General features: G+C 37.0%; 94 protein-coding genes, 5 tRNA genes, 4 pseudogenes and 1 riboswitch. Of the genes and pseudogenes, 18 read left to right on the top strand and 85 right to left on the bottom strand.

The genetic code is table 11. From position 1 onward, the window contains the following. Positions 1-199: 199 nt before the first annotated feature. From CP352_RS04020 to CP352_RS03930, 20 genes and pseudogenes are all read right to left on the bottom strand, one after another. Positions 200-3,853: an LPXTG cell wall anchor domain-containing protein gene (locus CP352_RS04020; protein WP_098034877.1), complete on the bottom strand. Its 3,654-nt coding sequence runs from the start codon at positions 3,851-3,853 to the stop codon at positions 200-202. A gap of 173 nt (positions 3,854-4,026) precedes the next feature. Next, positions 4,027-4,482, bottom strand: a complete 456-nt coding sequence (locus tag CP352_RS04015; protein WP_087712777.1) for a GNAT family N-acetyltransferase — start codon at positions 4,480-4,482, stop codon at positions 4,027-4,029. Positions 4,483-4,628: 146 nt separating this feature from the next. Beyond that, positions 4,629-6,563 (bottom strand): threonine--tRNA ligase, encoded by a 1,935-nt coding sequence (gene thrS / locus CP352_RS04010; protein ID WP_098034876.1) that lies wholly within the window; start codon positions 6,561-6,563, stop codon positions 4,629-4,631. Between the two features lie 285 nt (positions 6,564-6,848). Next, positions 6,849-7,757, bottom strand: a complete 909-nt coding sequence (gene dnaI / locus CP352_RS04005) for a primosomal protein DnaI (protein ID WP_005721153.1) — start codon at positions 7,755-7,757, stop codon at positions 6,849-6,851. Between the two features lie 19 nt (positions 7,758-7,776). Further along, positions 7,777-9,111, bottom strand: a complete 1,335-nt coding sequence (locus CP352_RS04000; RefSeq protein ID WP_098034875.1) for a replication initiation and membrane attachment family protein — start codon at positions 9,109-9,111, stop codon at positions 7,777-7,779. Between the two features lie 2 nt (positions 9,112-9,113). Continuing rightward, on the bottom strand, positions 9,114-9,581 hold the full coding sequence (nrdR, locus tag CP352_RS03995; protein WP_023488426.1) for a transcriptional regulator NrdR: 468 nt from the start codon (positions 9,579-9,581) through the stop codon (positions 9,114-9,116). 2 nt (positions 9,582-9,583) lie between these two features. Beyond that, positions 9,584-10,186, bottom strand: coding sequence for a dephospho-CoA kinase (gene coaE, locus CP352_RS03990; protein WP_089143316.1), 603 nt, complete (start codon positions 10,184-10,186; stop codon positions 9,584-9,586). Beyond that, positions 10,183-11,013, bottom strand: a complete 831-nt coding sequence (gene mutM, locus CP352_RS03985; RefSeq protein WP_089145509.1) for a bifunctional DNA-formamidopyrimidine glycosylase/DNA-(apurinic or apyrimidinic site) lyase — start codon at positions 11,011-11,013, stop codon at positions 10,183-10,185. Before mutM ends, coaE begins: the two co-directional genes overlap by 4 nt. An 8-nt stretch (positions 11,014-11,021) precedes the next feature. Beyond that, positions 11,022-13,685, bottom strand: coding sequence for a DNA polymerase I (polA, locus tag CP352_RS03980; RefSeq protein ID WP_089145510.1), 2,664 nt, complete (start codon positions 13,683-13,685; stop codon positions 11,022-11,024). Positions 13,686-13,984: 299 nt separating this feature from the next. Further along, a complete protein-coding gene (locus CP352_RS03975) occupies positions 13,985-14,389 on the bottom strand; it encodes a hypothetical protein (protein WP_089150071.1) in 405 nt (134 codons plus the stop codon). Between the two features lie 609 nt (positions 14,390-14,998). Further along, a complete protein-coding gene (locus CP352_RS03970) occupies positions 14,999-16,477 on the bottom strand; it encodes a restriction endonuclease subunit S (RefSeq protein WP_098034874.1) in 1,479 nt (492 codons plus the stop codon). Beyond that, complete coding sequence (locus CP352_RS03965; protein WP_098034873.1) at positions 16,477-17,955, bottom strand: class I SAM-dependent DNA methyltransferase; 1,479 nt, start codon at positions 17,953-17,955, stop codon at positions 16,477-16,479. Before CP352_RS03965 ends, CP352_RS03970 begins: the two co-directional genes overlap by 1 nt. Positions 17,956-17,969: 14 nt before the next feature. After that, positions 17,970-20,273, bottom strand: coding sequence for an EcoAI/FtnUII family type I restriction enzme subunit R (hsdR, locus tag CP352_RS03960; protein ID WP_098034872.1), 2,304 nt, complete (start codon positions 20,271-20,273; stop codon positions 17,970-17,972). Positions 20,274-20,404: 131 nt separating this feature from the next. Then, positions 20,405-21,169: a DUF4393 domain-containing protein gene (locus CP352_RS03955; protein ID WP_089147450.1), complete on the bottom strand. Its 765-nt coding sequence runs from the start codon at positions 21,167-21,169 to the stop codon at positions 20,405-20,407. A gap of 122 nt (positions 21,170-21,291) precedes the next feature. Next, entirely contained in the window at positions 21,292-22,293 is a 1,002-nt protein-coding gene (locus tag CP352_RS03950) for a hypothetical protein (protein ID WP_098034871.1), read from the bottom strand. A 126-nt stretch (positions 22,294-22,419) separates the two neighbouring features. Next, entirely contained in the window at positions 22,420-22,749 is a 330-nt protein-coding gene (locus tag CP352_RS03945) for a hypothetical protein (protein ID WP_089147537.1), read from the bottom strand. A gap of 313 nt (positions 22,750-23,062) precedes the next feature. Beyond that, a pseudogene (gene purD / locus CP352_RS03940) lies at positions 23,063-24,133 on the bottom strand (phosphoribosylamine--glycine ligase); the annotation flags it as partial. Positions 24,134-24,162: 29 nt separating this feature from the next. Next, on the bottom strand, positions 24,163-24,654 hold the full coding sequence (locus CP352_RS11285) for a flavodoxin (RefSeq protein WP_233186907.1): 492 nt from the start codon (positions 24,652-24,654) through the stop codon (positions 24,163-24,165). Between the two features lie 139 nt (positions 24,655-24,793). Beyond that, positions 24,794-25,675 carry an SPFH domain-containing protein gene (locus CP352_RS03935; RefSeq protein ID WP_089145524.1) on the bottom strand — a complete coding sequence of 294 codons (882 nt, stop codon included), beginning with the start codon at positions 25,673-25,675 and terminating at the stop codon, positions 24,794-24,796. Between the two features lie 17 nt (positions 25,676-25,692). Continuing rightward, the gene (locus CP352_RS03930) at positions 25,693-26,007 is read right to left on the bottom strand and encodes a type II toxin-antitoxin system RelB/DinJ family antitoxin (RefSeq protein ID WP_025005298.1); all 315 of its coding nucleotides are present in this window, start codon (positions 26,005-26,007) and stop codon (positions 25,693-25,695) included. Positions 26,008-26,167: 160 nt separating this feature from the next. On the opposite strand from CP352_RS03930, the gene CP352_RS11120 reads away from it, so the two are divergent. Further along, positions 26,168-26,326, top strand: coding sequence for a hypothetical protein (locus CP352_RS11120; RefSeq protein ID WP_164480614.1), 159 nt, complete (start codon positions 26,168-26,170; stop codon positions 26,324-26,326). A 78-nt stretch (positions 26,327-26,404) separates the two neighbouring features. Here the strand turns inward: CP352_RS11120 and CP352_RS03925 are convergent, their stop codons facing one another. Then, positions 26,405-27,382, bottom strand: a complete 978-nt coding sequence (locus tag CP352_RS03925) for a class III bacteriocin (RefSeq protein WP_089145415.1) — start codon at positions 27,380-27,382, stop codon at positions 26,405-26,407. Between the two features lie 133 nt (positions 27,383-27,515). On the opposite strand from CP352_RS03925, the gene CP352_RS03920 reads away from it, so the two are divergent. The 3 genes from CP352_RS03920 to CP352_RS03910 all read left to right on the top strand — a co-directional run bounded on the left by CP352_RS03920 (position 27,516) and on the right by CP352_RS03910 (position 31,547). Next, on the top strand, positions 27,516-29,030 hold the full coding sequence (locus tag CP352_RS03920) for a M1 family metallopeptidase (RefSeq protein WP_089145416.1): 1,515 nt from the start codon (positions 27,516-27,518) through the stop codon (positions 29,028-29,030). A gap of 97 nt (positions 29,031-29,127) precedes the next feature. Beyond that, positions 29,128-30,105 (top strand): SLAP domain-containing protein, encoded by a 978-nt coding sequence (locus CP352_RS03915; RefSeq protein ID WP_098034870.1) that lies wholly within the window; start codon positions 29,128-29,130, stop codon positions 30,103-30,105. 107 nt (positions 30,106-30,212) lie between these two features. After that, positions 30,213-31,547 carry an MATE family efflux transporter gene (locus tag CP352_RS03910; RefSeq protein ID WP_065989676.1) on the top strand — a complete coding sequence of 445 codons (1,335 nt, stop codon included), beginning with the start codon at positions 30,213-30,215 and terminating at the stop codon, positions 31,545-31,547. Between the two features lie 56 nt (positions 31,548-31,603). On the opposite strand, the gene murC is transcribed toward CP352_RS03910, so the two are convergent. The 8 genes from murC to CP352_RS03875 form a co-directional block, all read right to left on the bottom strand. Further along, complete coding sequence (murC, locus tag CP352_RS03905; RefSeq protein ID WP_098034869.1) at positions 31,604-32,917, bottom strand: UDP-N-acetylmuramate--L-alanine ligase; 1,314 nt, start codon at positions 32,915-32,917, stop codon at positions 31,604-31,606. 287 nt (positions 32,918-33,204) lie between these two features. Further along, positions 33,205-33,852: a YtpR family tRNA-binding protein gene (gene ytpR / locus CP352_RS03900; protein WP_005723469.1), complete on the bottom strand. Its 648-nt coding sequence runs from the start codon at positions 33,850-33,852 to the stop codon at positions 33,205-33,207. A 19-nt stretch (positions 33,853-33,871) separates the two neighbouring features. Next, positions 33,872-34,192, bottom strand: a complete 321-nt coding sequence (locus tag CP352_RS03895) for a thioredoxin family protein (protein ID WP_005718117.1) — start codon at positions 34,190-34,192, stop codon at positions 33,872-33,874. Positions 34,193-34,281: 89 nt separating this feature from the next. Beyond that, a complete protein-coding gene (locus CP352_RS11280) occupies positions 34,282-34,461 on the bottom strand; it encodes a DUF805 domain-containing protein (RefSeq protein WP_233186504.1) in 180 nt (59 codons plus the stop codon). An 81-nt stretch (positions 34,462-34,542) separates the two neighbouring features. Beyond that, complete coding sequence (locus CP352_RS11275) at positions 34,543-34,770, bottom strand: hypothetical protein (RefSeq protein ID WP_013086701.1); 228 nt, start codon at positions 34,768-34,770, stop codon at positions 34,543-34,545. A 142-nt stretch (positions 34,771-34,912) separates the two neighbouring features. Next, on the bottom strand, positions 34,913-35,569 hold the full coding sequence (gene trmB / locus CP352_RS03885) for a tRNA (guanosine(46)-N7)-methyltransferase TrmB (protein ID WP_005718114.1): 657 nt from the start codon (positions 35,567-35,569) through the stop codon (positions 34,913-34,915). Between the two features lie 9 nt (positions 35,570-35,578). Next, positions 35,579-36,790, bottom strand: a complete 1,212-nt coding sequence (locus CP352_RS03880) for an ABC transporter permease (protein WP_089143116.1) — start codon at positions 36,788-36,790, stop codon at positions 35,579-35,581. Beyond that, positions 36,783-37,526 (bottom strand): ABC transporter ATP-binding protein, encoded by a 744-nt coding sequence (locus CP352_RS03875; protein WP_013086703.1) that lies wholly within the window; start codon positions 37,524-37,526, stop codon positions 36,783-36,785. Before CP352_RS03875 ends, CP352_RS03880 begins: the two co-directional genes overlap by 8 nt. 90 nt (positions 37,527-37,616) lie before the next feature. Here CP352_RS03875 and CP352_RS03870 point away from each other — a divergent pair, with 90 nt between their 5' ends. The 3 genes from CP352_RS03870 to CP352_RS03860 all read left to right on the top strand — a co-directional run bounded on the left by CP352_RS03870 (position 37,617) and on the right by CP352_RS03860 (position 39,429). Further along, positions 37,617-38,048 (top strand): HIT family protein, encoded by a 432-nt coding sequence (locus tag CP352_RS03870; RefSeq protein WP_005718109.1) that lies wholly within the window; start codon positions 37,617-37,619, stop codon positions 38,046-38,048. 9 nt (positions 38,049-38,057) lie between these two features. Next, a complete protein-coding gene (locus CP352_RS03865) occupies positions 38,058-38,414 on the top strand; it encodes a hypothetical protein (protein ID WP_005718108.1) in 357 nt (118 codons plus the stop codon). Between the two features lie 118 nt (positions 38,415-38,532). Further along, the gene (locus CP352_RS03860; RefSeq protein WP_089143115.1) at positions 38,533-39,429 is read left to right on the top strand and encodes a peptidylprolyl isomerase PrsA; all 897 of its coding nucleotides are present in this window, start codon (positions 38,533-38,535) and stop codon (positions 39,427-39,429) included. A gap of 108 nt (positions 39,430-39,537) precedes the next feature. On the opposite strand, the gene CP352_RS03855 is transcribed toward CP352_RS03860, so the two are convergent. The 9 genes from CP352_RS03855 to CP352_RS03815 form a co-directional block, all read right to left on the bottom strand. Beyond that, complete coding sequence (locus tag CP352_RS03855; protein WP_005718106.1) at positions 39,538-39,999, bottom strand: aldolase; 462 nt, start codon at positions 39,997-39,999, stop codon at positions 39,538-39,540. A gap of 108 nt (positions 40,000-40,107) precedes the next feature. Continuing rightward, entirely contained in the window at positions 40,108-41,589 is a 1,482-nt protein-coding gene (locus CP352_RS03850; protein ID WP_089143114.1) for an SLAP domain-containing protein, read from the bottom strand. Positions 41,590-41,949: 360 nt separating this feature from the next. Then, positions 41,950-42,729, bottom strand: a complete 780-nt coding sequence (locus tag CP352_RS03845) for a DUF1828 domain-containing protein (RefSeq protein WP_089143113.1) — start codon at positions 42,727-42,729, stop codon at positions 41,950-41,952. A 24-nt stretch (positions 42,730-42,753) separates the two neighbouring features. Then, positions 42,754-43,239: a hypothetical protein gene (locus tag CP352_RS03840; protein WP_060462899.1), complete on the bottom strand. Its 486-nt coding sequence runs from the start codon at positions 43,237-43,239 to the stop codon at positions 42,754-42,756. Positions 43,240-43,355: 116 nt separating this feature from the next. Then, positions 43,356-44,333 carry a 3'-5' exoribonuclease YhaM family protein gene (locus CP352_RS03835; RefSeq protein ID WP_013086708.1) on the bottom strand — a complete coding sequence of 326 codons (978 nt, stop codon included), beginning with the start codon at positions 44,331-44,333 and terminating at the stop codon, positions 43,356-43,358. Continuing rightward, positions 44,326-46,821, bottom strand: a complete 2,496-nt coding sequence (locus CP352_RS03830) for an AAA family ATPase (RefSeq protein WP_089143112.1) — start codon at positions 46,819-46,821, stop codon at positions 44,326-44,328. The genes CP352_RS03835 and CP352_RS03830 overlap by 8 nt, the downstream gene beginning before the upstream one ends. Continuing rightward, a complete protein-coding gene (locus tag CP352_RS03825) occupies positions 46,802-48,019 on the bottom strand; it encodes a DNA repair exonuclease (RefSeq protein WP_005725613.1) in 1,218 nt (405 codons plus the stop codon). Before CP352_RS03825 ends, CP352_RS03830 begins: the two co-directional genes overlap by 20 nt. A gap of 8 nt (positions 48,020-48,027) precedes the next feature. Then, positions 48,028-48,378: a YlbF family regulator gene (locus tag CP352_RS03820; RefSeq protein ID WP_005718098.1), complete on the bottom strand. Its 351-nt coding sequence runs from the start codon at positions 48,376-48,378 to the stop codon at positions 48,028-48,030. A gap of 16 nt (positions 48,379-48,394) precedes the next feature. Then, entirely contained in the window at positions 48,395-50,452 is a 2,058-nt protein-coding gene (locus CP352_RS03815; RefSeq protein ID WP_057726724.1) for a PBP1A family penicillin-binding protein, read from the bottom strand. Between the two features lie 87 nt (positions 50,453-50,539). Here CP352_RS03815 and CP352_RS03810 point away from each other — a divergent pair, with 87 nt between their 5' ends. Then, on the top strand, positions 50,540-51,397 hold the full coding sequence (locus tag CP352_RS03810; protein ID WP_005718094.1) for an RluA family pseudouridine synthase: 858 nt from the start codon (positions 50,540-50,542) through the stop codon (positions 51,395-51,397). 54 nt (positions 51,398-51,451) lie between these two features. On the opposite strand, the gene ppsA is transcribed toward CP352_RS03810, so the two are convergent. Together ppsA and CP352_RS03800 are read right to left on the bottom strand one after the other, a co-directional pair. Further along, positions 51,452-53,824, bottom strand: coding sequence for a phosphoenolpyruvate synthase (gene ppsA, locus CP352_RS03805; RefSeq protein ID WP_089143111.1), 2,373 nt, complete (start codon positions 53,822-53,824; stop codon positions 51,452-51,454). A 16-nt stretch (positions 53,825-53,840) separates the two neighbouring features. After that, positions 53,841-54,446, bottom strand: a complete 606-nt coding sequence (locus CP352_RS03800) for a histidine phosphatase family protein (protein WP_061204939.1) — start codon at positions 54,444-54,446, stop codon at positions 53,841-53,843. Positions 54,447-54,877: 431 nt separating this feature from the next. Between CP352_RS03800 and CP352_RS03795 the strand changes: the two genes are divergently transcribed. Beyond that, positions 54,878-55,630, top strand: coding sequence for an MIP/aquaporin family protein (locus tag CP352_RS03795; RefSeq protein WP_089143110.1), 753 nt, complete (start codon positions 54,878-54,880; stop codon positions 55,628-55,630). A 90-nt stretch (positions 55,631-55,720) separates the two neighbouring features. Here CP352_RS03795 and CP352_RS03790 read toward each other — a convergent pair. Further along, positions 55,721-57,023: pseudogene (locus CP352_RS03790) on the bottom strand (PTS sugar transporter subunit IIC). Between the two features lie 260 nt (positions 57,024-57,283). Between CP352_RS03790 and CP352_RS03785 the strand changes: the two are divergent. After that, positions 57,284-58,711, top strand: a complete 1,428-nt coding sequence (locus CP352_RS03785; protein ID WP_098034868.1) for a 6-phospho-beta-glucosidase — start codon at positions 57,284-57,286, stop codon at positions 58,709-58,711. 65 nt (positions 58,712-58,776) lie between these two features. On the opposite strand, the gene CP352_RS03780 is transcribed toward CP352_RS03785, so the two are convergent. The 8 genes from CP352_RS03780 to CP352_RS03745 all read right to left on the bottom strand — a co-directional run bounded on the left by CP352_RS03780 (position 58,777) and on the right by CP352_RS03745 (position 66,007). Beyond that, complete coding sequence (locus CP352_RS03780) at positions 58,777-59,106, bottom strand: hypothetical protein (RefSeq protein ID WP_013086716.1); 330 nt, start codon at positions 59,104-59,106, stop codon at positions 58,777-58,779. A gap of 89 nt (positions 59,107-59,195) precedes the next feature. Beyond that, entirely contained in the window at positions 59,196-60,014 is an 819-nt protein-coding gene (locus tag CP352_RS03775) for a triphosphoribosyl-dephospho-CoA synthase (RefSeq protein ID WP_089143108.1), read from the bottom strand. A 10-nt stretch (positions 60,015-60,024) separates the two neighbouring features. Beyond that, on the bottom strand, positions 60,025-60,822 hold the full coding sequence (locus tag CP352_RS03770) for an alpha/beta fold hydrolase (RefSeq protein WP_089143107.1): 798 nt from the start codon (positions 60,820-60,822) through the stop codon (positions 60,025-60,027). Between the two features lies 1 nt (position 60,823). Continuing rightward, positions 60,824-61,486 (bottom strand): malonate decarboxylase holo-ACP synthase, encoded by a 663-nt coding sequence (locus CP352_RS03765; RefSeq protein WP_089143106.1) that lies wholly within the window; start codon positions 61,484-61,486, stop codon positions 60,824-60,826. Beyond that, a complete protein-coding gene (gene mdcD / locus CP352_RS03760) occupies positions 61,474-63,141 on the bottom strand; it encodes a biotin-independent malonate decarboxylase subunit beta (protein ID WP_089143105.1) in 1,668 nt (555 codons plus the stop codon). The genes CP352_RS03765 and mdcD overlap by 13 nt, the downstream gene beginning before the upstream one ends. Then, entirely contained in the window at positions 63,131-63,430 is a 300-nt protein-coding gene (locus CP352_RS03755) for a malonate decarboxylase subunit delta (RefSeq protein WP_025005536.1), read from the bottom strand. The genes mdcD and CP352_RS03755 overlap by 11 nt, the downstream gene beginning before the upstream one ends. A 16-nt stretch (positions 63,431-63,446) precedes the next feature. Next, on the bottom strand, positions 63,447-65,090 hold the full coding sequence (gene mdcA / locus CP352_RS03750; protein ID WP_089143104.1) for a malonate decarboxylase subunit alpha: 1,644 nt from the start codon (positions 65,088-65,090) through the stop codon (positions 63,447-63,449). Next, positions 65,087-66,007 (bottom strand): acyltransferase domain-containing protein, encoded by a 921-nt coding sequence (locus tag CP352_RS03745; RefSeq protein WP_306426703.1) that lies wholly within the window; start codon positions 66,005-66,007, stop codon positions 65,087-65,089. The genes mdcA and CP352_RS03745 overlap by 4 nt, the downstream gene beginning before the upstream one ends. Before the next feature lie 103 nt (positions 66,008-66,110). Between CP352_RS03745 and CP352_RS03740 the strand changes: the two genes are divergently transcribed. Both CP352_RS03740 and CP352_RS03735 read left to right on the top strand, forming a co-directional pair. Further along, complete coding sequence (locus CP352_RS03740) at positions 66,111-66,986, top strand: LysR family transcriptional regulator (protein ID WP_089143102.1); 876 nt, start codon at positions 66,111-66,113, stop codon at positions 66,984-66,986. A gap of 96 nt (positions 66,987-67,082) precedes the next feature. Next, positions 67,083-68,192, top strand: coding sequence for an acyltransferase (locus CP352_RS03735; RefSeq protein WP_089143101.1), 1,110 nt, complete (start codon positions 67,083-67,085; stop codon positions 68,190-68,192). 36 nt (positions 68,193-68,228) lie between these two features. Here the strand turns inward: CP352_RS03735 and CP352_RS03730 are convergent, their stop codons facing one another. The 6 genes and pseudogenes from CP352_RS03730 to CP352_RS03705 all read right to left on the bottom strand — a co-directional run bounded on the left by CP352_RS03730 (position 68,229) and on the right by CP352_RS03705 (position 73,180). After that, the gene (locus CP352_RS03730; RefSeq protein ID WP_089143100.1) at positions 68,229-69,338 is read right to left on the bottom strand and encodes an ATP-binding protein; all 1,110 of its coding nucleotides are present in this window, start codon (positions 69,336-69,338) and stop codon (positions 68,229-68,231) included. Positions 69,339-69,534: 196 nt separating this feature from the next. Next, positions 69,535-70,917 (bottom strand): MFS transporter, encoded by a 1,383-nt coding sequence (locus tag CP352_RS03725; protein WP_089143099.1) that lies wholly within the window; start codon positions 70,915-70,917, stop codon positions 69,535-69,537. After that, positions 70,910-71,497 (bottom strand): GyrI-like domain-containing protein, encoded by a 588-nt coding sequence (locus tag CP352_RS03720; protein ID WP_233186906.1) that lies wholly within the window; start codon positions 71,495-71,497, stop codon positions 70,910-70,912. Before CP352_RS03720 ends, CP352_RS03725 begins: the two co-directional genes overlap by 8 nt. A 69-nt stretch (positions 71,498-71,566) precedes the next feature. After that, positions 71,567-71,770 (bottom strand): annotated as a pseudogene (locus CP352_RS11270) (hypothetical protein). A 19-nt stretch (positions 71,771-71,789) separates the two neighbouring features. Continuing rightward, positions 71,790-72,905, bottom strand: coding sequence for an ATP-binding protein (locus CP352_RS03710; protein ID WP_035434217.1), 1,116 nt, complete (start codon positions 72,903-72,905; stop codon positions 71,790-71,792). 104 nt (positions 72,906-73,009) lie between these two features. After that, positions 73,010-73,180 carry a helix-turn-helix transcriptional regulator gene (locus CP352_RS03705; RefSeq protein ID WP_087176099.1) on the bottom strand — a complete coding sequence of 57 codons (171 nt, stop codon included), beginning with the start codon at positions 73,178-73,180 and terminating at the stop codon, positions 73,010-73,012. A gap of 185 nt (positions 73,181-73,365) precedes the next feature. On the opposite strand from CP352_RS03705, the gene CP352_RS03700 reads away from it, so the two are divergent. Beyond that, positions 73,366-74,646, top strand: a complete 1,281-nt coding sequence (locus CP352_RS03700; protein ID WP_089143098.1) for an ISL3 family transposase — start codon at positions 73,366-73,368, stop codon at positions 74,644-74,646. A 66-nt stretch (positions 74,647-74,712) separates the two neighbouring features. Here the strand turns inward: CP352_RS03700 and CP352_RS03695 are convergent. The 8 genes and pseudogenes from CP352_RS03695 to CP352_RS03660 form a co-directional block, all read right to left on the bottom strand. Further along, positions 74,713-75,087 (bottom strand): annotated as a pseudogene (locus tag CP352_RS03695) (hypothetical protein); the annotation flags it as partial. A 149-nt stretch (positions 75,088-75,236) separates the two neighbouring features. Beyond that, positions 75,237-75,506, bottom strand: coding sequence for a hypothetical protein (locus tag CP352_RS03690; protein WP_089143097.1), 270 nt, complete (start codon positions 75,504-75,506; stop codon positions 75,237-75,239). Next, complete coding sequence (locus CP352_RS03685; protein WP_087176095.1) at positions 75,499-76,026, bottom strand: NUDIX domain-containing protein; 528 nt, start codon at positions 76,024-76,026, stop codon at positions 75,499-75,501. Before CP352_RS03685 ends, CP352_RS03690 begins: the two co-directional genes overlap by 8 nt. A gap of 68 nt (positions 76,027-76,094) precedes the next feature. Further along, entirely contained in the window at positions 76,095-77,006 is a 912-nt protein-coding gene (locus tag CP352_RS03680; protein ID WP_005720809.1) for a ketose-bisphosphate aldolase, read from the bottom strand. A gap of 110 nt (positions 77,007-77,116) precedes the next feature. Beyond that, complete coding sequence (gene argS / locus CP352_RS03675) at positions 77,117-78,802, bottom strand: arginine--tRNA ligase (protein ID WP_089147993.1); 1,686 nt, start codon at positions 78,800-78,802, stop codon at positions 77,117-77,119. Positions 78,803-79,165: 363 nt separating this feature from the next. Further along, positions 79,166-79,852, bottom strand: coding sequence for a L,D-transpeptidase (locus CP352_RS03670; RefSeq protein WP_005725909.1), 687 nt, complete (start codon positions 79,850-79,852; stop codon positions 79,166-79,168). Between the two features lie 125 nt (positions 79,853-79,977). Continuing rightward, positions 79,978-80,826, bottom strand: coding sequence for an NAD(P)H-hydrate dehydratase (locus CP352_RS03665; RefSeq protein WP_005725666.1), 849 nt, complete (start codon positions 80,824-80,826; stop codon positions 79,978-79,980). 2 nt (positions 80,827-80,828) lie between these two features. Next, positions 80,829-82,130, bottom strand: a complete 1,302-nt coding sequence (locus CP352_RS03660) for a serine hydrolase (RefSeq protein WP_098034867.1) — start codon at positions 82,128-82,130, stop codon at positions 80,829-80,831. An 88-nt stretch (positions 82,131-82,218) separates the two neighbouring features. Between CP352_RS03660 and CP352_RS03655 the strand changes: the two genes are divergently transcribed. Further along, positions 82,219-82,302, top strand: a tRNA-Leu gene (locus tag CP352_RS03655). Between the two features lie 137 nt (positions 82,303-82,439). Further along, positions 82,440-82,763, top strand: coding sequence for a PspC domain-containing protein (locus CP352_RS03650; protein WP_165518650.1), 324 nt, complete (start codon positions 82,440-82,442; stop codon positions 82,761-82,763). 383 nt (positions 82,764-83,146) lie between these two features. Here CP352_RS03650 and CP352_RS03645 read toward each other — a convergent pair whose 3' ends face one another. Both CP352_RS03645 and leuS read right to left on the bottom strand, forming a co-directional pair. Continuing rightward, positions 83,147-84,793, bottom strand: coding sequence for a polysaccharide biosynthesis protein (locus CP352_RS03645; protein ID WP_098034866.1), 1,647 nt, complete (start codon positions 84,791-84,793; stop codon positions 83,147-83,149). A gap of 93 nt (positions 84,794-84,886) precedes the next feature. Further along, on the bottom strand, positions 84,887-87,301 hold the full coding sequence (gene leuS / locus CP352_RS03640; RefSeq protein WP_098034865.1) for a leucine--tRNA ligase: 2,415 nt from the start codon (positions 87,299-87,301) through the stop codon (positions 84,887-84,889). A 289-nt stretch (positions 87,302-87,590) separates the two neighbouring features. Here leuS and CP352_RS03635 point away from each other — a divergent pair, with 289 nt between their 5' ends. Further along, positions 87,591-88,256, top strand: coding sequence for a phosphatase PAP2 family protein (locus CP352_RS03635; protein WP_065989720.1), 666 nt, complete (start codon positions 87,591-87,593; stop codon positions 88,254-88,256). Positions 88,257-88,298: 42 nt separating this feature from the next. Here CP352_RS03635 and CP352_RS03630 read toward each other — a convergent pair whose 3' ends face one another. Continuing rightward, positions 88,299-89,222 (bottom strand): LysR family transcriptional regulator, encoded by a 924-nt coding sequence (locus tag CP352_RS03630; protein WP_013086777.1) that lies wholly within the window; start codon positions 89,220-89,222, stop codon positions 88,299-88,301. A 59-nt stretch (positions 89,223-89,281) separates the two neighbouring features. Then, positions 89,282-89,956 (bottom strand): Rpn family recombination-promoting nuclease/putative transposase, encoded by a 675-nt coding sequence (locus CP352_RS03625; protein WP_089143092.1) that lies wholly within the window; start codon positions 89,954-89,956, stop codon positions 89,282-89,284. A gap of 34 nt (positions 89,957-89,990) precedes the next feature. On the opposite strand from CP352_RS03625, the gene CP352_RS03620 reads away from it, so the two are divergent. Next, complete coding sequence (locus CP352_RS03620; protein ID WP_216786119.1) at positions 89,991-90,086, top strand: IS3 family transposase; 96 nt, start codon at positions 89,991-89,993, stop codon at positions 90,084-90,086. A 69-nt stretch (positions 90,087-90,155) separates the two neighbouring features. Here CP352_RS03620 and CP352_RS03615 read toward each other — a convergent pair whose 3' ends face one another. Both CP352_RS03615 and CP352_RS03610 read right to left on the bottom strand, forming a co-directional pair. Continuing rightward, positions 90,156-91,376: an NAD(P)/FAD-dependent oxidoreductase gene (locus CP352_RS03615; protein WP_013086779.1), complete on the bottom strand. Its 1,221-nt coding sequence runs from the start codon at positions 91,374-91,376 to the stop codon at positions 90,156-90,158. Positions 91,377-91,390: 14 nt separating this feature from the next. Continuing rightward, entirely contained in the window at positions 91,391-92,290 is a 900-nt protein-coding gene (locus CP352_RS03610; RefSeq protein ID WP_013086780.1) for a prenyltransferase, read from the bottom strand. A gap of 59 nt (positions 92,291-92,349) precedes the next feature. Between CP352_RS03610 and CP352_RS03605 the strand changes: the two genes are divergently transcribed. After that, entirely contained in the window at positions 92,350-93,339 is a 990-nt protein-coding gene (locus CP352_RS03605; protein WP_089143091.1) for a polyprenyl synthetase family protein, read from the top strand. Here the strand turns inward: CP352_RS03605 and ubiE are convergent. From ubiE to CP352_RS03525, 16 genes are all read right to left on the bottom strand, one after another. Continuing rightward, complete coding sequence (gene ubiE / locus CP352_RS03600) at positions 93,336-94,037, bottom strand: bifunctional demethylmenaquinone methyltransferase/2-methoxy-6-polyprenyl-1,4-benzoquinol methylase UbiE (RefSeq protein WP_089143090.1); 702 nt, start codon at positions 94,035-94,037, stop codon at positions 93,336-93,338. The genes CP352_RS03605 and ubiE overlap by 4 nt on opposite strands. Positions 94,038-94,046: 9 nt before the next feature. After that, positions 94,047-95,795: a thiol reductant ABC exporter subunit CydC gene (gene cydC, locus CP352_RS03595; RefSeq protein ID WP_089143089.1), complete on the bottom strand. Its 1,749-nt coding sequence runs from the start codon at positions 95,793-95,795 to the stop codon at positions 94,047-94,049. Continuing rightward, positions 95,785-97,503, bottom strand: coding sequence for a thiol reductant ABC exporter subunit CydD (gene cydD, locus CP352_RS03590; protein WP_089143088.1), 1,719 nt, complete (start codon positions 97,501-97,503; stop codon positions 95,785-95,787). Before cydD ends, cydC begins: the two co-directional genes overlap by 11 nt. After that, positions 97,503-98,519, bottom strand: coding sequence for a cytochrome d ubiquinol oxidase subunit II (gene cydB, locus CP352_RS03585; RefSeq protein WP_023488686.1), 1,017 nt, complete (start codon positions 98,517-98,519; stop codon positions 97,503-97,505). Before cydB ends, cydD begins: the two co-directional genes overlap by 1 nt. 1 nt (position 98,520) lies before the next feature. Next, positions 98,521-99,951 (bottom strand): cytochrome ubiquinol oxidase subunit I, encoded by a 1,431-nt coding sequence (locus tag CP352_RS03580; RefSeq protein ID WP_035443699.1) that lies wholly within the window; start codon positions 99,949-99,951, stop codon positions 98,521-98,523. 326 nt (positions 99,952-100,277) lie between these two features. Further along, on the bottom strand, positions 100,278-101,123 hold the full coding sequence (locus CP352_RS03575) for a MurR/RpiR family transcriptional regulator (RefSeq protein WP_065989732.1): 846 nt from the start codon (positions 101,121-101,123) through the stop codon (positions 100,278-100,280). Positions 101,124-101,138: 15 nt separating this feature from the next. Next, positions 101,139-102,176 (bottom strand): MupG family TIM beta-alpha barrel fold protein, encoded by a 1,038-nt coding sequence (locus tag CP352_RS03570; protein WP_089143087.1) that lies wholly within the window; start codon positions 102,174-102,176, stop codon positions 101,139-101,141. 59 nt (positions 102,177-102,235) lie between these two features. Further along, positions 102,236-103,135: an N-acetylmuramic acid 6-phosphate etherase gene (gene murQ, locus CP352_RS03565; RefSeq protein WP_089143086.1), complete on the bottom strand. Its 900-nt coding sequence runs from the start codon at positions 103,133-103,135 to the stop codon at positions 102,236-102,238. 23 nt (positions 103,136-103,158) lie between these two features. Further along, entirely contained in the window at positions 103,159-105,129 is a 1,971-nt protein-coding gene (locus tag CP352_RS03560) for a glucose PTS transporter subunit IIA (protein ID WP_013086790.1), read from the bottom strand. A gap of 227 nt (positions 105,130-105,356) precedes the next feature. After that, on the bottom strand, positions 105,357-106,817 hold the full coding sequence (locus tag CP352_RS03555) for an MDR family MFS transporter (protein ID WP_089143085.1): 1,461 nt from the start codon (positions 106,815-106,817) through the stop codon (positions 105,357-105,359). A 23-nt stretch (positions 106,818-106,840) separates the two neighbouring features. Beyond that, complete coding sequence (gene metK / locus CP352_RS03550; protein ID WP_089143084.1) at positions 106,841-108,040, bottom strand: methionine adenosyltransferase; 1,200 nt, start codon at positions 108,038-108,040, stop codon at positions 106,841-106,843. Then, positions 108,038-108,126: riboswitch (SMK box riboswitch) on the bottom strand. Its footprint overlaps the gene before it by 3 nt. 71 nt (positions 108,127-108,197) lie before the next feature. Beyond that, positions 108,198-108,270 (bottom strand) — tRNA-Val (locus CP352_RS03545). Between the two features lie 5 nt (positions 108,271-108,275). Next, positions 108,276-108,347 (bottom strand) — tRNA-Glu (locus tag CP352_RS03540). A gap of 151 nt (positions 108,348-108,498) precedes the next feature. After that, entirely contained in the window at positions 108,499-109,386 is an 888-nt protein-coding gene (locus CP352_RS03535) for a metal ABC transporter solute-binding protein, Zn/Mn family (RefSeq protein WP_089149939.1), read from the bottom strand. Positions 109,387-109,474: 88 nt separating this feature from the next. Next, positions 109,475-109,565: transfer RNA gene (locus CP352_RS03530), tRNA-Ser, on the bottom strand. Positions 109,566-109,575: 10 nt separating this feature from the next. Continuing rightward, positions 109,576-109,648 (bottom strand) — tRNA-Asn (locus tag CP352_RS03525). Positions 109,649-109,714 lie beyond the last annotated feature (66 nt).

Genomic DNA, 109,714 nt, shown 5'->3' with positions numbered 1-109,714 from the left:
CTCCATTAAATTGATGAGATTAGAATACCTGAAAAATGAAGGCTAAAACAGATACTCGGTTATATGACGCTTACTTTCTATCTACCTTTATACTTTAGGGTGTTTGACAGAGAGCCGTTATTAGACGCTTACCATAGTTGATTATTTTTCACAGAAAAAGCAAACAAGACCTCAAAAGTCTCATTTGCTCTAACTGTGATTATTCTTTTCTACGTTTAATCAAGCCCAATGTTACTACAGATAAGATTGTCACCACTGCACCACTAATTACAGCTAATACGTTATCTGATTCACCAGTTTGTGGCAGGGTTTGTTTTGAGGATACTTCATTCTTATTCGAAGTATTCTTATCCTTACCTTGTAAACCAGAAGTATTCTTAGATGGTGAGATAGTTGAAGTTAATTTAACAACTATTAAATCAGTACCCTTAATAACATTCTTAGCCCCATCACCGTAAATTAAAGTAGTATCTGCGTTATTGCCAACTAATATATCTTTAGCATTTGGATTAGACTTAGATACATTATCTTTAATCTGGCTCTTCTCCGCATCAGTCAAATGATTTGGATCTTGGACTGGAGTCTTAGTATCTGGGATTACTGCAGGATTATTATCAGCATCTGTGTTATTAGAAGTGTTAGATGCATTATTATCTTTCTTAATAATCAAATCACTGCCTGAAAGATTATGTTGACTACCATCATTGTAGATTAACGTTGTATCACCGTTATCAGACACTTTAATATCCTTGGCATCCGGGTTAGACTTGGCTACATTGTCCTTAACCTGTTGCTTTTCTTCATCAGTTAAATGACTTGGATCTGCTACCTCTACCTTTGTGCCTGGAACTACTGCAGGATGCTTATCAGCATCAGTCGTATTATCATGGCTATCATTAGATTTAACTACTAATTGATCACCCCTTACATGACCATAGTTGCCATTATTAAAGATTACATCTGTGTCTCCATTGTCACCTACTTTGATATCCTTGGCATCTGGGTTGGACTTGGCTACATTGTCCTTAACCTGTTGCTTTTCTTCATCAGTTAAGTGGTTTGGATCGCTTACTTCTATCTTGCTGCCTGGCAAGTTTACTTTTTGCTCTGTAGAAGTATCTGGCTTTGCCACAACCAACTTATTACCGGCAATCGTGTCAGTTGAGTTATCACTATACTTGATTGTTGCAGTACCATCATTACCAATCGTTACTTCTGCACCCGATGGTAAATCTGGATTGGCATTTTCTACGTTGGTCTTAACTTGACCTTTTTCTTCGTCTGTTAAGTTGTTGACATCGCCTACCGGTACCTTAGTTGTTGGAACATTTGGTGTGTACTTATCGGCGTCTTGCTTTGCTACTACATTATTGCCTGGTACTTCGACTGTACTGTCATCGTTGAAGGTTACAGTTGCCTTACCCTTATCGTCGACTTTAATAGTCTTGATTGGGGCATCTGGGTTAGCTTCTTTGATTGCGCCTTCTACTGCTTGTTTTTCCGGTTCCGTTAACTTATCTGTATTATCAACTTTGACTTCTTTGCCAGGTTTCAGTTCGTACTTATCGGCGTCTTGCTTTGCTACTACATTATTGCCTGGTACTTCGACTGTACTGTCATCGTTGAAGGTTACAGTTGCCTTACCCTTATCGTCGACTTTAATAGTCTTGATTGGGGCATCTGGGTTAGCTTCTTTGATTGCGCCTTCTACTGCTTGTTTTTCCGGTTCCGTTAACTTATCTGTATTATCAACTTTGACTTCTTTGCCAGGTTTCAGTTCGTACTTATCGGCGTCTTGCTGCTTCACATATACATAGGCATCGTGAGCATCAATTGAGTAAGTGCCTGTTTCAGCTGCTTTATCTTTTGCTACTATCTTATAGCCTGCAGGAGCTGTTAAAGTATTGGTGTATGGGTCACCGATGTTTCCAGTTAAAACTTGTTTATCTATTTCTTTACCGTCACTTGGGATAAAGTTACTATTAATCCCACTATTAGTAACATCAATATAGTGAACAGTCATGGTACTCTCTTGCTCATGACCAGTCTTGGCATAGTAGTATACAGTACTATTATCAGTAGCGGTTACCGGATTAATAAACGTGTAGTTCCTATCATCGGGGGTAGTAAAGGACATCGTATTGTTATTATCGCTTGTTCCTAAGATCCTCACACCACTTGTACCGACAGTTTCGTTTAGAGGTTTGCCTTTGTAGTATACAACTGAGCGAATATCACCATCCTTATCAATGACGGTACTTCTAACCATGACATCGCTATTTTCAGAGAGGTCAAAGGTTTCACCGACACTAAATTCAGTTACATGACCAGTAGTTGGAATACCTGAATCACCATACTTAAATGCATCAGTGGCAAAGCCTGAAGACCCCTCATGAGTATAACCATCAACATTTGGGGGGGTAATATCGTCTGTTCGATATAGCTGGTTGCCGTAGCCACTTATTCTAATTGGCTGTACAAGATCTTTGCCAGTTGCTCGGTCTACATAGCGTATGAATTGGGTACGCCGTTTAGGAATGTAGCTAGAATAACTACTAATCGACTTGCTATTAGCAATCGCGTCATACTCACCTTTGCTCTTACCAGCAAGATCAGGATTCAAAAGGCCCCTATCAATTACTGGTAATAATCCATAAGGGTTAGTACCAGTATTTAGAGTAACAGAATATGAACCATTACCAAAGTTTTGAATAGTATAGCGACCCTTAGTACTTTCAGTACTTGTTTGAGAGCTATTTGCGGCAACTGTAAGCGTTTCAGTATTCACCCCTCTATAAAAATCGACAATTTTGGCTGTAATGGTTGGATTATCCAAATCGTTTTTATCGCGCGCTACTAAGATAAAATTGTGATCCTTGTTACTATAATCAGCAAAAACAGCGAAGTAATATAAGTTTCCATCATTCAATGTATCTTTAATCTTCGTATATCCTTCATCGGAATGCCAATAAGAGTTTAAAGCTTTCCCCAACCATGTATCTTTTTTACCATAAAGTCTTTCTTTTGAAACTAAGTCATTGTAAATTGAAGTATCTTGAAGTTCGAACCGTTGATTCGATGTAGGTAATTCTGCTTCTTGATCAGTTGCAGGTGACCTAATACTTGAAGCTGATACAAGTTTTATCATCTTCAAAGCATTGAAATATGATTTGGTTGCAAGTGACCTAGTACTTGAAGCTGATACAAGTGAAGCAGCTAGAAAATTCTTAACATTTTGATTATTTTCAGTATTTAAGTTAGATGTCGGCTCAGTAGTTTTTTCAGTTGGTACTTTTAAGCTATCGCTTACTTCACTAGTTTTATTTGAAGCTACAGTAGGAGCTAATGATTTAATTGGAGTAGCCAGCGTTGCTGATTGCTCTTTATTATTTGTCGTATCTGTTGTTTGCACAGCATCTTTTTGATTATTTTCAGTATTTAAGTTAGATGTCGGCTCAGTAGTTTTTTCAGTTGGTACTTTTAAGCTATCGCTTACTTCACTAGTTTTATTTGAAGCTACAGTAGGAGCTAATGATTTAATTGGAGTAGCCAGCGTTGCTGATTGCTCTTTATTATTTGTCGTATCTGTTGTTTGCACAGCATCTCTGGCTACGTTATCTGAAGCCTCATTTATTGCAGACTTTGTGTCTACTTCTGGAGTTGTTTCAGGTTTTGCTTGCTCTAATTTGGTTGATACATCAGTGATTGTATCAGCCTTAACCACATGTACTTCAGTCTTAGTTCCCAAGTAGAACCCAAACAATGTTGTCCCAATCAAGACAGACACAGTCTTACCTGCAATCTTCTTCAATGCGAAACGTTGTTTCTCATTTGTACTTATCCAATTCTTCATATTATACCTCACACAAAATAAAATATAATAACATTACACCATTATAGTAACACTTTTGTAAAGCTTTATCATGCATAAAAAAAAACAGAATTCTCTACAAAAGACGGAATTCTTGGTTTAATTTTTTAAGTTATTGGTTATTTTTCACGTGAGTAAGATATTACTACAATGAATTATTTCTCTAAAACCATTGTTTCATCAGAGTATTTTTGTGGATCATTACCATCCCACTGCTGATAAATAATTTTTTTAGTTTTAAAACCAAAATGCGAATATAATTTTTTAGCAACTTTATTTTCCTGAAAAACTTCTAAAGTTATTGGACGCTTCATAATTCTTAAGACATAAGAAATGAGATTCTTCCCAACTCCTTGTCCCTGATAGGCGGGATCAACATAAATATAATCTAAAATATTTGGTTTGACGGCAATAAATCCAATAATTTTTTGTTTATCACATGCTACATAAATTTTAGAATTAAATAAATCCTCTTTATAAATAGCTTTTTCTAAAGGTTTAAAATACTTTTCAGCTTTTCCAATTTTTAACTCTTGCAATCTAGCCAAATCATGGATTCGTTCAATTTGATGATAGTCTTCAGCTTGATATTCTCTAATTATAATTTTCATTTTGTATCTGCCCTTTCTAAATTAATTTAAAAAGGCAACAAACGTAATCTCATTTTTCATCTCTCCATTTACTAAAATTACTAACAATTATATTCCTCATAAAAAAAGCTGCAAATAGCAAAAAACTATTTGCAGCTAAAAATTAATTATTTTTCACGTGAGTATGACTTAACATCTGCATCAATTTCAGCGATAAAGTCATCTAAACTCTTAGAAATTTCTTCGTCAGTACCGTAAGGACGTACGTTTACGCCATTAGCGTTCATTTCGTCATCACCTAATACCAAAGTGTAAGGTACCTTTTGAGTTTGTGATTCACGAATCTTGTAACCCATCTTTTCGTTACGAGTATCAACTTCTGCTCTGAAGCCACGCTTAGCAAGTTCTTGACGAACCTTTTCTGCATATTCACCATGAGCATCAAGGTTAACTGGGATAATTTCAACTTGAACTGGTGCAAGCCAAGTTGGGAAGGCACCCTTGTAAATTTCAGTAAGGTAAGCAATGAATCTTTCCATAGTACCAACAATACCACGGTGAATCATAACTGGACGGTGTTCTTCCCCATCTTGACCAACGTAAGTTAAACCAAATCTTTCTGGAAGCATGAAGTCAAGTTGGATAGTTGACATAGTTTCGTCATTACCCAAAGCAGTCTTAGTTTGAATATCAAGCTTAGGACCGTAGAATGCTGCTTCACCTTCAGCTTCAACATAGTCAAGGCCAAGGTCATCCATAGCACCCTTAAGCATCTTTTGACTTCTTTCCCACATTTCGTCATTTGCAAAGTACTTGTCAGTATTCTTGGGATCACGGTATGAAAGTCTGAAGTAGTAATCAGTAATATCGAAGTCCTTGTATACGTCCATGATTAACTTCAAAATCTTAGCGAATTCAGTTTGAACTTGATCTAAGGCAACAAAAGTATGACCATCATTCAAAGTCATTTCACGTACACGTTGAAGACCTGACAAAGCGCCTGACTTTTCATATCTGTGCATCATACCAAGTTCAGCAACACGAAGTGGCAAGTCACGGTATGAACGAATGTGGTGCTTATAAATTTGAATATGTGAAGGACAGTTCATTGGACGAAGTTCAAGCATTTCGCCATCACCCATGTCCATTGGTGGGAACATGTCATCACGGTAGTGTGCCCAGTGACCTGAAGTCTTGTAAGCATCAAGGTTCATTAATACTGGAGTATAAACGTGTTGATAACCGTCAGCAACTTCACGGTCGATGATATAGCGTTCAACAACACGACGAATAGTAGCACCCTTTGGCATCCAGTAAGGTAGACCAGCACCAACCTTAGGATCAACGAAGAAGAGGTCAAGGTCACGACCGATAGTTCTGTGGTCGCGTTCCTTAATTTCTGCACGACGCTTCAAATCTTCCTTTAAAGCAGCTTCCTTGAAGAAAGCAGTACCGAAGATTCTTTGAAGCATTGGGTTGGATGATTTACCAAGCCAGTAAGCACCAGCAACTGACAAAAGCTTGAAGTGCTTAATCTTACCAGTGTTTGGCAATAAAGCATCAAAGCCAAAGTCAACGAAATCACCTAACTTGTAAGCATCAACCTTGTCACTGTCAATTTCCTTCAAAAGGTCGCTCTTATATGGATCATCCTTGAAAATATCTTCAAGTTCTGACTTATCCATCACAACATGTTCAATTGCTTGACCACTCTTGATCAACTTCTCCATAGCTTTTTCAAGTTCTGGCAATTCAGTAACCTTAATTTGGTCATCTTTGTCAGTATCTACGTAAAAGCCGCCTTCATCAGCAACATGTTGACCCAAACGAAGTTCTGGGTACTTATTCTTAGCAACTGCTTCAAGTGCAAAAGCAGCAGTAGCTCTTAAAATATCCAAGCCTTCTTCATCCTTGTCAGTAAGAATAGCAACTTCAACATCATTGTCAATTTCATAATCAAGTGGCTTAACAACGCCATTTACTTTAGCACCAACGGCAGCTTTTCCAAGAGATGTAGCGATTGATGAAGCTACTTCCTTAACTGAAACAGCCCTATCAAAATCTTTCTTTGAACCGTCTGGCAAAGTAATTGAAAAACTCATATTTTTACCTCCAATAAAAAAATCCCAGTGCTAATAAAAGCACTGGGACGTGTTAATTGCGTGGTTCCACCCAAAATTCAGGTTAGCGTACGTCTAACCTCTCGTATAGATTGATAAAGGTATCCAGCCTCTTAAAATTCAATTTTGGGAATAAACGATTGGGGTGATTTTCTAATGAAGAACTTCCAGAACTAGGTCCTTCTCTCTGAGCCGAACATCATCATGTCTCGTTTAATTAACTTCAATTATACGCATCAAAGTGAACGATGCAAGAACTTTTTGAAATTAATGCGAAAAATTTCGTCGATCAGGACCGGAAACTACTACTTCTTTAGCTAAAAAACGTACTCGTTGCATTAATCTTTTAGCTTTAACTGGATCAGTTGCATTACGGGTTTCCTCAAAGTGTGACTCTAATGCTTCCATATCTAAATTAGAAGAGAAAAAGGTTGGCAAAACATTATCCATTCTTGCCTGTAAAATTACTCCTAAAACGTCATCACGTGACCACTGACTTAATGTTTCTGCCCCAATGTCATCCAAAATTAAGACATCGCATTCAGCTAAATTCCTGATCTCATCTTGCAAGCTGTTATCACCAAAATGACTCGATAAACCTGCAATAAAAGTCGGAACGTGTAAAAATACAACATTCCGATCAAAATTAGTTGCTACATAGTTTGCAAGTCCCGCTAGCATATAGGTCTTCCCGATCCCAAAGTCGCCCGACAAATAAAGGCCTTGTTGGTGAGGATCAGCTTTGTACTTTTTCAAAAAATCATAAATCAGGGTTAAAGCTTGCTGGCGATCATTTGTAACCTCAATATCACTTAAATTAACATCATGCAATTTAGCAGGCAGATCAATTAAATGAAGACGCCGCTTGGCTGCTCGTTGCTGATCTGCTACAATCTTAGCCTCGGTAGGTTTGTAACGTACATCAATTACTTTGCCGTTTAAAAATAATTGCGGAGCATAACCGGCCAGCACCTGATTCTGACTATGTTTTTGCGCATAATATTCATAGATATTGGCCATACTATTTCGAATCATCGCCTTATCTATTTTTTCCCTATTTGCCTGCAAAAACGCTTGCACATCTGGATCGTGTAAAGCAGTTTTCAACAGTTCTTTCTCATTACCTAAATTACGCTCTTTAACTATTTTTTTAAGCAAATCACCAATTGCTTCCATTATTTCACCTACCCTCTATTTACTTATTTTTCAGATCCTTAAAGATATCCTTCAGCTGTTCTGTTGACATACCTTCATTTTTAGCCTTTTTCTTGCTCCAATCGGTACCTTTTTCGACTCGCTTATTTTGTCGATATGACTGTCGATTTTTCTTTTTAAGAATATCGGCTTTACGTTTCTTCACATATTCAAGAGCTTGTACCCCAGTACTAATACCACCTTGCAGCCAATCATTAGCTATTCGATAAGCACGATTAGAAGTTACAACAGTATCATAGGTCAAACAGGTATGAATCAAAATATTAATCAAATCTTCCGGCAAGCCATACTGCGTGTGCAGCTGATTAATAATATAGTTTTCGCCTGGAGCTACAATTCCACCCTTTTCAGTTTTTAATTTGTATAAAAATTCAGATGGGGAATTTTCATTAGCTTCGAGTAACAGTTTTCTATCATTAGCGTCCAAACCTTTGATAGTCGCAATAGCGCGCTTTTTGCCTTCTTCAATTTGTTTTTGAATGTTTTCCCTAGTATGCAATCGTTTATAATTTTCTGCTATGGTATTACTAATTTCATGCATGTTTAATTTATGTGTACCATGCAAACAGGGAACAGTCTCATCCACAAATTCCTGTTCCGATAAATTATATGTCTGTATTAAGCCTCGAATTTGGTTCTTTTTAATTTCTACTTCTTGAGCTGGAATTTGATAGACATTATATTGATCTTTAATTAGATCCCAATCAATTGGATCCTGGGCATTAATTTCAGCAGTTTCTATCTCAGGCGCTTTATTTTCCTGCGCAGCTTCTACTACCTCATTAGATGGATTAATTGCTTCATCCCCTGGCAAGCGAAAAACATCAAAAAAGTTGGCTGAGACATCGCGCGCATTCTTGATTGGCTTTTCACACAGTTTTGCTTCCTTAGCAAAAGCATGACTCAAGTCATGAAAGGTTGGGCTGCCAACTTTTTCTTTCAACAAACTTGCTAGCAGTGGTGTTGCAAAAAATTTGTCTGCACTAGGAACCTGTAATAACTTAAAAACAATGATATTATTGAAGACATTATCCGCTAAAAAAGTTTGCACTAAACCTACGGCTTCCAGTTTATGCAAAGAATGAAACATATCTTTCAAACTACAATCAAGTTGCTCCTGTAGTGAATAAATTCCCTTTGCATCAGAAACAATACCATATGGATCATAGTCATTGATTAAAGTCTGATACAAGGCAATTGCCACCGCGCCAACCAAAGGCTGATACAGTTTAATCAAGATTTTCTCATTCTCTGGAAAAAGGGTAATCTTGTTGGCTACATAATAAAGATGCTTAGGATCAGACGTTGCAAACATGACTAATTACCCTTTCCCTTTTTGGCCATCATATCTTCCATTGTCTTCATAAAGCTAGACATATCCTTGAACTCACGGTAAATTGAAGCAAAGCGAATATAAGCTACGTCATCCAAATTAGCCAAATCATCCATGACATACTGACCAATCTTCTTAGATGAAATTTCACTAACGCCTTGTTTTCTTACCTTATTTTCGACACGATCAACCAATTGCTCAAATTGTTCACTACTGATTGGCCGTTTTTGTCCGGCTGCCATTACTCCGTGCAAAATTTTCTTTCGACTGAATGGTTCACGGGTACCATCATTTTTTACTACCAACAAAGGAGCAGTTTCCACTCGTTCAAAAGTAGTAAAGCGAAAACCACAATTTTCACATTCTCTGCGCCGTCTAATAGCCCGGTTTTCATCACTAGGCCGCGAATCAATAACGCGAGAAGCATTTTGATGACAATTTGGACATTCCATAGCTATCCCTCTTCTCTAATCTTTACCAATAATTGTGCTAGTTTATTCTCTAGTTCTTTTATTGTACCAGTATTTGCCACTACAAAATCGGCCATTTTTTCTTTTTCAGCTAATGGCATCTGACTATTAATCCGCATTCTTGCTTCCTCGTCAGATAGATTATTACGCTTTTTTAAACGTTCAATCTGTAATTGCTCAGGAAGGGTAATCACTAAAACTCCATTAGCTACATGTTTTTTATCCAATCCCGCTTCAAAATACACTGGTGCATCTAAAATAACAAGAGCAAAATTCTGATATTCTTTTATCTTTGCTACTGTTTTATCGAAAATTAACGGATGCGTCAACTGATTTAATTCAGACAAGGCTCTTTTATTACTAAAAACTAATTGCCCTAATTTTTTACGATTTATTGTTTGGTCTGAATTTAAATATTCTACCCCAAAATGATCTTTAATCACTTGCCAAGATGCATTGCCCGGTTTCATCAGTTCGTGGGCAACTTGATCACAGTCAATAATCGGAATGTTTTTCTTTTTAAAAAAATCATCAGCAGTACTTTTACCGGTGGCAATTCCACCTGTTAATGCTAAGACATAACTCATTTATAAATCACCTGACAATGAGGACAAAAAGTGGTTCCCCGACCATTAACCTTAATTTTTTCAAATTTAGTACCACAAACTGGGCAGGGCTCACCTACATGACCGTAAACTTGCAATTTACTTTGAAAGCCACCAACTTGTCCATTCGCATTCAAAAAGGAATGAACTGTAGTACCTTGCAGCTTAATTGCTTCGGCAATAATTTTATTGATCTGATCATGTAATTCAGATACTTTTTCCACAGGAATTTTATTGGCCTGACTTAAAGGATGAATCTTGGTTCGCCAAAGAACCTCATCAACATAAATATTACCTAAACCCGCAACAACAGTCTGATCAAGCAAAGTATTTTTAATATTTTTCTTTCTGCGACTTAGAGTATTAATAAAATAATCTGTTGAAAATTTGGCACTATTAGGCTCAGGGCCTAGTTTGCCAATTCCAGTAGTCTGACGCTCGGTCCCGGTTAAAATTAACTGCATCCGGCCAAACTTGCGCACATCATTATAGCGCAAAGCGGTCTGATCAGTAAAAATAAATTCCACATGATCGTGCTTATCCTTAGGCGCATCAGACGCAGTTAAATGATACTTTCCTTCCATTCGCAAATGAGAAACAATCGTTAAATTATCACTCAAGCGAATAAGCAAATACTTGGCGTAGCGATCAATATCGATAATCTTTTTACCAGGCAATTCAGATAAAAATTTTTCATGATCAGTCGCCACAATTTTTGGATACCACAAAATCACTTTTTTAATAGTTTTTCCCTTAACTAAGGGAAGCAGCGTTCTTCGAACTGTTTCAACTTCAGGCATTTCAGGCATTTTATCACCTACTTTGCATCATACCAATTGTGTCCCCAGCCAGAATCAGCAATCAATGGCACATCCAACTTAACAGCTGATTGCATTACTTCAGGCACAATCTTTTTAATTGTTTCTAACTCATCTTTTGGTACATCAAAAATCAATTCATCGTGTACCTGCACTACCATTTTAGTCTTCAAATGTAGTTCATCTAACTTCTTTTGCATATTAATCATTGCAATTTTAATAATATCGGCAGCTGAACCTTGAATTGGTGAATTAATAGCAGTTCTTTCTGCAAAGGCACGAACGGTGTATTTCTTAGCATGAATATCTGGTAAATATCTGCGGCGGTGCATGATCGTTTCTGCATAGCCTTTATCACGGGCTTCTTGTACCGCCCTATCCATATAATCCTTAATCTGTGGGTATTGTTCAAAATAATTATCAATAAATTCTTTAGCTTGTTTTCTTGAAATACCTAGGTTCTTAGACAAGCCATAATCAGAAATACCATAAACAATACCGAAGTTAACTGCCTTAGCATGACGACGCTGAAGTGGAGTTACTTCATCTGGAGAATCTAAATGGAAGATCTTCATCGCAGTATGGGAGTGAATATCGTAGCCCGTCTTAAATGCTTCTTGCATATGAGCATCACCAGAAACATGTGCCAACACACGAAGTTCAACTTGAGAATAATCGCAAGAGAAGATATAACCATCAGGATCACTTGGTACAAATGCCTTTCTAATCTGCTTGCCTTCTTCAGTACGAGTTGGAATATTTTGCAAGTTAGGATCAACACTAGATAAGCGTCCCGTTGCAGTTAAAGTTTGCAAGTAGCGCGTATGAACACGACCATCAGGTTGGATTACGTCAAGCAGTCCCTTAACATAAGTTGATTGGATCTTAGCGATTTGACGGTAGTCAAGAATTTCTTTAACAATTGGACTTTGCGTCTTTAATTGATCAAGCACTTCAACAGAGGTTGAGTATCCAGTCTTAGTTTTCTTCAAAACTGGCAAGCCTAACTTTTCAAATAAGATATGTCCTAATTGCTTAGGTGAATTTAAATTAAATTCTTCCCCGGCTTGTTGATAGATCTTTTTCTCTAAATCCTGCAGCTTCACAGCAAATTCATTTTGCAATTGAATTAAAGTACTTGCTTCAACCTTCATACCATTGATTTCCATCTTGGCAAGAACTCGAGCAGTTGGAATTTCAATCGTATCAAACAAGTCATCTTGTTCATGTTCTTTTAGCTTTTCAAGTAATGGCTGCTTTAGCTGTTCAATTGCATTAACTTTAGAAGCCAAATGATTAAAGAGCTCATCATCGTCGTCTGGCACATGTTCACTCTTACCTTTGCCATAAACTTCGATATCAGTTTTAACGGAATAATCACCATATAAATGGGCAATTTCACCTAAATCATTTGAATTATTTTCATTATTAACTAAGTACGAAGCAAGCAACATATCATAATCTAAACCGTGAGCGTGAATCCCTAAGCGATGCAAGCCAACTGTAGTTCTCTTTAAATCAAAAACATTCTTTTTAATTTTTTTATCTTCCAAAAGGTGCTTGATATTGCTTTCATTAAGTATATCGACATCTCTTGAAACATAAATTTTATCGTTAACCTTTAAACTGAAACCAACAAAATCAGCTAGATGGTAATTAGCTCCCAGCATTGCTAAGTAAAATTCTACTTGGTCGTTTTCAGTTGCTTTAACTTGGTCTACATTCTTATCATCTAAAACAGTGTATTCAACTTTTTCTACTTCAGTACCATCTTGTCCTTTTCCTGAGGCATTGAGTTCAGCTAAAAACTTGCGGAAATTCAATTTTTCATAAAATTGACGCAATTTTTCATAGTCTACTGGTTCACGTTTAACGTCATCAATATCAATTGTAACTGGTGAATGGCGATCAATCGTAGCCAATTTTTTAGCTAAAAAGGCCTTGTCTTTATCATTAATCAAGTTTTCCTTTAATTTGGATTTCTTCATCTCATCCACATGAGCATAAAGATTCTCAATTGATCCATACTTTTGAATAAGACGAGAAGCAGTTTTTGGACCTACCTTAGTGACGCCAGGATAGTTATCAGAATTATCGCCCATCAAAGCTTTCATATCGATGAATTCAGTTGGCGTTACACCATTAACTTCCTTCATGTGCTCAGGAGTATAGGCTTCAAGCTGAGATACACCTGACTTAGTTACCTCAACAGTAGTTTTATCTGAAGCAAGCTGAGTTAAGTCACGATCTCCTGTCACAATTGTAGTAGTAAAACCATTTTCTTCACCCTTAGTGGCAAAAGTACCAATAATATCATCAGCCTCATAGTCTTTTAATTCATAGGTTTTAATACCTAAGTCATGCAACATTTCTTGAATATAAGGCATCTGTTCTAATAATTCTTCTGGAGTTTTCGCACGTCCGCCTTTGTATTCGCCATACATTTTTGTTCTAAAAGTGACTTTTCCTGCATCAAAAGCTACCAATACGTGGGTCGGATCAACGTCTTTTAAAAGGACATCGAGCATGTTCTTAAAAGCATAGATGGCATTTGTATGTAACCCGTCGGGACTTGTGAAAGAATCTAGTTGACGATAAAGAGCGTAAAAGGCTCTGAAAGCTACAGAGTTACCATCGATTAGAAGTAATTTTTTATCTGCCATTTTATTCCCCTTTTTTAATAAATTGTTCTCTATACTTACTTATCTATTTTACCAGTTTCAAGGGTAATCTTTTAATAGGAAGTTTAATCGAAAAGAAAAAAGCTCCACTTTTATGGAGCCTTTAAATATTAACCTTTCTGATTAGCCTACAATTAGCTTTAAAAGGAATACCAGAAAGCATATATTGATTTCAATCCACGCACTCATATAAATGCGACCATAATTTTAAAAATTGTTTTAACAACAATCTTAAAATTAGATTCTTAATTATTATATCAGATCAAATATAAACTTTTAGCTTAAAATTTAGTTGACGTTATAATTCTATCAGAAATTTTACTAAAGTCTTTTTTTATTTCTAGCATTAAGTCTTTTCTTTTTTGATTATTCTCAGTGGCAAAACCCAATGTAGATCTTTTCGTAATATCACGCAATAAACTTTTCACCTCAACTGAAAGCATCGTTTTATTTTCAATTAAGTATTTATACATATTTACTATATCGGATAATGCTTGATCACTTATTTCACTATTCTTCAACTCTCCCAGAATTATATCTAACTTAGATAATTCATCATACAAAAAAGCATCTTCTAGTTTTTCACTATTTAAAATCTCACTTATAGTAATGAAAATTTTTATTTCGTTATTATATCCCTTCTTAAAACGTGAATCCTGTAGTAAATTCTTAACATTATAAGTCACATAATAAGATTGTTTATCTGTATTTCTAAATAATGTTCTTTTAATAGCCTTAAATCCGACCGTTAAGGTATTTATATTTTTTATTTCATCGGGATCAGTAACGATAATTGGTAAATTAAACTTAGTATATGAATTAGCTTTAAATACTCCATATTGTTCTGTACACGCAAAAAAGGACGATTTTCACTAAGGAATCGCCTTTTTTATTGTAAATATATTTATTTGTAATTCTCTTGAGTTAGATAAAAAATGGACGTCGTGAAGACTTTAAGCCATTGTTTATTGTATTTACATTCCTCTTAGATTAGATAAAGAAACAGCTTTTGCAAACAGCCTGTTTTTATCAGGATCTATTTACATTTCTCATGAGTTAAATAAAGATTTAAAACAAAACGTTTGTTTTCTACTCATAAAATTATATCAAAAGATATCAACTAAGAATAGTAGTTACAAGTAGAAATTTATCAATCTTATTTTTGATGTTTTTTATTAAAATCTCTAATAAATTGTTTTAACTCATCATCGGGTTTAAACTCACCACTCAATTTATATCTAGTGAATATTGGCATGATGTTAGCTCCATCTTCTAGTTAAACTTTTTTGATTAATTTATTTAGATAAATTGCTTATTGAACTTTGAAGTTCCTCAACTTTTTCTACAATTCGTTTTTGTTCTTCTAATGGTGGAAGTGGTACTACCATTTTTGCTAAAAAAGTCGTTCCTACACGTGGCATTTTCATACCATACATAGAATCATTAACCAAATTAACGAAGTATGGTGAAAGCATAGCATATCTTAAATACTGTGGAACTAAAGTACTTAAATCAACTACATTAATTGGCAGCATTTCTGTGGTTGTAAAACCACTAGTTTGAGCTATTTCAACTTTTCGGAGATATGGTCTTAATTTACCATATAAAACTGCATTCTTATTGAAAGAGTATTTATTACTTTTATAAATATCAGTAGATTTCCTTCTTACAATTTCTGAAAAACCACCACCATTTTTTCGTACATCTTTCATATCTACAACCCATGAGTTATCAGGAATAGATGATCCTTTTATAGAGTTAAAATTCCCATATGTAGTAATTTGTTTTAATCTTACCCATTCCCAGCTATCAGGAATATCAAACGGCTTTTCATCATCAGTAATTGCAGGTAACTTCTTGCTCTTCTTAATCTTTCCTTCTTTGACTAATTCGGCTTTTTCATTTTCAATCTTCTTGATTAATTCACTGGCTGGTTCATCACTAGGATTTTGTTTAACCAGCTTACCTTCCATAGCATACTGCAAGACAGATTGTTTTAATTTATCTTCAAATTCATTATCAATCTTTTGAAGACGATTATATGATTCAGCATATTCATCTACCAAAGGCATTAATTTTTCAATTTTTGCTACAATACGTTTTTGTTCTTCTAATGGTGGAATAGGAATAACTAAATTTTTTGACCGAACTATAGTTAAAGTGCCTACTGTGGTCCCCCTATTATCATTTATTATTTTTAACATATATGGGCATTGAACATACCAACTAAGATATTCGGAATTTAAATTACCAAAATTCTTCAGCCATATAATATTTCCATCTTTAAAATAGAACTTCTTATCTTTAGGAACAATATACGGAATTCCTAATGTACCAACACCTGTTAAAAGGATGTCGCCTTCGTTAGGTTTTCCGGATATTTTGATTTTTTTAAGATATGTATCTTCATCAATAAAAATAGGATCTTTTAGCGGTCTATTTTTATTGATACTTACAATTTCTCTAGCTCTATAAAAAGGAATTCCTGAATCTCTCCATTCCTTTTTCATTACCCTCTTGCTAGAAGTAATATCAAAAATATTTCCTAATCTCACCCATTCCCAACTATCAGGAATATTAAATGGCTTTTCCTCATCAGTAATTGCAGACAATTTTCTACTTCTCTTAATTTTACCTTCTTCAATTAATTGATCTTTCTCATTTTCGATCTTCTTAAGCAATTCACTGGCAGGTTCATCATTAGAATCCTGCTTAACCAACTTACCTTCCACTGCATATTGAAGAATTGAAGCTTTTAATTGTTCAGGAGTCATTAGTCATCCTCCTCAAGCAATTGTTTAATAATGGATAATTGTTTATCAATCTTCGCATTTAATTCTTTACGCTCTTTTTGATATTTATCCATCAATTCAAATGGTGGTAGAACTTCTTCAGTCTCTGTAGGAAAACCACACAAATCAAAGTTGTAATTATTCTTAGCTAATTCTTCAGGAGTGTAAGCCTTAGATTTATAGTTACCATCTTCATCTTGAATTTCATGACGATCATTCCACCATTCACGCACAGGATCAAAATGCTCCAACTTCATTGGGCGAGTCTTAGAGAAGTGCTTGTATCCCTTAGGCATATCTAAACGATAGAACCAAGTTTCTTTGGTAGGACCTGTCTTATCAAAGAACAAAATATTAGTGGCAATAGAAGTATATGGACTAAAAATACTACCTGGTAAACGAATAATAGTATGAAGGTTGAAGTCCTTAAGCATACGTTTCTTAATATTAAGCTTTGCACCATCATTACCAAATAAGAAGCCATCTGGCAAAATCACACCGACTTTACCATTATCTTTAATACGATACATGATCAATGCCAAGAACAAGTCAGCAGTTTCACTACTTTGCAAATCTGTAGGGAAATTTTGCTTGATAATAGGCAATTCTGATCCGCCAAATGGAGGATTCATCATAATCAGGTCAAACTTATCTTTATCCGTGTATTCAGTAACTCGCTTTTCGAGTGAGTTACCATGAACAATATCTGGATTATCAACATCATGAAGAAGCAAGTTAGTTACAGCCAAAATATAAGGTTGTCCCTTCTTTTCAATACCAAAAACTGCTTTATTGTACAGTTCTCTATCTTCAACACTATGAACTTGTTTACTCAAGATATTCAAAGCACTAACAAGGAAGCCACCAGTACCACAAGCTAGGTCAGCAATTCTTTGCCCTAATTTAGGCTTCAAAGTTTCTGCAATAAAGTCAGTCAATGCACGAGGAGTATAGAATTCACCAGAACTACCAGCACTTTGAAGTTCTTTCAAGATACTTTCATAGATATCACCAAATAAGTGACGATCCTTAGGGTCAGTGAAGTCAACTTCATTAACTACGTTAACTACTTGGCGCAATAAAACACCATTCTTCATGTAGTTGTTAGCATCAATAAAAGCATCTTTTACAATGGCCTTGCTAATAGGAGTTTCATTAGTTACAGTGATGTTCTTCAACGTAGGCAATAATTTATTGTTAACAAAGTCTAGTAATTCATCACTAGTTAAAGCTTTACCATCTTTATTGTCTTCAGCCCATTCACGCCAGTGCATCCCTTCCGGAATAATTGATTCATAATCATCTTGATCAATCTCCCAAATTTGTTCTCTATCGTCATAAACTTTCAAGAACAAAATCCAAGATAATTGTTCAATTCGCTGTGCATCACCGTTGATACCTGGATCATTACGCATGATATCTCTTATTCTTTTAACAAATTGAGTAGTCGTACCTGCCATTTAATAAAAACTCCCTAGCTATAAATTTTCTCTTTAATTTCTTTAATAGTATTCTCGTAATTCTTCTTACCGCCAAAGGTCAAAATAATCTTAACGGCACCACCATATTTTTCAAATTCAGGTAAACTTAATACCTTATTACTTTCCAAATCAGTAATTCCATCATCTTTATATTTTTCTAGTAAAGCATCAAGAATCTCCCTAGCAGCACCTTGGTATTTATCAAGAATACCTGACTTTTTAACATTCTTAATTCTCTCTGACTTAGTCAGTGGTTTTTGATTGTATGCAAGATGAATCATGAGATCAAATGGATCCATGTCCCTGATACCCTTTTGCTTGATGATTTCCTTATAGAGAATGCCATGCTTTTCCATCTCATCAAGCAGCACTTGTTTCTTATCAGCTTTATTCCAAGCTTGAAGGAAATTATCCAATGTAGCATATGCACCAAGAATATTCTTCTTAGTGTAGTCAACCAGAGAAGTGGTGATTAGGTTACCATGTTCATCTAAGAATTGAGTTTCAGCATTTGAAACCTTTACATTACGATTTACTTCATATTTTTGCTTAGCAGAATCTGATACACCAGAATGATGAGATTTGTGAGAGCTTATGCCTTTATTACCATCAATTATCTCAATTGGTTCACCATCAAATGCTGGATCAGCAAATAACCTTGATACACCACGGAAATCAATAATAGTGAAGTAACTCTTACCATGATCAGTATCTAATCGAGTACCACGACCGATGATTTGCTTGAATTCTGTCATGGAATTAATATTTGAATCTAACACAATAGTTTTACAAGTTTTTACGTTAACACCGGTAGTCAACAATTTAGAAGTCGTGACTATTGTAGGTACCTTACTTGTAACGTCTTCAAAATTATCTAATTGTGCTTTACCTGTATTATCATCACCAGTAATTCTCATAACGTAACGTGAATCTTGAGCAACTAAATCGGAATTTTCATTCACGAAAGCCTGACGCATTCTTTCAGCGTGTTCAATATCTTCACAAAAGACAATAGTTTTATCCCAACGTCGATCATTGTCCTTCATATATTTACTTACATATTTAGCAACCATTTCAGTACGTTCATCAATGACTAAGCTTTTATCAAAGTCACGTGTTGTGTATAACTGCTTATCGAACTCGCGACCATGCTTGTCTCTCTCACCTTTGAGTGGACGAAAGCCGTTAATATCTACATTGAAGTTAACTCTGATAACTTTATATGGGGCTAAGAAACCATCTTCAATACCTTGTTTAAGTGAATATGTGTAAACTGGATCGCCAAAGTATTGAATATTTGAAGCTTCTTTATCATTCTTAGGAGTAGCAGTCATACCTAAATGAGTTACATTAGGACCATCAAAATAATTCAAGATCTTACGCCATTGGCTATCAGCTTTAGCAGAACCACGGTGTGCTTCGTCGATTACAACCAAATCAAAGAAATCTGGCTTAAGTTGTCTAAATGGTTCATGTCCAATATCTTCATCTCTGCCTGCTAATTGTTGATATAGAGCGAATTGAATTGGATATGAACTATCCATATGTCCATCTTGAACTTTAGTTATCTTGTCACTTAATGGATTAAAGTCACCTATTCTTGCCTGATCAACCAAGATATTACGGTCAGCTAAATAAAGGACTCTATGCTTAATCCCAGCTTTTAACAAACGATAGACAATTTGAAAAGCAGTGTAAGTTTTACCCGTACCAGTAGCCATAACCAATAAGGCACGACGTTCGCCATTAGCAATCTTTTCTACTACACGGTTAATAGCATTTTGTTGGTAATAACGTGGTGAATAAGTATCTCTGGATGAATAATATGGTTCATTAATTACTTTGATTTCTTTGTCGGAAATTTTCTTTTCCTTAACATATCTCTTCCAAAGTTCTTCTTTAGTTGGGAACTCATCAAGAGTCAAAGTCCTTTCTTTTCCTGTCAGCATATCATGCTCAACAAATGCATCCCCATTGGAAGAATAAGCAAATGGAACTTGTAAATCTCTGGCATATCCCATACCTTGCTGCAACCCTGCACTTGGTAATGCATGCTTCTTTCTATCCTTGGCTTCAATCACTGCGATTGGATAATTAGGCTTGTATAAGAGTAAGTAGTCTACTTTCTTACCATTTCCACGTTTGGCTACATCATCTACAACATTGATTTGACCATCCGTGTAGTAATATTCCATCAAAGAATCTTTTTTCTTCCAACCTGCTGTTTCAAAAATAGCAGGTGAAATATATCTGTTCTTGATATCCTCCTCCGTTAAATTCATTTTTTCAGGATCCATATCATTCACCTCATTTAGTTAGGATTTGATTCATCAAAAATCACTTTTAGTTCTATTATCGTAGAAAAAGCGCTACAACTCAATATTCCTGCTACTGAAAAAGCCCTTAGTTTTCACTAAGAGCTTTCACTTTATTCAAAAATACAATCTAACAAATGATTTCCGAAATTTGTTGGATGAATTACACCAGGAATTATTTTAATGTAATACTTACCACCTTTGTCTTTATTTCTTAAATAATCATCAAGTAATTCATATTTATTCTGAAATTCTTTTTCCGCAATAGCCAAAAATTCTTCTTGTTTAATTATGCCTAATGATTGTAGTACATCAACAGATTCTATTGGTACTCTTTTTATTTCATCACCTTCATTGCAGAGAAAGGGATCTGAAGCATCTTGGAAACTACTTCCCGTTACATCATAAGTATGGCGTGATTTTGCAATGGGAAAGCTTCGTCCCTCTTGATTATTTAATTCCTGCAAGAAAACGGCATCTTTAAATCCTATTTGAGATAAAACTGTAGCATATCTAGGTGTGATATCTTCGTTCTTTTGGTTGTTAACCCCAGAAGCTAATAAACTAGAAAACATATCTTGCAGTAAGTCATTACTTATTTGATATCGTGATTCCTCTAAAGCTTTAAGTGCCAAGCCTGGTTTATCGAAGTCTCGATCTTCTTCTGGTATATTGTTGACCTTATTAGCAATTTTATCAGCAAATTTAGCAAGTTTTTGTTTTTCAATAACGTTTAATGTTAATAACGGAGAAAATAACATTGATAATAGCGCGCCAATTCCTTTACCCACTTCATTTGCTGCGGGGTTAAATAGTAGTTCTCTTGTTGATTCAGGAATAAGATCTTTGATTGCTTCTAATGTAATAGGATCAAGCATAAATATCCTTTCTAGTTACTCTTAGATAACTTTTTATTAATTATTACTCTACAGATAAAGTTGTTATCTTTTGCAAATAACGGAAAACTTTTCATTTAATCAATTAATTAAATAAGTATTTTTTATTCATCTTCTTTGGATGTGGACTTATATAATACACTACTTGAATAATAGTCATTGTACATATCAGATATACCGTCTAACAAAAGATCACAAAGATTCTTTTGTGTTTTACCAGTATTATGATGATCTACAGAATTTCGTGCCATATATAGTAAATTAATAAAAGTAGCCTGTCTTGAGGTAATTTTAATGGGATTTTTTGTAAATAATCTCACATAATCCTGAGCAGTTGGATTTTTTGGAAATCCATGAAATATTCCTCTGTTTTTTTCATTTCTAAAACCATTCTTATCATAGTTTGTAAGAATAATTAACATTAAGTGCTCTAAGCAACTGCCTAGACCTGTAGCACATAAAAACCACTTTTCATTCTCGTAAGCAAAAAGGCATTGATTAAATTCATCTTCAAACTGACTATCATTTAAGCTCTCTAACATGTCTTTAAAATGATATCTATCGATAAAGAATCTTTGCTTTGTATTAGGAAAATCTGGAAAAGCCTCCACTAGTGTGGAATTTTCTTCCGCTTCTTGAGTCCTATCATACTCTTGATCTACCCACTTTTGTGCCCAATTTTCGAATAAGAAGTCGCCTTCTTCTTCTACTTTTTTAACATAACTAAAATTAGCAGAAGGAGTAATTATATTCGAACCTATAGATTTATTCAACAAATTATGACTATTTAACCATAAAAGCTTTTTTACAGGTAAACCATCGTCAATTCTAAAAAATTTAGGATCTTCAGTATTATTTGTTAGATCTAATATTATTAATTTATTCTTTTCATCGCTATTTTTAGTGGCAAAAAAGATTGTATAAAACTTATAGCCCGGCTCTGCAGTAAAAACTTTAATAGCATAAATAGTAACAGTTTTATTTTCCGTCCATGAAAACCTAGTTAATTCATCGTTAGGTACATGATAGATACCAACTCTCTTTAGATATGCTTGATGCAGCTTATTAATAAATTGATCATTAAAGTTTGATTCCAAATTGCTCATTTGAACCTCCTAAAAAATAAAAGCTCCTAGCTACACGAGCTAAGAGCTTTATTAATTTCAAACACTATCCAAAGGTATTATATCATAAATTCATTATCAGAATTATTTCAATTCTTCACATGGATTTTATCTTACATTCTTAAACCATCTGGCATCATTTTTTAAAACGGTCCAATAACGTCCACCAATCACAAATTGCCATAGATAATGAGTACCTGGACAGCGCAGTCTTAAATATGTCCCTTTCCTAATAGGTGTTTTATGAATAAATTTCATTTGATACATAGCAGCACCTCTAGGCACATATGGCCTATATCTATAGACCTTCTCAGTAGTTTTTACAGTATGCCACTTTTCAGAATACTTACTTACGGCTTGAACTGGTTGAGCAGTCGAAACACTCACGCCGGCAAATGTTAAACAAATCAACGCCAGCAACATCGTTATTTTCTTCATAATATTCTTTTCTCCTTTACTCCCAATACAAGCCTATTATAAAAGAGAAAATTTAGTATGACCTATAATGTTATTAACTTATCAAAAAAGCCCTTAGTTTTCACAACTAAGAGCTTTTTAATAATCTTCAAAACCTCCACTTACGTGGAGAACACTAATTACTCGTTCTTCTATTAAAAGTCGCTTCAGGATCACCTCCACTTACGTGGAGAAAATCTATCATCGATCCCATCGCCATGACCAAGTGTTCGTATCAATTATACCAGATTTCAACCAAAACAAAAAAGCCCCAACTGGGACTTTCTTCTCACGTCTAATCTCTCAAAGCACGATTGCCAATATCATGGCGGTAGAAGCAATCTGGCAGATCAAGCTTACTCAAATAAGAATACACATTATCCTGCGCCTGGACTAGATTGTCGGCTTCCAAAATTACCATGAACAGGCGGCCACCATCACCTATCAGATTATCCAAATTACCTTTCACGTTGGCATAATCGATATAAGTATTAGTGCCGTGAGGCAACTTGCCGATCTTCACATTAGGTGCCGGATGCGTTGGATAGCCTTTGCTGCAGACAACTACGCCTAACACTGACTGATCGTTTTCTTCAATCTCAGGCAATTTCTCATGATTTACCGCTGCATCGATCACTTCTGCAAAATCATTTTTAATTCGAGGTAAGACAACTTGAGTTTCAGGGTCACCCAAGCGAACGTTATATTCAATGACCTTTGGACCATTCTCCGTCATCATTAAACCGATGTACAAAATACCGCAATAATGGTAGTTTCCTTGAACCAATCCATTCATCGTTGGCTTCACGATCTCGTCGATCATTCTTTGACGATCTTCTTTTTTCAGTTGTGGCAAAGGAGAATATGATCCCATACCACCGGTATTTGGACCCTTGTCGCCATCGCCAACTCGCTTATGGTCTTGCGCCATTGGCAAAATGGTGAATTGGTCCTCCGAATCAACCACGAACATTGAGTATTCAGGACCAACTAAGCATTCCTCAAGGACGACAGCAGTTTGGCCACCAGCAAACATTTCTCTGATCGTTTCTTCAGCGACGTCTTGGTTCTGAGCAATGGTTACACCTTTACCACCAGCTAAACCATCTTCTTTGATCACCACTGGATAATCGAAGTTCTTCAAACCTGCAATACAAGTTTCAGCACTGGCATAAGTTTCATAGCGAGCCGTTGGAATATTGTATTTGCTCATGAAGCGCAATGCATAATCTTTTGAGCCTTCTAATTGTGCCGCTCTTTGGTTAGGGCCGAAAATCTTTTGTCCTGCCTTTTCAAATTTATCAGTAATGCCAGCACAAAGGACATTTTCTGGACCAACAAATGTCCAATCGACCTTTTTATTTTTACCACCATCACGTGCAATAAACTCACGGATCAATTCAGTACTATCACCAAACCATATCCACCTTCAAAAAGGAATGGTGCAATCTCCTTGTTAGAAAACTCGCCACCATATTCAAGTAGGAATGCCTTCATTGGCTGACTCAAATCAGGTAACTGCATCTCAAGCTCTGGTGGATCATTTTGAATTCTTTCACAGTTAGCGCGATTGAGCGTTTTACGGTAATTTGCTGGATAAGGATTTCTTAAAGTAATTTCTAAAGTATCAGCACCGGTTTCACGCGTAATTTTACTTGCGAGCAACTTAGTTGAACCGGAACACAACCAAAAGATAATGATGCTTTTGGCATCTTTAGTTAATTTTCTAACTGGTTGACCATCACGATTAGTATCTTGGCCATCGGATGGAGTGCCATAACCATTCTCCCAATCATAGCCATGTCTTTCTAATTGATTTGTGCGAATATCTTCACCATTAATTTGTCCAACAACTGAACCTAAATCTGAATAAGTACGACCAAACATAATTTTCTTTCCCCTCTTGTTCTCATTGTTACTACAAGTATAAGGCGAGCAAGAGAGTGTTAAAATTATTTAATGTTGATGCTGGTATACGTTAAAAGTATAAAAAAGCTCAATCCTCATTTGAGAATTGAGCTAATTTTTATTCATCTTTCTTATCGTCGCTTGCATCCCACACCTTTTTCAAAACGGGAACCTTACCCAAGTCAGTCATTTCATCCTTGCCAACCACGATTAAGTTGTTAGGACCTTGAGCTAATTGGTTAAAGCTGTCTAAACTCTGGTTTCTGAAGTATCCTTCGCCGGCCTTTGACAAAGCTTCTTGCATCTTTTGTACACGATAAGCATCGGCATCAGCCTGCGTCTTAACAGCTTCAGCGTTGGCCTTAGCAGTAGCAACCAAAGCATCGTTCTTAGCCTTAGTGGTCATTTCAATGGTACGAGCTTCACCTTCGGCCTTAGCGATTGCGGCAGTCTTTTCACGGTCGGCAGTAAGTTGTTTGTCCATGGCACGTTGAATTTCAGCACTTGGTAGAAGTTCATCAACGTTGACACGAACGACCTTGATACCGTAGATATCAGTCAGGTCACCAGTTGCAGTGAAAAGTTGATCGTTAATTTCCTTAGTTGAGCCAAGGGCTGCGTTCAAATCCATACGACCAATAATGTCACGCAAGTGACCACGGATTAATTGCACCATTGATTCAACTGAGTCGGTGTTGTTGTAGAAGTAACGGTATGAATCAGTGACCAAGTAGTTCAAAGTTAAACTAGTAGAAATTTCAGCGTTATCTTTGGTAATGATTGAGTACTTAGAAATTTCAAGTGGTTGAAGTGCTAATGGAACTTTGCGAATTCTTTGGAAAAGTGGCCAGACAAAGATAAATCCAGCTTTTACTGTCTTAGAATACTTACCCAAGGTTTCAACCAGACCTTCATTATTTTGTGGAACGATTCTAAAACCACAACAAACATACACAATAACTAAAACAACAATAATGCCAATAATAATTCTTACCATCATAATTTTTACCTCAAAACTTAGTTGTCTTTCTTTTCATTCTTTTCCGCATCAAGCCTCTTGGCGACATCTCCAAGCAAATCTTCCCTTCCGGTCAATGTGTTCAGGCGCTCGTCAAGCAGTTTGGCGTATTCATATTTATTCATTTGATCCAAATTATCCCATGCATTTGGAATCTCTACTCTGAAAGGAATACCATTATGAAGAATAATCTGATCATAGAACATGTTAATTGCCGTAGCTGAATTTAACCCCAGCTTTTTCAGAATAGCTTCTGCCTTTTCCTTCTTTTCTGGATTCATTCTGACATAAAGTCCTGTTGTTTTTTCTGCCATAATTTTTACTCCTTTCTGAATTTGATACTATTATATATCGTTCGCATATAAATTGCATATATTTTTGTTATTTTGAATTAATCGATCTTAATAGCTAAAAATAGATTTGGTTTTCAGAGTATACTTATATTTATAGAAAGTGAAAATGAAGGAAACAACAATGAAAACTAACAGAAATTCAAAGATTAAGAAAAACAAGTCTAACTTTTGGGATACTCTTCCTCAAATTAATAACAAAGAAAAAAGACAAGAAATTGAAGAGTTAGGTTATAATCTTTCCGAACAACGTGCTGTTGGTAAAGAAAGAATTACTGATTAATATGAAATAAAAAGTGCTGATAGTCTTCATAAACAAAGACACATCAGCACTTTTTTACTTGGTTTAATTTTTATTATTCTACAAATCAGTAATATGGAAAATTTGGTTTTCCAAAGTTCTTAATTTATATTCTCCACCCTTAATGTACTTTTGGTGGTAAGCCACAGTTAAGTAAATATCATTTGCGGCATTAACATGGATACTTTCCATTTCACTGTAACGATCTGGTAAATCAATACCATCAACCATAGCTACTTGCCAGTTATCACTGTTTGTTTCACCCCATGGGAACTTAACAATCTTACGTGACCAAGTAGTTACTTCACCAGTTTCATGGTTAATCTTTGGTGACAATTGGTTAGAAATATAGATATTCTTGTCATCATCAATAGCATAGCCTTGAACTGAATCAATCATTTGTAGCGTTTCTTCATCTGGAGCGACACTTGGATTATCGAAGTTGTCGATGTGGAAAGCACTCAAGCAATGTAAATCAGTGATTGGCGTGTTCTTAGTGCCATTTTCATTCAACTTTTGGTTTACTTCATTTAAGTCAAACAAACCAAAGTGACCTGAACCATCATCCCAAATTGAAGCAATCATGAAGTACTTGCCATTTGGTGAAACTGAAGCTTCTACTCTGTGCAAGTGATCATGACCATCATAAGGAACGTCGGTTACGTGATTCAAGTGTGACAAACGTGGAAGTTGTGTATTTGAAGTATATCTTTCTGGTAAAAGTCTTGGGTACTTTACTCGTGCAATTTGAGTAGTCCAGTTGCCTGAATTTGGTTTAGCACCTACGAAATATTCATCCTTGTCATTAGCTGGTACCCAGGTTTGCGTGTGGCCAAAGCCCATCATTACTAAGTGTGGATCAGTATAATCGATGTTCTTGGTTAAACCTTCATGTTTTCTATAAACCAACACATCATGTGCACTGTGAAGAAGTTGCAAGGCAAAAACATGATCACCATTTACTACACCAACTTGTGCTACAACATGGTGCATCCCATTCAAGCGATAAACCAAATGAGGTGTAATACTTTTAACCATTCTTATTTATCTTCTTTCTTTATATCTATTCATTTTCACTTATACACAAATTATATCCTACCATCAAAAAATAGATTGACTTTATGCCGATAACTTCCAATAATTAGAGTAAATTTTTCTTGGAGGGAAAATTATGAAAAGAAGAACAACACTTTTATTGTCGAGTGCAGTAACCATTGCGGCATTATTTAGCTTCAACTCAAAAGTTCAAGCTGCGGCTGATCCTACGATCAAGGCAACAAATTACAACATGATCGTGAAGTTGGACACTCGCAAGAATCAATTAACAGAAAAAGTTACCATGCACGTTGTTAATAACGGCAATGAACCTGTTAGAAATTTATTGGTTAGAAATATTGCTAGCGGCGTGTTGAAATACGACCACAAGAATTTTGAGGCTACAAGAAATGCGACAACTTCAGTTAAAAGCATTTCATCAGATGGTCAAAAGCTTTCTTACACTACCGGTAAAGACAAGAGCAATTTATTTGTTAACAAAAGTCTAAATACAGGTGAATCTACTGATTTAACTGTCAACGTAGTTACCGGTGTACCTAAGAGACAAGATCGTTTTGGCTACCAAAATATCAACGGCGGTAAGGTTTATAACCTGTCATTCTGTTTCCCATACTTAAGCGATTATCGCAACGGTAAGTGGAATTATCACCCATACTACGATGCTGGTGAAAACCACAACAGTGCTGTAAGCAACTTCCACGTTAGTTTCTTTGCACCTAAGAGCTACAAGGTTGCAGCTTCTGGTCAAAATACCACTAAGAATGGTAAAACCACAATTGTTGCCAACAACATGCGTGAAGTCGGCATCACAGCTTCCAACAAATTCAAGGTTGATCACGCTTATGCAAACGGCGTAAGAATCAACGACTACTACCTTGCAAGCAAAAACAGCAAGCAATACAACAAGCTAGCTTTAATGACTGCTCAAGACAGTTTCCACATTTTTACCAAAAAGATCGGCAAATATCCTTACAAAGAAATTGATATTACTGAAGGTTTACTTGGCAAAGACACCGGCGGTATGGAATATCCTGGTTTGATTATGATCGACGCTAGTGGCTTTTTACAAAAGAAGCACCCACTTGATAGATATAATGAATTAACTGAAGATGTTTCTCACGAAGTTGGTCACCAATGGTTCTACGGCACTGTCGGCAGCGACGAATACATGGAACCTTGGCTTGACGAAGGTCTTACCAACTTCCTTGAAAATGGCGTTTACGGTTTGACCTACACTAAGAGTAAGGCCTACTGTGCTAAACTGATGCACAGTAAGTTCTACACTCGTAAGAACGTCAAGCGTGCTAACAAGATCTTAAAAGAAAATGCTAACCAATTCATTAATAAGAATCAAAAGGCCAACTACATCAACTACCCTGTTAATAATCCACCAAAAGGTGTTGATACTGAAAACATGGCTTACGAACTTGGTATGGATTTCCCTGCTGTTTTAAAAGTAGCCATGGGTGAAAATAAGTTTTTTGATGCTTTACACGATTACTACCAAACTTACTACTTGAAGCAAGCAACCACGCAAGACTTCTTGAACATTATCCGCAAGTACGATAATTCAAAGAAGGTTAACAACGTGATCAATAAATTTATTGATCCTAAGTACTTAAGTGAATAAAATCAAATAACCCCGAAAATGTTTGAATTTCGAGGTTATTTTTATAGTCTCATAAGTGCTAAAATCAACTTAATGGATTATTACAAAGGAGACAAATATGACTACTAAAAAATTAGCAACTATCGCAGCAGCTTTATTAATCAGTGTTGCACCAGCAGCTGCCATTATCAATCAACCTGTTCACACAGTTCAAGCAGCTACGCAATCACAAAAAGGTAAAGTTACTCTCAAGAAATCCTTTAACGGCACAGTTCAAGTCTTCAACAGCAAAGGCAATGCCACTACCACTACCCAAAAAGTCAATGGCAAGAAGATGACTGTTGCTTCAACGGTTAAATCAGGCTCAAGTTTTAAATATTATGGCAAGCCTATCCTGATCCAAGGTAAAAAAGTAGATGCAAAAACTTCTAAGAACTACCACTATACTACCGCTTCTTACGTTAACATCGGTAAAAAACGCTACATCAAATCTTTGAATGTTAGCTCAATGGATGGACAAAATGTTTTAATCTTGAGTTCCAACTCTCGCATTTATGATAAAAACGGTCACCGCACTACTTTCAATGGTATGTCGCTTATTCCTAAATATATGCTAGTTAAAACGCCAGCTAAAACCCACGCCACAACTAAGAATGACGTATTTTTCTACTTTGCAAATCTTAGCGGATCTAAGAAAAGAAGTTTGAATACAACCACTATCAAGGGCAAGCCATTTTATGCTTTAGGCAACGGTGCTTATATTTATGCTTCAAATGCTGGTTTTGTTAACGGCAACACTCTTTACCAAGCTTCTGGCACCACTACAGCCACTATTTTAAACAAGATCCACGTTTTAAATAATAAGCTCAAGTCAACTAGCAAGTTGCTCAAGATTGGTCAAAAAGTTAAGGTAGATGCCACCAAGACCACTGGTAAAGGCGACAGCGCTGCACTTTACTTCAGAATTGCCGGTACCAAGGGCAAAAATGCACAATACATTTACTGGGGCGACGATGCTGAATATGGTATGGATCAAGAAAGCACCACAGATGAATTCCAAGGCAACTTCAATTTAGATAATCACCTTGCTAATTAAGATAATATGCTAAAATTAAATTAACGATAATATATGGCGACCTAGAATCGTGAGGTTTTCCTCAAAGTATCTTTCTAGGCCGCTTTTTTCAATGTGGGAGAAAATATATGGATGAATTATTTGCTAAAGCCCCGATCAAAAAGGTCTACTTTAAGCTAGCATTGCCAGTTGTTCTAGGGATGATCACTACCATGATCTACAACCTGGCAGACACAATGTTTGTTGCCAAAACGGGTGATACAAATCTAGTAGCAGGAATTACGATTGGTGCTCCACTTTTTACTTTTTTAATCGCTGTTTCTGACATTTTTGGGCTCGGTGGATCTTCACTAATTTCACGGCTATTCGGTGAAAGAAATTATCAATTAAGTAAACGTGTAAGCAGTTTTTGTATGATCGGTGGATTTGTTACTGGTTTAATACTAACAGCCATTTTACTAATTTTGGAAAATCCGATCCTTCATCTTTTAGGAGCAAAAGCTGCCACCTATCAAGATGCTGCCGATTTTTATCGTGTAATATCAATTGGTGCTGCGCCAATTATCTTCTCAATCATTCCGCAGAACTTAATCAGAACAGAAGGTTTAGCTACCCAAGCAATGGTTGCTACAATGACGGGAACCATTTTAGCTATCATCCTTGATCCTATTTTCTTGTTTGTTTTCAAAATGGGTGCAATCGGTGTTGGGATTGCCAACGTTACAGGTTATCTAGTCACTGATGCTATTCTCATTTACTACGTTTTATACAAAACTGACTACATCAAATTAAAGCTAAAATATAGCAAAATTAGCGGCAAAACAATCAAAGATATCGTAGCAATCGGCATCCCCGGTTCAATCACCAACTTCGCTCAAAGCTTTGGCATGGCACTTCTTAACTCATCTTTAGCTCTATACGGTGCAAACAAAGTTGCCGCAATGGGAATCACCCAAAAGATTTACAGTATCGTTATCTTGGTAATCGTTGGTTTTGCCTTTGGTTCACAACCTTTAATTGGTTACAACTATGGTGCTAAAAACTGGAAACGATTAAAGAAAATTCTAAACTTCGATATTCTTGTGCAAGTTGTTTATGCTGTAATTTCAGGCGGATTATTAATTTTATTTGCTCGTCCAGTCACCGCTCTATTTATGAATCAACCAGATATCGTCAACGCTGGTAGTTATATGTTAATTGCCACTATTATTACCACACCAATCGTTGGTATCATTTTAGTTTACACTACCGTCTTCCAATCAGTTGGTAATGCTTGGGCTGCCTTCATCATGGCAATTACTCGTCAAGGCGTTGTCTACTTTATCGCATTAGAAATTCTAAAAGTCACATTTGGTTACCACGGTATCGTTTGGGCTCAAGCAGCCAGTGATATCATCACCTGCATCATCGGTTACTTTATTTATGAAAAGAGCCTGGATCTCAAGGATAAAATCAAAGATTAGCCAAAATAAAAACTGCTCTCTTATTGAGAACAGTTTTTTTCATGCTTATCTTTCAATTAAAGCAACTTTTCAAAAGCATCTTCATACTTAGGAATATCACCTGCACCCATAAAGACAATGACTGAATTCTTATTCTTGGTCAAATCAGCAATATTGTTTAAGTCGATAACTTCTGAACCTGGGATATTCTTAACCAAGTCTTCACTTGAAATATCACCATTAGCTTCACGAGCTGAAGCATAAATTGGAGTTACGTAAGCCTTATCTACACCACGTAAAATTTCTTCGAAGTCCTTTTGGTACTTCTTAGTTCTTGAGAAAGTGTGTGGTTGGAAGACGACAACCAACTTCTTGTCTGGGAACTTTTGACGAGCAGCTTGGATAGTTGCACGCATTTCAGTTGGGTGGTGAGCATAGTCATCAATAACTGCAATGTCGCCAAAGTCTTTTTCGCTAAATCTACGCTTAGCACCCTTGAAGGTAAGAAGACCATCACGAATGTCATCCATTGGTACCTTTTCAGTGTAGGCAACCGCAATAACAGCAGTTGAGTTCAAAATGCTGTGGTCACCAAACAAGTGAATTTCAAATTCGCCAAGATCCTTGCCATGTGCTAAAACATGGAACCTAGAACCAGTAGTTGACTTCTTAATGTCAGTAGCTTGGAAGTCATCAGTATCGTTAAAGCCGTAAGTGTATTTAGGAATATCAGTCTTAAGGCTTTGAAGACGCTTGTCATCGCCCCATACAAACAATGCCTTCTTAGTTTGATCAGCTGCTGATTGGAATGCGCTGGTGTAATCGTCTTGATCCTTGAAGTAGTCTGGGTGGTCAAAGTCGATGTTAGTCATAATTTGGTAATCTGGGTGATATGCCAAGAAGTGACGACGATATTCATCAGCTTCATAAACAAAGAAACGTGAATTTGCCACGCCCTTGCCGCGACCATCACCGATTAAGTATGAAGTTGGGGCAACTTCACCTAAGACGTGTGATAAAAGACTGGTAGTTGAGGTCTTGCCGTGAGTGCCTGAAATACCAATTGAAGTATGCATTTGCACAATTTCTTCAACAGTATCTGGATATGATTGCCACTTAACACCCTTTTCAAGGCAAGCTTTAACTTCTGGATTGTCTTCTTTAAAAGCATTCCCTTTAACAATTACTTGTTCATCATTGCTCTTGATGTTATCCGGGTTAAAGTTTTTAACATCAATGCCCACATTTTCAAGTGGCACTTGCGTAAAGGTATATTTTTCAATGTCACTACCTGCTACATCATAGCCTAAGTCATGTAAAAGCAAGGCAAGGGATGCCATACCTGTACCCTTAATACCAATGAACCAAATTTGCTTATTCTTGTCTAACATTTATTTACCCTCGAATTTTTAACGTTTTTATTCGTTAACTATTTTACCATTTTTCTTATGCTAAAATTTTTAAAATCAAAAGAAATCTATGATGAAAACGACAATTATGTTAATACTGTCGATCATTTGATCATTAAAGATCTTACGGGTAAAACTATTTCCCACAAAATTGGTTCACTAGCTCCTTAAAAGGTGAAACTGGTGGCTTTTCTTAGACAAAATAAAAAAGTTGATCAATTAGCTTTTTTGCACCAACTGGTCAACTTTTTATTTTTGCTTTATTCAAATTATAAAGTAATTTCACCACTAGCGATCAGTTCATCACACTTAGTTGGTTCAAATTCTGCACCAACTTCGAAGCTATCAGGAACAACCATGATCCCGCGCTTTTGTGGTGCGTGTGGCAAACCTAATTCACGAGCTGAACAAATCATGCCGTATGAATCAACACCGCGCAATTCACCTGGCCAAATTTGTGCACCATTTGGCATTAAAGTACCTGGAAGTGCAACAACTACTTTTTGACCTTGAGCGATATTTGGTGCACCACAAACGATTTGGTGTTCTTCACCATCAGCAACCTCAACAGTAGTTACGTGTAAGTGATCTGAATCAGGGTGTGGTTCACAAGTCTTAACGTAGCCATAAACTAAAGTTGGCTTGCCATATGCTAACTTGTCAGTAAAACCAACTTCATCAAGCTTCTTGTTCAGTGCAACAAGCTCATCGTCTGACAACTTAACTGGACCATTTGGTAACTTATCAAAGTCAACTAACTTATCAACGTTGAAGAAGTTGTAACCAATGGTCTTGCCTTCATCGTTAGTTACGCGAGTAACGTCTTCTTTTTCCTCAAATGAGCTACGGCCTTCATCGTGACCTAAGATAACGATCAAAGTGTTAGGATAAGCTTCTTTATTAGTACTAGTAATCATGCTTTTTTATTCTCCTCTATTAGTCAAGTGATCGTAAAAAGTTTTCCACTTCATCTTTAGTTTTACGGTCCTTATTTACTAGTCTACCAATTTCTTTGCCATCTTGGTAGACAACAAATGAAGGAATTCCCATAATCATTAATTTTTTTGCTATGTCAATTGAACCGTCGCGGTCAATTTCGTAGAATTTTGCATCAGAAAAATCTTTTTCAATTTCAGGCATAAATGGAGCAAGAAACTTGCAGTCTGGGCACCAATCAGCTGAGAATTCAAGCACAGTACGTCCTTCTTTAGTAATTTCCTTTAATTGATCTTCAGTTAATTCTTTAATCTTTTCCATTTTTCATACCTCATGTATTTCTTACTTTTTATAAGTCGATATTATTATAACCATTCTTTAACTAAAAAGCTAGAAATTGAATCTTACAATTATTTCTTTTCTTTAAATAGATAACTGCCCCAACGAACTGGTTTTTCAACAGTTGGCAAAACCATGAAGTAAAGTAAAAACAAATACCCAAATGGAATAACCGAGATCCAGTACCACCAACCGGTGTGGTCAGTATCATGCAATCTTCTTATGGTAAAGCCAAGTAAGCCTAATAAGATCCAAATAATCAGTAGATAGATAATTATTTGAATAATAAGTGTACCAGTTGAAACGTGCGTTAATAAGAAGAATTCATTACTTTAATAAGCAATGCCATCAATTGAATATGCCGTAGCTGAACATGCTGCTAAAATGACTAGCAAAATAATTGCCCAAACATAGGCATACCAAAATCCACGACGAGTACTACGTGCATTCCACTTAAATGGTGCAGTAAACAAAAGTTTGAATGCTTGTCCAAAAGTTGGTCTAGGAATATCAGTTTTAGGTTCGTGATATTCTTGTTCATAATAAGGTTTATCTTCCATAATTTTCCCTCCAATAATCTGAAATCTTACAGTTCTATTCTAAAACAAAATAACTAAAGCGATGAGCTAGTAGCAAGATTCTATCCAATAAAGCATTAAAAAACGCCTAGAGTTTATCTGCTGTAACTCTAGACGCTTCAAACTATTCATCCTCAAAATGAGCGTGCAAAGCATAAATTGGATTACCCTTAGCTGCAAATTTATGCTCGTATTCTGTTTCAATATTCTTTTCCACAATCTCTGGCTTTTCATGATGAAGATCAACTGAAACAAAATCAAACTTCATTCCATAATTATTCAAGCTCTGAACAGAGTAAGCATACAAGCCCGCATTGTCGGTTTTAAATTCAATATGTCCTTCTGGCTTCAGAACTTGTTCATACTTGCTCAAAAAACTCTTGTAAGTCAAACGACGCTTTTCATGACGAGTCTTTGGCCATGGATCGCTAAAATTCAAGTAGATAACATTGGTGCTATTTGCTGGAAAGAAGCAGTTGATGTCAGCCGCATCCCCGCGTAAGATTTGTAAATTATCCAAGCCCTTTTCCAACTTTGTTCGCAAGATGATCCCCGCAGCCGTAGTTTGCAATTCTAATGCAACATAATTTTTATCAGGATTTTGTTCAGCTAACGTAGTAATGAAATGTCCCTTACCAGAACCTACTTCAATTTCGATGGGATGATCATTACCAAATCGTTCAGTCCAGTCGATCTTTTTTTCAGGATCAGGATTTTGCAAAACACTTTCTGGATGGTCGTTTACAAGCTTAACAGCCCAAGGTTTATTTCTTAATCTCATTCTCTATTCCTATCTAATTCCAAAATTTTTTTGATTCATTTTTTTAACTCTGCCTGGCAAGTAAGTGGCAGTTACAATCATAGTGAAACCAAGTAAAATTGCCATCGCTTCAAACAAGTTAACATTAATTGGTAGCACAATTAACCAGCAGACACTAATCAAGAGCCATTGAATAAACAAGCCCATTGTCAACACCTTTACCAAGTCCCTGCCACGATTTTGCCGTTCAATTGGGTAAACGCGGTACATGAAGTTGCGGTCAAACTCTGTTGCCATTGGCAATAATTGATAGACCGTTAAAAAGATTACCAAGCATGAAAGGCCTAGTGCCCAACGCCAATCTTGCACTAACCACGATACCAAGATTGCAAAGACAGTCATTCTGACTAATAAGTTCAAGTATTCTGGATTACGCAAAAGTGATCTCCGATACAAGAACAAATTAGGATTTTCCTTAGCCAATGATTTTGGTAAAAGAAAGTCGAGGTATCTTCTGCGTTTGATTGTAACTTGCTTTTCTGCCACATCGGTAAACATACTGAAGATTGAATAAACGCGATCTTTTCTAGCTTGTTCAGTTTTAATCGCATAGCGCCAGTTAAAGACGCCCTTTTCTTTTTTAGTACCAAAATGTGTAATTACCATTAATACTACAACTTCAATTGGATAAATAAATGATCCTAGTGAGCCAATCAACAAAGCTGCCAGAGTTATCACTAATAATATCCATTGCGGATAATTGTAGTAGAAGTACAAACTCTCTTTTTCAATCAGCAACATACACAATTTTAATAAAACAGTGCTGATAATCAGGATTACATATGACCAAACTGGGATTCCAGCTTTTACCGTCGCAAACGGAAACAGAATTCCGCCAAGCAAAACAATCAGAATTGTTGGCAGCACCATACTGTAACGAATCATCGGCTTCAGATATTCACCCATTTGTTCATCTTGCGTAAACAGAAATTGCATGTCGGCCTCTTTTAATAAGGTAACTAATCGACCAGCTAATAATGGCAACCACATGATAAAGCCGACAAGTGGCTTATAGAACCACAGATTATTGGGAATTACGCGCATAGCTTGGGCATACCAGAACATCAGCGCCCCAAACAAAAAGATCAACGCTAAAATAAAGAAGTCATTAAACACCAGCGTCAAATATTTTACTGATTGTTTAAGATTCTCGCTCAACCTTCTATTCGCTAACTCATGCATTGCCATTATCCTCTCTATTCAAAGCAAGGTATAACTTGTCAAAAGGATCATCTGGCTTAAGGCCATAGTGCTGACGAATTTCTTGCAAACTCCCCACAACTTCGATCGTGCCGCGGTTTAACACAGCATAATTCGAAATCGCTTGCTGTGCATCAGCTAAAACGTGAGTAGTCATTAAGACCATCTTTTTGTCAGCAATTGCTTTTTTTATTAAATCGATTAAGTTAGCAACTGCCAAAGGATCAAGGCCAGTAAATGGTTCATCAATTACAAGCAAACTAGTATCTGCTAAAAAGGCAGAGACAATCATTACTTTCTGGCGCATCCCCTTGGAGAAGTGAATCGGCAGCCATTCTAGCTTGTCATCAAGTCTGAACATCTTAAGCAGCTCATGTGCGCGTTCCCATGCTTTATTTTCATCCAAGTGGTAACTCAACATGGTTAGCTCCAAATGTTCCTTTAAAGTCAATTCCGGATACAAAATCGGTGTTTCTGGAATATAAGCTACTTCACGCTTAAACTTAGTTGGTTGCTGCGTCAATACAACATCGTTCAAGCTGATCTTACCCTTTTGCGGGCGAAGTAAACCCAAAATATGTTTAATCGTAGTTGACTTTCCCGCGCCGTTTAGCCCAATCAAGCCTAGTGCCTCACCCGGCTTAATTTCCAAATTAATATCTTTAATAACCGGGACACCCGTGTAGCCTCCCGTTAAATGTTCAATTTTTAATGTCATTTTTCCTATCTTTCTTTACTGAATTTATACCTTTATTATGATAGCATGGATTTAATAGTAAACTAAAGTACAAGGATATGAGGTTTTATTATGGAAAATTTAGACAAAGATTGTTTATTCTGCAAAATTATCCGCGGTGAAATTCCTAGCTATACCGTTTTTGAAAATGACGATGTTAAGGCCTTCTTAGATATTTCTCAAGTTAACCCAGGCCACACCTTAATGGTGCCAAAAAAGCACATCGTTAACTTGTTTGACTACACCAAGGAAGACGCACAACGCTATTTACAATATATTCCTGAAATTGCTAATGCAATTAAGGCAGCCTTCCCTAATGTTACTGCAATGAACATTACTACTAATAATGGTAAGGCCGCAAATCAAGTAGTTATGCACTCACACATTCACTTCATTCCTCGTTTTGAAGGCGACGGCTTGAAGCTGATGACCCGCAACAACGCTGACAAATACGATGAAGCTAAATACAACGAAGTTGCTAACAAAATTAAGGCACAATTTTAGAGGTTAAAAATGAAACATTTCTTATTAGGCACAGTTTTTGGTGCAACAGCTGGGCTAGTTTTTTCCTGTATGAAAGATAGCAATGGTAATCGCCCAGGCAAGCCATTAAAAGATGAGTTCGAAGCAATTAAACATGAAAGCCAACGCTTTAATTCTGCCTTGCAAAAAGCTAAAAAGGCTAGTCAAGAATTAAATGAACAAATGCCAACAGCTGAACGTACAATTAGTGATATTAATGATAGTGTTGAACATTATTCCGACCATATTCAACCTATCGTTAACCGCATAGAAAAAAAGAGCGATAAATTGAACCAAGATTTGGAAAACATCGTGCCAGATACTAACTCACAAGACACAAAGAACTAAGAAAAAATAAAGAAAATTTGATTTTTCTGTGAAAATTCGTAATTTGAAAACGAAACGCCCTTTTTTATGGTATATTAATGAACAGTTACTTATTTAAGGATGTGGAGATATTATTTTTATGAAGAGTTATATGAAAAAAATTGCTGCAGTCGTAGCTGTAGCTGGCGTTGCATTATCAACTGCTGCTTGTTCTAATAGCGGCACTAAGGCTACTGTTGCTTCATACAAGGGTGGCAAGATTACTCAAGAACAATACTACGATGAGATGAAGAAGTCACAAGCCGGTAAGTCAACTTTGGCTAACATGATCATCAACCGCGCTTTGGAACAACAATACGGCAAGTACGTATCTCAAAAGAAAGTCGACAAGCAATACAACAACTACAAGAAGCAATACGGCTCACAATTTAGTGCTGTTTTACAACAAAACGGTATGACTGCTTCAAGCTTCAAGCAAAACATTAAGACTAACCTTCTTTCTGAACAAGCATTGAAGCACATTAAGAAAGTTACTAAGAAGCAAGAACAACAAGCTTGGAAGAGCTACCAACCTAAGGTAACTGTTCAACACATCTTGGTTGCTAAGAAGTCAACTGCTCAAAGCATCATCAAGCAATTGAAAGATGGCAAGAGCTTCAAGGTTTTAGCTAAGAAGTACTCACTTGATACTGCTACTAAGAACAAGGCTGGTAAGTTGCCATCATTCGACTCAACTGACACTACTTTAGACAACTCATTCAAGACCGCTGCCTTCAAGCTTAAGACTGGTGAAGTTACTTCAACTCCAGTTAAGTCACAATCCGGTTACCACGTAATCAAGATGATCAGCCACCCAGCTAAGGGTAAGTTTGCTGACCACAAGAAGGCTATTGATGATCAAATTTACGCATCAATGGCTCAAGACCAAGCTACTATGAAAGACGTTATTGCTACTGTTTTGAAGAAGGCTGACGTTTCAATCAAGGATAGCGACTTGAAGGATGTATTATCATCATACGTTTCAACTACTAAGTAACAAATATATTTAGTTAATCAAAAACGCCGAATCTGAATGGATTCGACGTTTTTTTTATTTCATTAATTTATTTTTTAAATAGGGGTGTCATATTCCCCCCCAAAAAAACTATGCCTTCACTGGCACCTTCCTAGTAACAGCTGAGTTGGCATAAATAATACTTTGAAATTCATTATGAAAAGCTTGAGCATTATGCAATACAGCTTTATAATCATCATTTTTAGCAGGTCCAACTAATCCGCCACCTACACCAACAACATAGGCACCACTAGCAAACCATTCATGCATATTTCCTAATGATACACCACCACTTGGCATTACATTAACATATGGGAAAGGTCCATGAATTTCAGAAATAATGCCTTTACCAGCAATTGAACCTGGGAAGATTTTGACTACGTCAGCACCATAAGTTAAAGCAGATTGAATTTCCGTTGGACTAAAGCAACCGGGCATGTAAGGAACCGCATACAGATTGCATTCCTTAGCAGTATTTTCGTTAAAAGATGGGCTAACAACGAATCTAGCTCCTGAAACAATCGCCATTCTAGCAGTTGCCTCATCAAGCACAGTTCCAGCTCCAATGAGTATTCAAGATTTCAGTCTTGGATATTTTTTTACTAAAAATCAAAAGGCTCAAGATGCTTCATCATTAAAGCATTCTTGAGCTCTTTAATTTTATTTATCAGTAGCATAATCAGACAACTTCAAGTAGCGTACAAGTTCACTCTTGAAAGTCTTTTTATTATAAGTCACTACCGCAATTTTACCTTTATAAAAGCCAGCATATTCTTTTTGTAAATCACCATGGATATCACAATTAGCCAATGAAACTACCCAAGACTTTTCTGCCTTAGTTAGTTTATTCATGTTTTTAACCCAAACTTTTTGTCCGTCTAATTTACTTTGATCGTATTTAATTTGCCAACTAGCCTGCTTAACTGCCGCAATAGAAGTATTCTTGTTAGTCAATAACTTTTGTGCGTTATCAACGGCCAAATCATATCTTTCTTGCTGTGCTTTTTCAGTCAAACGATATAAAGTCGATTTTTTAATTTGACCTGCTCGATCAACTAAGGCTTGCAACTCACCATAGTCACTAGAAGTGGCCTGACTTGCATCTGCTTGTGCTTCGCTTGGTGTATTATCAACTTTTAATGCAACTGGATTTTGACTTGTCACATCACTAGCTTTAACAAAAGTATTTGCTGTATCTTTAGTTTGGTGAGCATATGAGCCGTTGCTGGTAATCGTAGTACCAGTCTTGCCTGTTCCATCAAGAGCTGGAACCCAGACCAATTTTTTGTTAGCCGTAAGATGATAATATAGATCAGCTTGTTTAGTTTGCTTGTTCCAAATATAAAGAGCTCGATCAACGCCAACATTAACATCTGGAATCAATAAATAACTCTTATCAACGATTTCACCGTCAATATTATAGAGATACGTTGAGTTACCGGCAATGACATAATTATCTTCAGTAGATGCAGCTAATGCAAAATTATTTGGCATAATCCGAGTTGACTTTTTGATATCAGGTAGGTTGACCCACTTATCAGTACCTTTAATCCGATAATATTCCAGACTACTCAAATAATCATCAGCGCCGTCAACATTATGATAATAGTTCTGATCAACTGTAAGCTTAGTTCCCTTCTTAATTGGAGCAGCAATTGGCATCCCTATTTGATTAGTTACTGGAGCAGTCTTTTTGGTAATTACCTTAATTTCCTTAGTTGACAGATCCGCATATTGATATTTTCCTGGCGAGATTCTACCAATGTTGCCTGGCTTAATATATTTATTTTTGCCAATATTAACAAAGTCTGTCTTCTTGATGCTTACTGTCGGTAACGAAAAATACTTGCCAGCTAATACATTATTGAAGAAATACCTGCTTTGATTTGGGTTAGTAATTGCCTTAGGCTTCAATATAGTCACCTTTAGTAACTTTCCCTTCTTAATCTTGCTCTTGGTACGCTTACCTTGATGATTGTAAACATAGGCATTGTGGTTAATATAGAACGTTAATTTAGTAGTTTGTGTATTATCTTGACTTGCGGCAGCAACTGGATTAGACAAATGATTATTTGCTAAAACAGGTACAGTCAACATTATCGTAGCTGCCGATACTAAAATTAATTTTTTTGATGCTTTCATTTTTATTCCCTACCCTAATTTTTATAACATCTTTAGCAATTCAATGCATCAAAAAAGTCCAAGAGGAAATCAATGTATACCTCTTGAACTTTTTATCAATAAAAAAATAGAAAGGAGACAAGTCTCTAATCTATCCAAAAACATCTCTGCTTTTCAATTGTATAAACATGTTATTATTCTTCAGCTAATTGGTCAATAACTTTGTTCAAAAAATTATTGACACAATTTTTCACCAAAACAAAATAAGCATCCCTGCAAATCAACTGCAGTGATGCTTATTTCTTATTCTAAATGTTCCATATTGCCTAATGCTAGAACTAATATTATTTACAATTTCAGCTCAACACCTTTAATCAACTATCACATTGCCAATTTAAATTTGGAAAGCCATTGCTCTCTTTCTGACCAAGAATAAACAGGAATATTATAGTTCTTAAAGGCAGACTTAAAATCACTAGAAACAGGACTATTAATATTGTTCGCAATAACTGAAAATTCTGTTTTAGGTTGGCTTTCTCGTACATCAATAATTCTAAATAAAGGGTTAGCTATATTAGAATTAATAGGCGTATTCACCACCTTAATAGCTTGTTGCGGTTTTTTTCTTGTACGTCCAACCACAATATCAAACTTAGAATTCCGTCCGCTTTTTCCTAGTAAACTCAAATCTTCTCCTACTGGAATATTATTATCAATAAAATAATTTGTTACATCTTCTTTAAAATACTTAATAACACTATTTTTAGAAGTCTGTAATAAATCAAAAGCTTGCAACATACATTGAGTTAACCTATTTTGTGCATCTGGAAATTGGGCTAAGTCATCAAATTCAATTATTAATTCATTATTCTGATTTTTCACACCAAAATTAATCAAAATCGATTGAAAGTAGTTCCTACGTTTAGATTTTCTGTTTAAATTAATATCTAATAACCCTAACTCATTAATAGTATACCCATCATCACTAATTATATATTTTGATGTATTTCCTTGTGCAATCACTAATTCTATATAATCATTGTACATATCTAAAAAAGGTGTAGTGATAGTCATATAATCCTGATTTTTAGAAGGGACAAATTGAATCTTTTTATCTATCCAGTCAAAATATATTTTCTTCATTTTCTCTACATCAAACATATTTAACTGTTCTCCCCCCTTTCTTTAAAATAAACTTTCCTGTTCTCGAAAATTATATGAATTTATATTATCAACATTCAAAAACTTTAATGTCTTCTTCAAGCATTCACACAAGTTATTTAAATCATTCTGACTCAATTGAAAATTTTCGTTCTTTTCCAAAAGTGGTACAGCTACATGTGTACCATATTTTGGAAAATCCGCTCTATGCAAATGAGGACAAGGAATGACTTTATTTGACCATTTAAAGTCTCCAACAGGATTTTGATGAGGACGTCCAATAATATCTACTCTAACTAATGGCTGTTCCTTATTTCTCTTTTCCCTTAATTGAAAAGTACATTTAGGACGTCTATGTCCTTTTCTATTCAAATCAAGTATAAAATTATAATTATTTCCTTTTAACCTTAATTGACTAGAATTCTGAAATAGCGGCAAATCAATGTAATCATTCTTTTCTATTATTTGTTTAACCGCCTCAATCATTTTAGTAATTTCAGCAATATCCATCCTTTTTACTCCCCTATAAATTAGATTTATTATACTATGAAATTATAATAAAACTCTAGTTCAATTTTTCAACAAAATAAGCATCCCTGCAAATCAACTGCAGTGATGCTTATTTCTTATTCTAAATGTTTTGCGTTATCTAGCGCTGAATCGTGCATCGGTCGATAATATCGCTTGCCATCTTGACTCAGTAGTGGCTCGGTGAACTCGCCTTTAGGCGTATGCTGCAGGGCATTCGTTACTGCATAAACTGCAGCATCTAAATCATCAATTCGGTGCAATAATTCCGCTTCTAGCAATGCCGGCAATTTGGGTGAACCATATTCAAAGCGGCCATGGTGACTAAGCACCATATGCCGCAATAAGAGTAAATCTTCCGACTCCAGATTCATCTTCATATCCTGAGCGGCCAGCATAATTTGTTCATCAATTAAAACCAGATGCCCAACCAAATTGCCTTCAGTCGTGTATTGAGTTGCGGCAGGACCTGAAAGTTCCAGTACTTTTCCCATATCATGCAAAATGCATCCCGCATAAAGTAGCGATCTATTCACTTGCTCATAATTATCAGCCAAACCTTTGGCATCCTTAAGCATTGATAAAGTATGAAAAGCTAAACCTCCGCGGACCGCATGGTGGTTGCTTTTACCAGCAGGATGATCATAAAAACGATCATGCCATTTTTGAAGTAAATACTTCACAATTTTTGTCCAGGTAGGATTATCAATCTGCATCACAAATTTATTAATTTCAGCTTCCATCTCATTAACTGGTTCCGGCGCTGATTTAATAAATTGATCTAATTCATAGCCTTCTTGTGGACCGACCACGCGCAGAGAATAGATCCTAATCTGGGGGCGACCCTGATATTCTTCTCTTTTGCCATTCAACTCAACGATTGTCCCAGTTGAAAAAGTTGCTGCATCTTGATTGTTAGCATCCCAGTAATTACCGCGAATCTCGCCTGAGCCATCACTGAATTGCATCGCTAAAAACAACTTATTCTTTTTATTATGACGCAACTGTGAGTTTTTAATCAAAACAACAATGTCCATTTCTTCTCCATCGTTGTAATCTAACAATCTCTTAAGCATCCTGTGTTCCTTTCGTAAAAGTTAATGGCTCAATCCCAAGCTGATCAACTAAATTCTTTTGAGCTGTGAAAATTAAAACTTGATTGTTTTCGCTAATCTTTTGCAATAACTGATCGATATAGCTGACTCGCTGATCATCAAAGTTTACAAACGAATCATCAATCAAGATTGGCAAATTAATTTCATCCTTGATCTGCTCAATAAAAGCTAACTTCAAGGCAAAGTATAATTGCTCAGCAGTCCCCCGTGACAAGTATTTTACTTCGCGCTTTTTACCATCACTTCTGACTACTGTTAGCTTCTTATCTAAATTAATCCCAACATATCTGCCGCCCGTTAGCAAAGCTAAGTATTCCTGAGCCGCCTTAAGCATCTTGGGGAACCGTTCATTAGATGCCAAGTCAAGCGAGCGACTGATCCACCTTGCCGCAAACAAGTTAGCCAAGTATTCTTTACTGCTCTGGACAAAATTGGTTTCTGTATTAGCCAGATCCTGCTTAGCCTTAAACACCGCAGTAGAATCAGCTAAATTGTCTAACTGCACTTGCAACTGAGCAACTTGACTCTGAAGTTCATTAATTTCTGCATTCTTAGTACTAATTTGTTCAGTCAAAGCCGTTAATTTATCTGCTAATTCGGTTGAATTTGTCTGCGTTTGCAGCTGTTGAAGATCATCGCCTAACGATTCCTTCAAGGCCGCAATCTGCGTCTTCAGTTTAGCCTGATTAAGTGAATCTTGATAAAGCTGATCGTAACCTGCCATATTTTCCACATTAACTTGGGCAAAAAGTGCCTGTAATTTCAGACCCAATTCTTTCAAATCTTGCTTGTCCTGCTTTAGTGATGCAGTTAAGCTTGCCTTTCTTTGAGATAATTCTTGTTTTTCACTAATTTGTGTCTCAAGTTCGTCCAAACCGTTCAAAACTTGACTAAAGTCATTATCAATCGGTTGCTTCAATGCATTTTGGACACTTGAGGCCAGTTGAGCCACATTCTGATTCAAAACAGTTACTTGATTATTATTAGTCTGTGCGGCATTCTTTTTGATTTGATATTGGTTCAGATTAGTTAGTAAGCTATTTAAGTTTAGCGTATCAGGATTCAATCCATATTTTGTTTGGAAAGCTTGGCGTTTTTGAGCAACCAGCTTTTGCTTTTCTAATACTGCCGCATTTTGCTTATTTTGGTTACTATTTTTTAAGTATCCTGCTGCTAGGAAAATTAGTCCAGTAATTAATGCAATTACACCAACTATACCCAACGCTACCAAAAGAATTACACCTAATGCCGCTAACACTGCACCGATAACATACCAAAGCTTGTCATTAGTAGTTACATAAGCAGGCTCATTGACAGCACCTGGCAAAGCTTGATAGTCTGCCTGCATTTGTTCAATTTGCTCTGGTGTCAACTTGAGTAGATTTTTTAACTCAGGTGTCAAAGCTAATAGTTGCTCTTTCTCCTGCTTCAATTGGTCAGCCTTTTGCAAACAATTACGATATTCCGCTTGCCACTGCAAGAGTTGAGGCTTCTGCTGGATTAGCTTCTTCTCTAGCGTAAAATCAGACTGATCGTTTTCACCCAGGCCCTGCAACTGCGCTTCTACCGATTGAATCGTCTTTTGCAAATTACGTCCCTGAGCCATAATATTTTGGGCTTTTTGATAATTTTGACCATTAAAGTCGACATCCTTGACCTGTTTTTGCAAATCAAGCAGCGTCTGATAATTGCCCATTTCTTTTTGCAAATCATGCAAATCTTGTTCTTGTTTTTGTAAAACAGCCAGATCTTGTTTTTGTCTGTTTAATGCCGCTCTTTTTTGTACAAAATCTTGGTGCAGCTGTTCATAATCATTAAACTCATTTTTAGTCTGCGCTAATTTATCACGTTGATCAGTCATTTCCTTAAGCAGACGGTTTACTTCGGGCTTTTTACCTGTCTTTTTAAAAAGCTTACCTGCTTCTTTGGCAAAATCGTCGCGCATTTCCAGCAACTTGCTAGAATCTGCTGCTCCCAAGTAATAAATTCGCTCAAGCAAATCCTCTTGACTTAAACTGTTAACCTGACCCAGCATTTCTTGGTTAAAAATAAAACTATCAGCGTAAAAAGAGCCATCAATATTTTGAATCTGATCAAAAAATACACTCTCAGGTACAACTTGACCATCTTTTTTGACGGTTAAAATTCCCTTTTTAGTCTTGTCACCTTTAGCATAGAGTCGCTCAAGTTCGTATTCACCATCAGCTGCAGTAAAAACTAAATTACCGCCCATCGGACTAACATGAGCTAGCGGCGTATAATCTTCAAAAAACGGTGAAGAGTTACTTCTCAAATGAAAGCCAAATAAGATCTGTTTAATAAAAGCTACCGTTGTACTTTTACCAGCTTCATTGGCACCAAAGAAAACATTAATTTGATCACTAGGCAAATCGAAGGTTTTATTCGAGAACTGCCCAAAGTTAATAATCTTAATTTGTTTCAGTCTCATCCTTAATTCCTTTCAATTTACTCATTAGTTTTACTTCTGTTAGATTCTTAACCGCCGCAATAAAGTCTGGATCAGCCGCTAATTTAGCAGCTTCTGGATCCTTTTTTTGCCAGTCACTAACAATTTGCTTGAATTCAGCTGGTGCAAATAACTCTTCTTTGGCAGCTTGGAAGGCTTGTTGGTCATTGTCATTTAACTTTAAACTAGTATTCACAACAAAGCGCACATCAACTAACTGAGAAGCAAATGGCAGCGATTGAGAAATAGTTTGCCAAAAATCAGGATCCTGAACTAAATCGCGTTCTTCGGCACTCAAATATTGAGCACCAGCAATCGTCAAACTAAAGTACGTTTTTTGTCCAGATTCAAGCTTGGCAATAATTTTTGCTTGTAAGTCAGCTTTACTGATAGCTCCTTCAAGATTAATTTTTGTCCCTTGCCATAAAATTGGCCCTGTTTCTTTAAAATCAATAGTAGTCTTACCACTATTTTCATCAATCTCACCTAGATAGCATCCCTTGGCTCCCATCTCATTAATGTGGCGACCTTGAATGTTACCTGGATAAACAATCCACGGCGTACTACTTAAATTATTTCTCGCATGAATATGACCCAAAGCAAAATAGTCATAATTCAAGTTTTGCAACTCATCAACTGTAAACGGTGCATACACATTCTGACTAGCAGTAGCTGATTTCTCTTGAGCATGCATTAAACCAAAAGTATAATTTTTTCCTTTTGCTGGAAATTCTGGGATTTTATCCTCAGTGATATGGTTATTCAGATATGAAAAGCCGATTACGTCATAGTTAAAACCCGCATCCGTAGTAAAAGTAGCTTGCTCTACTGTTTCATTATTGCCTAACAATTTAAAGTAAGGACTGGGACTAACTAGCAGATCTTCTTGCTTCATGTGGTCATGATTACCAAAAATCATCACTACCTGAATTTGTGCATCAGTTAATCTCTTCACTTGCTCAGCAAAAAACAACTGAGCCCGTGGTGACGGCTGACTGCTATCAAAGGTATCCCCTGCTATTAAAACTAAATCAACTTTTTCAGCTAATGCTAGGTCGACAATTCTTTTTAGCGACTGATCAGCTGCCTGATAGATATGGTTAAATTCCTCAGATGGCAAAAAAGATAGCCCACGAAATGGACTATCTAAGTGCGCATCCGCAAAGTGAATAAATTTCATCGCGAATATTAATTTCTAAGATCTTCATAAAGATCATTAATTGGCTTAGTGTAAGCTTTTTGTACTTCACCAAGCAAATCGTACAAACCCTGTTCATTCGTAAGAAGCGAAACAATTTTATCATTCTTTTGAACTTGATCATTTAAGTCCTTGTAAGCTTGTTGATCTTCAGCTGAAAGTGGTTGACCAGCTTGTTGTGCTTGCATGATCTTATTTTGCAATTCATCCATCTTTTTGAATAAAGCTGAAGCATCCTTATCATCTTCAACAGCTTTAATTGCTTCTTGCAACTTCTTGTATTGATCAGTTTGAGTCAAATCTTCTGCTAACTTGTTAGCAGCATCGTAAATGTTAACCATCTAGTCCTCCTAAATTTTATTGGCCAAATAAGCCTTTAAGGCTATTATACCATTCATTGATTTTCTGTCCTGCAGAACCGAGTCCATCTTGAATTTTTTCACCTAATCCATTAGTCCAGTCATCATTAGAACCATTATTCTTCACAATCTGGTTAGGTGCCTTCTCCGTGAATTCAGTTTGCGCGGTGTACGGCAAAATTCCTTCCATCTCAGCCTTATATAAACGCGTAATTCCTGTTTCAGAAATGCCCTGCATGTAGTGTTGCTTGTTAGTGTGGTCAAAACCAACCCAGGTAGCAAGTACAATGTCAGGCGTATAACCGACGATCCACTGGTCCTTGGTACCAAATCCATATGAGTTAGGTACTTCAGTTGACCCAGTCTTCCCAGCTACACGGAAGCCATTTGGCTGAGCAGAGCGTCCTGTACCATTAGTGAAAACGCCGAGCATCATAGTCGTCATTTCTTTAGCAGTATTTTCAGAAATAACGCGGTGGCTGCTTGGATTATTATTTTCGGCTAAAACGTTACCCGAAGCATCAGTAATTTTGGTAATAAAGAAAGAATTATTAGGCAAATTACCCTTGTTGGCAAAAGCTGAATATGCACGTGCCATCTGAATTGGCGAAACACCTGAAGATAATCCACCTAAGGCAAGCGCTAAATTACGGTCACTCTTTGGTACCTTAATTCCAAAGTTTTCAACAGATTGCACGCCTTTACTTACACCAATCTTATCCAATAGCCAAACAGCTGGCACATTTTTACTTTGTTCTAAAGCTTCATACATTGGAATTGTATTAGAATAGCCATTGTCCACATTATGCGGTTCATAGCCATTTTTACCAAATTTCTGCAACTTGTTCGATAGTTGCGAGTCATAGTGATAGCCATTTTGTAAAGCTGGGGCATATACTGCCAACGGCTTGATTGATGACCCTGGCTGCCGCTTCATCTGCGTTGCACGATTGTAACCCCGGAAGACGTGCTTACCGCGACCACCGATGATTGCCCGAACAGCACCAGTACTTGGGTCCATTGCCACGCTAGCGCCTTGGCTTTCAGTTCCATCACTACCATTTTGTGGGAAAAGCCAGCTTTGCTCAAAAGTATCCTGCAATTTACCCTGATAATTTTGATTTAAAGTAGTATAAATTTTAAGCCCCTTATTCATGACTTGTTCTTCAGTTAAGCCATATTTAGAGATTGCCTCGTCAACTACAGCATCAAAGAAGTATGGATAGCGATAGCCGTTTTTATTTTGAAAAGTATTCCGCAAAGTTAATCCTTGCTTTTGATACATTTTAGCTTGAGCCGCTGTCAACTTATTATTATCCACCATCAAGTTTAAGATTAAATTTCGTCTTGCTAAAGCATTTGACATGTGATCAACCGGATTATAAAAACTAGGATTTCGTAAAATTCCAGCTAAAGTTGCGGCTTCACTCGGATTAAGTTCACTTGCGTTTTTGCCAAAATAGCGACGACTTGCATCTTGCACGCCCCAAACTCCGTTACCAAAGTAAGCATTATTCAAGTACATCGTTAAAATATCTTTTTTGGAGTAAACATGGTTAATTTCAATTGCAAAAAAGAGTTCTTCCAATTTTCTTGAAAAAGTCTGCTGCTGGGTCAAAAGCGAGTTCTTGGCTAACTGCTGAGTTAAGGTCGAACCACCACCAGTTACTTGACCGTGATGAATCACTAAACTTAAAGCAGCTCGCGCCATGCCTTTAATACTAAAACCTGGGTTCTTCCAAAAAGTCCGATCTTCAGTCGAAATTACGGCATTTTGAATATTAGGCGAAATCTGGTCATATTCCACAAATGATCCTTTTTGCGAGTATAAAGAACCTGCTTTTTTACCCTTGTAGTCATAGATTGTAGTTGTGGTTGAAAGCGAGGCCTTCAAATTAGCTATGTTTGATGTCTTAACTTTAATTGTATAATAGGTACAAGTTAAGAGCATCAATGTGAGCAGGATTAAAATAATCCAGCGTCCGATAAAGAAGCGACTATCAAATCGATGCCAAGCATCTTTAAAGCCACCTCTTCTTGGTTGGTCGTTATTCATTAAATATTGCTCCTTTTTAGAAACAAGAAAATTGTACCATACTATCAAAACACGTGTTTATAACTAGATTAGACTTAAGAAATTATTATGAGTTTCCATTTTACACTTTTTTACCCAGAAAATCTTGCTCCGGCATCTGTCAATGAAGTACTACGTCAACTTTTAATCCCTCGCAAGTGGCGTCATTTTTTGCGAATTGAACAAAATATTTTAGTTAACGGCAACTATCGCTATTTTAATCAAAACATTTTACCTGGTGATAAAATTGAAATTAACTTGGATCATGTTGAAAGTGATCAACAGGCTTATGCACCAAGCGGTAAGATGCCCGATGTTATCTATGAAGATGATAATCTTTTAATTATTAATAAGAAAAAAGGGCAAAAAACGCACCCTAATCTAAATGAAACTAATACTGCTCTGAACGATTGTACTACTTATCTTGGTCAGAGTCCCTATATTGTTCATCGATTAGATATGTTAACTGGTGGTTTACTTTTAATTGCTAAAAATCCTGCAGTTGTACCTATTTTAAATCGTGAATTAACCAGCAAAATTTTTCACCGCGATTATTTAGCTAAAGTTATCAATGCTGATCACTTAGCTGAAAGAGGTACGATTAATGCCCCAATTGGTCACGATCCACTTGATCAACGCAAACGCAAAATCGATCCTACTGGATTAAGAGCAGTTACTCATTATCAAGTTTTACAAAAAAATGATGACAATACTGCGATTGTCAAATTGACGCTTGAAACTGGTCGTACACACCAGATTCGCGTTCACCTTGCCTCTTTAGGAAGTCCTATTGTAGGCGATCCTTTATATAACCCTGATTTTGCCAGTGAGAGATTAGCCCTAGATGCTTACGAAATTTCATTAGTTCAACCTTACTCTTTTACTAAATTAAATGTAAAATTGCCCAAAAACAAAATTGAACTCTAAAAAAGCCTTTGACTGCAATACTGCAATCAAAGACTTTTCATCAAATTATAAATTTTACCAATTATATTCATTTGGATCCTTTTTACCTAAGCCAGTTGCATGATCAAGGAGGATCCTCTGCTCATAATGAGCTACATTTAGCTTAGTCGCCTTCACCATGTCAGGGTTAACTGATACAAAATCAATGCCACTTCTGACTAAAAATTCAGTAAATTCTGGATATTCTGATGGTGCTTGACCACAAATCGAAACCGTCTTACCATCTTGATGAGCAACCTTTATCAAGTGTCTAATCGCCCTTTTGACGGCAAGATTTCTTTCATCAAAAAGATCAGCAATCACATCATTATTCCGATCGCACCCCAGTAAAAGCATCGTTAGGTCATTTGAACCAATTGAATAACCATCAATAAATTGATTGAACTGGTCCGCCAAAATAATATTAGCTGGAATTTCAGCCATCATGTAAACCTTGAAGTCTGCGCTTCTAACTAAACCTTGTGTCCGCATGATTTCCGTCACTTTGCGCGCTTCATCCACTGTTCGGCAAAATGGAATCATCACATGTAAATTCTTTAATCCGAACTCATCGCGCACCTTTTTTACCGCTTCAAGTTCCAATTTAAAAGCATTAATATATTTTGGATCATAATATCTAGAAGCACCGCGCCAGCCTAATAGGTCTGCTGGTTCATGCGGCTCATATTTGTCGCCGCCCTTTAAGTTGCGATATTCGCCAGACTTAAAGTCTGAAAAACGTAAAACTACTGGCCGTGGTGCCATTGCCCGCGCGACTTTACCGATTCCATTAGCTAGCTCGTTAACTACCCTCTCTGGATGACCAGTTTCAATCAAATAAAGGGGATGCTGGTGAATATAAGTCGTCCATAAAAATTCTTCGCGCATTAAACCAATCCCATCAGCTGGCAAAGATGCATATTTTTCAGCAAGATCAGGATCTCCTAAGTTCATCATGACTCTGGTTGCAGTTGGTGGGAAATATTCAACTGCAGCAGGCTCAGCTGGCTTTTCATCGACTTTTTTAACCGCGTCTTTAACAACTCCAGCATAAACTACACCATTTTTAGCATCGACGGTGACAGTCTCGCCGTTTTTCAAAGTTTTCGTAGCAGCTTGTCCACGGCTAGTTGTTCCAACTAAACAAGGTATCTGCATTTCACGTGATACAATTGCAGCATGACAGGTCATTCCACCATTATTGGTAATAATTGCGGCCGCCTTTTTCATTGCTGGCACCCAATCAGGCGACGTCATTAGAGTGACCAAAACCTCGCCCTGCTTAAATTCATTGATATCTTTTGGATCATCAATAATATGTACCTTGCCTGAGACAAAACCAGGTGAAGCTGGCAAGCCTTTTAACAATACTCGGTGTTCTGTAGTTGCTTCTTGTGGTGCATCGGTTTTCTCCTGCTTTTTCTTTTGTGACCAAACAGTTTCTGGGCGTGCTTGAACTAACCACAACTTATCATTTTGATCAAGTGACCACTCCATATCCATGTAGCAGCCATAATGTTTTTCAATTTCTTTAGCATAACCAGCTAATTCAATGATTTGTGCATCAGTCAAAGCAGGCTCATTCACTTGATCTGGTGCTACCTTTTGTTCAATTGTTCCTCCCGATGGCAATCTGATCAACTCAATTGGCTTTTTAGTCACCATTTTGTGTACAATCTTCATCGTATTTTTATCAACTACATAGTTATCAGGTGTAACAGTTCCAGACACCACGTATTCGCCTAGTCCCCAAGAGGCCTCAATCATAACCTTAGTGTCATCACCAGTTGCTACATTGACCGTAAACATCACACCAGCTGCTTTAGAAAAGGCCATCATTTGAATCGCAGCTGATAAAGCAACTTTTTCTTGTGGAAAGTTTTGTTTAATTCGGTAATAAGTTGCCCGGTCGGTGAAAAGAGAAGCGTAACATTCTTGCACCTTTTTCAAAACATTCTCACGACCATGAATATTTAAATAAGTATCTTGTTCGCCAGCAAAACTAGCATCAGGCAGGTCTTCGGCAGTTGCACTAGAACGTACAGCAACGAATGGCTCATTTTGGTGCATCTTTTGGGCTAAGCTATCGTAAGCACAGCTAATTTCTAAGGCTAAATCATTTGGCATCGGCGCTTCTATAATTAATTTTCTAATTTTGGTGCAAATTCGATGCAATTGCTCAGAATCTTCTGGATCAGTTAAAGTGGCCAATAATTTATCAATTTTTTGATTTAAATCAGAATAATTCATAAAGTGGCGGTAAGCTATGGCAGTAGTCGCAAAACCATACGGAACCGGGACACTCGTTTCAGAAGTCAGCTCACCTAATGAGGATGACTTACCACCGACTAAATCAACATCATCGCGATGCAATTGATCAAACCACAAAATATAATTATCTCTATTCATGCTTGTTCTCTTTTCGTTAACGCACAACTAACATTTCATTTTTAGCTGCTTTATTTAAAACCACATCTTTAGCGGGTGCTACATAACTTAAATATTTCAAGTTATTATCAACAGCAGACATTTTTACTATCCCGCAATTATCATATTCTTTAAAAGTTGGATTTACTCGCTGCGTAAATAACCTTAAAGCCGTCCCATGTCCAACAATCAAAATTGTATCGTTGGCATGGGTTGAATCAATGATTTTAGTGATCGCTCGTTCCATTCTTTCTTCAACATGTTGATCCGGCTCCATTGCGGCATTAATACGGCTAAAGCCACGTCGCCATGGCAACATGAATTCATCTTGTCCTTCATATTCACCATGAGATTTTTCATGCAGGTCACGCAGTCGCGTATAAGACAATTGATTATCAGTTATAATTTCTAAAGTATCGCTTGCCCTTTCCTGCTTTGAGCAAAATGCGGCATCAAAACTAATTTCTTTTTGCAAAAAATATTTCCGCACCGCTGTCGCCTGCGCTTTCCCTAATTCCGTCAGAGGAGAATCACAAGTACCTTGTATTTTATGATGCACATTGAACAAAGTTTGCCCATGTCGCACCAAATATATTGTTCTCATTAACTGCTACTCTCTTTCCTTTTATGCATATTAATTGTGAACAACTGTATAATACCACAATATTTTGATAGCGCTTAAAGTTATATATTAAGTATATATAAAGCTATATACCAAATTTGTGAAATTAATATAATGATTATGCATTTATTTGTCAAAAGTAGATTTGGCATTATCTAGGGCTTGTTAAATAATGTTCATATTTGGAACGGTCTAATTTATTGAGTTGCTGGATAATTAGAAAATTGTGATGATTGCAACCAAATAGTAAATCTTTTTAATTAATTTAAAACTATTTAAAAGTTAGTGTTTTTTAATGCTATTTTCTTGCTTTTTTACAAAAAACTATATCTATTTTTCGAGTTAAGAGTATAATTTGTGGTTGTACTATTTTTCACTTATTTTTTCTACTAGAGGAGAAGAAAGTATCTATTATGGAACATACTTGGTTAATGAAGTATTTTGCCGAATTCTTCGGTACGATTATTTTAGTTGTTTTAGGTAACGGATCAGTTGCCAATTCTGTACTACGTGATACCGGTGGTAATAGCCGTGACGGTCAAGCCAATGGTGGGTGGCTCTTGATCGCCTTCGGTTTTGGGTTTGGAGTAATGCTCCCAGCCATGCTCTTTGGTTCAATTTCAGGGAACCACTTAAACCCTGCTGTTACCTTAGCTCAGGCTTGCGCCGGTGCATTCCCTTGGGATCAAGTTCTACCATATATCTTGGTTCAAATGCTTGGTGCAATCGTAGGTCAACTTATATTAGTGGCTGTTTACTGGCCATACATTAAGAGAACTACTAGTGATGACGCTGTTTTTGCCAGCTTTGCGACTGGTGATACTGCCAACAGTAAGTTAAACGGTTTTATCACTGAATTTGTTGGTACAGCAATTCTTTTGTTTGTAGCCGTTGGTTTATACCGTGGCATGTTCTTCAAGCAATCAGAAGATATTGCCAACATAGGTGTTGGTTTCTTAATCACCGCATTGGTTATGGCTGTTGGTGGTCCTACAGGTCCTGCATTAAACCCTGCAAGAGACTTAGGTCCACGAATTGTCTATGCACTTTGCCCATTGCCTCATAAGGGTTCTGCTCACTGGGACTACGGTTGGGTACCAGTAGTTGCTCCAATTGCTGGTGGTATCTGCGGTGCATTGTTATACAAGATTGCATTTGGATTATAGAAAAACAAAAGATCGATGATCTTCGTTAAAAAACGGTGATCATCGATCTTTTTATTTAGCTTCTTTAGTCGCTTTAGCCTGTTCTTGTTGCTACAACATATTGTCATATCTCTTAATAAATGGTAAATATACAAAGAAACTAATTACCAATACTATTGCTTGCCAAATGGCAACTTTCCAACCACCAATAATAAAACCAGAAATAACTGGTGGCGTAGTCCATGGGACCTGCATCCCGTTCAAATATGGCAAGACACCTAATTTAATTAACCAATAAGTACAGCCTGCAGAAATAGCTGGCATAATCATAAATGGTACAGCTAACATTGGGTTCATAACAACTGGCAAACCAAAGAGGACAGGTTCATTAATATTAAAGATACCAGGTACAATGGTCAATTTACCTACACTCTTTAATTGCTTGGATTTAGCAAAGAATGTCATGAATACCACTAACCCAATAGTAATTCCGGCACCAGTGACATTAATGAATTGATCAATCAATCCTGAAACAACTATATGACCGCCATGAGCAGCAGTTACATACCCATATTCCTTAAAGATATTAGCATTTTGTAGAGTATTGGCACCGAAGATTGAACCTACGATACCACCTACCAAGTTGGAACCATGAACACCAAAAATCCAAAAGAATGGAATTAAGAATGCCACTAGCATAATACCACCAAAGGTATCAGACAAACCTTGTAATGGAATCTGAATTGTATAATAAATCCATTGAGTCATTGAAGTACCCATGAACTTTGCAAAGAACATGTATACAAGTAGCCACATAACTGTTAATGCGGAAGCCGGAATCAATGCAACAAAGGAGCTTGCAACTGCAGGTGGAACTTGTTCTGGTAATTTAATAGTGATCTTTTTCTTAACAAACCAGCAGTAAATCCAACCAGTAATTAAACCTACAATAATTGCTGCAATCGTTCCTTGACCACCTAACCAAGTACGGTCAATATAATTAGCTGACAATAAAACTGGAGCTTGCTTAGCAGAAATAACAGTCTTTGTTCCCTGCATAACTGCCGTGGTTGGACTCATAATAATCAAAAAAACCAACAAATGAAGTAATACCAGCTGGAATTGGATCTATCCCATCTTTCTTTGCCCAAGTGTAAGCAATACCGATAACACTAAAAACAGAACCGATACCAAAAGTACAGTTGTATGCTTGACTCCAAAACTGAGTTAAGCCATTTTCATTCATCCAGTTGGCAACAGCTGGTAATGGAAATGAAGCTAATAACAAGAATACTGACCCAATCATAATGAATGGCAATGATAATACCATCCCATCTCTTAATGAGAGCATTGGTTTAGTATTAACAAACTTCATTACTGGGGGCAATATATATTTATTGAAGAATTTCCCCATGATAACTCCTCTCTCTTCTTAACTCTTCTTATTCCTTACACTTCTGTATTGTATGCAACCGCTTTTTTCAACTCGATAGTTATCACGGTATTAGGTAAAATTCTATTGTATTGACATGCATTTTATATCTGGAACACCTTGTTCCAAAAATAAATTATTATTCCAAAATCTTCGAACCATACCAAAACTCCCATCTTCTCTTACTTACTTGCAAATGATTTCATATAATGCAAGTAAGCAATGAATCAAAGGAGTTTTTTATGACTAGAACTTTAGATAAGAATTTTTTATGGGGTGGCGCCGTTGCTGCCCACCAACTTGAAGGCGCATATCAAGAAGGCGAAAAAGGAATCTCTATCGCCGATATTATGACCTTAGGAGATCGTGAGCATCCCCGTGAAATTACAAAGACTATCGAAAAGGACAAATACTATCCTAACCATGTCGGAATCGATTTTTATCACCACTACAAGGAAGATATTAAACTGATGGCAGAGATGGGTTTTAAAGCCTTTCGTACTTCAATTGCATGGACGCGAATTTTTCCAAATGGCGATGAAGATGCACCTAACGAAGCAGGACTTAAATTCTACGATAATCTTTTTGATGAATTGTTAAAATATGGTATCCAACCCGTCGTCACTCTTTCTCACTTCGAGATGCCATATCACTTGGTAACTGAATACGGTGGCTGGTCTAACCGCAACTTAATTGATTTCTTCACTCGCTTTGCTCATGTGTGTTTTGAAAGATATCACAACAAAGTTAAGTACTGGATGACCTTTAACGAAATTAACAACCAAGCTAATTACGAAGATATCAGCAATGTGTTAAAAAATTCTGGTCTGCTTTTCAAAAAAGGTGACGACAAAGAAAAGATGATGTATCAAGCAGCCCACTATGAATTAGTTGCTAGTGCCGAAGCCGTTCAAATCGGACACGCTATTGATCCATCATTACAAATTGGCTGTATGTTGGCCTTTTGCCCTATTTACCCTGCTTCATCTAAACCCGAAGATATTCTTTTTGCTCAGCGTGCAATGGATTCACGTCTTTACTTTGGCGATGTGCATGTTAACGGTGAATATCCAAATTGGTTAAAAGTTTACTTTGATCGAAAAGAGTATCACTTGGATATTACTAAAAAAGATTTGCAAATACTAAAGAATGGTACGGTTGATTATATTGCATTCTCCTATTACATGTCTTTCACTGCCAAATACACTGATCACATGGATTATCGTGAATATCAAGATTTAGTTTCCAACCCATATATCAAGACCAACGATTGGGATTGGGCAATTGATCCAGTTGGTTTGCGCTATGCAATGAACTGGATGACTACCCGCTGGCATAAACCATTGTTTATCGTAGAAAACGGACTTGGTGCTTACGATAAAATGACCGCTGATCATCAAATTCACGATGATTACCGTGTTCAGTACTTCCGTGACCATATTAAGCAGATGGAAAAAGCAGTCATTGATGATGGTGTTGACTTAATCGGCTATTTGCCATGGGGATGCATTGATTTGGTTAGTGCAAGTACCGGTGAAATGAAGAAACGCTATGGCTTTATCTACGTTGATGAAGATGATTATGGTAAAGGCAGCTTCAAGCGCTACCCTAAGGATTCTTTTTACTGGTATAAAAAAGTAATTGCCTCAAATGGTGCGGATTTAGATTAATGAAAAATAAAAGATCGATGATCTTCGTTAAAAAACGTTGATCATCGATCTTTTTTGATATTATTTTAAAATTCAAACAAGCGGTGGTTAATGATAATTCTAAATTCACGATCTTCTTCATCAGCTAAACAACTAGCGACTAATGGTTCATAGCCTCTCTTTTCCTCATCAAACTGATTTCTTTCGGCATCTAGATCTTTAAAGACTTCATCGGGTAACTTATCAACTGGAATTTTGGCTGCTTTTGCTAATTCATCAAAGCTAACTACTACTCCATCTTGTAAAACATCATCATCTTTGCTTTCATTGTATTTCTTTACCAAGAGCTTCATGATGGCCAAAGTTTCTGGTCTTAAGTAATTCAAGGAATCAAAATCAATTACATAATCGTCCATTGCATTTCCCATCCTTTCGTGAAAAATCATTTTTCTCACTTTCAGTATGGTGTCCTTTTTGAAAATAACCAAGCAATATGACTTTCAATTTATATTATTCCGCGCTGCAATCCCATAAAAATAGTAATAATCAGTAAATCTGCACTGCCGCCAAGACTATAATTTTTCTCTTTAAAAATCCGATTTAATTCTAACATGAATTGTTTACCAGCTTGGCTGCCGTAGCCACCCAATGCCAAATATTTCTGCGCCTGCTTATGCGCCCAATCAATTACTTCAACATTGCCAGCTCTTTTAATCAAATTAGAATCTTCAATCTCACTAGCAATCTTCATCAAGGTATCAAGCAAGCGCGTATTCAAGTCGCCACTTGTCTGTGCTAGAAATGGCAATGCGACACTTCTCACCAAAGGGTAGCCTGCCTCTGCTTCTGCTCTAACGCCGCCTTTGCCATATTGCAAAAATTGTCTTTCGCCAGCAGTCTCACTCTTCTCTCCCAAATCATGCTTAACTAAGCCCCTAGTCATCATCTGAATTACTTCAAACTCATTACCGCCATGTTTTTGACAATATGCACATGCACAGACGAATAAACCTAATGAAAAAACTGCCCCTTTATGCGTATTCACATTATTCGTAGCGGCAAGCATTGCCTTCTCTGCCTTAATCCCAGCTTGTCGCAGCAGTTCAAACATCTGTCTTAAATCTTGTCCAGTAAAGTTAAAACCAATCTCAGCGGCTTGAACAAAATATTTTTCCAAACTTAAGCTACTATCAATGAACATATAGACGTTCATATCGGGATGAGAACCCACATCAGCTGGATCAACCAAGCCAGGCTTAGGATTAGTAACTACTTCATAAAGTAATGCTTTTAATGCATTTTGAGCGATCTCTTCTATTGCCATTTGTCTCTTTCTAATTACTCAAGTATCGATTTTTTAACAAAAAGTGCCGCAAAATCTGATTAAAACGATCTGGTACCTCTGCCATGATATCATGTCCACAATTATCAACCAAAGCCATATTTACGCGATCATTTTGTGTAGTCATCCATTTTGCAAAAAGAAAATTATAATATGGACCTTGAACGGCCGCAATTACATCGATAGGTACTTGGCTATCTTTGACCACCCCACGCCAATCATGGGCAATATGCTCACACAACAAATCAAAATTATCAGATCTACTAAAAGGGTGATCTATTCTAGCATTATTCAGTTTCATCGCTACTCGATTATCTATACCGTGCAAAGTCTCATGCACAGCAGGAACCATTTTAGCTTCTCTTACATAGTTACTTAACGTATAGTTCATAAAACCATATGACCAATCCGAAGTATTCAACATAAAAGGCGTTTGGTCTACGATAACCGCCAGTTTAACTAAATCTGGTTCGGTTTTAATCAAATTAAAAAGTAAACTGCCACCCATTGAATGACCGACAAACACAGCTTGTTTTATGCCTAAACATTGTACCAATTCAATCAAATCATCAGTTAGACGTTGTAAAGTATGATCATTTTTTGTTCTTTGACTCCGACCAAAATTGCGATGATCGTATGTGATCACCTGATATCCCATTTTAGTAAAATAGTCAACCTGCATAGTCCATACTTCTTGATAACCGCCAAAGCCAGCAACAAAAATAATTGGTTTGCCATTACCTTTTATCTGGTAATTAATTTTAATTCCATCATTAGTTACAAAATCCATTTCATCCCTCTTTAATTGCCTGCCATGGATTTTCACTTAAAATTGGACCAGTGGCAGTTTTAATTAAAATCTGCTGATCACGTTCCAATGCATATTCTTCCAAAGAAAAGCCATTCTCACCATAAACTACTTGTACATCCGCGTGCGTGCCAAATTGATTTAATCTAGCTAAAAATTTTCTTGCTTCAGCTACGTTCATTTTAGGTAAATCGGGCATAATCAAGTCTAAATCACTAGTATGCTCTGGACTTTCTTTGACCATCTTTACACCAGTTGCCATTTCATAAGCAAGTGAACCACTAATTCCCCACTGATAATCAGTTAAAAGTGGTGCAATCTTAACCAGTGCTTGAAAAGCAATTAATTTTTGCCTTTCAATTGGCAAATCACACCAAGACTCATGCTTAATAAAATAATCTGGATGATACTGCTTAACTATACTAGACTTTTTTAAATAGCCAGCCAAGCGTTGATTACGCTCGTAACCGCGCAAGCCTACCGGAATTAAACCATTTTTGAATTGACCACGTCTGACCACTACGATTTTAGCCTTAGACAAAGAATCCTTTGCCCATTCAGGTAAAGGATTCTCTTCTAATATTAAGTCGTCATCATTGGTAAACGTTAATAAATCATGCGGCCAAATATTAGTTATTTTTCCCATTGATCATCAACCATTTCGCGCATCTTAATTGTAGCTTTGCGTCCACTTTCAATTGCAATTGGAGTCTCATAACGGAAGCGCAAGTCAGTTGGTTGATCCTTTGTACTTGCAATAGCTTCATCGATTAATTCATGAACTTCCTTAACTGCATCATCGTTGGCATCCCAAGATGAAACATCATGCACTAGCTTGTATAAAGCACCCAATTTTTCATAATTGAAGATATCGTAAGCCATTGCAGGAACATGTTTAGTAGCTTCTTCAAGTTCGGCAATAGTTCTTTGGGTAATTCTAGCAGCAGATGCCTTAGACATCGCTTGAATAGTGATTGACTTATCAGCTAAGGCGATCATGCGGTTAGATTGCAAACCATGAGCTAAGAAACCACCTGAAACAGCATCCCCAGGAATAAAGTCAATTACTGGGTGGCCAGCTTGACGAGCCTTAGCATAAGCAGCAGCACTAGAAGCTAATCCAATGTGAATTCCAATTAATTCTTCTTTGTAACCATAAGCCTGACTTGGTACATCTACAATCAAAATGATTGGACGCTTAACCTCTTTATCCTTGTCTTCTTCAACAATCTTATTAACGATCTTAGAAATGACAAATCCTTCTTGCAAGCCCACTTCACCATTACGTACGCGTGGGAAGCGATTATTCTTGTCTGGCACGATAGCAATATATTCTTTGCCATCAACTTCAGCTGCTAAAACTGTTGGATATTCTGACTTAGCATTTTTAATGCCAGTTAATTTTTCAAACCATAAACGACCGCGGCTCTTATCACCTGGTGTATTGCTAGATACAGCACTTGGAATTTCATGCTTTTCAGCTTTTGTTTCGTTGAAAATCTTGCGATATTCTTCAGTAGTTAATGGCTTTGAAAAATCGATCTTATCAAGCAAAGTTAAATAGAAATCAGCCTTATCAGTTCTGTGAGCATCCTTCTTTTGATCGATTGCTTCAGAAATCGCATTCTTAATAGTTTCAACATCATCTTCAACTAATTCATCAGCAATGCCAGTCTTAACTCTTTGACGAGTACCCAAAGTATTCCAAATTAAGTCCTTATCGCTAGAGTCAAATTCACGTACGCCTGCTTCTTGTTCGATAACTTCCGGTCCGTTCAAGGCAACTCTAGCCTTCTTGGTAGTAATTAGGTATGACAAAACAGCACTAGTGATTGACATACCACCAAAACTACCAACTCTACCCGGCACCAAACCAATTACAGGAACATATTTCTTCAACGCGATAACTGAATTTTGAATTTCAGAAATTGACAAAAGGCCATAATTTGCTTCTTGAAGACGTACACCACCAGTATCCAAAATAATGATTGGATAGATAGTCTTACCATTCTTATTGTCATCTAAGGCTTCTTCTAAAGCAGCAACGATCTTGGCACCGGAAACTTCACCAATACCACCACCTTGGAATTTACCTTCAATGGAAATCACGACAACATTTTTGCCATTCAAGGTACCTTTAACTAAGATAACCCCATCATCACTTTCGGGCACAATCTTCTGTGGCTCAAGGTGAGGCGAAATCATATCATATTCTGGACCAACTAATTCGCGACCAGAGTTTTCATCAACTAATGCAAATGCACGCTGACGACCATTTAATTCAACAAAACTATTTTTCATCTTTCAAAGCCTCCATTGCTTGAGTCAAACGCAAGTTAACAACACCAGGGGTTGCACCAAAATCGTGAACAATAAACTTACCGTTTAATGGATAACGAGCAAAGAAACGATCGAGCACATTTTGCCAAACTTTTTCAAAGCCATCGCTACCAGTAGTGATATCTAATGTTGTCTTTTCCCCATCTGCTGGGTAAACCAAGATTTCTAAGTCACCGGAGGCTACCACACCAACGTGGGCAAATTTCTTTACGGGTGTAGAATTTTGATATTCAAAGTGTAATTTTTCCATTATTCTTCCTCCTCAATTATGACCAAGATCTAAATTTTGCAGGTGGATTATAAAGGCCATGGGACCATTCAACAATATCATCCATAGTTTGAGCTGCAAGAAGTGAACGCTTAGCATCTTCACGGCGTACGCCTAAGTCTTCTGGCAATGCGACAATGCCCTTTTCACGCAGCTTCTTTACTTCTTCTGGATTTGAACGTAAACCAACAGGAGTTACACCAGCAATTGCTTCAATTGCGGCTTTTCTTTCTTCCATGCTGTCGGTCTTGTAAAGATATGCGATACCTTCTTCAGTGACGATATGCGTGGTATCTTCTGAATAAATCATGATTGGCACGTTAGCCAACTTAGCTTCTTTTCTAACTTCTTCAGCATCCAAGTGATCAACAAAGACTGGCTTCTTATTTGCACCAAAGGTTTCAACCATTTGAACAACCAATTTTTGACCCTTAGCCAATGGATCATCATCTGGCTTTAAGCTTTGCCAAGCTGGAGTTGAGTGACGACGACCAGTCGGGTTAGAACCCATGTTAGGTGCACCACCAAAGCCTGACAAACGACCATTAGTAACAGTTGAAGAGTTACCCCATTGGTCAATTTGCAAAGTAGAACCAACGAACATATCAAGTGCATATTGACCAGCAACCTGACCTAAAGCACGATTAGAACGCATGGTACCATCTTTACCAACAAAGAAAATGTCTGGACGAGCGGCAATATATTTTTCCATCCCGACTTCGCCACCAAATGAGTGGATTGATTGAACCCAACCACTTTCAATTGCTGGAATTAAAGTTGGAGTTGGATTCAATTCCCAATTGCGGCAGATCTTGCCCTTGAGTCCTAATTGTTCACCATATGTTGGCAATAGAAGTTCGATTGCAGAAGTGTTAAAGCCAACACCGTGATTTAAGGTTTGAACATGATGCTTAGCATAGATTCCTTTAATTGCCATCATCCCCATCAAAATTTGTAATTCGGTGATTGCTTGTGGATCACGAGTAAACAAAGGCTCCAATTGATATGGCTTATCAGCTGGAATAATGACATCGACCCAGTCGCTAGGAATATCAACACGTGGTAATTTATCAACAACTTCGTTTGCTTGCACGATCACGATTCCATCATGAAAGGCTGCGGCTTCCACAATTGTTGGGGTTTCTTCAGTGTTAAAACCAGTGTAAAGGTTACCTTCACGGTCAACTTTATCCGCGGCAACCAAGACAACGTTCGGAATCAAATCAATAAATAAACGACCAAATAATTCAAGATAAGTATGAATATCACCAACCGTCATTGTGCCGTCAGCAATCATTTGCGATACACGTGTACTTTGTGGGCCGGCAAATGAAAAGTCCATCTTTGAGGCAATACCTAAGTCAAAAATATCAAGGTGTTCTGGACGTGAAATACTAGACATAATCATGTGTAAATCATGAACACGTTCAGGATCCACTTTAGTTAAAGCTTCTGATAAAAATGATGCTTGCTTTTGATTATCCCCTTCAAGCACCACCTTGTCGCCTGGCTTAATTAAAGTATTCAACACTTCAACGACATCTTCGGTTTTAGCAAATTTACCATTAAATAATGAACTGGCGCTTGCTAAACGTGCATTTTTCGCATCTCGATGAGTATGCCAATTCTTTTCTTCTGTCATTCTTTTTTCTCCCATTTGTTAAATAAATAGTCCGCATCATCAATCGACATTGCCGATAACGTAACCATATGTAATTGATCCGTCTTTGCTTTTAGTAGTTTGGTAAAAGCTGTTCCAGGTGAAAATTCGGAGCTAACATCAGGTTGATATTCAAGAGCAACCTGCATCATCGTTTCCCAAAGTACTGGGTAAATTACGTTGTTTCCTAAATCATATTTGATATCTTTTAAGCTCCTTACTGCGTGACCATTGTAATTAGCTAAATATATGCAACTAGGTTGATGCAAATTAAGCTGAGCAATAAAAGTATTCAGCTGATCGGCTGTCTTCTGCATTAGTGGCGAATGCGATGGGTTAGGCACATGCAGCAATTTTGCTTTTGATGCACCATTTTCTTTAGCCAATGCTAGAACTTGCTTAATCGCAATGAGTTTCCCAGAAATAGTATTCTGCATTTCTGAGTTTTGATTAGAAATATAAACTGGATTGGTATCTGAATGAACTTCAGCAACTAACTTTTTTACTTCTGGACGGCTCAAGCCAACTACAACACCCATGCCGTAGCCTTCTGGATAACATTCCTGCATCAACTTAGCTCTAAGAGCTACTAACTTGAAAACATCTTCTTTATTTATGACACCAGCTGCATAAGCTGCCGCAAATATGCCTAAAGAATGTCCTGCAACTAAAGTCGGCTGCCAGCCTAACTTTTTCAATTGATCGACTTGATCAATCTGCAAAAGCAAAATACTTAGCTGAATTTGAACTGAATCTTGATAGCCCTCAGCAGTATCCAGTAGCTTGACATTGGTCCATTTTTCTACCTGCTCTTTCAGTTGAGGATCGACTTGGTCAAGCATGCCCGGATTTTGACCACCTTGACCCGGAAATAACCATAAGTTTCGCAAAATAATCACCTCTTTGGATCTCACATTTTTTAGTTTAAAACGTTTGAATGACAATTTATAATATATAAATAGAATAATACTTAACCAAATAGTTATGAATTGAGTGAGTAAAATGAATCTAACTACATTAAAATACTTTATTTCGGTAGCTTCCCTTGGATCAATCACCGAAGCTGCAAAGGAAGCCTATGTCAGTCAATCTGCCGTCAGCAAAACTATTAAACAATTAGAGGACGAAATCGGTGTGAAATTATTTGATCGTGAAGGCAGAACGATCAAGCTAAATCAACAAGGAAAATTGTTTTATTCTTATGTTTCCGACAGTTTAAATTTGCTTGATCGCGGGATTAAAGCAGTGCAAGGTTCTAAAAATATCGATCAAAGCCCTTTGAATGTCTTATTTACTGTTGCTTCGCCTTTAATTTCTAAAATAATTTTGTGCATGCAGGAAGTTTTACCCAATATCAGCTTGAATATTCATCAGAAAAATAGTTTTGCCAAAGATCTAGAACAATTTGACTTTATTATTTCTACTGCCAAGATCCCCAACTTTAATAGCATCCCCATCACCACTGAAGAATTGCTGATCGGTGCCAAAAAAGGCATTCTTCCTAACAAGGATTTCATTGAACTAAAAGATTTAGAAAAATATATCTTTGTCGGTCTTGATAAAGAAACCGAGCTGCAACAAACTATCGATCAATTTTTAATGGCTCACAAAATCAAACTAAATTATCAATATCAATCTGATGAACCAGCGACGGTGCGGCAGTTAATTGCAAGCGGAATTGGGATCGGTTTTATCCCAGCTATTAGTTGGCAGGACTTTGAAACTCAAAATATCACTAAGGCTCATATTTATCCAGAAGCTCCTCAACGCACGATTTATTTAAATTCGCCTCATCATAATTTAACTGATACCCAGCGGCTGTTTAGCAATGAAATTGCCAATGTTTTCTTGCAAGAAATAGATGCTGCAACAAAATAATTATGAATTTAAACCGTTGCTTTTTTTAAAAAATACCGTTAAATTAAACTTGAACTTCTTTTGGATCTCACAATTCAAAAGAAAAGAGAGATTTTTATGAAAAAATATCAGTTTGACAGCTCTAGTGCAGCTGATATTGGCGATTATTTGAAGGTTTTCGCCTGTACGGCTGTGATATCGCAGCCAATTATGTCGATGATCATGGGTGCCGGACAGCCCACTCATGTGCAGGACGTTTTTGGTGTTTTCTATAATTTAGTTAAATATACGGCGCCAGCCTTTATCTTTGGTATTTTGTACACTACCATTCGGACTAATGATGAAAAAGGCAGTTTCTCATATGCCAAACATATGCGAGCTAACTGGTCTAATCTGTTTGTACCAACTATTTGGTGGACATTGATTTACCTTTTTGGGATGCCATGGGTGCAACAAGTCAATCATTTTAATAGCATCGGTTCATTTTGCTGGCAATTTATTAATGGTAATGCGGCACCACACCTTTGGTACAACACGATGATGTTGCAATTCATTATCTTAATGCCACTTTTTTGGGCACTAAGCCGCTTTGTCGGTCATAACTTAACACGCGGAATTTGGGTTGCAATCATTACTTTTGTGCTATACTTCGCCTGGCTGTGGTTATATGACTACTACGTTTTCCACGGCGTGCATGAACATGATTGGTATCTGCTTGATCGCGTGTTCATTTCATTCTTTATCTATGGTGTGTACGGGATGTTAGCTTGGCAACTGCGAGGTTATTACAACCAGCTAGTCACTAAGTTATGGTGGCTGATCTCAATTTCGTTCATCGGTTGCTTCATTTGGACTAACATCGAATTACAAAAATTTGGTCATCCCATCAACTTTAACAATGCACCATACTACAAGCCATCAATGACCTTGTACTGTTTAGCAGTTATTGCACTAATCTCTGCATTTTGTTTGCACCAAGTTAGAAAAAATTCACGGGCTAGTTTAAACGTCTTTCACTTTTTAGCTACTTATGCTTATCGAGCATACTTATCCAATGGCTTTTGGAATCAACTAGTCTGGCGCGGACTTAACATGCAATATCACGCAATCTATCATCCAATCTTGACTTTGTTTGGCACCTGGATTTTAACGTGGATCCTGTCTTTCACTTCCGCATATTGCTTGCATGTCTGGTGGATGAAAGCAAAAAGTTTAATTTTAAGATAAAAAAGAAGTTACTCACGCGGAGTAACCTCTTTTGCTTTATTCTTCAATTCCATATAATTCTGCAGCTTCCAGCAAAAAATCTTTCATGAATGGTAATGAAAATGTGACCTTACCATATCCTGCATCTACGATTACTTGACTGTCCATCAATCTTTGGCGATATTGAGAAATATAATTGGAACTCTTTTTCATTTGTTCACGAATATAACTTATTTCCACAATATTCTTAGGGCAATTAGCCATAATAAATAAGAATTTCCTATCTGTTGGCGACAATTCAGATAGTATCTTAGTATAAGCATTACGAAAAAGATCATTTTTAAATAATGGGATAGATTTCTCCACACTTTCTTCCGTAACCTTATTATCAGAATTTTGCCAGACATAATATCCCAGATCTTGAAATGCATAAGCATATCCCTTAGTCAGTTTGGTTATTTTCATTAGAGTATTATTATCGATTTCTTTGTTTCCTCTCTCAAAGGCTTTTTGATAGCGATATTTAATGTCAAAAAGATCAAGAGGACCTAATGGCACGCGCCCACTTCTCAGAAGAAAAGTTAAGACATCATTATTTTGCAGTTCAGAAACATTTTTAGGTACCCCCGTCATCATAATATTAATAGGGTACTCCTTTAGCACCATTATCTGATAAATAGAAGCCAAATTAACAATTTCAGGAGTTTCTTTAACTTCATCTATTGCAATCAATAGAGATTGATCATGCTTTTTTAATACTTTTAACATTTCTTCTAATAAAACTTGATAAGTAGACTGAGGATTAGAAACATGCACTTCAAGTTCAAAACCAAATGCTGAGAACTTCACCCCATCAATCCTATCTAGTGCTTTTTTAATTGTATTATTAGCTTCCTGATAAATACTCTGAATTAAGGTGGCAAGCAAATCATTAGTCATAGCTAAATAGATAACGAGCCAATTACTCTTCTGTTCTAATGTGGAGGTTATATCAGCTAACAAAGAAGTTTTTCCTACGCCACGCATCCCATAAATCATTGAAGTTTGATAAGGACCTGTTCCACTTTCAAGTGATTGGACTATATCTTCTACTATTTTCTGTCGCCCTAAATATATTTTTGGTACCTTACCAAAGTTAGGATCAAAAGGATTATTCATGTTAGTCATTATTTTAATCCACCTACTTTTATATCTTTTTAGTTCTTGAAATTTATTTTAGATCTCTTTAGATCTTCTGTCTATTTTTAGATCTCTTTAGATCTTATAAAATTTCTTTTAAGATAAAAAAGAAGTTACTCACACCGAGTAACTTTCTTTATTTAAATCTTGGATTTTGTATGATTTTATTTGAAGTTTACGGTAATTAAGCTTTCTTAGCATTCTTTTGTTCTTCAGCAACAGCCTTATTATCAGCAATCTTGAAGAATGGGAACCAAATCAAAGTACTTAAGACTACTACAACCATAGCGATGATAAAGAATGGAATACCACCTGAGAAGAATGCTTGAACAACACCAGGCATAGTCCATGGTAATTGAATAAATGGGTTAACAGTAGCATGGAACAAATCAATCAATCCCCAACTTACCAAACCATTAATGATAGGTTCAAACAGCATTGGTAAGAAGAAAACGGGGTTTAACATAATTGGCATCCCGAATACCAATGGTTCATTAATATTGAACAATGCTGGTACTCCGGCCAATTTTAACATTTGTTTGTAGCGATCAGATTTTGCTCTAAACATAGAAATAATTAAACCGATTGTAGCACCCTGACCACCAAAAGCACTGTTTAAAATGACAGAAAGCATTGCCATGGTGACGTATGGCATTGGTTGACCAGCCTTAAATGCATTCTGGTTAACAATACCGTTAGCAATGATAATTGGCATTACAATACCATAAACCATGTTAGGGTGAATACCAAAGAACCATAAAACATTAGCCAAGGTGTAAATAGCAATAATACTAATTGGAGAAGCAGTAAATGTCTGAAGTGGTGTTTGAACCAATTTAGTAACACAATCAAAGATGTTACCAAATGCAGTATAACTAAATGCTCCTCTAATTAAAGTCATTAATACCAAAATAATTCCGGCAATTAATGATGGCTGAAGTGAAGCTGCAACATTAGGTGGAACACTGTCAGGTAATTTAATTACAATATTCTTTTTGTTAAGGAATACGTAAAGCATCCCAACAACCCAGCCAACAAGGATAGCAACAACCATACCAGATGAACCAAGGTAATTAGTACCAAAGGCTGTCACTTGAGTCAACTTAGCGTGCGGCCCAAAGGCCACGGCACAAGCGGTAATCATCGTCCCGATCCCCATCATGAAGCCGAGTTTTTCTTTAGGTACTTCAGCTAAGATAATGTTGTACATCAGCGGCAAGCCTATACCGGTACCGATTCCTTGCAAGGCTCGACCCACTAACAAAAGATCAAACCATGGAGTAACGATATCAATCAGCAAACCCACTATGAATAACGAAACTCCTAGAATAAAAATACTTTTAGTAAGAATTCGCAATCTAATCTGAGAACTAATCGGTACAATCGTCGCAATCACTAGCAACACCAAGGTGTTAACCCATTGAACTTGATCGGTAGTAATCGCAAAATCTCTGGTCAAGATTGGAAAAGTAACTGTCGTTGCCGTTTCGTCAAGGATTCCCAAAAACGAGAGCATCCCTGCGGATAAAATCGCCATCACCAAACGTGGCGTAACTTTTTTAGTCATTGTTCATCTTCTTTTCTTTAACAGGCAAGCGAATAATCGTTTTTAAATTTTCCACCTTCGTGCGCTGAGGATTTGATAAGTAAATTTCATGACGACGCCGCTTATCCGAAAAATCTAATTTCAAATTATTTTCAGTAATAAATTGATGCATCTTATCGATTGTAGCTGGCTCATCATCATAACTGCCATGATTCATGATTTGCACGCATTTTCCTTCAGTCAAAGTAAGTAATTTAACTGGTGAAAAATTCAACCCCTTCTTAACTGCAGCTTCTTTTTTAGTCCAAGTCAAAACATCATCTGTCACAAAATCAGGCATCCGAATGCAGGAAATGAAATTGAACTTTTCTTTGTGAGCATAATCAACGCCTTCAACGCCATCTTGCCACCAAAAGCCTTCAAGCGGTGGAACCACGAAGTCGAAATAATCTTTAATCTGATGTGAGCCTTTTTTACTCATTTTAATTGTATAGGCTAGACTATACAACAATTGTAGATCCTGCTTGTATTCTCCGCCCTCTTGATTGGGATCGCCTTGACCTTGAACAGCTAGATATTGCATCTGCGGAACATCAACCAATTCAGGCTTCTTGCCCGAACGATAGAATTATTTTTCTTCTTTTTTAAAATCGTAAGCCATATTCTGCCTCTATAGTTGATGAAATTTAACTGTCTTATTCTTAAGTGAAATTTTCTTCACTTCAAAGCCATAATCAGGCAGTTCTTTCTTATAACGTAAAAATGAATGATCGATTGGTAGACCTGCTGCTTTTTAAACCTCATCAAATGAGAGCTAAAAGTCGCCAGTTTTGTTGTTTTTAATATATTGCCATAATTGATCGTATTTACTCATATCTATATCTTCACTTTCTTTAAGCTAAATGTTCTAAATTATATTTTTCCACAAACTCTGCAAAAAATGGCAGTGCCAGTTGAACTACTCCTCTTTCAGGTGAAGTAATCAACTGATCATCTAGCAAGCGTGCACGATATACTGAAATATAGTTAATCGGTTTATGCAAAATATCTTGCAATTGCTTTGTTGTCACCCGATTGGTTCCAGCTTTAATCATCGCATTAATAAAGTCACGATCGGTTTTAGAAATGTCCATATACATTCTTTCATAAGCATTTCTGAATAAATCTTTTTTAGTGGCCTCTATTGTCTGCTTTAAAACCTCCTCATCTAGCTGCAAAGACTCTTGACTAAAACGCCAGGCATAGTAACCAATAGTTTGAAAAGCATAAGCGTAACCTTTTACCGCACGACTCATTTCATCTAATACCATGAAGTCAATTTCACGTTTACCTTTAGTAAATGCCTTCTCATAGCTAGCGGTTATTGTTTCCTCATCTAACGGAGATAAGTAAATCCGATTGCTACGCAATAAAAAAGTAAGAGTATTATCATTCTGTACTTCAGAAATTCTGCTTGGTAATCCTGTCATTAATAATGAAATATCATATTCATCACCAATTAAAGTTTGATATTCTGATCCAAAGGCTCGCACATCATCACTAATTTCAATTTCATCAATGCCAATCAAAATAGATTTGCCTTGCTTTTTTAAGCGACTCAATAAAATAGAAATATATTCATCATAATCAATTTGCTGAGATTCTTGTAATGCTTGCCAGGTAATACCATTGCCCATAATATTTAAGCTTTTAACATTCTTTAATAAATCAACTAATGAAATCCCTGCTGCTCGTTGAAGACCATGCATTAATTGGAATAATAGATTACCTTGCCCATTGTTTAAACGAATGAATATCCAATTGTCTAATTTCTCTAAAGACCTTTGAACATTTAAAAGAAAAACAGTTTTTCCCGATCCTCTCGTTCCATACACCAAAGACGTTTGATATTTAGCATCATGTGTTTGCAGTCCTGTCAAATAATCGGTTAATGCTTCTTGTTGATCAATGATAATTTTAGGAAAACGTCCAAAACTAGGCATAAACGGATTTAACATTTTTTCTTCCATAAGATTCCTTTTTATAGATTTTTTATAATCAAAATTTACGTTTTATAGAGTTTTTATAATTACTATCTTTTATTTTATACTTCTTTTATAATTAACTCAATTTCTCACTCTGGCCAAAACAGATCATCTAAAGTCTTATCTAGTGCCTGACAAATTTTAATACACAAATTAACCGATGGATTGTAATTACCTTTTTCAATCGCCGAGATTGTCCGTCTTGAAACATCAACTTTCTTAGCTAATTGTTCCTGTGACCCATCCTTATCAGCTACCAATCAAAAAAGCCCGAAATTGTACCGCACTACAAATTTCAGGCTTTTTTTATTGGCTCTATGATAAATCCTGTTGATAGATTTCTATGATATTCTATCAATGGGATTTTTTGGTAGAAAAAAGAGGCATAAGCCTCACTACATAAAATCCTTTGATACCACTCTTTAGAAATTAAGGTGTTTTGCTTATGTCCTCATACAATGATTGTATTAAATTTTCTCTGAATATTAAAGACCCACTGTTAGAATTCTTGGATATTTCAATTGGAAAGTATCGTAATCGCGATGCAAAGTTTTACCATGCAGTAGCTCATCTAGATCAATGTCTTAATTGTGGCTCAACTAATATCGTCCACAATGGTCATTTATATTCTAATGTGCGCTATCCTGCTTTAGATGCTAGCTTGCCTGTCTTTATCAGAGTAGCCAAGCAGCGAGTTATTTGTCGCGATTGTCATATGAATTCAATGGCTGAAACGGAATTAGTAGAAAAATACTGCTGTATCTCTAACGCCACTAAACGTAAAATTATTGGTTCTCTAACTGAAGATTGGTCCATGAAAAGCATTGCCAGACAAACTTCGACCTCAACCAACACTGTACAGCGCGTATTGGAGCGATACGGTTACTCTACCGTTGAAGATACCGATTGGCTGCCAGAATACTTAGCCTTTGATGAATTCAGAGGCGTTGGCAGACAGCTGCACTTTATCGCTATTGATGGTCATACTCATAAAATAGTTAAAGTGCTGCCTACCAGACTTAAGAAAGATATCATCAACTACTTCAAACGTTTTCCTCTTACGGTAAGAAACAAGGTCAAAACTGTAACTATGGATCTTAATTACTACTATGACATCATGGCTAAGGAGCTTTTTCCTAATGCTCAAGTAATTCTTGACCGTTTCCATATCGTTCAAATGCTCAATCGTTCTTTTAATTCTTGCCGTATTCAAGAAATGAAGAAGCACAAGAAAGGCGCCAAAGAATATAACCTGCTTAAATATTATTGGAAACTGTATCTCAAACCATTTGAGGATCTTGAAAAAGTAAAGCCGTACCATCAACCAAGGCTAAAGGATACTCTGACTCAGGAACAAGTTGTAGCTGATGGACTCAGACTAAGTCCCGAGCTTGAGAACACCTACAATCTTATGCAAGATATCAGTAAAGCTTTAAGAGACAGAGATACCGATAAGCTCAAGGATTTAATCAAAAGCAAAGATCACGTTGGCAACATGATGCATACCACGTTGAATACTTTCAAACGAAATCTTCATGATATTCTCAACGCTGCTAAGTTTGATGAATCTAACGGCTGTCTTGAAGGTACAAACCGCAAGATTAAACAAATTGAGCGTACTGCTTATGGCTACGCTAATTTTACTCATTTGATAACTAGAATTCAGTTAGAAGAAAAAGGTGCCATTATCAAAGAAAAAGCATCAAGCTGGTACATAGCAGCTTGATGCTTAATCCAATTATTAAATTATAGTTGACTTCTATCAACACGATTTGACAGAGAGCCATTTATTTTATTGCAAACCAAAAATTAATAGATTAGTTCCACCCACGTTCATTGAACCATCTTTTTTTAATTGTTTCAATGAACGTAAAACAAACTTTCTTTGATTACCATGCAACTTCTTAGCAGCCTTCATAGCAGCATTAAAGTCACGCTTGTTGTTTGCTTTCTTAAGACTAGTATTCAATCTATTAGCAATTCTCATAAGTGGCTTTTTCACATTCTTCATTGCAATACTATTTAAGTAATAGTATTGCAAACCAGATTGAGTAGTCCAACTAGAATATTTCTTATCCTTAGAAGCAATCAAATATACTGGTGCACCAGCACCGCGGCCCTTAACGTTAAGAACTTTTTCTATTCTAAACTTAACTTTTTGAACCTTAAATTCACACTATTTTGACATCATATTTACAAAAAAAATAAAGCTCAACAAAGGTTGAGCCATGCTTTGATCAATAATTAAGATATTCCACTTCTAATTATAAGCTAAAAATCAGCTAAACATACATATTAGTTAATTACAATTAAATCTCACTTCTCACTCACATAAACCTGATGACTTCGTGGAAACTCACGCTTAAAAGCCGCAGTGAAAGCATGCTTTGCTACATTATCATCAATCGCAAATGTATTAACAGAATTCTCATATCCCTGCTCAGTTAATTTCATTTGCTCACCATCAACTTCAACTGTTAATGAACGATCTTTCTTCTTAGTAAGCAACACCACACGTTTTGATTCTTTGCTTTTCAATAGCTGTTTTATTAATGACTTTACTTGTTTAACTGGTATCTCACGCATAATTTTCACCCAGCAACACTTTTGCTCTTCTTAAAACCGGTAACTCTCTGTCCGCAATTAATTTACCAATTTTAGTTTCCGCACATTTTTGATATTCTTTTTCAGCATCCCGATAACTCAACCTTAAAGTCGACAAATGAAAATCTTCTATTTCATCCTTAGTTAAATGTTTTTCACCAAAAGAAGTGACTTTGCAAAGATAATAATTATTAATATTATGGCGATGAATCAAATTATAGTAGTCACTAACTATACCGATTTTATGCATAATCTCAACTTCAGCACCTAATTCTTCTTTAAGCTCTCGCTTTAGCGCTGTTTCTAAATCTTCACCAGCTTCAACGCCACCACCTGAAGTTTCAATTAGCGTTGCCTTACCAAAGTCGTCATCACGTTTAGCTCTAACAAAATAATAATTTTCCTGGTCATCAAACACGATAGCTCGCACTATTTTACGATCATGATCAATATATTCTAATGGCCATTCAGTATCTTTCAATTGGAGGTTTAATTCTTTCATAACTTTTTCTTTCTAAAAAAAATAAAGCTCAGCCAAAGCTGAGTTTTATTTTAATTGATAATCAATGATTATTCTTCGTTCAATGATGAACGGTCGAATGAAGCATCCTTAAGTTCGTCATCGATAGTCTTGGTACCCATCCAAGAAATCATTTCCTTCATCTTGGCTGTAATTGCTTCTGCACCTGGCAATAACAACTTACGTGGGTCGTAACCCTTAGCCTTCTTGTCAAGGTCCTTTTCGTCTTCGATGTACTTACGAGTAGCTTCTTGGAATGCTAATTGGAATTCAGTGTTGATGTTGATCTTAGCAATACCAAGCTTAATAGCCTTCTTAACTTGGTCTTCAGGAATACCTGAACCACCGTGAAGTACAAGTGGAGTGTCAGGAACTGCTTCAGCAATTTCCTTAAGACGGTCGAAGTTTAAGCCCTTCCAGTCTGCTGGGTATACACCGTGGATGTTACCAATACCACAAGCAAGCTTGTCAACACCAGCTGCAACGAACTTCTTAGCATCTTCAACAGAAGCTAATTCACCGCCGCCTTGGTTTTCACCGATCTTACCAATTTCAGCTTCAACTGAAATACCACGTTCATGTGCTAATTTGATGATTTCCTTAGTCTTTTCCAAGTTTTCGTCAGTTGGAAGTGCGTGACCATCAAACATAACTGATGAGTAACCAAGTGCAATACATTCCTTAGCTGATTCAAAGTCACCGTGGTCCAAGTTCAAGATAACTGGAACTGAGATGTTCATTGAATCCATTTGGTCAGCTACCATGTCCTTAACGAACTTGTAACCACCCATGTACTTAGCAGCACCAGTTGATACTTGGATCAACAATGGAGTTCTAGTTTCTTCAGCAGCACGTAATTCTGCACGAGTCCATTCCAAGTTGTTAGTGTTGTAAGCACCTACAGCGTAATGGTTCTTACGAGCATCTTTAAAGATTTGATTACCGTTGTCAAAATAAGCCATTAAAAAATACCTCCTAAATATCTTACATGCCTATTGTACCCTAATAATTGAAATATGAACAATTTTTCACAGAATGTAAGCGTTATTTTCTTATTTTCATTGTTTTTCTCTTACATTTCTTTAGGAGCATTGACACCTAACAATCTAAGTGATTCCGTTAAAACGATTGATGTTGCTTGAACTAAGGCGAGACGAGCACCAATTTTATCGTCCTTGGTTAAAATCTTCACATTAGCATAGTACTTATTGAATTTTTTAGCTAAATCTAAGGCAAACTTAGCTATTACTGAAGGTTCAAACTTTTCGGCACTTCTAGCTACAATTCTTGGGAAATCTGCTAAATCTTTGGCTACGGCAAAAGCCCAGTCATCATCAAGAGCTAGATCAGTTTCGCTAGGATTTTCACCCATCGCAGCAGCCTTACGTAAGACGCTTTGTGCCCGCGCATTAGTGTATTGAACATAAGGACCAGTATCGCCTTCAAAACGCACAACTTCTTCTAGGTCAAAGTCAAAATTGTCTAAACGATCATTCTTCAAATCGTGGAAGACAACGGCACCAACACCAACATCATGAGCAACTTGATCTTGATCTGCTAAATCTGGATTCTTTTCTTGAATTTGTTTTTTAGCAAGTGAAACAGCACCCTTTAATACTTGATCGAGGAAGACAACGTTACCTTTTCTAGTAGATAACTTTTTACCGCCTTGAGTGATTAAACCAAACGGTACATGGTGAATCTCATCAGCCCAGTCATAACCCATCTTTTTCAAAACAGTCTTCAATTCAACAAAGTGTTGGGCTTGCTCGTTACCTACAACATAAAGCATCTTAACGAAGTTATATTCTTTCATTCTCCATTCAGCAGCGGCGAGGTCACGAGTTAAGTAAATTGAAGTACCATCAGATTTAACGATAATAGCAGGATTTTCACCTTCACCCATGTCAACAACTTGCGCACCACGTGATTCATGAAGAAGACCTTTTTCTTTTAATTCATCAATTACTGGTTGCATCTTATCGTTAAAGAAAGCTTCACCATTGTATGAATCAAAAGTTACGCCTAGTTCTTTATAAATTCGCTTGAAGTCTTTTAATGAAACCTCACGGAACCATTTCCATAGCTTAACTGCTTCTGGATCCCCGTCTTCAAGTTTCTTGAACCATTCACGACCTTCATTATCAAGTTCGGGATTTTTCTCAGCTTCTTGGTGGAACTTTACATAGTAGTGGAAAAGATTCATAATCGGATCTTTTTTAACGTCTTCTTCATTACCCCAGTGCTTGTAGGCAGCAATCAACTTACCAAATTGAGTACCATAGTCACCTAAGTAATTGATTTTAATAGGAGTATAGCCAACCTTCTCCATTGTCTTAGCAATTGAATTACCAATTACAGTTGAACGAAGGTGGCCCATTGACATTGGCTTAGCAATGTTAGGGCTAGACATATCAATTGGCACATTTCCTTCACCAATCTTTTGATCACCATAATGTTCTTTTTCAGTCAAAACATCCTTCAAAGTCGATGAAACTAATTTTTCATGATCAATCGCAAAGTTAACGTAAGGACCGACTGCTTGGATATTAGCGAAATTATCACTTGATAAGTTATCCGCAATATTTTTAGCAATTTCTGCAGGATTTTTGTGCAAAGTCTTAGCCAAAATAAATGCTGGGAAAGCATAGTCTCCCATCTTAGCATTTTTAGGGCGTTCAATTAATGCAGCAATTTTTTCTTTAGGTAAATCAACTTGACTAGCAACCAAGTCAACTACTTCATTCTTAAAGTCCATCTTATTCCTCTCTTCTAAATAAAAAAGTCTCCTTCTACAAATGTAGAAAGAGACGAGTTAAAAACCCGCGGTACCACTCAGATTGATACAAAGTATCCGCTTATTTAAATTCTTGATTTTATCAGTCAAACACGCCTTCATTATCTTCTAGTATCTATCTTGCACCAACATAGACTCGCTTAAAAAGAAAATAACTACTACTTTTGACTTCTTGGCAAACATGATTATAGCAGGAAAAAACGGCTTCTGCCACTAATTTGGTTAAAAAAGCCATTCTTGAGTTGGATTAAAATCTTGAACGCTTTGAACAAAGTTTTTTACTGTAATTTTTTAAAAAACGTTGCTTAAAAAGCAACGTTCTTGTTAATTATTTTTAATGACTACCTTCGTACCATCTGGGATGTGATCCATAATCCACTTAGAATCAGGTACACTCAAACGGATACAACCATGTGAACCTTGAGTTCTTCCCAATTTGGCTGCTTCTTTTAAGTTATAGCTATAATCAGCTTTAGTTGGCACAGAGTGGAACAAGTACACGTTATCAGGACTCCAACTAGTCCAATTATTAGCTCCTTCACCTAAGTTATAATTGAAAAAGCTGTCTCCACGACCATTTTGGATCCTAAAAGTTCCAGTTGGGGTCAATGACTTGCCCTTCTTATAGATTCCACCAGTTGATAACATGGTATACAAAACCTTGCCTTTTCTTAACAAATAGGTCCGGTTTCCTTTTAATGATACCCGCAAAGTCAAATCCTTTTCATACGGCTTAATCTTAGGATATTTTTTAAGCTCACTCTTTTTCTTCCAAGTGCCTGCCTTGCGCAAGTCCTTAGGATCGCTATATGGTCGATATAAAGCACCATTATCTACTTTTTTAGCTTGTTTTTTCTTAATTTTATTTATTTTCTTAGTTTTGGCCTTAGTCTGCGTTGTAGCAGCTTCTTGTGAGACATCAGACTTAGGTGCGCATACCTTAGCTAAGCCGATAATTGCACCAAAAGCTAGAACGATACTAGTTACGCCGATAATAATGTTTTTTTTCATAAATATGTTAATCTTCTTTTTTATTAATATTTAACTCAATTATATTATGCTTTTTCGTCTTTGAAGCGTTAAAAAACATCCCTCAACTAGGGATGCATTTATTTACTATTAGAATTTTAACATGTTTATGCCAATTCTGAATACTTTTTCATCAATTTAGGCAATACTTTAGAAAGTTCCGTTGGTCGTACCACATAATTATCTTTGGCAAGCAAGTCACCTGCTAAAGAATGAAGATAGACAGCAGCTTGAACGGTTTCAACGCCTGGGCCAAATTGAGCAACCATCCCACCGATGATTCCTGCTAAAGTATCACCCATTCCACCAGTGGCCATGCCTGGATTGCCAATTGGATTAACAAAAATTTGACCAGTCCCATTATAAACATGAGTATGATTCGATTTGAGTACTAAAAGCGCATTAGTATCTGGAATCAATTGGTTTAAAGCATCAATATTGGCACTATCTGTTTGAAACGGAATACGAATTTGACTCAATCGTTGCCATTCCATTTGATGCGGCGTCAAGATTAAGTGGCCAGCATTAGTTGGCAATAAGTTCTTATCCTGACTAATTAAATCAAGAGCACTGGCATCTAAGACAACGGTTTGTTTTTCTGAAGTACATCTTCGCAAGATAACTAAAATTTGCTTAGCGAGATCACTCATGCCTAATCCTGGCCCGCAAACTACAACATCCATATTTTTGATTAAATCTGCTAACTTAGCATCGCGCCAGTTGATAAACATTGCTTCAGGCACTCGTGCATGTAGCGGTGCTAAATTCAAAGGGTGTGTTGCAACAGCAGTCAAACCTGTGCCAGCATTAATAGCGCCTTCGGTAGACATAATAATAGCGCCACCATAGTTCTCACTACCACCGATCAAGAGTACACGACCGTAATCGCCTTTATGTGTATCGCTTTCTCTTTCTTTAATTACCTTTTTCAAGATATCTTCAGAAATTTCAGTCATATTTATCTTCCTCCGAAAATCCAGCGCCAAATTCTGACAAAAAAGTTCACCTTGTTATTAGCTGACAATGCCTTAGCCTTGACGTTCATCCCATTAGGATTAGACAATGAAACAATCTTTTCATTACCAGATTTAAATTGATAATCACCAACTGTTTGATCTTTATTAATTGGTGCTTCTACAGATTTTTTATTCAATGATGCCACTAAAGTTTTGCCATCAGCTGGATCCCAGATAGTAGTCTTTTGCTTAAGTCCTAAGTTAGTAGTTGCATTATCACCATCAACAACTTTAATTGTCTTAGCGCCATTCATTTGGCTACCAGCAGTCATTGTTACAGGACGATACTTGGTAAAAACATAATTCATTAACTTTTTAGTTTGTTCAAATCTAGCTGGATCCGTTCCGTCACGGTGACGTGCGCCCATTACTACAGTCAGTAAACGAGCACCATTGTGTTGTACAGTTCCGATAAAACAAGCCCCTGCAGCATCAGTAGTCCCCGTCTTTAAGCCATCAACTGGATAAGCTTGATCATATTGAGAAAGCCCCTTTAACATCCAGTTAAAGTTAGCCATCTTAGTTACGTGACCAGCATCTTTAAAGTTTAAGTGAGCTAAGCGTGTAGTTTCTAATACTTCTGGGAATGCCGAGATTAATTTTTGACCGACAATAGCCATATCCTTAGCTGACATCGTATTTTCAGCATTTTTATTTACACCAGGATATGCATCTTTACCCAAATTGCCATTAGGTAAACCACAAGCAGTATAAATCTTGGCATCTTCAATCCCCCACTTTTTTACTTGAGCTCGCATTTGATCGATAAATGCCTTTTGTGATCCAGCAATTGTTTGACCAAGCAGCATAGCAGCACCATTAGCTGATTCAATTAAGGTTGCTTGATAAAGTTGTCTTATCGTATACGAATGTCCTAGTTTTAATGGTACATTCGAATATTCTGCATTATTAGCTACCTTTACTATCGGAGCCGTTGGCTTTACTTTCTGATCCCATGAAAGCTTATGATTTTTTATTGCTTGCAGAGTTAAATAAACTGTTACTAATTTAGTCATCGAAGCAATTGGCAAAGTTTTAGTCGCATTTTTGGCATACAAAATTTGACCTGAATCACTATCAATTGCAATTGCTGACTTTACATTCAGCTTAACTTGATCTGCTTGATAACTGCTAGTTGTATCTGCGTTAACAGGCGTAGTCGCAAAAACTGCACCGCACGAAAAGATTGATACAGCTGCAACAGTTGTAATTGCTACACGTTTTATTTTTTTACTAAAAAACATGAAATTCCATCCTTTTGTATAATTAAAGTATTTTATGCTTACATTTTACCAAATATTTGGTATTATTATTCATGTAGCTAATAAAAATGCCCGCTTGGCGGAATTGGCAGACGCGCAGCGTTCAGGTCGCTGTTTAGGTGACTAAGTGAAGGTTCGAATCCTTTAGCGGGCATCATAATTATGTGTAAGTGTTGAGAGATCAACACTTTTTTTATTTTTTAATAATAGAATTTATAGCTCTTAATTTTATTAATCTCTGCTGTATAATACACATTGAAGGACATCAAATTTAGAAATGAGTTGATTACTGTGAAAAAGAGACTTACTAAATCACAAAACAAAATTTTAGCTGGCGTTTTGGGCGGAATCGCCAATTACTTCGATCTTGACCCAGCTTGGGTAAGAATCATCGGTGCCGCCTTAATTTTATTCACTGGTATCTTCCCTGGTATTGCTTTATATATCATCGCTGCAATGGTCATGCCAGAACCTGGCCAAATTGCACCTAAAGCCGAAAAACACACTACTGATTATCAAACTGGTCGTCCTAATACAATGAACGGTGATTTTACCAAGTCAGATGATTCTAGTTCAGATTCTGACGAAAAAAAGACGACAACCAAGAATAAATGAATGCTATAATGTAGGTCCTTGGCAGGGGCACAAAGTTGATTTCTTCGGGAATCAACTTTTTTCTCTCGCTTTCATGAAATCGCTTCCATTTCACTAGATTATGTGCTACAGTAAAAGCGTAAATAATAAACGTGATTAGAAAAGATAAATCTCAATATTTATCTCTAAGATGAGGAGATGGAGAATCATGATTGCTTCTATCGGTATTACATTCTTAGCACTTGAACTAATCGGGGTCTTTGTTTTAACGGCGATTACGCCTGACTAATTCTTAAATTTTAAGTAGCACTCCTAAAATTATTAGTAATGGATTGGCACGCAGGATCCAACGCACTAAAAAAGCCACTATAGATCATAATTTTGATCTGTAGTGACTTTTATTTTTAGTCATGGATGTGAAATTTTACTAAAATACTTTCAATTTTGCTACCAAGAATCTTTTGTGCTAAATCTGTCTTCAAGGTGACGAAACCATAAAAGATCACGCCCACTCCCACAGAAAAGATTACCAGGGATAATGCCGGAATTCTTCGCTCTGGACTCAAGAACTTACCTAAGCCTATTTCGACTAATTTTACAATCAGGAACATCCCGATTGAAAATGCGGTAACTCCCATTAGCCTACGACTAGTTCGATTCAAATTGAAATTATATTGAACTTCCAAATGCTTCAGTGATAGGAATACAATGACCAACAAACCCAAGTTAGTCGCAACTAGCGGACCGTAGATCTTGAATAAAAAGATCATCGGATATTGTAAAATTCCCTTCAGAATCAAGCCTGAGATCAAATATTTAATCGCTAAGCCATTTTCTGATAAACCCTGCAAAATTGCCATTAATACCGTAAACAAACCTAAGCTAATCGCCGTAAATGCAGATATATATAAGACATTGCTGCCTAATGGATCTGGTCCGTAAAAAATCGTGTACATTGGTTTACTAATTGCCGCCATCCCAAAGGCAGCTGGAATCATGACAAACAAGAACAAGTCCATCGTATTGGCAATCTGACTTGAAATACTCTTGTAGTCTCCTCTAGTATGCGCAGCCGATAGTAACGGAATAGCTGTTACCGCCATAGCACTAGCTAATGAGACGATGATCATAATTAATTTATTGGCATTCAAGCCAAATAAAGCGTACCAATCTTCGATTGTATCTGAGCTTGCATGAACTAAGCTAGCAATCATAGGGTGGAATGTGTATTGATCAACCAATGAGAACAAGGTAATTCCCGAATCAATAATGATAAATGGAATTGCTTGAGCAATAATTTCACCAAATAAATCAGTGGTTGAAACTCGCAAACGATTATTTGAATGGGCCACCAAGTAGTCCAGTCGCTCTCTTCTGGAAAGCAAAAACCAAACTAGCAATCCAATTCCAAAAAGTGCCCCAACAGCGGCAGCCAAATTAGATTGAATAACTGCATGAACGTAGGAACCGTGCTGCATTTGCATAATCACAAATGCGGTTAACAGCATCCAGACTACCCGCGCAAACTGCTCCACAAATTGTGACATCGCACTCGGCATCATGTCGGCATATCCCTGGAAGTAACCCCGCATGATACTTAAGATCGGAATAATTAAAATCGCATAAGACAAGCTCCGCATAACCGCAACTTGCCTCGGATCACTCTGACTACCATTAGACGCTAGTAGCGGCGAAGCAAAATACATAATTGCCGCCGAGACGATGCCTAAAATAGTCATCAAAATTAAACCTTTACGGAATAATTTTCGTCCAATGCCGTATTCATTTAAGGCATTATATTTGGCAACCTGCTTAGCAATCGCTCCTGGAATTCCTGCCGTTGAAATTAGAATAAAAATCGTGTAGATATTATAACTTCGTGCAGTTAAGGCATTTGCAATATTTCCGTAGGGTCCCATCCAGGCATACCACGGAATAATATACAAAGCACCCAAAATTCTTGAGGCAATCGAGCCAAAGGTCATCCAAGCAGACCCTTTTAGAAAAGTATTTTGTGTATCTTTGCTATTTAAGTTGTTTTCTTCTTCCATGAAATTTTTCCCAATATAAGTATTAACTAATTAATTGTCACGCAATTTGAACAATAAAGTAAAGTTCTACTGTTCTTTTAGGAAAAATTTAACTTATTTAGCAACGATATTAACGATCTTGTTTGGAACAACAATAACTTTTTTGACGTCTTTACCTTCTAAGAACTTCTTGACGTGTTCGATTTCCATTGCTTGTTTTTGGAGATCATCACGATCTGCATCCTTAGGAGCTTGGAACTTACCACGAAGCTTACCATTAACTTGAACCATAATTTCAACAGTTGATTCAACTAATTTAGCTGGATCGTAAGTTGGCCACTTAGCATAGGTAATTGATTCGTCATGGCCAAAGACTTGCCAGATTTCTTCCATCATGTGTGGAGCAACTGGTGCTAATAGCTTTACAAAGCCTTCCGCATATTCCCGTGGAATAGTTTTAGCTTTTTGAGCAGCGTTCATAAAGACCATCATTTGACTGATTGCAGTGTTGAAGTGCAATGCATCAAAGTCTTCAGTAACCTTCTTAACAGTTTCTGCATAAACCTTGTCTAATTCACCGTCGTTCTTATCAACGATTCTTTCTTGTGGAATTGCCTTCAAGTCAAGGTCATTTACAAAGAGACGCCATACACGGTCCAAGAACTTCTTAGTTGAAGCAGGACCATTATCGTCCCAGTCGATTGATGCATCAAGTGGACCCATGAACATTTCGTACATTCTAAGTGAATCTGCACCATATTCATCGATCACCTCATCAGGGTTAACTACATTACCCTTAGACTTAGACATCTTTTCGTGATTCTTCAAGATTAAGCCTTGGTTGTAAAGCTTCTGGAATGGTTCCTTAGTTGGCACAACACCCAAATCGTAAAGAACCTTGTGCCAGAATCTAGCATAGAGCAAGTGACGTACGGCGTGTTCTGCCCCACCAATGTAAAGGTCAACCGGAAGCCATTTCTTCAAAAGATCATAGTCAGCTAATTCTTTGTCATTATGTGGATCAACATAACGCAAGTAGTACCAGCTAGAACCAGCCCAGTTAGGCATCGTGTTGGTTTCACGCTTACCTTTTCTACCGTTTTCGTCAACAACATTTACCCAGTCAGTCAAGTTAGCAAGTGGGCTTTCCGGGGTACCAGATGGCTTAATGTCAGTTGCATGTGGCAAGCGAAGTGGTAATTGATCTTCCGGAACTAATGAAGTGGTTCCATCTTCCCAGTGAATAACTGGAATTGGTTCACCCCAGTAACGTTGACGGCTGAAGTCCCAGTCACGCAATTTGTAGTTGACCTTCTTCTTACCGCAGTTATGGTCTTCAAGCCATTCAATCATGCGCTTTTTAGCTTCTTCATTGTCTAAGCCATCTAAAAATTCTGAGTTAATGTGCTTGCCATTGCCAGTGAAAGCTTCCTTTTCAATATTGCCGCCTTCAATAACTGGATTGATTGGCAAACCAAACTTAGTTGCAAAAGCGTAATCACGATCATCATGGGCTGGAACAGCCATTACAGCACCAGTGCCGTAACTTGCTAAAACGTAGTCAGAAATCCAAATTGGAACTTCTTTACCATTTACTGGGTTAATTGCATAAGCCCCAGTGAAGACACCAGTTTTATCCTTATTAAGATCAGTTCTTTCAAGATCAGACTTAGATTCAATTTTCTTAATGTAAGCATCAACTGCTTCTTTTTGTTCAGGTGTGGTAATTTCTTGAACAAGCTTGCTTTCTGGTGCAAGAACTGTATAGCTAACACCAAATAAAGTATCAGGACGAGTAGTAAAGACATCAAAAGTCTTGTCGCTGTCTTTTACCTTGAAAGTAACTTGCGCACCTTCAGAACGACCGATCCAGTTACGCTGCATTTCCTTAACTGGTTCTGGCCAATCCAAATCATCAAGGTCTTCTAATAAGCGATCGGCATATGCAGTCATCTTAAGCATCCATTGACGCATATTCTTACGATATACTGGGTAGCCACCACGTTCAGTTTTACCATCGATAACTTCTTCATTAGCCACAACAGTACCTAAATCTGGTGACCAGTTAACAGGAACTTCGGCTTCATATGCCAAGCCCTTTTTATACATTTGTTCAAAAACCCATTGCGTCCACTTGTAGTAATTTGGATCTGAAGTGGTTACTTCACGGTCCCAATCATATGAGAAGCCCAACTTGTTCAATTGACGCTTAAAGTTAGCAATGTTGTTCTTAGTAACAACTTCTGGATCTTCACCAGTCTTCAATGCATATTGTTCAGTTGGTAAACCAAATGCATCCCAGCCCATTGGGTGAAGCACATTATAGCCTTGTGCACGCTTCATTCTTGAAACGATATCAGTTGCAGTATATCCTTCTGGGTGACCTACGTGAAGTCCCTTACCAGATGGGAATGGGAACATATCCAATGCATAATAATTCTTCTTATCAGGGTCAGTGCCTGTCTTAAAAGTATCATGCTTTGCCCAATAATCTTGCCATTTCTTTTCAACTACTTTGTGGTTATACAAAATAATTCTCCTTTACTATTAAAAAACGCCCTATGAAAAAATCATAGGACGAATCATCGCGGTACCACCTAAGTTTCACAATTTGTGACACTTAATTGCTCCTTAACGCGGATGGCAACGCTAGGTTTCCTCAACACGAGACGAGTTCACAATCCTATTTTAAGACTTCACAGCAGCCAGCCTCTCTCTGAAAAAATATTCTTGTTACTACTTCTCGACCTTTATTTTCTTATAGATAATGATTATAATTTACCACAAATGCTAAAAAATACAAGAGGGGAGTACTTTTTTGATTAATACGAAACGACCACCTAAGGACACCTTAATACCTGGTATCTGCTTCGTGGTTATTTATGCTGTCTGGGCCGCACTGGTTTCATCCGGCTCACAATTTATTCACAATTTTGATAATGCTGTGATCAACATTGTTTGCAACAATAATCCAGCTAATGTCGCTTTTGCTAAAGATTTTACTAATCTCGGCAATACAAGCGTGATCACAATTGAAACAATCATTGTTTTCATAGTTTTACTGGTCTTTAAGCAATATGCATACGCTTGGTTTACCGCTGGTGTCATGATCTGTGCTAATGGCTATAATTGGATTATCAAACACGCAGTAATGCGGCAGCGTCCAACGGTCAAGCACTTAGTTTATGCGGATGGTTATAGTTTTCCATCGGGGCACTCAGTTGGTAGCGCGGCGCTATTTGGTGTTTTGATTATCCTAACCATTCTTTTAGTGAGAAGCAAATTCTGGAAGACTTTATTGATTATTATTTGGGCTTTATTCCCACTGATGATTGGTTACACCAGAATTTTCGTCCACGTGCACTATCCATCTGATGTATTCGGCGGTTGGATTGAAGGAATTACCTTTGTACTGCTTGGTTATTCCTTCCTCTATCACTTCTACATTGAGCCGAAGATGATCGACATGAAACGAAAACAATAGAAATCAAAGCAATTTAAAAGGCATCGCATGATGCCTTTTTCTTTATCCTATTTTTGCTTGTAAATGCGTCGTTTGAAAAATTGAAATTAGGTTTTCTAACGCTGGCGACTTTTCCCCGCTTTTGCTAGCAATGAAAAAGACAACATCCATTAACTTTCGATCTAGTGGCAACAAGTTAATTGGCGTTTGTTCCATTCTTCTGATAATACTTGCCGAAGAAATGGTAATACCCACGCCGTGAATTGCCAAGTTAGTTGCAGTAATAATACTATTAGACTCCATCACAATATTTTTTTCGAGTCTTAATCTCTGAAATAAGCCATTAACTTGATGCCGGATAGCTGAACCAGGTGAACTCAACACTAAAGGCTCCTGCAGTACCTCTTTTAGATCAAGTTCATCCGAATTTAAGATAAACTTTCCTGCTTGGTAATATGGTGAGACTGGCGAAATCACTACGTAATAGCGTTCCTCGCCACCCACAACCACATCTAAACTCGAGTCAAGTGCTTCTGGCGTCTGACCAATATAACAATCCAGCTCGCCATTAAGCAGTCTTCTTTCATTTTCTCTGGGGAAATTTTCAAATAGCTGAATCTTGACGTTAGGGTTTTCTTGCAAAAATTGCGGCAAAATTTCTGGTAATAAATATGTACCTAAGCTCTCCAAAATGCCAATTTTAATTATCTGTTGGTCAGGATGAGTATATGCCTCCAGCTTGCGCCCTAATTGCTGCTTATTATATGAAACATTCTCCAAATATTGATAGTAAATTAGACCTGCAGGAGTTAACGTATAGGGTCTCTCATCTCGGTTGATGATCTTAGTGCCTAATTTTTTCTCAATTCGTCCAATTAGCTGCGTTAAATAAGGCTGGGAAATATATAATTCTTTAGCTGCTCTGGTAAAGTTACTCTCTTTTAGCAGAACATCTAAAAAATGTTGTAATTCTTCAGGATTATTCATGATCAAGCCCCCGTTATCTAAAAAATGATAGCTTCACAGCTATCATTATATCTTATCGACTAGGCGTTTTTCACAAAGTCTGCTAGTTCTTCTTCAGAAAATTCATTGCCATAATCTTGTTCTAATTCTTGCAAGATTTGCTTGGGACTGCACTTCATCCTTCTAAGCATGTTAATCGTTTTATGGATTGCTGCAACAGTTGCCTCATGCATGCCTTCTTCCATGCCAAGCTGCTTTGCTGCTTCTGCTACTTCTTCTGTGTTCATGACGTGTTGCCTCCATTCTTCGGTTCTACGATAATTGTTCATCGACTTTTTAATTCGACTGACGAGTTTTCCATTTGAAGTTGGCTTGCCTTCAATCATGCGATAAAGGTCATCAAGCTCAGGTCTGATCTCGCCTTTTGTTCCCTTTGTGTTTAAATATATTAACGCAGAATCGTCATTTAATTCAACTGATGGGTCTTCCTTAGCAGTATAAACAAAAGTATATCGCTTCAAGCCTTTTCCTTTGGGATCAAACGGCAGAATAAAAATTACATATGCAGCGTGCAGCTCGCCATATTCTTGTTTTCGTCGTAAAAAGCCATCTTCCATCATCTTGAACAGGTATTGCCTGGCTCGTTTATCCATGTCTGCTTTATGCGCGACCTGCATTTCCACATTGTAACGCCTGCCTCTGCTATCCGTAATCAGGACATCAAGAATCGAAACTTTATCTTCTTGGTGTGGCATAAAATGGCGAAACTTCACACTTTAGTCCTAATACATTCATTACTACAATCATGATAGAATTAAAACAGTACTAAAAAACCATACTCCGATAGAATATCGAAATATGGTTTTAAATAAAGCAGTTCAATAATATGTCCCAAATTTGGGGTTCATATCAAATCAAACTGAAGTGATTTTTTATTCTCTTTTATTTTCAATTTTAGTGATAGAAGTCAAATTGACCAATCGCCATTGTTTCTTTAATACCACCAGTTTCAAGAACCGACTTATCAATGGTAATCTTCTTAAGAGTTGCTGCAAAGTATCCTTTAAAAGCATGCCCCATTGCCAATCCTGCGGCTTCTGAATTACCCAAGTTAACTACTACACCTAAGTCATGGTAAGCATATTTATCCGGTCTAGTTTGACCCATAATTCTGCTCTTAATATCTTTTGCAGCGTAGTTAGCCATTGAAAGAGCCAATTGACCAGTGTTAGGATATGGCCATTTCTTACCAGGAACCATGACGCTTGAAACATCGCCTAAGACGTAGATATCATCACTTTCTGGCGCGGTTAAATGATCACCAACCATGACCCGACCACGACGGTTCTTAAATCCAGATGCCTCAATTACTGGACTGCCACTAAAGCCCATCATCCAGATTCTAGTACCTGCCTTAATTTCTTGCAGCTCAGCATTGTCTTTTTCATTAGCCATTTTATACAAAACCGAGGTAGAGGTTACTTCATTAACATAAGCTGGCTTAATAATTTCGACTTTATTTTTCTTAATTGTGTTTAAAGCGTAATCAAGCAATTTACCTTGGAACATTGGCAAAAGACGTGGCGAACCATCAATCATTCTGATGGTAATTTCATCTGGTTGGGCGCCAGCCATTTGAGCTAGTTCTGGGCGAACCTTGGCAATGGCATTTCCTAATTCAATTGCTTGAAAACCTGCCCCACAAATTACTACTGACAGGTGTTTAGAATCATGGTCTTGGCGATAAGCCTTCATTTCGGCATAAAGGTGGTCGCGAATAGCTTCAGCTTGTTTTACATTGCTCATTGGCAAAGCATTTTCGGTTACACCTTTAATGCCCATATTGCTCAAGGTAAAGCCTAAGCCAACAACACAATAGTCATATTTAAGTGGAGCATGATCCTTTAACTCAACTGTTTTATCAGCAATATTAACTTTTTCAACTTCATCCGTAATCACAGTAGTCATCTTCGGATTAATTACATCATTAATTTCATATGACATCCCAGTGTAGGGAATTTCGCCAGTAGCCACTTCATATAAGCGAATTGTTTCGTAGTGGTATGGATTACGGTCAACTAAGATAATCTTAACTTGTTCACGCAACTTCTTTTGCAAAGCGACAACTGTTTTCAAGCCGGCAAAACCAGCACCTAAAACTACAACTGTTTTCATAATTTTCAACCTCTCTAAAATAGAATTCCTAAAAAGTAAGTTATTAAGTAAGTCAGTGAACCAACTAGCAACGTTTTTACTCCTGTGATAAATGTCTCTGTCTTAACTTGTTTACCAATTAAGATCTTGTTCTGCTTATAAACGAACGGTACAATTATTACTGTTAACCAAACCGTCTTAGGAGCAATTCCCAAGAACGGTAGGAGGAAGATTACCAAAAATGCTAAAATATTTTTGACACTAAAAGCAATCAAGCCACCTTTTTTACCAATAAAGTGAATAATTGTGGTGCGGTGATTATCCTCGTCCTCTTGGGCATCGCATAAGTTATTAGCTAGCATTAAATTAGAAATCCATAATTCATCAGCTAAAGCTAATAAGAAGATACGACCGATTGTGATCCAGTTCCAATCAAAAGCTTGAAAACTATTGATATAAACACTGAGCAGGACAATCATGAAGCCCATTGTGAAACCAGAGAACAATTCACCTAGTGGCAAGCTAGAAATAGGATGCGGACCAAATGAATATAAATAACCAACCATAAAACAGAACAAGCCCATCCACAATACAGGCAAGCCTACTTTAGCGACTAGATACAAACCTAATAAAATTGCAATAAGACTAAAGGAAATAATTAATCCCAGAACTAAATTAGGTGAAATATTTTCTCGCCCGATAATGTTAGTCTTCTCTTGGTAATTCTTGCTATCTGCGTGATAATAATCACAGTAGTTATCAAACATATCTACTACCATGTTAAATAGTAGCATTGCAATGAAGAAGACTAGGGCAAATCCCCAGTTAACCTGGTGATAATAATACACGCTGTAGCACATCCCTAAGAAAAAGGGAATGACACTAGCGGTTTTTGCTTTAATCTCAATTAATTCTAAAAATACACTTAATGACATCGATCCACATCCTTTCAAAGGATCACTATTCTGTTAACTCTATTATAAGGAAATCTATCATGAATAACTCTCAACCTTGGCAAAAATATCCACTTATTCGTAAACCGCTTGAAGAAGTTAATCAATTAATTCAGGCAACCATCCGCACTCCATATTCAGACTTGCAAGATGCACTCCTTGAAATGGCTAGTAACGGTGGTAAATATTTACGGCCTAGTTTACTAATTTTGTCAGCTCAAATTGCTAGCAAAAAAGAAACTGTATCAAAACAAATTATTCAACTTGCCTCATCAATCGAAATTTTGCATATGGCCTCATTAATTCATGATGATATCATTGACGATTCTGACGAGCGCCGCGGTAAAATTAGCATCCAAGCCCGTTTTGGCAAAGACACCGCAGTTTACGCTGGCGACTTGCTTTTTACGCACTTTTTTGACCTAATTTTGAACGCCATTTCCGAACAAGATTACATGATCAAAAATGCTCACACAATGCATCATTTACTGGCTGGCGAATTAGGCCAAATGGCTGAACGTTTTAACCTAAGCCAAGATTTCAACGACTACTTAACTAATGTTAAAGGAAAGACAGCTGCACTTTTTCGTTTAGCTGCCGAAGAAGGAAGCCATTTTGGCAATGGGGATGAGCAAACTACTCAAGCCCTAGCCTCCTTTGGTGAAAACTTAGGCATTGCTTTTCAAATTGTTGACGACATTCTTGATTACACTGGCGGTAAGCACCTGAACAAGCCAACGCTAGAAGATTTGACTACCGGCGTCTACTCTCTACCTCTTCTGCTAGCTCTTAGCAAAAAGGAATTACGAGAGCAATTAGTACCGCTACTTGAAAAAAAGCGACAAATGAGCAAAAACGATATCGAACAAATCCAAAAGATTTTGCTAAACAGCTCTGTCATCGATGAAACTCACGCTCTAGCTGAACAATATACTAATCGGGCATTGGCTAACCTAGCCCAACTGCCGCAAACTAATGCGACCGTCTTGCTCAAAAAGATGACGCGTAAATTAGTCAATCGAACGCTTTAGTCTTTGCGTCCCAAATGAATCGCACCTGCACCGTAAGTTAACTTAGTAACCGCTACTCGAGTAAAACCATTTTGCTCAAGTAGCTTTTTTAATTGCTCAGCCGAGAGAAATTCTTTACTTGTTTTTGACAAATACTGGTAGTCCTTGATATTACCGTGTGTCAACTTAGCAAAATACGGAAAAATTTTAAAATAAGCTTGCCAGCCCAATTTAACTAATGCATTAGTGGGCTGAGACATTTCTAAAACAGCAAATTGTCCACCCGGCTTAAGTACGCGGTAGCTTTCCTGAATCGTCTTAACAGCGTCAGGGACATTACGCAGACCAAAACAAATAGTTACACAATCAAAGCTATTGGCCGCAAAAGGTAAATTCATTGCATCCCCTGCAATCAACTTTATCTTGGACTGCAGCTGCTTTTGACGAATCTTTTTTTGGGCAATCTTCAACATCTCCTGGTTAAAATCTAGACCAGTCACTAATTTAGCTTTTTTAGCCAAATCAATAGTTGAATCAGCGCTACCACAACACAAATCTAAGCAAATAGAATTTTTATTTAAATCTAACTGCCGTAAAAATTTCTTACGCCAACTCTTTTGAATCCCTAAACTAACAATATTATTCATCAAATCATACTTAGGCGCGACCCTAGTAAATAGGTCATGCACATCTTGTTCTGGCACTTTATTCGTTAGCATAATGAACCTCTATAATCCTAAATCAGCCTTTTTCAATTCACGATAACGCGGCTCTGTCTGCCATAATTTTTCCGGTGTACCCTGCATATTAATTTGTCCATCTTCAATAAAAATTACTTGATCCATCTGATCAATTCCTTGCAAGTGGTGTGTAATCCAAATTAAAGTTTTACCGGATAATTCCTTAATAAACATATTAATTACAGCTTGCTCCGTAATTGGATCCAAGCCAACTGTTGGCTCATCAAGTAAGACAATTGGCGTATTCTTCAGTAAGATTCGCGCTAAGGCTAAACGATGGCGTTCACCACCTGAAAAGCGTAATCCTGCCTCATCTACCTTAGTATCAAGGCCATCCGTTAATTTTTGCACCATCTCGGCCAAACCGACTCGGCGTAAAACATCCCATAATTGTTCATCTGTGGCATCTTCATTACTTAACCGCAAGTTATTAGCAATCGTGGTATTGAACAAGTACGGCGTTTGATTGATGATACTAAAATAGTTGGACATTTGATCACCAAACTTGCTAGTATCAATTCCATTTAAAGTTACTCGGCCTTTAGTAGGTACTCGATCACCTCTGAGCAAGGCAGCTAAAGTACTTTTACCCGCACCACTACGACCCAAAATAGCAATCTTTTCACCATCATGGATATTTAAGTTGATCCCATGCAAAACCTCTTTATTAGTTTGAGGGTAGGCATAATGCACATCAGTTAATACTAAATTAAACGGTGCGGTTAATTTGATTGGTTTATGCTTAGTCCGATCAGGAGCTGGCAAATTATTCAAACGCTTAAGCGAATCTTTGTAGATATTCGTCTCTTGAGCAGCAGTCGGCAAACTGGCAAAAGCCTCAACAGTCGGGAATAATGCCAAAGCAAATGCCGCAATCCAATTAGTATAATAAGTTGAACGCCCGCCAAATCTGGCAGCACCCCAAATTACTAGGCTCACAATTACCAACACCCAGAAGATTTGTAAAACAAAGTCGCGCCAGCGATCAAATTTTTTCATCTTCGCGTTGATTTGCAAAAATTTATCTTGATCATTGACGTGCAAGGCCAAGTATTCTTTGCTGCGTCCAGACAAAATCCAGTCATCTACTCCCATCACATTATCAGTCAAATCAACGTAGAGCTTGTCTTGAACCTTTTTTTCATAGCTTTGCCGCGCACCATTGATTAAGACTGACCAAATAGGAATAGCAAAAATAATCAAGAAAAACAGGATCAACATCCAAATGCCCATCAGTGGGGAAATGATGCCTAAGCCAATTACGATAATTGCATACAAGCCCCAAGCTACAAACATTGGAAAGATCGTTCTTAGGTAAAAGTTTTGAATATGGCTGACATCATCAGACAAAAGTCCCAGAATATTTCCTAGCTGATACTTACTATTAAAAATAGTCGCATCGCGCTCCAATGAGTCATAAAGCTGTTGTCTAAATTTGGAGGTCATTTTGAGCACCCAATTGTGACTAACCAGCCGCTCAAAATAACGGACAGCTGGCCGCGTAATCCCAAATGCTCTAGTTAAGACAATTGGCACATAGATTAACAAAATATTTTCAGGTTTAGCTGCTGAACGGCTGATTAAATAGCCAGCACAGAACATCAAGCCCCCGCCACAGACGAAAGTTAAAATGCCCAGTGCAATCGCCAAAATCAACGTTTTACGATATTTTTCCAAATATGGGCGAACCCAACGATCATTTTTTAATGCTCTTAAAACCGGAATCTTATTGATCATTGTTTTCACCTCTCATTCCTGCCATTAACTTGCAGAAGTAGCCTTGATTCTTTTGCAATTGCTCATAACTTCCTTGCTCAACCAATTGACCGTGATCCATCACTAGAATATAATCCATTTCTTTTAACCAATGCAGTCTGTGAGTCGCAAATAAGACCAGTTTATTTTGCATTAATGGCATCATCCGCTTCTTTAAGTCAATTTCTGTTTCGATATCTAAGTGAGCAGTCGGCTCATCGAAGATCATAATTTTTCGCTTAGGATCCAAAAATGCTCTCGCTAAGGCAATTCTTTGTGACTGACCTCCAGACAAGACACGCTTACCGCGGCCAATCACCGTATCAAGTCCGTTAGGCAAATCATTTAACAAGGCATCCAGACCCATGATATGAATCGCCTGCTTAATTTCATCATCACTTGCCTGCGGATTATAAAAAGCAATATTTTCACGCAAGCTCTTAGTAAAAACGTATGGCTCCTGCGGAATATAGGTCATTTGACGCTGCCAAGCAGGAATATTCATGGTCGTAGTTTCTTGCCCCTGTAGTTCAATTTGCGCTTGATCCGGAGTCAAAAAGCCGCTGAGCAGGTTAATTAAACTAGTTTTACCAGATCCGCTCATTCCGATAATGCCAATTTTCTTGAATCCTTGGACTTGTAATGAAACCGGTCCAATTTCGGTTTCCTTTTGATAAGTAAACTTCAAGTTCTTGATCTTCAATTGATCTTGAGCTGACCAAGTTTTTAAAGGTAAATCATTAGTTTTTTCCTCTGGCAGATTAATCAATTCGTTGATCCGCTTAAAGGCATTTTTACCATTCAAGGTTGCATGGAAATCCCCCGCAAAATCTCGAATTGGCAAAAAATAATCTGGCGCCAGAATCAGAATTCCTAAAGCAGGAAAAAGTGCAATTTTACCATTCATCAAGTCAAAACCAAGAAAAACAGCAATGATTGCAATAGACAAGGTAGTGAAAAAGTCTAAGGCAAAAGTTGAAAGCATTGCTACTTTTAGCACCGCCATCGTCTTTTTTCTAAAACCCTCACTCAAGTTAAAAATTGACTTGGAATATCTTTTACTCAGGCCTAAATACTTCAGCGTATCAATTCCCCTTAAAGAATCAATAAAGTTATTAGATAAAACCTGAAAGTTACCAAATTGTTTAATTGCTCGATCCTGTGCAGCATGACCTAGGATAATCATGAATAAGACAATTAAAGGATACATGACTAGCAGAATCACAGCTGATGTCCAGCTTAAAAACAGCATGCCGACAAAGATTAAAACTGGCACAATCATCATTGTTAAAACTTTGCTGTAGATTAACTTGATGTATTGCCTGACCTCATCAACACCATCTAGGGACATAGTAATCAAACTACCGGTTCCTTGTTTTTGTACTAAAGCCTGTCCATCACGAAAGACTTTATTTAAGAGCTGCTGTCTTAATTCTTCTGCAACCCGACCGGAATATTTTTCTAACATTGAATCTCTCAGTGTGCTGATCAATTGTCTGGCGATAAAGCAAGCTGCAAAAGTAATTAGTAGTAGCCAATCGAGAGGTTGACCTGCCCACAATTTGCTTAAGACTGACGCTAGTGCCAAGGCTTGTCCTACTATAAAAAAAGCTTGCAGAATCTCAAGCCCTGCAAGTTTTTTTAAGATTGAACCAGCGCCATCAATTTTAAATAGCTGTTTATCAATCATTATTTAACCTCTCCGATTCTTGGCATTGAAATCCGCTTGCGGAAAATCCAATATGCCCAGATGGTGTAAGCCAAGACACATGGTACCAAGATGCAAGTAGCAACAGTCATAACAATCAAAGTGTAGTTAGATGATGATGCACTATGAATAAGCAAATCATACTTGCTACTGATTGATGAAATCATTACTCTTGGGAATAAGCCACAGAAGATTAATGCAACCAATGAGATCAGAGTTAATCCACTGCAAGCTAAAGCCATTCCTTGCTTATTGATAAAGGTAGCTACATGTGCTGCCACAGAGAAGCCGACAATTAATACTAAACATATTAAAGTTGCAATTGGATGTACTCTCATGAAGTCGGTTTGGAAAATCAATAATAAAGCAAAGACCACTTCACCGACGTAGAGTACCCAGTATAAAGCTTGTGCATAGTTTTGTGCTCTATCTGAAATAACGCCCTTAGTTTTAATAGTAATATAGTTTAAGCCGTGTAAATAGCAAAGAAGTGTTAAAGCAATACCACCAACGATTGAGAACCAGTTAAAGTAGTCAAAGAAGCTAGCTGAAATATTGCCTTTAGCATCGATTGGCATCCCTTTAATCATTGAGATAAACATTACCCCAAAGAGAAAGGTGGCCATTACGCTACCGATCGCCATTGCATTATCCCAAATATTCTTTTGATATGGAGCACATTTTGCTCTAAATTCAAATGACACACCACGAATAATTAAGCCAACTAAGATCAATAATAAAATTAAATAGTAACCTGAGAATAAGGTTGCATACCAGTATGGGAATGATGCAAACATTGCACCACCAGCAGTAATCAACCAAACTTCATTACCATCCCAAACTGGTCCAATTGTGCTAACAATTTGATCTCTTTCAGATTCATTATGAGCTAATGTCTTCACAGCCATTCCTACCCCGAAGTCAAATCCATCGAGGAAGAAGAAGCCTGAGAACAATACTCCAATTAAAATGAACCAAAGTATTTGTAAAAATGACATTTTAGATGGCCCCCTTTGAGAACGGATCAACTACTTTGCTTGCTTCTTGAGCCTTATCATATTCATCTGGATCGTTGTGCAAGAAGCGAACAACCAATGCAATCATGATAATTGCCAAAACAGTAAACAAGCAGAAGTAAACAATATTTGAAGTCAAAAGTGAAGCCACTGAAACATTCGGTGAAACACTTTGATCAATAGTGAATAGACCATAAACTGTCCATGGTGCACGGCCTAGTTCAGTGATTAACCAACCAGCAGTATTGACCAGGAATGGTGAGAATGTAAGAAGTGCGAAGATCCATAATAGCCAACGATGGTTATAAAGGGTTTCTTTATTCTTACGAGTCATGATTAAACCAACAATTGCCATCAAGAATAATAATGCAGCAAAACCACACATTACTCTGAAGGACCAGAATAAAGTATTAACTGGTACATAGTAGTCCATCTTGCGACCATCAATATGTGTACCATACTTCTTTTCAAGTTCTTTGTTAATTTCTTCCATACCTTTTACAGAACCAGTAGTCTTGTGGTAAGAAAGAATACTTAACATGTCTGGAATATCAATTCCCTTAACTTCATGGGTCTTTGGATTAGCAATTGCAACTACCGTCCATGGAGCCTTTTCTCCAGTTGTCTTATAAACAGCTTCAGTTGCGGCGAACTTCATTGGTTGATCATGCAAAGTATATTGCATTTGCATATCACCCACAGCAATTTCACCAGCTGAGAAAATTAACATTAAGATTAAGCCTAAACGCATTGTCTTACGATAGATCTTCTTGTTAATGTCTGAAAGGTTACGTTTCTTCAATAGTTGGAAAGCAGCTAACCCAGTCAAAATTGTAGTACCAGTTAAAAGTGCACCAACAATTACGTGACCATATTCATACATTAATTGTGGATTCTTAAGAAGTGCTCCAAAGTCAGCCATTTCGGCACGACCGTTGCGTAAAGCAAAGCCGACGGGATGCTGCATGAAGGAGTTTGCTGTTAAAATCCATAATGCAGAAGTCATTGTCCCAAAGACGATCATCCATCCAAAGAATAAGTGTAATTTCTTCCCCACTTTATCCCAAGTAAACATCCACAAACCAATAAAGGTAGATTCAATAAAGAATGACAGCAATGCTTCAAAAGCAAGTGGAGCACCAAAGATGTCCCCCATGAATCTAGAATAATCGGACCAATTCATACCAAATTGGAATTCTTGAATGATACCGGTTACAACACCAACGGCAAAACTCAATAAAAAGATATTAGCCCAAAACTTGGTCATCTTTTTATATTCAGGCTTGCCTGTATGAACATACATTGATTCCATAATTGCGACAACGAATATCGTACCAATTGAAAATGGCACGAAGAAAAAGTGAAAGATCGTCGTCATAGCAAATTGGAATCTTGCTAAACTAGTAATATCCATTTTTACGCCCCCATATTCTGACTTGCATTACTAGTCTCTGTCATTAATAATAACAAATATTATTTTGTCCAATTTAAGTTTACTGCTACTTAAATTTACTTGCAAGGAGGCAAGTAATGCGCTTTCAATAGCGTTATCTTATTTTTAAGTCACTTTCCATTTATAATTATAGCATTGTCAAATATAGATTTAATTATTCCAAAAAAAGAGTACTAAAAAAGGACCAAAATGGTCCTCTTTTTCTTCATTTTTCTACGATTTTATTATTTTTATCATAAAAATATTTTGATTTTTTTTAAATTTATTTATTAGTTATTTTATGTCTATTACACTTTTAGCTGATTGGTAAGGCTCTGTGTAGTTTTCATCTTTATATTCAACTCTTCCAAATTCGGGGAAATAAGACTCAAATATAATAAACTTGAAGCAAAGATTTCTGCAAATAGTGAATTAATAGCACCATAGCGCAATAACTTCTCATTTGATGGCAATGTAATTACTGTATCAGCCATATTCTTTAGTGGTGAATCTTGTATACGAGTCACTGCAACTATCTTGGCATTATTTTTTTGCGCCTGCTTTGCCATTAGCAATGGTTCTTGAGTTAATCCACTGTAGGAAAAAACGATTAGTATATCTTCTTTATTAATATTTGCTACTTGTTCTAAAGCAATATGTGAACTTTGAACGAAATTAACATTCTTTCCGCTACGAATTAATTTATAAAACAAATCTTGAGCAGCAAGACCAGATGCTCCTTCTCCTGCAACATATATCTGTTGTGCTGATCGCATTAAATCTACTGCAGCATCTAAAGATTTATGATCTATTGTTTTACCAATGTCTGCAATATTTTTTCCTAAGCTAAGTTGCAATTTATAAAGCACGCTTGTTGGTTCATCATTTGTATTGATAATCGTATCTACCATAGCATCTTGTTTATTAGGCATTTCTTGCGCACAAGCTATTTGAAAATCCTTAAAACCTTTAAAGCCCAAATTTCTGCAAAAGCGAACGACTGATGCACCACTTGTTTGGGTAATGGTACCTAATTCCTGTAAATTTTTATTTAGAAAAATTCTTGGTTCTTTAAAATAAACATCTGCAATTAACTTAGAAGTCTTATTCAAATTAGGATATACATCTGAAATCTTATTTGCCAAATTAAGCATAATATCACCTTTCTTCTATGTCAGCCTTCTAAAAATAATTTTCGTACTCGAATCAATAAAATCAAGCAACTTCACATACTCAGGTGAAATAAAACCAATCACATTACTACGTGCTTCAAAAGGTAAATTTGACTTAATCAGACTAACTTCACCACTATATCTTTGAGCTAATTTGTTTTGCATTGTAATAGTGCCCCTATGCCTATTTAAAGTATTACAAATTGGAATATCAGGTTTTCTAGGCAAACTTAAGCGAATCAGCTTTTCTGGCATGTCCTTTCTTACTTCAATCACTTGATCATACAGCTGTTGATATTGTGGCAATAGCGAACATTCTATGTTTAAAATATTATCTTTTTGATAATCTACAATATACTGAAGATTTTTGATTGACGCCTTGCTATCGCCAATAAACACATCATCCACATTTGCTTCATGAATTAATTCAACAGCTGCAACGTAAGGCGAAACCCCACGATGCTTTTCTACAGTTGGCAAGCCTTCATATAGTGGGAAACGTTTAAGTGCATCCCCAGGAACAAAAGCTTGAGTTCTTAAGCCATAGTCCTTTAACATCCAATTTTTACGTTTAAAATCTGTCCACCCCATCCCTGTGTCTGTATGCGGATAGAAATTATATGTTAAAGCTAATTTATCAAAATCAACCCCTGCATTTCTGGCACGATCTAAATAGTCCAGTGACACAACACTTGCATTTAATAAAATAAAGAAATTTTTTTGTAGCTTTTTGATTAAATCAAAGTCATCAAAACCATAATCTAATCTTAAAGCCTTGAATCCCTTATCTTTTAAAGCTTCAAAATCGCCTTCTTTAATTCCTAGCTTTTCCAAAGTTGCTGGAGAAACATCGGGATTTACTTCAAGCCCCAATTCATTACACAGTTCAAAGAATCGAGGTAATTTTTGATCCAGATCTGAATAATCTTCTTCTGGAATCTGAAGTGACGTAAAAATATATTTTGCTCCAGCTTGAGCTGCTTTTTTCAAATAATTTTCATCATAATCTTGAAAATATACAGATATTCCTAGCATAACATTTCCTTTCTTATAAAATAAAAGCCATTCATAGTGAATGACTTTTATTTTTAGAATCAATTATTTTCTTTCAAAACACTGCTTACATTATTTTCATGTTCTTTAAGTAATAACTCTGCCTTTTCCTTAGCTAAACCTGTTTTAGCCATTACAATTGCTAAACCAACATCTTTATCAGCATCCCTTAAAATTTTTGCTGCTTTTTCTAAGGAAACATTTGTAGTAGTTTGAATGATTCTTTCAGCACGTTCAACTAACTTTTCATTCGTTGGCAAAACATCAATCATCACATTTTGATATACCTTACCCTGGCGAATCATAATCCCTGTTGAAATCATATTCAAAATCATCTTTTGTGCAGTGCCAGCCTTCATTCTAGTAGAACCTGTAATTACTTCTGCACCAGTAACAGCTTCAATTGCAATATTTGCATATTGACCAATCAAACTGTGTTTAACACAAGCAATCGCAATAGTAGCCGCACCAACTTTTTGAGCATAATCCAGCCCACCAATTACATAAGGAGTCCTACCACTAGCTGCTAAGCCTATCACTACATCTTTTTCTGATAAATCAAGCTTTTTAAGGTCCTCAGCTGCTAATTTAGGATCATCTTCTGCTCCTTCGACAGCCACATACATTGCACCTTTACCGCCAGCAATTAAACCTATTGCACGTTCTGGTTTAATTCCATAGGTTGGGACAAGCTCCGCCGCATCTAAAACACCTAATCTTCCACTAGTTCCTGCACCAATATAGATCAATCTGCCGCCTTGTTGGTAACGTGCGGAGCCAATATCAATCGCTTGAGCAATTTCTTCATCTTGAGTTCCTACTGCTTCTGCAACTTTTTTATCCTCTTCATTGATTGTCTTTACCATATCTAATGTAGACATAGAATCAATATGCATAGTATTTTTATTTCGTTGCTCAGTAGTCAAATTTTCAAGTGACATTTATATCATTTTCTTTCTAAAAATTATTTTGTCATTGCCTTAAAGACAACTTGACCTGCCTTAACTGGTGAATCTTCTACTTTTGATACCTGATCAATATGATCCATATTAGCAATAATAGTTAAAACCACTGGGTCTTTTCCTGCCTTTTTAATTGCAGCGATATCCATTGTACCTATTTTTTCACCAGCATTAACTAGATCACCTGGTTTAACGTCAATTTCAAATGGAGCACCCTTTAATTCAACTGTATCTAATCCTAAATGCATTAAAACATCTAAGTTCCCTTTACTAGTTTTCAATGTAATTGCATGTTTAGTATTCATTACTGTATCAATTTTACCGTCTACTGGCGCAACCACTGTACCATTTGAAGGATCAATAGCAAAACCATCACCTAGCATCTTTTGTGAAAAAACGTCATCCTTTACTTCTTCAATTTTTTCTAAGTCACCTGAAACAGGAGCTTCAAAAGAAATTTCAACCTTTTCACTAGGCATATTCAAATTATCAGCATGCTTTTCAGCAGCTCTTCTTTCGGAAACTTCAGGAGTAGGATTTTCAACTTTGCCTTTAATAGCATCTTTAGGAACACCCCAGAAATAAGTTGCAACAAATCCACCAGCATATGCGGATAAAAGCCCAATACAGTATGCCCACCACATATTGTTAGCAATTAATGGAATTAAAGCAACACCTGAAGGACCGATAGCAATTGAACCAACGTGACCAAATGCGGCAACAACGGCACCACCAATACCACCACCAACACAGGCAGTAATAAATGGTCTACCTAAAGGAAGAGTAACACCATAAATTAATGGTTCACCAACTCCCAAAATACCTACAGGTAACGCACCTTTAATCAATCTTACTAAATCCTTGTTTTTACGACATTTAGCCCAAAGGGCAATTGCAGCACCAACTTGACCAGCACCAGCCATTGCCAGAATAGGAAGTAATGGTGTATAACCCATTTTTTGAATCATTGATAAATGGATCGGTGTAAGGATTTGGTGTAATCCGAGCATAACCATTGGTAAGAAGAACAACCCAAGGATGAATCCAGCAACAGGACCACCAACATCGAGCACCCAATTAATACCACCTACTAATGAATTAGAAATCCAACCAGCAATCGGCATAATTGCAAATACTGTGAATAGTCCCATAATCAGGACAGTAAAGAACGGCGTAAATATAATATCCACGGAATCTGGAATATGTTTATGGAACCATTTTTCTACATAAGACAAAAGCCATACAGCAAGTAAAACACCAATAATACCACCTTGGCCTGCTGCTAGCGGCTTACCATCTAATACATTTGGAATAGTAACCGGTGCAGCAATCCCAGGAAGCAAAACGACACCGCCGATGATACCACCTAGAGCAGGAGTAGCTCCAAATTCTTTAGCAGTATTAATACCTACATAAATGTTCAAATATGCAAACAATGCACTAGCAATCATACTGAGAATAGTAACGCCTAAGTTCCAGCTACCAGGCAACATCTTAGCCGTCAACATATTTCGAAGGATACCAGCAACACCTGAAATTAAACCAGCACCAATAAATGCAGGAATAAGTGGAATGAAGATAGCGGAAATATGGCCTAAAGCTTTACGCCACCATGTTTGTTTCAACTGTGCCTTATGTTGAGCATGTACTTCTGCAGCTTTTGCTTGAACTTCAGACTTTTCGCTCTGGTAAGTGCTGGTTGGGAATTCTTCGTTTTCTTTCACTCCCACTTGGCTAACCATATCTTGTGCAACTTTAGCATTAACCCCAGAACCTAGGACAATTTCCAACGTGTCCGCATTTACTACGCCTAAAACTCCGTCAATATCTTTCAAGCCTTGAATATCTACTTTAGAGTTATCCCGGATCTTAATTCTTAGGCGTGTCATGCAATGATACATTGACTTAACATTATTAGGTCCACCGATATTTGCATAAATCTCGCGTCCTAATTCTGAATATTTATCAGCCATCGTCTTACCCTCCTTATAGAAAATAGTTGATTTGTTTACCTCGCGACTTTTCATGTAAGCTCTTACATAGTAAGAATATTCTCTTTGAAATAAAAATTCAATATTAATTACAAAATATTGATTTTGTATTTTATATAAATTAAAAATTCATATTTTCTTTTAAAAATTATAAAATCATAAGTTCTACAAAAAAGCCACATGCTCTACTTTGCATGTGGCTCATTAACCTAATTTTTCTTCAATTTTCGATCTCGATACAGTTGATTCAACACAATTGAGACTACAATGACAATAATCGAAACAACGTAAACGGCTTTTAAACCGCCTAACAGGACCTGCCGCAGTTGCGGCACTACATTAGCAGCCAAACTTTTAGCGTTTTCTGCCGAAACAATTTTATTCATCATTTCCTGATTCAACCCAGGTCTCTTATTTAATCCATGAGCTACCATCGTGTTAAAAGCAATCCCGTAGATAGAAACCATCATTGTCTGTCCCAGATACTTCATCAGCGTATTAAACGAAGTGGCAACACCTATATCATCCTTAGGTACCAAAACCTGCGATCTCACCTGTGAAGCTGTCGTAATCGCACCAAAGGCGGTCCCATTAAAGGCAGCAATAACACAGAAGACCCAGAATGATGTGTAAATCGGCACTAAAATCAAAACCAAATCGGCCACAACTAAAACCAATAACATATAATCATATGTCTTTTTAATCCCCCAGCGGCCGAGCATTCCACCAATCAAGAATGAACCCACAATCCACATTAATGAACTAGGCGTTACAGCAAAACCGGCTAGAGATGGATTAGTACCATTAATACCTTGCATCCAGGTAGGAATGTAAAATTCAAAGCCGATTACTACGCCAGAAATCAATAACGTAATCAGGTTAATTGCAAGGAACTCCTTATCTTTTAACATAGTGAGTGGCATTATTGGATCAACTGCGCGCTTTTCTGCTCTAAAGAACATAATTATACTAATTACCACTAAAACGGCTAGAGCGGCCATTATGGCGATATTAGTGTTTGAACCTAAATCTTGTAAGAAAAACATCAAAGCTAGCAATAAAATTACTAACCAAATGGTTCCCTGCAAATCTAACTTAGACTTAGAGCTATGTTTAGGCTCTTGCAAACAAAAAATTACGAGCAAAAAGGCAATTATCCCAATTGGCACATTGATGTAGAAAACCCAGTGCCAGGATAGATGCTGAACTATAAAGCCACCTAATAGCGGTGCAATAACTGATGCTACTCCCCAAAAACCAGAGTTAAGACCTAACATTTTCGCTCTTTTTTGCAGAGCATATAAATCCGCAATAATGGTGATGGCAACTGGCTGAACCGCGCCAGAACCCAATCCCTGAATTACTCTGAATAAGATAAGCTCCACCATATTTTGTGCAAGTCCACACAGCGATGAGCCTATGACAAACAACGCAATTCCAAACAAAAAAACTGGCTTCCGCCCAATGCTATCCGCCAGTTTTCCATATAAAGGAGTTGAAACGGCCGTCATTAGCAAGAAAATTGATACAACCCAATTCATAATCTCGAGCCCATCTAGGTCAGAAACTATGGTTGGCATTGCAGTAGAAACAATTGTCCCTTCAATGGCAGTCATAAAAGTTGTCATAAAAATCGCAAGCGTGACTATAGGCACGTTTGTTTTTTTCATTCTTTTTTACTTCCTCTTTTTATTTATTGCTCATTTTTAATATAATCAAGCAAATCTTGTGTTTTATCAGTCTTTTCCCATGGCAAATCAACGTCTGTTCTACCAAAGTGACCGTATGCGGCCGTTTGTTCATAGATTGGACGACGAAGGTCAAGCATCTTAATGATACCGGCTGGACGAAGATCAAAAACATTGCGTACTGCTTCAGTTAACAAATCATCGTCAACCTTACCAGTACCCGCAGTATCAATCATAATTGAAACTGGGTGAGCTACACCAATTGCATAAGCCAATTGAACTTCACAGCGATAAGCAAGGCCGGCAGCCACAATATTTTTAGCGACATAACGAGCTGCATAACTAGCTGAACGGTCAACCTTTGTTGGATCCTTACCTGAAAATGCACCACCGCCGTGGCGAGCGTAACCACCATAGGTATCAACGATAATCTTACGACCAGTTAAACCAGAATCGCCCTTTGGACCTCCAATAACAAAACGCCCTGACGGATTAATCAAAAACTTAGTCTTTTCATCTAGGTACTTGGCCGGAATAACTTCCTTAATGACTAAATCAATCATTGCCCGATGGATTTCTTCATTAGAAACTTCTGCATCAGTTTGAGTAGAGATAACAACAGTATCCACTCTTAATGGCTTATTGTTTCCATCATATTCAACAGTAACTTGAGCCTTAGCATCCGGACGAAGCCAATCTAAAGTATGGTCTTTTCTCAAAGCAGCAACACGTCTCATTAAACGATGAGCAAGCGAAATTGGTAATGGCATGAGTTCAGGTGTCTCTTTAATCGCAAAGCCAAACATCAAACCTTGGTCACCAGCACCAATTTGATCCAATTCATCGTTATCAGACTTGTTTTCTCTAGTTTCAAGTGAGTGATCAACCCCACCGGCAATATCAGGTGATTGCTCATCGATGTCAACCATCACAGCACAGTTATTGCCATCAAAACCTAATTCTGGACGATCATAGCCGATCTTCAAAATAGTCTTCCGCACTACATCTTGAATATCAACATAAGCGTTGGTAGAAATTTCACCAAAGACAAAAACCATCCCAGTAGTTACGATTGTTTCACAAGCTACGTGTGAATTAGGATCCTTCTTTAACATCGCGTCTAAAATTGCATCAGAAATCTGATCAGCAACTTTATCCGGATGTCCTTCAGAAACTGATTCTGAAGTAAACAAACGTCTTTCCATATTAGTCCCCCTATATAGACATTAGCTATTCGGTTACAAGGCATCTTCACTAATCATAGTGAATCCTCTCAGGACTTGAACCGATAAAATAATAATTTTGCTTGTTCGTTCTTTTTGCATAAAAAAAGACTACCGCGGCGGCGGTAGTCCCGAACAATGGAGGATACAGGGCTCGAACCTGTGACCTCCTGCTTGTAAGGCAGATGCTCTCCCAGCTGAGCTAATCCTCCATTAGTGACCCGTACGGGATTTGAACCCATGTTACGGCCGTGAAAGGGCCGTGTCTTAACCACTTGACCAACGGGTCATATCTCTTAATCAAGAGCACTTTATTATAATAACTAATCATGTTTTAAAAGTCAAGAACTTTTTTTATTTATTTTTATTAGTTATTACCACCGTGATCTCTCAATCACAACGTTTATTATATTACCTGATAATCCCTAATTATGCAATAGTTATTTTAAAAAAATTTCAAATAATTTTTGATAATTCGCTTTCATCCAGTAATAATAACTAATTCCATTAGGCATTGTTTCCCTTACATCGAGAACTGGAATATTATGTTGCTCTGCTAGTTTAACCATGCCACTAACTGTACTACTTGATGCTTGAATATTATTAACAAAGAAAGCAATTTTTCTAGCTTTAATTTTGACTTGCATCTCATGAATAACTTGCGCACTCGGATCCGTTTCATTTTCTACAGCTTCTTCAAATGCCTGATTGCCAATCTTAAAATGACACCGTTCTAGTGCATAATCAAACACGGGCTCACTAACATAAACCGGTTTATCTTCACGCCCATTAATTTTAGCAGCAATTTTCTTTATACTATCAATCTTTTGCAAATAGCTTGCAGCATTAGACTTAAAATATGCTGCATGTTTTGGATCAATTTCACTTGCTGTTTTAACTAGATAATCAACATACTTTTTAGGCATGTTTAAGTTATACCAAATATGAGGATTATCCCCCTGTTTTAATCCCATCAATTGATTACCAACTTTAACCACATGAATATCATTAGCATTGGCTAAATTAGTCATCCAGTCATCATATCCTAGACCGTTGGCAATAACAATATTAGCATTAGCTACTTCTTTGGCAGAGCCAGTCGTAGGCTCAAAATCATGTGGATCTGTATCGCCGTTTTTTATAATAGCTTGTACATGACCATGTTTACCAACTATATTTTTAGCAATATCTGCATAAATATTAGTAGAAGTTACAATATTAACTCTATGCTTAGCAGTATTCTCTTCTCCCTTTGTCGAACAAGCGGAAAATGTTATAGCTAATAGAGATATTAAAAATAGAAATGGAATTAGTTTTCGTAGCTTCACGATATTTCCTCCCTTTCTCCATTATATATGAAAAATTAGGTAGAAAAAAAGGAACTATGTTAACATAGTTCCAATTCATATATATTTACGGAATGTGAGGGATTTGAACCCTCGATACAGGTATAAGCCCGTATACATGATTTCCAATCATGCTCCTTAAGCCGCTCGGACAACATTCCATACAAAGTACTCCGGCTGTCAGACTCGAACTGACGACATCTTGATTAACAGTCAAGCGCTCTACCAACTGAGCTAAGCCGGAATATTAAAAAAGAGCACGGCAGCTTCCTTTCCTCGCAGGCAGTTGCCCACCAACTACTTTCGGCGT

The sequence above is a fragment of the Lactobacillus sp. UMNPBX1 genome (assembly GCF_002554085.1).
Lineage (GTDB): Bacteria > Bacillota > Bacilli > Lactobacillales > Lactobacillaceae > Lactobacillus > Lactobacillus crispatus.
This window is presented reverse-complemented; position numbering and strand designations above follow the sequence as displayed.

Bases quoted from the DNA above. Each gene is read 5' to 3' on its own strand.
- CP352_RS04015 (WP_087712777.1), bottom strand. From the start codon at position 4,482: ATGAAAATTATAATTAGAGAATATCAAGCTGAAGACTATCATCAAATT.
- CP352_RS03605 (WP_089143091.1), top strand. From the start codon at position 92,350: ATGAATAACTCTCAACCTTGGCAAAAATATCCACTTATTCGTAAACCG.
- CP352_RS03770 (WP_089143107.1), bottom strand. From the start codon at position 60,822: ATGGATTTTGTAACTAATGATGGAATTAAAATTAATTACCAGATAAAA.
- CP352_RS03815 (WP_057726724.1), bottom strand. From the start codon at position 50,452: ATGAATAACGACCAACCAAGAAGAGGTGGCTTTAAAGATGCTTGGCAT.
- CP352_RS03615 (WP_013086779.1), bottom strand. From the start codon at position 91,376: ATGAAAACAGTTGTAGTTTTAGGTGCTGGTTTTGCCGGCTTGAAAACA.
- CP352_RS04020 (WP_098034877.1), bottom strand. From the start codon at position 3,853: ATGAAGAATTGGATAAGTACAAATGAGAAACAACGTTTCGCATTGAAG.
- CP352_RS03690 (WP_089143097.1), bottom strand. From the start codon at position 75,506: ATGCGTGAGATACCAGTTAAACAAGTAAAGTCATTAATAAAACAGCTA.
- CP352_RS03625 (WP_089143092.1), bottom strand. From the start codon at position 89,956: ATGCCACACCAAGAAGATAAAGTTTCGATTCTTGATGTCCTGATTACG.
- CP352_RS03570 (WP_089143087.1), bottom strand. From the start codon at position 102,176: ATGCTAGGAATATCTGTATATTTTCAAGATTATGATGAAAATTATTTG.
- CP352_RS03755 (WP_025005536.1), bottom strand. From the start codon at position 63,430: ATGGAAAAATTACACTTTGAATATCAAAATTCTACACCCGTAAAGAAA.
- CP352_RS03660 (WP_098034867.1), bottom strand. From the start codon at position 82,130: ATGTTTTTTAGTAAAAAAATAAAACGTGTAGCAATTACAACTGTTGCA.
- CP352_RS03710 (WP_035434217.1), bottom strand. From the start codon at position 72,905: ATGGAAGAAAAAATGTTAAATCCGTTTATGCCTAGTTTTGGACGTTTT.
- CP352_RS03725 (WP_089143099.1), bottom strand. From the start codon at position 70,917: ATGACTAAAAAAGTTACGCCACGTTTGGTGATGGCGATTTTATCCGCA.
- CP352_RS03955 (WP_089147450.1), bottom strand. From the start codon at position 21,169: ATGCTTGATCCTATTACATTAGAAGCAATCAAAGATCTTATTCCTGAA.
- CP352_RS03785 (WP_098034868.1), top strand. From the start codon at position 57,284: ATGACTAGAACTTTAGATAAGAATTTTTTATGGGGTGGCGCCGTTGCT.
- CP352_RS03840 (WP_060462899.1), bottom strand. From the start codon at position 43,239: ATGGATATTGCTGAAATTACTAAAATGATTGAGGCGGTTAAACAAATA.
- coaE (WP_089143316.1), bottom strand. From the start codon at position 10,186: ATGAGTTATGTCTTAGCATTAACAGGTGGAATTGCCACCGGTAAAAGT.
- cydB (WP_023488686.1), bottom strand. From the start codon at position 98,519: ATGTCATTTTTACAAATACTTTGGTTCATTTTAATTGGAGTATTGTTC.
- mdcA (WP_089143104.1), bottom strand. From the start codon at position 65,090: ATGACAGAAGAAAAGAATTGGCATACTCATCGAGATGCGAAAAATGCA.
- mdcD (WP_089143105.1), bottom strand. From the start codon at position 63,141: ATGAAAAATAGTTTTGTTGAATTAAATGGTCGTCAGCGTGCATTTGCA.
- murQ (WP_089143086.1), bottom strand. From the start codon at position 103,135: ATGTCACTTGAAAATTTGACTACTGAGCAACGAAATAAAAATACTATG.
- CP352_RS03810 (WP_005718094.1), top strand. From the start codon at position 50,540: ATGAGTTTCCATTTTACACTTTTTTACCCAGAAAATCTTGCTCCGGCA.
- CP352_RS03800 (WP_061204939.1), bottom strand. From the start codon at position 54,446: ATGAGAACAATATATTTGGTGCGACATGGGCAAACTTTGTTCAATGTG.
- CP352_RS03935 (WP_089145524.1), bottom strand. From the start codon at position 25,675: ATGATGGTAAGAATTATTATTGGCATTATTGTTGTTTTAGTTATTGTG.
- CP352_RS03865 (WP_005718108.1), top strand. From the start codon at position 38,058: ATGAAACATTTCTTATTAGGCACAGTTTTTGGTGCAACAGCTGGGCTA.
- CP352_RS03835 (WP_013086708.1), bottom strand. From the start codon at position 44,333: ATGCTTAAGAGATTGTTAGATTACAACGATGGAGAAGAAATGGACATT.
- CP352_RS03740 (WP_089143102.1), top strand. From the start codon at position 66,111: ATGAATCTAACTACATTAAAATACTTTATTTCGGTAGCTTCCCTTGGA.
- CP352_RS03730 (WP_089143100.1), bottom strand. From the start codon at position 69,338: ATGACTAACATGAATAATCCTTTTGATCCTAACTTTGGTAAGGTACCA.
- CP352_RS11285 (WP_233186907.1), bottom strand. From the start codon at position 24,654: ATGTTTGGTCGTACTTATTCAGATTTAGGTTCAGTTGTTGGACAAATT.
- CP352_RS03870 (WP_005718109.1), top strand. From the start codon at position 37,617: ATGGAAAATTTAGACAAAGATTGTTTATTCTGCAAAATTATCCGCGGT.
- CP352_RS03850 (WP_089143114.1), bottom strand. From the start codon at position 41,589: ATGAAAGCATCAAAAAAATTAATTTTAGTATCGGCAGCTACGATAATG.
- ubiE (WP_089143090.1), bottom strand. From the start codon at position 94,037: ATGCTAACGAATAAAGTGCCAGAACAAGATGTGCATGACCTATTTACT.
- polA (WP_089145510.1), bottom strand. From the start codon at position 13,685: ATGGCAGATAAAAAATTACTTCTAATCGATGGTAACTCTGTAGCTTTC.
- cydD (WP_089143088.1), bottom strand. From the start codon at position 97,503: ATGATTGATAAACAGCTATTTAAAATTGATGGCGCTGGTTCAATCTTA.
- CP352_RS03670 (WP_005725909.1), bottom strand. From the start codon at position 79,852: ATGAAAAAAAACATTATTATCGGCGTAACTAGTATCGTTCTAGCTTTT.
- thrS (WP_098034876.1), bottom strand. From the start codon at position 6,563: ATGAGTTTTTCAATTACTTTGCCAGACGGTTCAAAGAAAGATTTTGAT.
- argS (WP_089147993.1), bottom strand. From the start codon at position 78,802: ATGGACTTTAAGAATGAAGTAGTTGACTTGGTTGCTAGTCAAGTTGAT.
- CP352_RS03920 (WP_089145416.1), top strand. From the start codon at position 27,516: ATGAAAAGAAGAACAACACTTTTATTGTCGAGTGCAGTAACCATTGCG.
- nrdR (WP_023488426.1), bottom strand. From the start codon at position 9,581: ATGGAATGTCCAAATTGTCATCAAAATGCTTCTCGCGTTATTGATTCG.
- CP352_RS03830 (WP_089143112.1), bottom strand. From the start codon at position 46,821: ATGAGACTGAAACAAATTAAGATTATTAACTTTGGGCAGTTCTCGAAT.
- ytpR (WP_005723469.1), bottom strand. From the start codon at position 33,852: ATGATTACTAGTACTAATAAAGAAGCTTATCCTAACACTTTGATCGTT.
- CP352_RS03560 (WP_013086790.1), bottom strand. From the start codon at position 105,129: ATGGCTGATAAATATTCAGAATTAGGACGCGAGATTTATGCAAATATC.
- dnaI (WP_005721153.1), bottom strand. From the start codon at position 7,757: ATGGAAGCAATTGGTGATTTGCTTAAAAAAATAGTTAAAGAGCGTAAT.
- CP352_RS11120 (WP_164480614.1), top strand. From the start codon at position 26,168: ATGAAAACTAACAGAAATTCAAAGATTAAGAAAAACAAGTCTAACTTT.
- CP352_RS03680 (WP_005720809.1), bottom strand. From the start codon at position 77,006: ATGGCTTATTTTGACAACGGTAATCAAATCTTTAAAGATGCTCGTAAG.
- CP352_RS03965 (WP_098034873.1), bottom strand. From the start codon at position 17,955: ATGGCAGGTACGACTACTCAATTTGTTAAAAGAATAAGAGATATCATG.
- CP352_RS03845 (WP_089143113.1), bottom strand. From the start codon at position 42,729: ATGTTTGATGTAGAGAAAATGAAGAAAATATATTTTGACTGGATAGAT.
- CP352_RS03700 (WP_089143098.1), top strand. From the start codon at position 73,366: ATGTCCTCATACAATGATTGTATTAAATTTTCTCTGAATATTAAAGAC.
- CP352_RS03825 (WP_005725613.1), bottom strand. From the start codon at position 48,019: ATGAAATTTATTCACTTTGCGGATGCGCACTTAGATAGTCCATTTCGT.
- CP352_RS03665 (WP_005725666.1), bottom strand. From the start codon at position 80,826: ATGACTGAAATTTCTGAAGATATCTTGAAAAAGGTAATTAAAGAAAGA.
- CP352_RS04000 (WP_098034875.1), bottom strand. From the start codon at position 9,111: ATGTTTGCAACGTCTGATCCTAAGCATCTTTATTATGTAGCCAACAAG.
- CP352_RS03630 (WP_013086777.1), bottom strand. From the start codon at position 89,222: ATGAATAATCCTGAAGAATTACAACATTTTTTAGATGTTCTGCTAAAA.
- CP352_RS03910 (WP_065989676.1), top strand. From the start codon at position 30,213: ATGGATGAATTATTTGCTAAAGCCCCGATCAAAAAGGTCTACTTTAAG.
- CP352_RS03930 (WP_025005298.1), bottom strand. From the start codon at position 26,007: ATGGCAGAAAAAACAACAGGACTTTATGTCAGAATGAATCCAGAAAAG.
- CP352_RS03575 (WP_065989732.1), bottom strand. From the start codon at position 101,123: ATGCTTAATTTGGCAAATAAGATTTCAGATGTATATCCTAATTTGAAT.
- CP352_RS03795 (WP_089143110.1), top strand. From the start codon at position 54,878: ATGGAACATACTTGGTTAATGAAGTATTTTGCCGAATTCTTCGGTACG.
- murC (WP_098034869.1), bottom strand. From the start codon at position 32,917: ATGTTAGACAAGAATAAGCAAATTTGGTTCATTGGTATTAAGGGTACA.
- CP352_RS03950 (WP_098034871.1), bottom strand. From the start codon at position 22,293: ATGAGCAATTTGGAATCAAACTTTAATGATCAATTTATTAATAAGCTG.
- metK (WP_089143084.1), bottom strand. From the start codon at position 108,040: ATGGAAAGACGTTTGTTTACTTCAGAATCAGTTTCTGAAGGACATCCG.
- CP352_RS03945 (WP_089147537.1), bottom strand. From the start codon at position 22,749: ATGAAGAAAATAACGATGTTGCTGGCGTTGATTTGTTTAACATTTGCC.
- CP352_RS03895 (WP_005718117.1), bottom strand. From the start codon at position 34,192: ATGGAAAAGATTAAAGAATTAACTGAAGATCAATTAAAGGAAATTACT.
- ppsA (WP_089143111.1), bottom strand. From the start codon at position 53,824: ATGAATAGAGATAATTATATTTTGTGGTTTGATCAATTGCATCGCGAT.
- CP352_RS03860 (WP_089143115.1), top strand. From the start codon at position 38,533: ATGAAGAGTTATATGAAAAAAATTGCTGCAGTCGTAGCTGTAGCTGGC.
- CP352_RS03610 (WP_013086780.1), bottom strand. From the start codon at position 92,290: ATGTCATTAAGTGTATTTTTAGAATTAATTGAGATTAAAGCAAAAACC.
- CP352_RS03820 (WP_005718098.1), bottom strand. From the start codon at position 48,378: ATGGTTAACATTTACGATGCTGCTAACAAGTTAGCAGAAGATTTGACT.
- hsdR (WP_098034872.1), bottom strand. From the start codon at position 20,273: ATGGATCCTGAAAAAATGAATTTAACGGAGGAGGATATCAAGAACAGA.
- CP352_RS03555 (WP_089143085.1), bottom strand. From the start codon at position 106,817: ATGAAAAAAACAAACGTGCCTATAGTCACGCTTGCGATTTTTATGACA.
- trmB (WP_005718114.1), bottom strand. From the start codon at position 35,569: ATGAGATTAAGAAATAAACCTTGGGCTGTTAAGCTTGTAAACGACCAT.
- CP352_RS03915 (WP_098034870.1), top strand. From the start codon at position 29,128: ATGACTACTAAAAAATTAGCAACTATCGCAGCAGCTTTATTAATCAGT.
- CP352_RS03875 (WP_013086703.1), bottom strand. From the start codon at position 37,526: ATGACATTAAAAATTGAACATTTAACGGGAGGCTACACGGGTGTCCCG.
- CP352_RS03735 (WP_089143101.1), top strand. From the start codon at position 67,083: ATGAAAAAATATCAGTTTGACAGCTCTAGTGCAGCTGATATTGGCGAT.
- CP352_RS03645 (WP_098034866.1), bottom strand. From the start codon at position 84,793: ATGGAAGAAGAAAACAACTTAAATAGCAAAGATACACAAAATACTTTT.
- CP352_RS03765 (WP_089143106.1), bottom strand. From the start codon at position 61,486: ATGGGAAAAATAACTAATATTTGGCCGCATGATTTATTAACGTTTACC.
- mutM (WP_089145509.1), bottom strand. From the start codon at position 11,013: ATGCCTGAAATGCCTGAAGTTGAAACAGTTCGAAGAACGCTGCTTCCC.
- CP352_RS03880 (WP_089143116.1), bottom strand. From the start codon at position 36,790: ATGCATGAGTTAGCGAATAGAAGGTTGAGCGAGAATCTTAAACAATCA.
- cydC (WP_089143089.1), bottom strand. From the start codon at position 95,795: ATGATCAATAAGATTCCGGTTTTAAGAGCATTAAAAAATGATCGTTGG.
- CP352_RS03970 (WP_098034874.1), bottom strand. From the start codon at position 16,477: ATGACTCCTGAACAATTAAAAGCTTCAATTCTTCAATATGCAGTGGAA.
- CP352_RS03775 (WP_089143108.1), bottom strand. From the start codon at position 60,014: ATGGCAATAGAAGAGATCGCTCAAAATGCATTAAAAGCATTACTTTAT.
- CP352_RS03925 (WP_089145415.1), bottom strand. From the start codon at position 27,382: ATGGTTAAAAGTATTACACCTCATTTGGTTTATCGCTTGAATGGGATG.
- CP352_RS03685 (WP_087176095.1), bottom strand. From the start codon at position 76,026: ATGAAAGAATTAAACCTCCAATTGAAAGATACTGAATGGCCATTAGAA.
- CP352_RS11275 (WP_013086701.1), bottom strand. From the start codon at position 34,770: ATGGAAGATAAACCTTATTATGAACAAGAATATCACGAACCTAAAACT.
- CP352_RS03780 (WP_013086716.1), bottom strand. From the start codon at position 59,106: ATGGACGATTATGTAATTGATTTTGATTCCTTGAATTACTTAAGACCA.
- CP352_RS03580 (WP_035443699.1), bottom strand. From the start codon at position 99,951: ATGGATATTACTAGTTTAGCAAGATTCCAATTTGCTATGACGACGATC.